Raw genomic sequence first — 110,971 nt, forward strand, 5'->3', positions numbered from 1 at the left:
CGATGTATTTTTCCTTCAGCTCCGGAAAGACCTGATTGTGGAAAGCCGCGCAGTGATTACAGGTCAGCGAGGCGTATTCGATGATCGTGACGGGCGCGTCTTCATCGCCCAGCGCCAGATCGCCGAGCGGGCCCGGCGTAACGAGCGCTTCGGGCGCATCCGCCATGCCGTTCGGAGCCGCTGTGCCAGCGCCATTTCCCTGGCTGCTGAAATAGAAAATGCCGGCGGCAATAAGCACGAGGGCAGCGACGGCAACGCCGACGATGATGCTCTTATTTTGTCCCACGGTCCTGGTTCCCTACTAAATATGGTTGGATTGTAGGCACGCCCTCCAGAGCCCCGCAACAGAACCTTTCTCTTGCAAGGCCTTCAGAATCGCTGTTAGGCGCGCGGTTTTATGGTGCCCATGACGAGCCGTCCAAGGTTGAGAAGTGACTCTCTAAGCTGCTGGTTTTCGACTGCTTTTACCTCTGCGTTCAGGCCTTGTTCTTCTTCCGCCGTCAGCCCCCGGAAGCTCTTGCGCCGTTTGCGCGGCGCCATAGGCAGCGGGCCCTGAACGAGTTTGAGGCGCTGCACGGCGCCGTAGCCATAGTAATTATTGATGCGCTGGATGATCTGCGGTTCCAGATGCTGAAATTCCAGCGCCGCTGCGCCATCGATTCGCACTGTGAGCGTCGCCCCCTCCGGCCGTGCACGCTTGCGCCCGTCCGAAGGCGCGCGCCCGCGCGGAAAAGCGAGCTTTTCCGGCGCGCTAAGCTCTGCAAGGCTGCGCCCGACAATTTCCGGCCAGTGCCGGAGAATGTGCATATCGGCAAAACCCTGGCGTTTAAGCACCTCGCGCGTTGCCATGGACAGCCGCGCCGACATGGGCGGCGGGCCTTTCTTGCGGCGGCGGGGCAGGGTATCGATCATCGCGGGCCGATCATCTTCTTTGGGCCGGCTGGCGGCGGCTGAATGCGGGTTTTTGCCGTGCGGCGCGTCAAAGGCACTGCTAGAAGCCTGGCCGCGACGGCGATCACGCCTATAGTGTCGCGCAAATAAGTTCAAGTTGCGAGCCGCGAGTTGGCAATCCGCCCCACGGGTTCGTCATAAAAGAGTGAGAGCACTTTGCCTGCCGCCCCGTCAGTAACAAGGCCCGACGCCCGAGCTCTGCTTGCCTGGTATGACCGCCATGCCCGGGTGCTGCCCTGGCGCGCGCGGCGGGGTGAGGTCCCGGACCCTTACCGGGTCTGGCTCTCGGAGATCATGCTCCAGCAAACCACCGTGGCGACGGTCGGGCCTTATTTCGAAGCTTTTCTCACCCGCTGGCCGGATGTGGCGGCGCTCGCCAAGGCCGATCTCGATGATGTGCTCCATGCCTGGGCGGGGCTTGGCTATTACAGCCGCGCGCGCAATCTCCATGCCTGTGCGGGCGCGGTCTGCGAGCGCCATGGCGGGGCCTTTCCGGCGGACGAAAAAGAGCTCCAGGCGCTGCCCGGCATCGGGCCTTACACAGCAGCGGCCATTGCCGCCATTGCCTTCGGCAGGCGGGCCGTGGTGGTGGACGGTAATATCGAGCGCGTCATCGCCCGCCTCTTTGCCATCGAAACGCCGCTGCCCGCTGCCAAGAAAGAGATCAAGGCGCGGATGGACGAGGTGACGCCGGAAAAACGCGCCGGGGATTTCGCTCAGGCGATGATGGATCTGGGCGCGGCTATCTGCACGCCGCGCAGCCCGGCCTGCAATCGCTGTCCGTTTGAAAGCACCTGTGCGGGCCGCGCCGCCGGGATTGCCGAGAGCCTGCCCCGCAAAGCGCCCAAAAAGGAAAAGCCGGTGCGCCGGGGCGCCGCCTTCTGGCTGGAAGGACCGGGCGGCGAGGTGCTGCTGCGCAAAAGAGAAGCAAAAGGGCTATTGGGCGGGATGACGGAAATCCCCTCAAGCGAATGGACCGCCGAACCGCGTGGGCAAGTGGAGATGTTGGCCGAAGCCCCGCTCGATACCGAGTGGCAGAAGCTGCCCGGCCTCGTGCGCCACACGTTCACGCATTTTCATCTCGAGCTTGAAGTCTGGCGCGGCAAGGCGGGAAAACGTGCGGCGGTGGAGGGCATCTGGTGTGCGCCCGAAAGGCTGGGGGAGCATGCGCTGCCTACCGTCATGAAAAAGATCGTCGCCCACGCCTTGCCGGAAGAAGGCCCGCTCTTTGCTGCCACGAAGGGTAAACGGCCCGCGTCTTCCAGGCGTTAAGCTCAGCCTCAGGCCGTGCCCATTTCCGCGCGCACTTTCTGGCGCAGAAGGTCGATGGGCTTCAGCTTTCCATCCGTCTTGAAATGCCAGAAGGTCCAGCCGTTACAGGCCTCGAGCCCCTGCACATGCGCGCCGATTTTGTGGATCGAGCCTGTCGCATCCTTGCAGACGAGCGAGCCGTCGGCGCGCACTTTGGCCGCAACCGAGCGGCGCGGATCGTAAAGTACGGTGCCGGGCTCCAGAAGGCCGCGCTCGACCAGCATGCCGAAGGGTACACGCGGCTCCTGGCGTTTGGACTGCGTGACTTTCAGATCTTCGGGTTTGGAAGATTGCACGGCCTTGATGCGGGCTTTGGCGGCCTTGATGTATTTGTCTTCCCGCTCGAGCCCGATGAAATTGCGTCCGAGCTTCTTGGCGACGGCGCCCGTCGTGCCCGTGCCGAAGAAAGGATCGAGCACGATGTCGCCCGGATTGGTGGTGGCGAGCAGCACGCGGTGGAGAAGCGATTCCGGTTTTTGCGTCGGATGCGCTTTATCGCCTGCTTCGTCCTTCAGCCGCTCGGCGCCGGTGCAAATCGGCAGCACCCAGTCGGAGCGCATTTGCAGATCCTCGTTCAGCGCCTTCATCGCGTCGTAATTGAACGTGTATTTCTTCTGATCCGCGCTCTTCGTCGCCCAGATCAGCGTTTCATGGGCATTGGTGAAGCGGGTGCCGCGGAAATTCGGCATCGGGTTCGTCTTGCGCCAGACGATGTCGTTCATCACCCAGAAGCCGGCATCCTGCAGCGAGGCGCCGACGCGGAAAATATTGTGATAGGAGCCGATGACCCAGATCGCGCCCGTATCTTTCAGGATACGCCGCGCCGCCGCGAGCCATTCGCGCGTGAACCGGTCATAGGTCTCGAAACTGGCAAACTGGTCCCAGGCGTCGGTCACGCCATTGACCTTGCTCTGGTCCGGGCGCGTCAGATCGCCCTGAAGCTGGAGATTGTAGGGCGGGTCGGCGAAAACGAGATCGACCGACTTTTCGGGCAGGGCGTTCATCAGCTCGATGCAATCACCCTGGAGAATTTCATTGGCCGGAATCCGGCTGAATTGACGCGAACGCCCCACTGGACTGTCCCCTTCTTGTGTGAGGCGGGGATATTGGCGGGGGACCGGTTACAGGTCAATTAATTTATTGGAATCAATGGGTTAGCGAGTCATCGCCTACTATATCGAGTCTCTCTTAGGAATCCGGACTCAATATCTTGCGTATGGGAGCGAAGGAGCGGCGGTGGTGAATGGTGGGCCCGAGCGCTTCGAGTGCCGATTTATGCGCCGCCGTGCCATAGCCCATGTTGCGCGCCCAGCCGTAACCGGGATGGGCGGCATCGAGATCCGCCATCAGCCGGTCGCGTGTCACCTTGGCAAGAATGGAGGCGGCGGCGATGGAGAGCGAGCGCCCGTCGCCGCCGATCACTGCCTCGGCGGGGCAGGCAAGGGCGGGGGTAAATTTCCCGTCGACCAGAACATGGTCGGGGGAGATCGGCAGCGCTTCCACGGCGCGCTTCATGGTCTGCAAGGTGGCGTGATGGATGTTGAGCCGGTCGATTTCCTCGACCGCGCCGAGCGCGATGGCATAACGGCTTGACGCGCAGATTTCCTCGAAAAGCTTTTCGCGCTTTGCCGCGCTCAGCTTCTTGGAATCGTTGAGACCATCCGGAATGGCGGCAGGATCGAGCAGCACTGCGGCGGCAACCACGGGGCCTGCCAAAGGCCCGCGTCCGGCTTCATCGACCCCGGCAATGCGCTTTGCCGGAAAGCCTGCCTTTTTCTCAAGCTCGAGCGTCGGGCCGTCAGGCTCACGCGCGGTTACCTGCATGTCTTGCTTCCTTGCCATCTTTACTCTGTCTCTGAGTAAGCCGTTCTAGTGCAAGTGTACAGCTTGCTGCCGGTCTTCCCGAATGATCATCTCCACTCAAGACGTGACGTTTATTTTGGCAGATACGGGAGCCGGTGCCATGACGACCATCACATGCAAGACGTCCTCTTTTTTGCGTTCTTTCATCGCCTTGGCCTTTGCGGTCATAAGCATCGCGGCCTTTGCGCCGGAAGCAGAAGCTTCCGAGCGCTATATCATGCGCGGCGGCGGCACGAGCATTCTCTACGATGTGCGCAAGCATGACGGCAGCCGCCATCATTATGTCGAGCGCTGCGGGTCGCGCTGGTATTTCGACAGCCAGCGGGCAAAGGACAGTTTTCTGACGGCAGGTTTCGGCGGGCTGAAGGCTGGCCATGTTTCGCGCGTGAAAGACGGCAAGATCATCTGCACCTGGTAGGCGCTTTCTTTGAGTTTAGAGGCGGGCGGCTCAGAAAAAACTGAGTTGCTCGCCTTTATGTGCCGGAGGCTTGAACTGGCTGCAATCGAGCTCGAAGCGCGGGCGGGTGAGCCCGTGTTTGCGGGCGGCGATTTCAAACCGCCGCTTCAGCATCCAGGCGAAAGGCCCCTCGCCGCGCATGCGTTTGCCCCATTCGGCGTCATAGTCCTTGCCGCCGCGCATTTGCCGCAGCACGGAAAGTACATGCTTTGCTTTATCCGGCGCATTTTCTTCCAGCCATTCCTTGAAAAGATCGCTGATCTCCAAAGGAAGGCGCAGCAGAATGTAGTTGGCGGCCTTAACACCGGCGAGCGCTGCCCCCGTCATGATCTTTTCAAGCTCATGATCGTTGAGCGCGGGAATGACGGGCGCGATCATCACGGCGGTCGGAATGTCCGCCGCCGAAAGCATTTCCAGTGCCGCCATGCGCTTTGACGGGGTGGAGGCGCGCGGCTCCATCGCCCGGGCAAGTTTGGCATCGAGCGTGGTGACGGAAACCGCCACCTTGGCAAGGCCGCGCTGTGCCATGGCCGAGAGAATGTCGATATCCCGTGTCACCAGCGCCGATTTCGTGACGATCGAGACGGGATGATTATAAGCCTCCAGCACTTCGAGCACCTGGCGCATGATCCGGTATTCCCGCTCGATGGGCTGATAGGGGTCCGTATTCGTGCCGATGGCGATGGGCTGGCAGCTGTAATTCTTCGCGCGCAGTTCCTTTTCCAGAAGCTGGGCGGCATTCGGTTTCGCAAAGAGCCGGCTTTCGAAGTCGAGCCCCGGCGAAAGGCCCATATAGGCATGGGTGGGCCGCGCAAAGCAGTAAACACAGCCATGCTCGCAGCCCCGGTAAGGGTTGATGGAGCGGTCGAAGGGAATGTCGGGCGAGGTGTTGCGCGTCAAAATCTTGCGCGGGCTTTCCGCCGTCACGCAGCTGCGCAGCGGCGGCAGGTCTTCCAGATTGTCCCAGCCGTCATCGACGGGCGCATAGGCAAGTTTTTCGAAACGCCCGCTTTGATTGGAAAGCGCGCCCCGGCCGCGGCGGCCGTGCATCGGCATCTGGCGGAGGGGGGTGCCTGCCTCCAGATGCTGCGGGTGGGGATGCTGCGGCTGCCGCGCCGCCCGGGGGAAGGCGGGTGCGGGGCCGGGGCGTTTTCCAGTGTCCGTCGTCATGAGGAAAATATACAGAACGCATAGAACAAAACAAGAACATTTTTCGAGGCGGAAACAGTGCTGAAAACAGCGTGATTTTCCGCGCCTTTCCCTCGAACTGTGGCAGGGCTTCCCGCTATAGTCCGCGCCATGCTGAGTGTTGTCATACCCACATTGAATGCCGAAAAGACGCTGACGCGCACCTTGAACAGCCTGATCGATGCGACGGTGCAGGGGCTGGTGCGCGAGGTGATCATCGCCGATGGCAGCTCCACCGATAAGACGGAGGAGATTGCCGATGCGGCGGGCTGCCAGTTCATCGCCGGGCCGCGCGGGCGCGGCACGCAGCTTGCCGAAGGCGCCAAGGCGGCGCGCGCCGATTGGCTGCTCTTTCTGCACGCCGACACGGTGCTGACGCCGGGCTGGGAAGACGAGCTGCGCAAATGGTTCGAGCATGTGGAGCGCGGGCGCTGGAAGGACGGGGAGGTTGCGGCGGCTTTCCGTTTTGCCCTCGATGATTTTTCCGGCAAGGCGCGTTTCATGGAAAAGATGGTGGCGCTGCGCTGCGCGCTGTTCCGCCTGCCTTACGGCGATCAGGGCCTTGTGATTTCCAAGGCCTATTACAAGAAGCTCGGCGGCTTTAAGGAATTGCCGCTGATGGAAGATGTGGATCTGGTGCGCCGGATCGGGCGCAAGCGTCTCGTGCTGCTGCGCTCACAGGCCGTGACGAGCCCGGAGCGCTATGTGCGCAGCGGCTTTTTCCTGCGCGCTTTGCGCAATCTCGGCCTCCTCTCGCTTTATTATTTGCGCGTGCCGCCGCGCGTTCTTGCCCGGCTTTACGGGTAAGCGTGCAGGGCCCATGCGCAAGATCGGGATAGACAAAGAGTGACACCGCAACTCGTCATTATGTCCAAGCTGCCGCGGCTCGGGCAGGTAAAAACGCGCCTAGCGCGCGATATCGGCGCGGTCGAGGCGCTGCGCTTTTATAAAACCGCCTCCGCCGCACTTATGCGCAAGCTGGGGCAGGACCCGCGCTGGCAAACGCTTCTTGCCGTTGCGCCCGACAGCGCGGTGGACGAGCCGGGCTTCTTCCCGCCCCATCTACCGCTCGTGGCGCAAGGGGGCGGGGATCTCGGCGCGCGCATGGGCCATCTCATGCGCTCCCTTGCGCCGGGCCCCATTGTCATGATCGGCGGGGACATACCGGACATCGAAAGCCGGCACATTGCAGCGGCCTTCAAGGCGCTCGGCTCGCATGATGCGGTTTTCGGCCCGGCGGAAGATGGCGGCTATTGGCTCGTCGGCCTCAAGCGTTTTCCCCGCGTTCCGGAAATTTTCGGTCAGGTGCGCTGGTCGAGCGAAACGACGTTGGATGATACGCTCGCCAATCTGAAAGGCGCCCGCGTGGCACTGCTCGAAGCTTTGCCCGATATCGATACCGGCGCCGATTTTCACGCCTGGCGCAAGAAAGCGAAGCGATGAGCGATATCGATCCGTTCAAAGTCTTCATGGAAATTCAGCTCGGCCTGCCGCGCAACGGCCCGGGTTCGCGGGAGGCGACGCGCGCCGCCTTCAAGCTGCTGCCGCCATTGCCGAGCGAGCCTGAAATCCTCGACCTTGGCGCAGGCCAGGGGGCTGCAACGCTGGAACTGTTGCGCCTGACGGACGGGCGCGTTACCGCCGTCGACATCATGAAGCCGTTTCTGGATAAGCTCGAAGCCAATGCGGAAGGCGAAGGCGTACCGGAAACGAGGCTGCGCACGCTTTGCGGCGATTTCGAAGACCTGCATCTGCCCCAGGGCGTTTTCGATCTCATCTGGTCGGAAGGGGCGATCTACAATTTGGGTTTTGAAGAAGGGCTTGCCCACTGGCGCCCGTTCCTTGCGCCGGGCCGCTATGCGGTGATCTCCGACTGTGTTTGGAAAACCGGCGAGCCCTCGCTCGAAATCCGGCACTTCTGGGATGAAGCTTATCCGTCCATGGGAACGCTTGCCGAAAATGCCGCGCGGGCGCAGCGTGCAGGTTTCGAGGTGCTTGGCACGCACTGGCTCACCGAGGATGATTGGTGGGCGGAATATTATGAGCCTATGAAGACCCGCATAAGAGAGCTGCTGCCCGACTACGCAGGCGCGCCCGAGGCGCTGGCCGTCTTCAAAGAGCAGGAAGAAGAGATGGAGCTCTTCGAACGTTTTCAGGATCAGTACGGCTACTGTTTTTTCGTTCTTCGTGCTCTTTGAGTTTACGCGCGGTTAAAGGGCGTTCTCTTGCCCGTTTTGTGGCAGCTTTTGCACAAATCCTCATCAGCTCATGATGGTGCTAAGCGATTTTCCGCCGCGCCAAGCGCGCGCCGTTCTTGCACGGAAAATGCAAGGGGATGGTTCAGTCCCCCGTTTGGAGTGCGCCATGCAAGACAAAGACATCCCGATAGAAGATGCACTGAGCTCCCTCATCAATCTTTCCGGCAAGATGCGCATGCTCTCGCACCGCCTTGCCATGGCGGGCCTGCAAGCGGTGCATGCAGGTGATAGGCGCGCCGTGGCACTCTATAAAAGCGCGCTTACCGAATTTGAGGAGATATGGGAAACGCTGCGCCGGGGTTCACCCGCGCTTGGCATTCCAAAAGAAGCCGCATTGCTGCTTGCCCAGACCGGTGCCCTGCCGCGCGAAGATGTGGAAACCGTTTCCCGCTTTCTGCGCGAAGCACAACAAATGGCCCTCACGCTTGAAGAGAAGGGGCGCAGCACGTGCGGAAATAGTTTTTCGGAACTTGTCTATTTCGTCGCCGAAGATGTGCTCGGCGCCCTCAACCGTATCACCGAAGGGGTGGGCCAGACGTTGAAAGGCTGTCTTGAAGAGCGCAGTGAAAAAGAAAGACAGTCCCGCGATACCATGCTCGCCGCCGCGCGCGCTGTCAGCGAGGTTAGCGCTAAGGTCAAACTCATTTCCCTCAACGCCACGATAGAAGCGGCGCATGCCGGTGACAGCGGCAAGGGCTTTGCCGTTATCGCGAGTGAAATACGTTCTTTAAGCGAGGATGCCGCCCATTCCACGGCGCAGATCATGAAGCATCTCGACCATACAGGTTAAGGCTTACTTGCGCCGGTGCTCTTCGAGGCGCGGCATGATCTCGACGAAATTGCAGGGCCGGTAGCGGTAATCGAGCTGATATTTCAAAATCCCGTCCCAGCCGTCCTTGCAGGCGCCGGTGGAGCCGGGCAGGGCGAAAAGATAGGTGCCGTGGGAAACCCCCGCCGTTGCCCGCGACTGAATGGTCGAGGTGCCGATCTTCTCATAGCTGATCTGGTGGAAGAGGGCGGCAAAGCCTTCGATCTCTTTCTCATAGACCGAATGAAAGGCTTCCGGCGTCACATCGCGCCCGGTCAGGCCCGTGCCGCCGGTGGAGATGACGACATCCACATCCTTATCCGCGATCCATTTTTGCAGCTGGCTGGTAATGGCGGCCATGTCGTCTTTGACGATGGCGCGGTCCGCCAGAATGTGCCCGGCTTCCGTCAGCCTGCTCACCAGCGTGTCGCCGGACTTGTCCTCATCAAGGCCGCGCGTATCCGAAACGGTCAGAACGGCAATACGGACGGGAATGAACTCGCGGCTTTCATCGATACCGGGCATGCGGGGGCTCCTTTGTTTCCGGCCCCGAATATAGGGGCCGGGCCCTCCCGCTCAAAGGCCTTGGCTATCTCTATTGCGTGAGAAGCGCTTTAAGGCTGAAGGCTTGCCGAGCCGCGCGCGAGCTGTCCGCCCCGTTCCATGGGCTGATAAAGCGGCCAGGCGCCCGCCGCCACCGTGTCGAGTGACGGGGAAAGCTGTCCGAGCCGGTCCCGGTACATCCAAAGATTGGTGATTACGCGCTCCACATAGCCGCGCGTTTCGGCAGCCGGAATGCTTTCAAGGAAAAGCAGCGGGTCTTCGCGGTAATCCACCTGCTTCAGCCAGCGGTTGAGATTGCCCGGCCCGCCATTATAAGCGGCGGCGAGCATGATGAGATTGCCATGAGGATCGCCCATATTCATCAGCTCTTGCAGATATTGCTGGCCGAGCGAAGCGTTGAAAGATGGCTCGAAAAGTTTGTCGCGGTTGGAGCGGCGCAAGGAGCGGTCCTGCGTGATGTGGCTGGCGGTGGCGGGCATGATCTGCATAAGCCCGCGCGCGCCCGCATAGGATTTTGCCTGCGGCTGAAACTTGCTTTCCTGGCGCATGAAGGCAAAGAGCAAGGCGCGGTCGACGCGGAAGCCCTCGCTCGGTGCATAATCGGGCACCGGGAAAAGCCCTGCATTGATAACGAAGGCCTGATGCCCGCTGCCGTTTTGCGCCGCGCGGTAAGAGGCGGGGATATGCGCCGCGCTTGCCACTTGCAGCTGCGTTGCAGGCAATTTCAGCGCTTCGGCAAGGGCGATAAGCGCCGTGTCGAGGCCCTCATCGATGCGGCCATGAGCGCGCATCAATTCCTCTTCGGCCATGCCCTGCCGGCCGATTTCGGTCAGCGCAATGGCGCGGCGGACGGCGGGCTCGGCGAGCAGCAGCTTATAGCCTGCCTCATCGAGCGGCTGGCGCAGCCAGACGAACTCCACCTCATCGCCAAGCTGGCGGGCGGCGAGAATGCCGTAAAAAGTCGCGCCGGTGCCTGCGGCGATTTCCAGCATTTCGGCAACATGTTCCGGCTGGCGGCTGGCAAGATAGGCCCGCGCCGCCCAGAAACCGCCTGCGGCCCGCGTCCAGTCATTGACGTTTTTGGCGCGCGCCAGCACGGCAAAATAATCCGCGGCCCGTGCCGGCTCATCCATCCGCCAGGAGGCAAGACCTGCATACCAATAGGCAAGCGGCACACCTTCGCCGGAGCGTTTGAGCGCCGTGACCGCTTCTTCATAGGCCCGGTCGTTGCGGTCCTCGATGAAATAGGACCCGGCGATGCGCGTCAGGATCGTGTCATATTCAAGCGCGCTCAAAGAGCCGCGCACCCGGTTGAGATACCCAAGTGCCTGTGTAGGGCGCTCGCGGCGCAAATAGCTGCGCACCCGGTAATTGGCTTTGCGGTAGCTGCGCGAGAAGCTGCGCTGCGTGGCGGCGACCGAATAAGCCGTATCGTTGCGCTGCCGGTAGACGCGGCGCAGCGGCTGGGCGGGATAAGCCGCGCCGCGCGGGCGCCGCTTCATGGCAAGCTTGTGGATCTTCGAGGCGCCCGGATGGTCGTTATAAAGATCGAGCCAGCTTTTAAGTTCGGAGAATTTGGAGCGGTAGGCGGTGGGGTGCATGTAGCGCTGGTAAAGCACATGGCCCATCAGCGCGCGGTCCTCAAGCGCATCGATCAGCCGGTCCGCCTCGCGCCAGCGGCCATCTTCCTGCAGCCGGAAAATCTTGCGGTAACGGGTCTGATCCTCATCGCTCAAAAGCGCCGGGGTGACGCCCGTCAGCCCGCCCGCGCCATAACTCTCGGCTTTCGCCGCGCCGGCGCCGAGCGCCAGAAACAGCGCCATTGCGATAAGAAAGAAGAATCCTGTGAAAAGCGCGGTCCGTTTTACGGTCTCCGCCTCGTTTCGCACACAATATGCGCGTGCTGCGGCGGTTTTGGCCGCGGCGCCCTGCCTCATGCCCCTCATGTCGCAAGCGCCCCCCAAGCGCAGCTTTCGATACTCACGTTACCTTCCCCATCATGACAAGGCCCGCCCGCCGCCTCAAGAACGGTTTCGTGAAATGTTTAACGATCCGCGCGCAAAGCGGCGGAAAACCCAACTTTAGGGGGAAAAGATTAAGCTTCCGGGAGTGAGGAGAGCTTTTCGCGCAGCTTCAAAAGGTCGCGCCAGGCGAGTTGCTTCTGGGCGGGCTGGCGCAGCAGATAGGCAGGGTGCAGGAGGGGCAGGGCCGGCACTTCGCGCCCGCCAATGCTGTAGACCGCCCATTTTCCGCGCAGCCGCATGATACCTGTGGTGGTGCCCAGCATCTGCTTGGCCGAAACACCGCCGAGAAAGGCAATGACCTCCGGATTGACGAGCTCGATATGCCGCTCGATGAAAGGCCGGCACATGGCCAGTTCCCCGTCCGTCGGAGTGCGGTTGCCTGGCGGGCGCCAGGGCAGAACATTGGCGATATAGGCGTTCTCGCGGCTATAGCCGATGGCGCCCAGCATCCGGTCCAGCAATTGACCCGAGCGCCCCACAAAAGGCTTGCCTTGAATATCCTCGTCCCGCCCCGGTGCTTCACCCACCAGCATCAGCCGTGCCTGAGGGTTGCCGTCGGAAAAGACGAGGTTTTTGGCGGTCTGTTTGAGGGCGCAGAGGTCGAATCGCTCCAGTGCCGCGCGCAGTTCTTCGAGCGATTTGCAGTTTGCGGCGATTTCCCGCGCCGTTTCGGCTTCCTGCAGCCCGTCGAGCGGAATGGCGGCGGGGGTGGAAATGGCGGGCTGGCTTTGGCTCTGGCGCGGCGGCAGCGGGCGGCCTCCCGTCGCGGGGGCACTGGGGGCGGCGCCCGGCTGCGCTGCCGCCTTGACGGTCTCGGGCAGGGAGTAATTGTCCACCGGCGTGTCCTGCACGAGCTCGCTTACCCCCGCCTCGGCGAAAAACTCCAGCAAAGCCAGGGCTTCTGCCGGATCGAGCGGGGTATCGGAAGAGGCGTTTTGCTCGTTCATGGTCCGATTGGTGTTCATTGGCGGTCAAAGAGGCGCTGCCGGCATGGCCTGCGTCCCCTCATGCCCTAAATCATGGTCACGAACCATAGTCCTCCCCCGATTGTGACCCAAGGGTCTTGTCACAGGAAGGCCGGGCGGGACGTCATTTTCTACGCGATTTCAGGCAGTTGTGGAAAAAAATGGGAGAATGCGCCAATGCGGAGAATGTTGACCTGAACGCGGCAACGCCTCATAAGAGGGCAATTTTGTGCCCCCGCACCGGATTCTCCCTTTATGCAGAAGGGTTTTGACGGCCAAGCGGCCGGGCGAATGATTTACTTCCCCTGGTGGGATGAGGAGGAAGGATGAGCGAAGACAATCCGGCGCTCGCCGAGCGCGAATACATGGACTATGACGTTGTGATCGTCGGCGGCGGCCCGGCAGGGCTGGCAGCTGCCATTCGGCTGCGTCAGCTCGCGATCGAGGAGGATTTCGATCTTTCCGTGACCGTGCTGGAAAAAGGCTCGGAAGTCGGCGCTCATATCCTCTCCGGCGCGGTGATCGACCCGGTCGCGCTGAACGAGTTGATTCCCGATTGGAAAGAAAAAGGCGCGCCGATCGACACGCCCGTCACGGACGACCACTTCGTCTATCTGGGCCCGTCGGGCGGGCTGCGGCTGCCGAATTTCTTCATGCCGCCGCTGATGAACAACCACGGCAATTACATCGTCTCGCTGGGCGAAGTGTGCCGCTGGCTCGCTGCTCAGGCCGAAGAGCTGGGCGTGGAAATCTACCCTGGCTTCGCCGCCGCCGAGATTCTTTACAATGAAGATGGCAGCGTGCGCGGCGTGGCGACGAACGACATGGGCATCGGCAAGGACGGCCAGCCCAAGGACACGTTCATGCGCGGCATGGAACTGCGCGGCAAATACACGCTGATCGGCGAAGGCGTGCGCGGCTCACTTTCCAAGGAGCTGATCCGCAAGTTCAATCTGGACGAAGGTCGCGAGCCGCAGAAATTCGGCATTGGCATCAAGGAACTTTGGGAGGTCGATCCTTCCAAGCACAAGAAGGGCCTCGTGCAGCACACGATGGGCTGGCCGCTCGACAATAAGACCGGCGGCGGTTCCTTCCTCTACCATTTCGGGGAAAATCTCGTCTCGGTGGGCTTCGTGGTGCATCTGAACTACCAGAACCCGTACCTCTCGCCCTTCGACGAGTTCCAGCGGATGAAGACGCATCCGGTGATCCGTGAGACGTTCGAAGGCGGGCGCCGCATCGCCTATGGCGCGCGCGCCATTACCGAAGGCGGCTTCCAGTCCGTGCCGAAGCTTACCTTCCCGGGCGGCGCGCTGATCGGCTGTTCGGCAGGCTTCGTCAACGTGCCCCGCATCAAGGGCTCGCACAACGCCATGGCCACCGGCATGATGGCGGCGGAAGCGGCCTTCGAAGCGGTGAAAGACGGGCGTCAGGGCGATGAGCTTGCCGCTTATCCCGCCGCTTACGAGAAGAGCCACGTTTATAAAGACCTGAAGCGCGTGCGGAACGTCAAACCGCTCTGGTCGCGCCTCGGCACCGTGCTCGGTGTCGGTCTTGGCGGCATCGACATGTGGATGAACCAGCTCGGTATCGGTCTTCCCTTCACCTTGAAGCACAAGAAGCCCGACCATGCCTCGCTGAAAAAGGCGAGCGAGTGCAAGCCGATCGACTACCCGAAGCCCGACGGCAAGCTGACCTTCGACAAGCTGTCTTCCGTGTTCCTCTCCGCGACGAACCACGAAGAAGACCAGCCCGTGCATTTGAAGCTGAAAGACGACACGGTTCCGATCAACTTCAACCTGCCCACTTATGACGAACCGGCGCAGCGTTATTGCCCGGCCGGCGTTTACGAAGTGGTGCGGGAGGATGACGGCTCCAATCCGCGCTTCCAGATCAATGCGCAGAACTGCGTCCATTGTAAGACCTGCGACATCAAAGATCCGACGCAGAACATCAACTGGACGGTGCCGGAAGGCGGCGGCGGACCCAATTACCCGAATATGTAAGCGGGATCGCTGCCGGCTGCTGCTGGCGGGGCATTAGCGGGGCAATTGCAAGCTGGCGCGGCGCGGGCATTTCACTATGATGAAAATGCGCGCGCTGCCCGCCCGCGCCCCCGAAACCGGGAGTATTGCCGGGCCGAAGGCCTGAGTTCGCGAAGCCGGAGGAAAAGCGTGGAAGTCCAGTCTTGCAGCGCCAGCCGATCCATGACCGTTAAGGGCGGAGCGGCCAAACGCTCTTTTGCCGCAGCTTTAGCTGTGACGGCGGCGCTGGCGCTTAGCGGCTGCGCGGGGCTGGGCAACTCTTTCGGCCAGTCGGCGCGCAATACCGACACGCCCTTCGGCAATTATCTGGCGGGCCGTTATGCCGGCGCCGAGCGCGATCTCGATGCCGCCTCCAGTTTTCTCGGCAAAGCGATGGAGCAGGACCCCGGCAATTCGGTCTTGATCGAACGCGCCTTTATCGTCGCCATTTCCGCAGGCGATATGGATGAAGCGGCAGCGCTTGCCGAAAAGTCTCTTGAGACGGGCGGGGAAGAGCGTCTTGCCCGCCTCGTCCTCGCGCTCAGCGCACTGAAGTCGGGCGATTATGAGGATGCCGACCGGCATATCCGTGAGGCGACGCCTGGGCCCTTTACTGCTCTGATCGGCACGCTCACCCGCGCCTGGGCCGCGGCGGGGGAAGGGGACGGCGATGCGGCAAACGCTATCCTCGACACATTCAAAGGCCGTCCGGCATTCGAGCTTTTCCGCTCTTATCATGCAGCCCTCATCGCCGAATATTTGGGCAATAAGGAAGAAGCCGAGGCCGCTTACGGCGAGGCCATGTCCGCCTCTGCCGGTGCAAGCTTGCGCGTAGTTGAGGCTTACGGGCGTTTTCTTGAACGCACAGACCGGGCCGATCAGGCCGCCAGTCTTTACCGCGATTATGAAGCGCTCTCGCCGGATCATCCTTTGATGAAAGCCAATTTGGCGCGCATTGCCTCGGGCAAAAAGCCCGAACCGCTTGTGACCCGTCCGGCAGAAGGTGCAGCCGAAGCGCTTTACGGGCTCGGCAGCGCGCTTGCGCAGGAAAGCGGGCTCGATCTTTCCATCGTCTATTTGCAGCTCGGGCTTTATCTGCGCCCCGATTTTGATGTGGCGCGTATTCTGCTCGGCGATATTTACGAGCGCGCGCAGGACTGGGACACTGCCATCGCAACCTATGAAGGCGTGGACAAAGGCTCGCCGCTGCGCCCTAATGCCGATATCCAGATCGCCATTAATTACGACCGCCTCGAGCAGACGGACGAGGCCGAAGAGCGTCTGCGCGATCTGCAAGAACGGATGCCCGGCAGTATCGATCCGGTGGTGGCGCTCGGCGATATTTTCAGGGCGCAGGAACGGTATGCGGAAGCCGCCAAAGAATATACGAAAGCCATCGACATTCTGGGCGAGGTCGGGCCAGAAAACTGGTCGGTGCTCTATGCGCGCGGCGTTTGCTATGAGCGGCTGAAGCGCTGGCCGGAATCGGAAAAGGATTTGAAACGCGCCCTGGTGCTCTCCGACGAGCACCCGCTGGTGCTCAACTATCTCGGCTATTCCTGGGTCGATCAGAAACTCAATCTCGACACAGCCATGGAGATGATCCGCAAGGCCGTCGATCAGCGCCCGCAGGACGGGTTCATCGTCGACAGCCTGGGCTGGGCGCATTACCGGCTCGGCAATTACGAAGAAGCGGTCAAACATCTGGAGCGGGCGGTGGTGTTGCAGCCGGATGATCCGGTGATCAACGATCATCTGGGCGATGCGCTTTGGAAAGTCGGCCGAAAGATCGAGGCGCGCTTCCAGTGGCGCCATGCGCTGGAAATGAAGCCGGAAGAAGACCTCGTGCCGCAGATCGAAGCCAAGATCGAATACGGTCTTGAAGCGGCAGGCGCGCGTCAGCGCGGCGAGGCCGATTTGCCCGAGCCTGCAAACGGGACCGAAGACAAGGGCGCCTGATCTCATGCCCGCTGCTGCGCCTGATCCCGCTGCGATTGAAGAAGCAGCACCTGCCAAGATCAATCTGACACTGGAAATCCTCGGCCGCCGCACGGACGGCTATCACGAGCTTGCAAGCCTTGTGGTCTTTGCAGAGGCGGGCGACCGGCTTTGGGCCGCGCCCAGCGATACTTTGACGCTTGAAGTTGAAGGCTCCTTTGCCGGTAGCCTATCCGATGAAGACAATCTCGTTCTGAAAGCGGCAAAACTGCTGCAGGAAAAAGCGGGCGTGACGGCGGGCGCCGCGCTGAAGCTGGAAAAGAATCTGCCCGTCGCTTCGGGCATAGGCGGCGGCTCGGCGGATGCCGCCGCTACGCTCCGGGCGCTCAACAGGCTTTGGGCGCTGGGGCTCTCCCCGCAAGACCTGGCAGGGATCGGCAAGGAGCTTGGCGCGGATGTGCCGGTCTGCATCGAAAGCCGCAGCGCTTTTATGACCGGTATCGGCGAGCGCCTTTCCCCGGTTGCTTTGCCGGACGGGCTGCATCTTCTGCTCGTCAATTGCGGCACACCGCTTTCAACGGGCAGCGTCTTCAAAGAGCTTGGCGCGGGCGCTTATGACGGACGCGGGCAGGATGCACCGGAACCTTTCGACAATTTCCGCGAATTTGCCGACTGGCTCGCCGAGCATGACAATGATCTGCAGGGCGCTGCGGTTTCTTTGTTGCCGGAACTGGAAGAAGTGCTGGGCGCAATCCGCGTGCAGCCTGGCTGTCACCTTGCCCGCATGTCGGGATCGGGCGCGACATGTTTCGGCCTTTTCGATGATGCGGGCCGGCTTGAAAAAGCGGCAGCGCGCCTTGCCGATGCCCGGCCCAACTGGTGGTGCCGGCCTGCCGCTATTCTTTAAACGGAAAAAACCGCGCGCTTAATGCGCCCGCTCGATGCAGAAATCGATGAGGTCGGAAAGCGCCTGCTTGATGTTCCCGTCCGGGAAGATGCCGAGCGCGTCCTGCGCCATTTCACCGTAATGACGTGCCCGTTTGATCGTGTCTTCGATCGCCCGGTGCTTGGCAAGAAGGCCGAGCGCATGAGGCAGATCTTCTTCGCGCTGATCGCCTTCCTGCAGGCAGCGCTGCCAGAAGGCGCGTTCTTCTTCATCGCCGCGCCGATAGGCGAGCACGATGGGAAGGGTGATTTTGCCTTCGCGGAAATCATCACCGACATTCTTGCCGAGCTTGTCTTTCTCGCCCGAATAATCGAGTGCGTCGTCGATGAGCTGAAAGGCGATGCCGAGATTGCGCCCGTAAGATTCAAGCGCTGCGGCTTCCGCCCCGTCCTTGCCGGAAATCACCGCGCCGATTTCGGCGGCGGCGGCAAAAAGCGCAGCCGTCTTGGCGGCGATGACTTTAAGGTAAGCATCTTCCGTCGTTGCCGTGTTCTTGGCGGCGGCAAGCTGCATCACCTCGCCCTCGGCGATCACGGCAGCGGCGTTTGAGAGAATTTCCAGCGCCCGGAGCGAGCCCGTTTCCACCATCAGCTTGAAGGCGCGCCCGAGCAGGAAATCGCCCACCAGCACCGAGGCCTGGTTGCCCCAAAGGAGCCGGGCGGTCTTGCGCCCGCGGCGCAGATCGCTTTCATCCACCACATCGTCATGCAGCAGCGTCGCCGTATGCATGAACTCGACCGTGGCGGCGAGCTTGATGTGATCGGCGCCCTCATAGCCGCAAAGCTGGGCGGAGGCGAGGGTGAGCATGGGCCGCAGCCGCTTGCCGCCGGAATTGATCAGATGGCTGGCAAGCTCGGGGATCATCGGCACGTCGGATGCCATACGCGCGCGTATGAAATCGTTGACGTTTTCCATGTCTTCGGCCACGAGGGCCTGTAAAGTGGCGACAGCGTTCTGCTTGCCGCGCTCGCCCTCAAGTGGAACCACTATACCCAAGGTAATCCCCAGCTCTTATTTCCGGTTTCTAGGCGTGAAATGCCGATAAACACAGAATAGGCTGCGGGGGACGGTGCGGCAAGTGCGGCGGATGCGCGCTCAACTAGCTGTGAGGCTGAAAAGAAGCCGGATTTGCAGGATGCAGCCGCTTCGCTGAGGCATGAAAGGACCGGATGCCGGATGAAAGAGATTATACGCACCACCGATCCCGTTCTCCTCTCGGCGCTAGATGATGCGCTGCGCCAGGCGGGCATCGAGCCTTTGCAGTTCGATACGCATATGAGCATCGTGGAAGGTTCGCTCGGCGTTCTGCCGCGGCGGATCATGGTGGCGGATGAGGATGAGGCGCAGGCTCTGCGCGTGCTCGAAGCGCTGCGCCGTGAGGCGGAGGGGCGCTGATGGGCGAGGAGGCGCACGCAAAGCCCGCTGCCGGCAGCGATCTCACCGATGATGGCTTTCTCGGCGAGCGGCTGAAAATATTGCAGCCCGCAAAAGGCCATCGCTCCGGCCTCGATGCGGTGATGCTGGCCGCTTCCGTTCCCGCGATCCATGGCGAGCGGGCGCTCGATGTGGGCTGCGGAGCGGGTGTTGCCGCGCTTTGCCTTGCCCGCCGGGTACAGGGGCTTGAGGTGCGCGGCATCGACATTCAAGCGGGTCTTGTCGCCCTTGCCGGTGAAAACGCGGCGCGTAACGGGCTGGAAGAGCGCGCCCGGTTCATCGAGGCGGATGTCGCCGCGCCCCGCGGCGCGCTTTCCGAAAAAGACTGTCCGCCCCATTCCTTCGATCATGTCATGGCCAACCCGCCTTTCTATGCGCCGGGCACCACCTGGACGCCGCCCGATGCGGGTAAATCCACGGCTCATATTGCGGAGGGCGCGGATCTGGCCCTTTGGGTGGATTTTTGCTGCGCCATGGCGCGGCCCAAAGGCACGGTGAGTTTCATCCACCGGGCCGATGCGCTGGGCGGGCTTCTCGGCGCCATCGGCACGAAGCTTGGCGGTCTCGTCATCTATCCGCTCTGGCCGGCGCCGGGAAAAGCGGCGCGGCGGCTTCTCGTGCAAGGCATCAAAGGCTCGCGCGCGCCCCTTGCCATGTTGCCCGGCCTCGTGCTGCATGGAGAGGAGGGCGGTTTCGAGCCGGAGGCAGAAGCCGTGCTCCGCCATGGCGAGGCGCTGGATTTTTCCGTCTCCTGATCGGCACTTGAGCCTGAGGCGAGCCGTCTTACTTATGAAAGAACGCAGAAAAGATTGAGAGCGCAATTGACCGAGAACACCGAGAAAAACGGCGAAGCCAATAACGAAGCCCCCAAGAAGAAGAAAAAGAGCCGCCGCAGAAAGCTGCTCTTTTGGAAAAAGGCCCCGCCGCTTGTCCCCGTTCTGCGTCTCACTGGGCCCATTGGCGCGGTCAGCCCGCTGCGTCAGGGGATGAGCCTTGCGAGCGTCGCCGACACGCTGGAGGCGGCTTTCACCGTCAAAGGCGCGCGCGCGGTCGCTATTCTCATCAACTCGCCCGGCGGCTCGCCCGTGCAATCGGCGCTCATCTATAAGCGCATCCGCGCGCTCGCCAAAGAAAACCACGTCAAAGTCTATGTCTTTGCCGAAGATGTGGCCGCTTCCGGCGGTTATATGATCGCTTGCGCGGGGGATGAGATTTACGCCGATGAAAGCTCGGTCATCGGCTCGATCGGGGTGATCTCCGCCGGCTTCGGCTTCACCGGTCTCATCGAAAAGCTCGGCATCGAGCGGCGCGTGCATACGGCCGGCGAATCGAAAGCCATGCTCGATCCCTTCCAGCCGGAACGCGCCGAAGAAGTTGCCCGCCTCGAGGCGCTGCAGCGCGAGGTGCACGCGCATTTCAAGGCGCTGGTGAAGGAAAGCCGGGGCAAGCGCCTTGCCGAGGAACCGGAGCTTTTCACCGGCGCCTTCTGGGCTGGGGAAAAGGCCAAGGAGCTCGGCCTCATTGATGGGCTCGGCGACCTGCGCTCGGTGATGCGCCATAAATTCGGCAAAAACGTGCAGTTAAAGAAGGTAGGCGGGGCCCGGCCGTGGTGGCGCCGCGCCCAGGGCATCGGCATTGCCCGGAGCCGGGGGGAAGCGGATTTGCCGCAGATTTCCGCGCAAATCTCCGCAACCTGGGCCGAGGATTTGATGGCCGCGTTGGAGGCCCGTTCCCTTTGGTCCCGTTTTGGCCTTTAATGGGGTAGTCCTTTTAAAGGGATGAAGAGACCCGGAGCGTCCAATGAGCGATTTCGTGATGACCGGCATTGCCATGGCAGCGGCGGTCGCAGCCTATAAGATCTGGGACGGCGTCAAAGCCGCGCGCAAGGCCCGCCTCAAGGCGCAGGCCGAGATGCGCCGCCATACCGGCAGCGGCGAGCCGCGCGATCTCGGCCGTCTGACCCGCGCCGAAGACGGCACCTATGTGCCTGAAAAGCGGCCCTCAAGCTAAGCGCCGCACCCCCCTCTCACTGCCTTGACCGCCCGCAGCCCCGCCGCTAACGTGCGCGGGCCTGAGGCGCGGGATTCTGCGCTTTTTTGGCTTTTGGGCGGTTCCGCCCCAGCACGAACGTCAAGAGAGCTTCATGTCAGGTCAAGCCGGCCGCCCGCCCGCGAAGGATGTATCCTTCCAAAACCTCATTCTTACCCTGCAGCGCTATTGGGCCGATTACGGCTGCGTGGTGCTGCAGCCCTATGACGTGGAAATGGGGGCGGGCACGTTTCACCCGGCAACCACGCTGCGCGCGCTCGGGCCGAAGCACTGGAAGGCGGCCTATGTGCAGCCCTCCCGCCGCCCGACCGACGGGCGATACGGGGAAAACCCGAACCGCTTCCAGCACTATTATCAGTTCCAGGTGATCTTGAAGCCGTCGCCCGAAAACATTCAGGAGCTTTACCTGAACTCGCTTTACGAGCTCGGCATCGATCCCAAAAACCACGACATCCGCTTTGTGGAAGATGACTGGGAAAGCCCGACGCTTGGTGCCTGGGGTCTTGGCTGGGAAGTGTGGTGCGACGGGATGGAAGTTTCCCAGTTCACGTATTTTCAGCAGGTCGGCGGTTTCGACTGCAACCCGGTGGCGGGCGAGCTCACCTACGGGCTTGAGCGCCTCGCCATGTATATCCAGGGCGTCGACAACGGCTATGAGCTGAATTTCAACGGCAAGGATGGGGACGAGCGCGTGACCTATGGCGACGTCTTCAAGCAGGCCGAGTTCGAATATTCCCACCACAATTTCAATGCGGCGAACACCGAAATGCTCTTCCGCCATTTCAGCGATGCGGAAGGCGAGTGCATGGCGCTCCTGGAAAACGATCCGCCTTTGCCGCTGCCCGCTTACGACCAATGCATCAAGGCAAGCCATGCCTTCAACCTGCTCGATGCGCGTGGCGTCATTTCCGTGACCGAGCGCCAGGCCTATATCGGCCGGGTGCGCACGCTCGCAAAGGCCTGCTGCACGGCCTATCTCGCGACGCCGCAAGGTGGCGGTATCAAAGTGGAAGAGGAGGCCTGAACCATGCCCGATCTTCTGCTGGAACTTTTCTCCGAAGAAATCCCCGCCCGCATGCAGGAAAAGGTATCGGGCGATTTGAAAAAACTCGTGACCGATGCGCTTGCCGAAAACGATGTCTTCGGCGAAGCCGCTGTTGCTTTTGCCACGCCGCGCCGGCTGACGCTCTCCATTACCGGCCTTCCTGCCGAGCAGCCGGACCGGCGCGAGGAACGCAAAGGCCCGCGCGTCGGCGCGCCGGAAAAGGCGCTCGAAGGGTTTTTGAATTCGGTCGGCCTCAGCCTCGATCAGTGCGAAACGCGCTCCGATAAAAAGGGCGAGTATTACGTTGCCGTGATCGAAAAGAAGGGCCAGCCGCTGCCCGGCCTCATCGGCGACATCGTGCCGCAGATCATCCGCACCTTCCCCTGGCCGAAATCCATGCGCTGGGGCGAGGGGAGCTTGCGCTGGGTGCGCCCGCTTCATTCGATCCTCTGCACCTTCGACGGCGAGGTGGTGCCGTTCGAGGTGGACGGCATCAAGGCGGGCGATACGACCTATGGCCACCGGTTCATGGGCCCTGCGCCCATCAAGGTGAAGCGCTTTGAGGATTACGAGAAAAAGCTGCATGACGCCAAAGTCATGCTCGATCCCGCGCTGCGCGCCCGCACGATCTGGGAAGACGCGAAAAATCTCGCCCATGCCCAGAACCTCGAGCTTGTGGAAGACGAGGCGCTGCTGCGCGAAGTGGCAGGGCTTGTCGAATGGCCGGTCGTGCTGATGGGCAAGATCGACGAGCGCTTCATGGACGTGCCGGGCGAGGTGCTTTCCCTTTCCATGCGCGAGAACCAGAAATATTTCACGCTGAAAAGCGCGGACGGCAAAATGGCCCCGCGCTTCATCCTCGCCTCCAACCTCATCGCCGAAGATGGGGGCGCCGCCATTATCAACGGCAATGAGCGCGTGCTGCGCGCCCGCTTCGCCGATGCCGAATTCCTCTGGCAGGAAGACAAGAAGAAGAGCCTGGAAAAAGATTTCCTGCCGAAGCTGAAAGACGTGGTCTTCCACGCCAAGCTCGGCACGGTGGGTGAAAAGGCGGAACGCGTTTCGAAGCTCGCCGGTGAGCTTTCCGCCTTCATTCCAGGCTGCGATAAGGCGAAGGCCGAAAAGGCGGGCCTGCTCGCCAAAGCCGATCTCGTTTCCGGCATGGTTTATGAGTTCCCGGAACTCCAGGGCCAGATGGGCCGCTATTACGCTCTCGCCGAAGGCCTCGATTCTGGCGTCGCCGATGCCATTGCCGAACACTACCGCCCGGCGGGGCCTGCCGACGATCTGCCTGAAGGTCCGGTCGCTCAGGCCGTGGCACTGGCGGATAAGCTCGATACACTGACGGGGTTTTGGTCGATTGATGAAAAACCCACGGGCTCCAAAGACCCTTATGCGCTGCGCCGCGCGACCTTGGGCATAATTCGCATCGTTCTGGAAAACGATATGCGGTTGCCGCTTCGGCTGGCCGTCAATCTGCCGTCTTGGGGTGATCGGTCGGACGACTTGCCGCCATTCTTCGCCGACCGCCTCAAAGTCCACCTGCGCGAACAAGGCGCACGGCACGACCTCGTCGATGCAGTTTTCGCGCTGGAAGGTCAGGACGATCTCGTTCTCATCGTGAAGCGTGTCGAGGCTCTGGGCGAATTCCTGAAAACCGATGACGGGGCGAACCTGCTGGCCGGCTTCAAGCGCGCGGTGAACATCCTCAAGGCCGAGGAGAAGAAGGACGGGCGCAGCTTCGATGGCGCGGTGAATGCCGGGCTTTTGAAAGAGCCGGAAGAAAAGGCGCTGCACGCCGCCCTCGAAAGCGCCCGCAGCGAGGCGGCAAGGGCCATTGAGGCGGAAGATTTTGCAAATGCCATGTCCGCTCTTGCGAAATTGCGCGCCCCGGTCGATGCCTTCTTCGATAAGGTGACGGTGAACGCGCCGGAGGCGGAGATTCGTGAGAATCGGCTTAACCTTCTCAGCGGTATCCGGGCGGCGACAGGCGCCGTGGCGGATTTCTCGCGGATCGAAGGGTAGGGCGCCTGCCGTATATAACGGGTGTCACCCCGGCTTTTTGCCGGGGTCCAGGGTGGCGATCTTCGGTTCGGGCCCGCGGTGCGCGCGCCCGGCACGGCGGAGAGCCGCCGCGCCAAAGCGTCGAACGTAGAAGCGTTTAAAGACGGACAACGAAAATGGCAGACACGCATAAATGGGTTTACGCATTCGGCGACGGCTCTGCCGAAGGGCATGCGGGTCTGCGCGATCTTCTGGGCGGCAAGGGCGCGAACCTTGCCGAGATGAGCAATCTCGGCCTGCCCGTTCCGCCCGGCTTCACCATCACGACGGAAGTCTGCACCGCCTTTTACGATAATAATCGCCAGTATCCCGAAGGCCTCGAAGCCCAGGCCGAGGCGGCGCTCACCAAAGTGGGCGAGACCGTCGGCGCGCGTTTCGGCGATGCGGCGAACCCGCTTCTTGTTTCCGTGCGTTCCGGCGGGCGCGCCTCCATGCCCGGCATGATGGACACCGTGCTCAATCTCGGTCTCAACGATGAGACGGTGAAGGGCCTTGCGGAAAAAGCCGGCGATGAGCGTTTCGCCTATGACAGCTACCGCCGCTTCATCCAGATGTATTCGGATGTGGTGATGGGGCTCGACCATCATTCCTTCGAAGAGATTCTCGATATCTTCAAGGAAGAAAACGAATATTATCTCGATACGGACCTTTCCGCCGAAGACTGGAAAGAAGTTATCACCCGCTACAAGCGCCTGGTGGAAGAAGAGCTCGAAGAGCCTTTCCCGCAGGATGTGACGGCGCAGCTTTGGGGCGCCATCGGCGCGGTTTTCGGTTCCTGGCAGAATGTGCGCGCGAAAACTTATCGCCGCCTGCATAACATTCCCGATAGCTGGGGCACTGCCGTCAATGTGCAGGCCATGGTTTTCGGCAATATGGGCGCGAAAAGCGCGACGGGCGTTGCCTTCACGCGCAACCCCTCCACCGGCGAAAAGCTGATCTACGGCGAATTCCTCATCAATGCCCAGGGCGAAGATGTGGTGGCCGGCATCCGCACGCCCCAAAGCCTGACGAAAGCGGCGCGCGAGGCGGGCAAGGAAACCAAGCCTTCCATGGAAGAGGCGATGCCGGAAGTTTACGGCGAGCTCAAAGCCGTGTTCGAGCGCTTGGAGGCCCATTACCGGGACATGCAGGACATCGAGTTTACCGTTCAGGAAGGCAAGCTCTGGATGCTGCAGACGCGGAACGGCAAGCGCACCGCGAAAGCTGCCATCAGGATCGCCGTCGATATGGTCAAGGAAGGGCTTATCAGCGAGGAAGAGGCGGTGACCCGCGTCGATGCTTCCTCGCTCGACCAGCTTCTGCACCCGACGCTCGATCCCGACGCCCCGCGCAATATCGTGGCGACGGGCCTGCCCGCCTCGCCGGGCGCGGCGAGCGGCAAGATCGTCTTTTCCTCCGATGAAGCCGCCGACATGAAGTCGCACGGCGAGGACGTCATTCTGGTGCGCATCGAGACGAGCCCGGAAGACATTCACGGCATGCATTCGGCCGCGGGCATTCTGACGACGCGGGGCGGCATGACGAGCCATGCTGCCGTCGTGGCGCGCGGCATGGGCAAACCCTGCGTTTCCGGCGCCGGTTCCCTGCGCATCGATTATGCCCGCGAGACCATGTCCGTCATGGGCGATACGTTCCATAAGGGTGATCTCATCACCATCGACGGCTCGGCCGGGCAGATCATCAAGGGCGCGGTGCCGACACGCCAGCCAGAGCTTTCCGGCGATTTTGCGCAGCTCATGGAATGGGCGGACAAGATCCGCAAGCTCACCGTGCGCACCAATGCCGAAACCCCTCACGATGCCAAGACCGCGCGCAAATTCGGCGCGGAAGGCATCGGTCTGTGCCGCACCGAGCACATGTTCTTCGAGGATGAGCGCATCCTGGCGGTGCGGGAAATGATCGTGGCGGATGATTCCGCCGGCCGTAAAAAAGCGCTCGATAAAATCCTGCCCATGCAGCGGGACGATTTCCGCCAGCTTTTCGAGATCATGAAGGGCCTGCCCGTCACGATCCGCCTGCTTGACCCGCCGCTGCATGAATTCCTCCCCCATACGGAAGAAGAGGTGGAGGAAGTCGCCGCGCAGGCCGGGCTCGATCCGGAAAAACTGAAGCGGCGCCTCGGCCAGCTTTCCGAGTTCAACCCGATGCTCGGCCACCGGGGCTGCCGGCTCGGCGTTTCCCATCCTGAGATTTACGAGATGCAGGCCCGGGCGATTTTCGAAGCCGCGCTCCTTGCCGGGGAGCAGACGGGCGCCCCCGTCGTGCCGGAGGTGATGGTGCCGCTGGTTGCCACGAAAAACGAGCTCGATTTCCTCAAGCCCCGCATCGATGCGGTGGCCGAAGCCGTGATGAAAGAGAAGGGCGCCCGGTTCGATTATTCGGTCGGCACGATGATCGAGCTGCCCCGTGCCGCGCTTCAGGCCGGCAAGATTGCCGAAACCGCCGAGTTCTTCTCCTTCGGCACGAACGATCTCACCCAGACCGCCTTCGGCATCAGCCGGGATGACGCCGCTTCCTTCCTCAACGAGTACCTTACCAACGGTATTCTGGAGCAGGACCCCTTCGTCTCGCTGGACAGGGACGGGGTGGGCGAGCTCATCGCCATCGCCGCCGAGCGCGGGCGGGCTACCCGGCCCGGCATGAAGATGGGGATTTGCGGCGAACATGGCGGCGATCCCGCCTCCATCCGCTTTTGCGCCGATCACGGGCTCGACTATGTCTCCTGCTCGCCTTACCGGGTGCCGATCGCCCGGCTGGCGGCGGCTCAGGCCGCCGTTGCGCAGGTCGAACGGGACGCTTAAGGCCTCTCTCGCCGGTTCTTTTGTCTGCTTACGGACAATAAAACCGGGGCCTTTTGGGTTAGAATCCGGTTTCGCAAAACCTTAAAATTTATGTGGTCATAGGGTCGCATTTTAGCGGATGCGTTAACCTATTGAGTCGCCCCGGCATTGCCCCAAATCAGCCAAAAATCGAACATAATCCTTTGAAATCAATGGGTTATACTGCGTCACATAGGCACATCTTTTGTCTGTTGCCGCCCCAGATTCTTTATGTTACTCGCCCTCATCGACAGTTAGGGGGTCCCCGCCGGGCATCGGCCTTGCAGGGGAAAAGGAAAACCCCGGACGGACGTCTCAGAATGAGATCGCCGCCGGTATGACGCCGAAAAGCGTACCAACGCAGAAGCGCCTATAGACGGAAAGCGGTGAGACGATGCTGAGATTGCTCGACTTCGTGGATTTCAAAAGCTGGGCTGGAAATATTGCTCACACGGGCCTTGGATTGGCCGGGGTGGCGGCGCTTGCCCTTTCTTTTCATGCCGAAGTGCTGACGGGCGGGCCTGCGGGCGCGGCCAATGCAACGGAAGAAGGCGAAGTTCTGGCCTTTTCCGCCGAAGATGCCCCTCTGGCGAGCGATGTTGCCGCCGTGGGCAGCCCCTTGACGTTGGCCAGCCTGTCCTCGGCCCTCAAGGCCGGGCCCGTGACCGATACGAGCATTCGCCGCGCCGCGCATGATTTCGCCAAAGAGCGCAAGTGCCTCGCCACCGGCCTTTATTATGAAGCCCGCGGCGAAAGCTATGCCGGGCGTCTGGCCGTGGCCGAAGTGGTGCTGAACCGCGTCGCCTCCTCCCGTTATCCCAATTCCATCTGCGAAGTGGTCTATCAGGGCTCCGAGCGGCTGACCGGCTGCCAGTTCTCCTTCACCTGCGATGGCATGTCCAAGACGCCGAGCGACAAGCTTGCCTGGCGTAAGGCCCAGCGCACCGCCCAGCACGTGCTGATGGGCATGATCCGCGAGCCGGTGATCGGCGAGGGTGTGACCCATTACCATGCCGATTACGTCAATCCGGTCTGGGCGGGCCAGCTTTACAAGGTCACGAAGATCGGCCGCCACATCTTCTACCGGAACAATGTGGCCGGGACCCGTTCGTAGGGCCGCTGCCTCACGGAAAGAATTCCTGATCTGAAATCGAAAAGCCGGGCATTGATACACCTCAATGCGCCGGCTTTTCTCTTTCGGCAGTCTCTTTCAGGATGACGGGCTGCATGCCTGGGATGCCTTCGGGCATTCCGGTCTCATTGGCCGACCACCCCGAGACAGGGCGGCGGTTCGTCATCCACGCTTTTCCTTACATTTGTTCCAGCAATGCGGCGATGGGGCCGGTCTTGGCAAGCTCATCGCGCGTGCCTTCCGGATCGAGCGCCGAGGCCTTGTCGAGATCGCCGATCTCCTTGGGCACGAACCAGTGCAGCCGCTCCGGCTCATCGTGATAGGAGGCCCAGACGGCTTTTGCGACCTCGATGGGCGGAATGGCGCGGAACATGCCCTCTTTGGGGGCGGCCGCCGCGGTCCCTTCCGGCAGAATGGGCGTGTCGATGAGACCCGGCAGCGTGTCCGCCGCGCGCACCCCGTAAAGGCGCAGCTCGATGGAAAGCGCCTCGGTCAGCCCCTTCACCGCATGTTTCGTTGCCGAATAAACGGCAATGCCCGGCATCCCGTAGGTCGCGGAGGAAGAAGAGGTGGTGAAGCAGAGAGAGTTGGGCGTTGCTTTTAAAAGCGGCAGGGCGGCATGGATGCCGTTCAGCACGCCAATGAAATTCACATTCACCACCGCCATGATGTCTTCATAAGCCATCTGATCGAAAAGCCCGCCGCGCCCGATCCCGGCATTGTTGAACATCAGATCGAGCGTGCCGCCCGTTACCTTTCCGAATTCGGCAAGGGCTGCATCGAAATCCGCCTTGTCCGTCACGTCGAGCGTGCGCGTGAGGCAATTATCCGCGCCAAGCTCTTCCTTCAGCGAGGCAAGGCCTTTCTTGTTCACGTCATAGGCGCCGATGAACCAGCCGCCCTCGGCAAAAAGCTTCGCGGTCTCCCGGCCCATGCCGCTTGCCGCCCCGGTAATGAAAATGGACTTGCGCCCTTTTGCGTCACTCATGACATCTCCCCTTTATATTTATGGGGAGCATCTTAAAGGCCCCCCGCGCCCTGTCGAGGGGCGGGGAGAGCCGGGATAAGTTGACGCAAGGGAATGAGGAAGCGGGCCTAAAGCGCCGTCTCGTAATCGAGGCCGATATCGAGGCAGGGCGCGGAATGGGTGATCCAGCCTGCCGAAATGATATCGACGCCGCTTTCGGCAATGGCGCGCACGCTGTCAAGCGTCACCCGGCCCGAGGCTTCGAGCACGGCGCGCCCGCCCGTCAGCGCCACCGCCTCTTTCAGCTCGGCCGGGCCCATATTGTCGAGCATGATGACTTCCGCGCCTGCCTCCAGCGCTTCTGAAAGCTGCTGAAGCGTGTCCACCTCGATCTCGATCTTCACCATATGGCCGATATGGGCGCGCGCGCTTTTGATGGCGGCAGTAATGCCGCCCGCCGCGGCAATGTGATTGTCCTTGATCAGCACCCCGTCATCGAGGCCGAACCGGTGGTTGGCCCCGCCGCCGCAACGCACCGCATATTTTTCGAAGGCGCGCAGATTGGGCGTCGTCTTGCGCGTGCAGCAGATGCGCGCGCCCGTGCCTTCCACCGCCCGCACCATGGCGCGCGTCGTCGTGGCAATGCCCGAAAGATGGCCGAGGAAATTCAGCGCCACGCGCTCGCCCGTCAGGATCGAGCGGGCCTTGCCCTCGATCGCCATGATCGTGTCGCCGGGCTGAACATCCGAGCCGTCCGGCTTTTGCACCGCGCAGCGCAGCCCCGCATCGACGAGGCGGAAGGCGGTGCGCGCCGCATCGAGACCGGCAATCGTGCCGGCCTGGCGCGCGCGCATGACGACCATGGCCTGCGCACTCGCGGGCACCGTCGCCTCCGTCGTGATGTCGCCGGCCCGGCCGAGATCTTCCAGAAGCGCAGCTTTCACCGCTCCTTCGATCAGGAGCTGCGGCAAGGGGTCGATAGGGCGGGCACTCATGCCTTGGTTCCTTCTTGTGCGGGCATAGGATCGTGAGACGGGGTGAGATAAAGCAGACTGCGATGCGCCCAGCCGGGCCGTGTCTCGGGAAAATCGCTGCGGTAATGGCCGCCCCGGCTTTCCTCGCGGGCAAGCGCGGCGCGCGTCATGAGATGGGCGGCAATCGCCGGGTTCTCAAAGGCGCTGAGCGTGCGGGCAGGTCCTGCCGCCTCATCGCGCAACACCTCGATCAGCTCCAGCGCTTGGCTAAGACCGCCCGCCTCGCGCACCACGCCAACCTTGGCGCTCATGCGCCGGCGCAGGCGCTGAAGGAGCGGCAGATGCGCGTTTTCGGGCGCTGCCATTTCCGCTTCCCGTGCGCGAAGGGCGGGGGAGGGAAGCTGCGCATTCATAATGTCTTCGGCAACGCGCGCGCCGAAGACCACTGCTTCCAAAAGCGAGTTGGAGGCAAGCCGGTTCGCCCCATGCGCGCCGGTGGAGGCAACCTCTCCGCAGGCCCAAAGCCCGGCAAGGGAGCTGCGCCCCTCTGCATCCGTGCGCACGCCGCCCATGTGATAATGCGCGGCCGGGGCAACGGGAATGGGCTCACGCACCGGGTCGATGCCGAGCGCCTGGCAATGGGCATAGACGGTGGGAAAGGCCGTCGGGAATGTCGCCCCCACGGCTGCCCGCGCATCGAGAAAGATTTTTTCCCCGCGCGTGATGCGCGCGCCGATGGCCCTTGCCACTTGATCGCGCGGGGCAAGCTCGTCGGTAAAGCGCTGCCCCGCCGCATCGGTCAGCACCGCGCCTGCCCCGCGCAAGGCTTCGGTCACAAGCGGGGCGGGGTCTTTCTCCGCGGCAATCGCGGTCGGATGAAACTGCACGAATTCCGGATCGGCGATTTCCGCGCCCGCCCGCGCCGCCATGGCAAGGCCCTGGCCGCGCGCTTCCGCCGGGTTGGTGGTCACGGCATAAAGCGCGCCGGTGCCCCCGGTGGCAAGCACCGTGGCCCGCGCGAGGAAAGAGACGCGCTTGCCGCTCACCAGCGCATGAACGCCTGAGATCCGCCCGCCCGCGGAAATGAGTTCATAGGCTTCGGCATGTTCGATGATGCGGATGGACGGGGCGGCGCGCACGGCGGCGATCAGCGCTTCCATGATCGCCTTGCCCGCCTTGTCGCCTTCCACATGGACGATGCGCGCCTGGCTGTGCGCCGCTTCCAGGCCCACGGCGAGCTTGCCTTCAAGGTCCCGGTCGAAGGGCACGCCGAGCTGCAGAAGATCGGCAATGCGCGCCGGGGCCTCGCGGGCCAGAAGCTGGGCGATGGCGGGATCGACGAGCCCGGCGCCCGCCGCCACCGTGTCGGCGGCATGGGCCTCTGCCGTGTCGCCTTCATGAATGGCCGCGGCAATCCCCCCTTGCGCCCAGGCGGAGGAGGCGCCATTGCCGATGGGCGCAGCCGCCAGCACCGTCACGCGCAAGGGCGCGAGCTTCAGTGCCGTGAAAAGCCCGGCAAGCCCGCCGCCCGCGATCAGCACATCGCCGGCATCTGAAATTTCAGGAAGTGCGGCCACGCGCGTGCCCCGCTTTTTCGCGTCTTTAAGAGCCTCCGCTTGAGAGGCCCTTAAAGTGCGCCCGCTCAGACGGGCAGATTGATCATCCGCTCGACGGCGGCCCGCGCCCGTGCGGCCAAAGCCGGATCGACCGTCACTTCCTCATGCATGTAAACCAGCGCATCGAGAATGTTCGGCAGCGTGATCCGCTTCATATGCGGGCACAGATTGCAGGGGCGCACGAATTCCACCTCCGGCGTCTCCGCGGCCACATTGTCGCTCATCGAGCATTCGGTCACCATCACCACTTTCTTCGGCTTGTTGACCTTCACCCAATTGATCATGGCGGAGGTGGAGCCGGAGAAATCGGCTTCCTTCACCACATCCGGCGGGCATTCCGGGTGCGCGATGATGACGATGGACGGATCGTCCTCGCGGTAGGCGCGCAGCTCTTCCGGCGTGAAGCGCTCATGCACTTCGCAGGAGCCGGCATATGTGTGGATCTTCACATTGGTCTGGGCGGCCACATTCATGGCGAGATACTGGTCCGGGATCATGATGACCTCCGGCACGCCGAGGCTTTCGACCACCTGCACCGCGTTGGAGGAGGTGCAGCAAATGTCGCTTTCCGCTTTCACTTCTGCCGTCGTGTTGACGTAGGTGACGACGGGCACGCCCGGATATTTCGCTTTCAGCGCGCGCACATCCGCGCCCGTAATCCCTTCGGCAAGCGAGCAGCCCGCCCGGCTGTCGGGAATGAGCACGGTCTTTTCCGGGCTCAGGATTTTCGAGGTCTCGGCCATGAAATGCACGCCGCACTGGACGATGACGTCCGCTTCCGCGCGCGCGGCTTCTTTGGCGAGATGCAGCGAGTCGCCCATAATGTCGCCGACGCAGTGGAAGATTTCCGGCGTCATGTAGTTATGGGCGAGCAGCACGGCGTTCCGCTCTTTTTTCAGCTCGTTGATCGCCTTCACATAAGGCGCATAGACCGGCCATTCGACGGCGGGGATGACATGTTTCACCCGCTCATAATAAGGCGCCATTTCTCTCGCCACTTCCGGCGTATATTCCAGATCGGGCATGGGAAGCGGCTTGAAACGGGGATTGCGGGGCGGCGTCGCCTCTTTTCCTTCTAGCGCTTGTTTGGCCGGCGCTTTCGCTGCCGGGGTTTCGCCGGACCGTTTATCCAGAACCAGGGCCATCGCTGCCTCCTTATACTCACTTTGAGTATAAATAATCGCTCAAAAAATACCGGTCGGGGCCGGCCGAGGGGCTTATGCTACGTTTGAGCATTAGCCGCGTCAAGCGAGATATGATGTTTTAATGACGCGGGATCAAGGGGGTGGTGAGCATACCAGCTTGATTTAAGGGGGGGCTCTTTCGACACCGTGCGAGTCGGCAGATCCACATCCCTTATATATAAGCGTATGGTCGCTTAAACAGTGACTATTCTTGGAATTCAATCTTCGCTGTAAGTTCGGTCATCGCGTAGTGAACAAATTGCTTTCCTAGCTCAGTCAACTCATAGGGATCTGCTCTGTCAAAAGCTGATTTTGCCACACTTGACGCTTGGCCGCGATTGGTGCGTTTTGGTTGTTGCCGCAAGAAGTTCCCATGATAGTCCGTCGGGCGATGTTGTCTTATGACTCCCCCGGTGCTGAGGTCCCTCACAAGTAACTTAAAGAGGTCTGCATCGGCAGAGTCTTCTCTGACTGCAGGCCTTCCAAGATTGCTCCATATCTCGCCCCGCGTAACGCCGGGTTGCCGGTAGATTTCACCTATTACTTGGAAATGAAAATCAGAATAGAGATTTATCCAGTCCAAAAATAGACGAACAACGTCATCTGAACTGGTATGCGCCGCAGCCGCATTGGCTAGAACATTTCTAACGCGTTGACGCTTGTACTCTGTATCCACCGACGCCCAGTTGCGAAAAACCTTCTTTAAGAGAGCTTGATATTCCTCAGATTCAATGCGTTGCTGAATAGCATGATCTTGCATGTCCAAGCGGGCAACCACTTCAGCTATGGTTTTTCCCTTTTCTCTTAATTCGTCTTCAAGCATCTGTATCCATTGCTGGAGTACTCTGACTACATCTTCTTGTTCGCTTTCGGACCAGTAGCTTGCGCCGGCAGACAATAAGCCACCAACGAACGGAATAGCGCCGCCCAACGCGTTCATCGCTGCTCGAGCGGCTTTCTTGTTAGAATTAGGCTCCAGTGTGTTTCTGTTGTCTTCGTTCGAAGTCATGTAGCGATATCTTTGATGTTTTTGCAGCTACACAACTAATACGCCTGGCTGGGGAGGTTCGTACTTTTTGAGTGCGGCGTACGAAAAACTTCCTCTGCAAGGTGCTCCTGAAGGATCCGTCCATTCACAAAGTGCTTCACCGTAACTATTGTTGCCAATGTAGATCATTTTCTTTGTGCTGGTTTTGTGTTGAACTTCGTCACCTTCTGTGAATCCGTGATCGGACAATTTAACCTCCCTAAATCTATAAAGCTCATAGGGATGTTATAAGATTGCTGCTGTATGGGAAACTAGATATTTTAAACGATCGGCTGGTCGTGGTTGATCTGCAGAATATCAATTCGTATAAAGATTTTTATTGAGAGTAATTCTCATAAACTTCTATATCAAAATGCAGCACCTCTTCCCGCACGCCTAACTTCGTATAAAGAGCAATGGCGGCATCATCGCCGTAATCGGCCTGAACGAAGATGACGTGGGCGCCACGGGCGCGGGCGAGGGGTTTCAGGGCTTCGATGAGGGCGGTGGCGATGCCTTCCCGGCGGCGGGCCGCATCGACGGCGAGATCGTAGATATAGACCTCACTGCGTTCTCGTTCGAATTTCGGCAATACATAAGCGGCAAGACCGCCGATAATTTTTTCTGGCGCGTCTTTGTCGAGCGCGGCAAGGGCGATGAAGTTTTTGTCGTTCAGCAGTTCTTCCCGGTAAGCTCTGCCCGGCATGGCGGCGGTATAGGTTCCCTGTTCCTCGAAAACGTCGCCGAAAAGACGCAGCCAGTTTTCAAAGCGCGTGGCCTCATTGGGGCCTAACTGATGAAGGGTGAAGCTGCCGCTCATCGCACTTCCTCGCCGCCGCCTTCCTCGCCCTCATCTCCCGCACCGTCAGGCCCCGCTTTAAACACCACGCGCTGATAGAAGAGGCCGAGGCCGATCAGGGCGAGGCCGAGGCCGATGAAGGAGAGGGCGCGCAGCGCGCCGCCGAGATTGGACATATCGAAGAGGAAGACCTTCACCACCACAAGGCCGATAAGGCCGAGCGAGGCAAGGCGCAGCGCCTGTGTCTTAAGGCGCATCCCGGCGGCAAGAAGCCCCGCCCCGAAAAGGAGCCAGGCGAGCGAGTAGGTGTAATTCTCGGTCTCCCCCGCCGGCCCCCGCAGCACCGCGCCGTGGAATGCCTGGCGGATTTCGAGCGAGTAATACGCAAAGAGCATGAGAAGCGCATAAGCCCCGAGGAACCGCAGCTCCAGCTGCCGCATTTGTCCTTCCGGCTGTTTCGCCGCTTCATAAGCGCCGTAAAGCGCAAGCAGCGCAGGCAGAAGGTAAGCGGCAAGCAGCGTGTCGAGCGGGAACTGCCCGGCAAGCGCGTCCCCCGTCAAAAGCGGGTTATGGCCGATAAGCGCCACCATCAGGCTTTGCGCGAGGGTAAGATAGCGCAGGCCCTTCAGCCCTTTGGAAAGAAGCCCAAGCCTGCCGCCGCTCTGCAGCTTTGCGAGTACGAGGCTCATGGCCAGCCAGCTTGTGGTCAGCAGCCCGTGCTGGAGAAGATCGAAGGGCCGGGAAAAGAGCACGCCGTCTGAGAGATAATGATTGATCTCCAGCGAGGCGAGGACGACGGCGAGAAGCGCCGCGCCCGCCTCGAAAAATTCCTTCTCCCGCTCCGCGCCCGCTTTCGCGAAAAGCCGCGCCGCGCCCCAGAAGGCGAGCACCGGCACGCCGTAAAGATAGGCGAGGAGATTGAGAACCGGCGCGGTGCCGATGTCATAGGAAAGCAGCTCAGGGTTGAGCGTGAGGCGCACCGTCACCGCCGCCCCGAGCGCAAGCGCCAGCGGTCCTAAAAACGGGACGGGCAGTTTCAGGCGCACGAAGCTTGTGCCGAGCGCGAGGAGCGCCAGCGCAATGGTGAGCCAGCCTTCCTCGAAGATGATGGCAACGGCCAGGGTAAGCGCGGCGAGCGTTGCCGTCGCAAAGGCGGCGGCGGGGATTTGTGCTGTGGGGCTTTCGGGCGCGGAGGCAAGCTGAGCTGCGAGCCGCCGCGTGCCTTCCGCGTAAATCAGCCCGAGGCCGATGGCCAGCGCCCCCCAGGAAAGGTCCGGGGTGAGCCCCGTCATCCGCCAGAAGAGAAGGAAGAAAGCGGTGATCGGCACGGCGGCGGCAAGTCCCGCCCAAAGGCGCGCGCGCCGCCCCGTCAGAATTTGCAGATAGCCGAACCCGCCATAAAGCGCCATGAGCGCGGCCCCGGCGAGCGCAAAGCCCAGCGTTTCTTCCGGCAGGAGCGGGCGGGCCAGCGCCGCGCCGAAATCATCCCCCGCGCCCGCAAGCTGCCAGCTTGCCAGCACCGCCAGCGCGGGCAGGGCGGCGGCCGCGGCAAGCAGCGCCGCGCTTTCTCTTCTGTAAATGAGCGCGAAGGTCATCGCCACATAAAGGCTGAACGCCGTGAGCGAGGCCGCCCCGTGCCCGTCCGCCCAGACCGTCAGGAGGAGGAGCAGCCCCGTCAGCGCGCCTGAGGGGAGAAGCAGGCTCAGCGCATTTTTCGCTTCCTCTTCCTGTGCACCGCGCCCGGCCCAGTAAGCGGCTGTGCCATGGAGGAGAAGAAGATGCGCGCCGATGATGATGGCATCGCCCTTCCCGTAAGATGTGGCGAGCCAGATCAGCGGCCAGAGCGCGCTTGCCAGAAGTGTGAGGTGAGAAAGCCAGCGCCAGCCCCGCAGCTCCGCCGTGCTCAGCGCCGTGGCGAGCACGAAGGTGAGATAGAGGAAAAGGAGTTCGGGGGCGGGGTCATCCGAGCCGATCAGCGCCGGGGTGAGCACCGCGCCCAGAAGGCCGATCAGGCCGAGATAACTCACATGCACCGCCGAAAGCAGAAGCGCGGCCACCGAGAGCGCGGCAAGCGCCAGGAAGGCGGCGGGCGGCGGCAGGAAGCCGTAAAGCGCATAGGCGGCATAGACCGTTCCATATCCCGCGATGAGCCCCGCCGCCGTCAGGATCGGGGGAATGGCGACGGCTTTTTCCGGGGTGAGGCGCGTCAGGGAGGGCACGCGGCGGCTGGCTTCCCCTGCGGCCAGAAGCGCGGCGGCGAAAAGCGCCCCGAAGAAGACCCGCGCGCCGGGGCCGAAATAGCCCTGCTCGACGGAATAGCGCACGAGGAAGATGCCCCCCAGCGCCAGCGCCAGCCCGCCGACCCAGACCGCCCAGCGCGTGCCGAGCGCTTGCTCGATGCCGCCGCCGGATTTTCTTTTGCGCGGCGCTTCTGCGGCCTGCGCCGGGCGCCCGCCGCGCGGCACGCCCCAGCCGGGGGCGGCGGGTCGCTGCGGGATTTCTTGTTCGGGTTCCGGCTCAGGCTCAGGCTCCGGCTCCGGCTCCGGCTCCGGTGCGGCTTCAGGCGCAGTTTCAGTTTCAGGGGTGGGGGCGGGCGCCGCCCCTTGCAGCGCGGCGCGCAGGGCGGTGATTTCCGCAAAGGCTTCTTCCGCCCGCCTATGGGCCGCCGCCGCCCGTTTATCGGCGCTGCGGGCCATAACGATGGCGACGATGACGGGGCCGAACAGCACCGTCAAAACCAAGAGCACGTATTCCATCAGATCCCCTCTGCGCTTCTCCCGCGCGCGTCTGCTTTCCGCCCGTTCAGCCTGAAAGCTCCATGACACTAATGGCAGAAGCATAACCCGGCCAGCAAAAGCGGGGATAAACCGGACGGCCTAGAGGGGAGGCACGAGAGGATTGGCCGCGATTACACCCGGTTGTTTACCCGGCTGCGGGAGGGGGCGAGTTTCAGCCCCGGCGCCGGGCGCTCGTTCAGGATTTCACGGCGAAAGCGGAACTGTTCCGCCGGCCGCCCGCCGGTGCGCGTGGTGATGCGCCCGGTGCGCTCCACAAGGCCAGCTTTTTCCACCAGGCGGCGGAAGTTTTGTTTATGCACATGCAGGCCGAGCAGCGCTTCGGTCATTTGCTGCAGCTCGAACAGCGTGAAGGTTTCCGGCATCAGCTCGAAAATCACCGGGCGGTATTTCAGCTTCGCGCGCACCCGTCCCATGGCGGTGGCGAGAATGCGCCGGTGATCGAACTGCATCGCCCGGCCAAGCTGCGGGGTCAAACCGTCCGGTTTACGCGCCTGCGGGCGCCCGTCTCTATAGGCTTCGATGACGAGGCCGGAGCTGTAAAGCAGCTCGTAGCGCTCCAGCACTTTTTCCTCATCCCACGCCACCCCGTCGATGCCGAAGCAGAGCCGCAGCCTATCAAGCCGCCGCCCGCGCTCGATTTCCTCCGCGCTCGATCCGCCGGTTTGCGCCGCCCATTCGCGCAGAAGCGGCACCAGCACCTTGTCGATGATGGCCGGCTTGCCCTCGCGCCAATCCTCCCAGGGGAAATACTGATACCAGGGCGACCATTTCGCGCCCGACATCTCCGCGTTCTGCCCGCGGGTGAGCGCCAGATAACCGACCGAGACCACATGATCGGCGCTTGGGTCTTCTTCGGCCGCATGCCGGCCCCGGTCGCCAAAGGTATAAAGCTGCTCGACATAGCCGAGCCGGAGCCGCGTTTGTTCTTCCACCCAGGCGCGCAGGCCCTGTTCGAGCGTGCGGTGGGAGAGGGGATCGAACGGCCCGAAAGGCAGCGTGTCGCCCGGCGCGGCCTCGCTCCCGTCTTCGCCCGTTTCTTTGTCATGCGGCACGGTGAGGATTTGCGGCGCGTTCTCCACCACCGAGACAATGGCGGCGTTCAGCCCGATGGTGATGCGTTTCAGCGGCCCCGCGCTTTCGCCTATCGCGGCTTGTGGCTGCTGCGCCTTTTTGCGGTTCATGTCTCCCCCTTCAGGAGGGGGCGGATGGGAAGCTCGACAAGGCAGCCTTCATACGTGTCGAGCGCCGGGCCCATGGCGTCCACAGCTTCGACCATGCGCCCGCGCCGGCGCATCAAATCATCGGCGATTTCCACCATCAGCTTATTGGGTTTGGCATGAGCGATCTTCTCGCGCACGAAGGCTGCCAGCGCCATTTCCTCAAGCTCGGGATTGTGCAGGCAGAGCGTGATAAAAGCCGCCGCCGTCGAGCGGCTGATGCCTGCCCAGCAATGAACGAGCAAAGGCTCGCGCAAATCCCAATCGCCGAGAAAGTCGATCAGCTCCTGCACATGCGCTTCATTGGGCGCGGTCAGAAAATCGATATGGGAATCGATGTCGTTGACCCCGACCCGCAGATGCCGCGCCGGCTCGAACCCCGCCGGGGTCTCGATCATGGTTTCAGGATCGAGCAGGCTGACAATCCGCTGCGGTGAAACGTCACGAATGGCGTTTTCAAGGGCGCTGAGGGGACTGACATAAAGCCTGGGCATGGCTGGTTTCGGTTCCTGTTTTTATCGGGCACCCGGATCAAGATGGCCCCGTGATTCTACACGATATTAACGCGCTTTTGTGGCGCCCGCTTCCCGTTCCATCCGGGCGAGCAATTTTTCGAACCGGCTGAGGAACACCTGCTGCGCCTCTTTCGGCGGCAGCGGGGTGATCGTGACCGGCAGGATGCCGCGCGGGCGGGTGAAGATCTGCGCCGCTTCCGGCTCTGCAAAACCGGCAAGCTGCACCGCCTCGAAATAGGCCGAGGCCCGGTCGGCGCGCTTGATCACCGCCTCGATGCTTTGCGGCACCTGCGCGGGCAGGCCATAGCGCAGATGGATCGCCGCCTCGAGCTTGTGTTCGAAGGCTTTATAATCCATGCCGAGCGCCGCTTTAAAGGGGCTGATCATATCGCCCACCACATATTCGGGCGCATCGTGCAGAAGCGCGGTGAGCCGCCATTTCGCCGGCCAGCCGGGGCGCAGGCTCCGGCAAATATCTTCCACCAGCACGCAGTGCTCGGCCACGGAAAAGGCATGATCACCCAGCGTCTGTCCGTTCCAGCGGGCGACGCGGGCAAGCCCATGGGCAATATCCTCGATCTCGATATCGAAGGGGGAGGGGTCGAGCAGATCGAGCCGCCGCCCGGAAAGCATGCGCTGCCAGGCGCGCGGCGCGGTCTCCTTGCCGCTTTTCTTGCCGGAACTCTTCCTCACCCGCGCGTCTCTCCCCGTTTCATTCGTTCTTATGGCCCGCACCCTACTGAGCGCCGCCGCGCTTGTCGATCTTGGACGGGTGTCATGTAGGCCAAGCATCACTTGCATGGGTCCACATGAGCCGGTCATGATACCGCTCGTTTACATGATGTGCGATGCGAGAGTGATCGATGTCCGTCCAGCCTTTGCCGAGCGACCTTCTCTACACTGTATGCGATCTGTCCGAACATGGTTTCGAGACGACGCAGGATCTGGAAGAAGTGCCGGGGCTGGTCGGCCAGGAGCGGGCATTGGATGCGATCCGCTTCGGCACGCGTATCAAGCGGCAGGGTTACAATCTTTTCGTGCTCGGCCCCTCCGGCGCGGGCAAGCACACCGCCGTCATGAGCTATCTGACGGCGGAGGCAAAAAATCAGAAAGCTCCTTCCGATTGGGTCTATGTCAATAATTTCAATATTGCGCATAAGCCGCTTGCGCTCGAATTGCCGAGCGGACGGGCGCAGAAATTGAAAGAGGCGCTGCGCTCCGCGCTTGACGATCTAAAGCTTTCCATCCCCGCCATTCTGGAAAGCGAGGAATACAAAACCCGCCGCCAGGCCGTGGAAGGGGAATATGCGAACCGCCAGCAAAAAGCCTTCGAGACGCTGAACAAGCGTGCCGAAGATGCGGGCATCGCGCTGGTGCGCACGCCCTCCGGCCTCATCCTTGCGCCCGCCGAAAACGGCGAGGTGATCAAGCCGGAAGACTTCAACGCCAAGCCCAAGGAAGAAAGGGCGCGCATCGAGCGCGTCATCGCCGAGCTGCAAAAAGAGCTCGGCAATATCATCGAGCACATTCCCTCCTGGGAAAAAGAAAAGCACGAGCGCATTTCCGAGCTTAACCGGGCGATCGCCGTTTCCGCCGTCGGGCGGGCCATGCGGGCGATCAAGTCCGAATTCGCGCATATGAAGAAAGTGGCCGCCTGGCTGGAGGAGGTCGAGGAAGACCTCATCGCGCATATCAATCTTTTCGCCGGTAACGATGGCCGGGAAGACGGGCGCGAGCCGCTTTTCGGCGCGGGAGAGGAAGACGACCGCGCGCCCATGCGCCGTTATGAGATCAATATCATTGTCGACGGCACGCATTCTGAAAATGGCGGCGGCGCGCCCGTCGTCTTTGCCGACCATCCGACGCTCGGTAATGTGCTGGGCCGGGTCGAGCATGTCTCGCAAATGGGCGCGCTTCTGACGGACTTTACCTTGATCAAGCCGGGCGCGCTCCACCGGGCAAATGGCGGTTATCTCATCATCGATGCGATCAAGCTTCTGCGCGAGCCTTTCGTCTGGGATGCGCTGAAGCGCGCCTTGCGCTCGCGCCAGATCGTCATGGAATCGGCCAGCGAATATCTCTCGCTCGTCAGCACCGTCTCGCTGGAGCCGGAACCCATTCCCCTCGATTTGAAAATCGTGCTGATGGGCGACCGGCAGCTTTATTACATGCTCTGTGCTTATGATTCCGATTTCGCCGAGCTTTTCAAAGTGCCCGCCGATTTCGATGACGTGATCGACCGGGAACCGGAAAACGATCTTCTCTTCGCCCGCTTCGCGGCGACCATCGCCGCGCGGGAAAAACTTCTGCCTTTCGACAAGTCCGCTATTGCAAGGCTCATCGAGCGCGCCTCGCGGCTTGCGGAAGATACGGAAAAGATATCGCTTCTCATCGCGCCCATTGCGGACCTGATGCGCGAGGCGGATTTTCTGGCAAGCGAGGCGGACGCCAAGCAAGTGACCGCTGCGCATGTGGACGAGGCGGTGGAGGCGCAAATCTCCCGCACGGACCGGCTGCGCGAACGCTCCCATGAAGCCATCGCCCGCGACATTCTCATGGTCGATACGGAGGGTGAGGCGGTGGGCCAGGTCAATGGCCTATCCGTGCTTCAGCTCGGCCAATCGAGCTTCGGCCGGCCGGGCCGGATCACGGCGCGTGTGCGCACCGGCGGGCAAAGCGCGCGCATCATCGATATCGAGCGGGAGGTTGATCTCGGCGGGCCGCTTCATTCCAAGGGCATGCTCATTCTCTCAGGCTATCTTGCGGGCACCTTCCTGCCGCGCGAGCCGCTGTCGCTGAGCGCCAGTCTCGTGTTCGAGCAGTCTTATGGCGGCGTCGACGGGGACAGCGCCTCCTCGGCGGAGCTTTATGCGCTTCTCTCCGCCCTTGCCGACCTGCCGATCAAACAGAGCCTTGCGGTGACGGGCTCCGTCAATCAGATGGGTGAGGTGCAGGCGATCGGCGGGGTGAACGAAAAGATCGAAGGCTTTTTCGACATTTGCGCGCGCCGCGGCCTGACCGGCGATCAAGGCGTGCTCATTCCCGCCGCTAATGTCAAACATCTGATGCTGCGCCAGGACGTGGTGGATGCGGCGGAGCGGGGCATGTTTGCGATCTATCCCGTTGCCCGTATCGAGGAAGGGGTGGAGCTTTTGATGGATCTGCCCGCAGGTAAGCGCGAGCGGAACGGCGAATTCCCGCCCAATAGCGTTTTTGCCCGTGTCGAGGCGGCGCTCACGCGCTTTGCCGCCGCGGCCCGCCCGCCTATGCCGCGCGGGGCGGCGAAAGATGGCGGGTTCCGCGTGAGTTAAGCTGTGCGGGCAGCGGAACGCATCCGCTTAGTGAAACGTTTGATCTGTATCATTCGGCCGCCGCACGGTTAAGATTAGGCTGGAGCCTGTGAAATGGAACCAAAGGAGGGTCGGCCATGTCCATTCGCAAAATTCTCGTCCCCTTGAAAGGCGGCGCGCAAGACAAGGTCGTGCTCGGCGCGGCGGCGCGCGTTACCAAGCAGCTCGGCGGACAGCTCACTGGGCTCTTCGTGCGCCCCGATCCCACCGAGGCGCTGCCCTATATGGGCGACGGCGTGTCGGGTCAGGTAATCGAGCAATTGCTGGATGCGGCCAAGGAAGGCGCCGATGCCGCCTCCGCCCGCGCCAGTGCCTCCCTTCATGAAGCGGCGAAAGAAGCCGGCCTTGAGGTGGTCAAGGCGGGCGGGCCGCTTCCCTCCGCCCGGTTCTACGATGTGACGGGCCGTCAGGACGTCGTCATTTCCGAAGAAAGCCGGCTCGCCGATCTCGTCGTCTTTGCCGAAGGCGAGCCCGATGGCGATCAGTTCGGCGGCGATGCGCTGGAAGCAGCGGTGATGAATGCGGGCCGCCCGGTGCTGATTGCGCCGCAGGACGGCTTTGCCGGCAAACTTGGCGGCACCGTTGTCATCGGCTGGGACGGCAGCGTCCAAGCCTCGCACGCCGTCAGCGCCGCGCTTGCCTTTTTGCAGGCGGCGGAAAAAATCGTCATCCTGTGTATCGGGGAAGATGAAATCGAACCGGAACGCGGCGCACGGCTGAAAGACTATCTCAGCCTGCATGACGTGAAGGCGGAACTACGCCTTGTGGATCGGAAAGACCGCTCCACCGGCCAGGCGCTTCTGGAAGAAGCCGGGGCGCTCGATGCCGGGCTTCTCGTCATGGGCGCTTACAGTCATTCGCGCCTGCGCGAATTGCTCATCGGCGGCGTCACCCGCCATGTGCGCGGCCATGCCAGCATCCCGGTGCTGATGGCGCATTGATTAGAAAAACACAAAGAAGGAGAACGCGATGACCCTTTACCGCGTCCGCATGCATGCCGCCCGCTCCGAAGAGTTTCCCGAAGGCAGCAAAGCCCATGGCTATGACTTCGTCGTACCGCTCGATAAGCAGATGCGGCTCGATCCCGATGCCTGGAAAAATCACAGCCGCGATTGCCGCGTGCACCGCTTCTGGTCGGGCGAAGACGATCAGCGCGGCCTCCTGCGCCATATCGGCCGGGGCTGGGTGTTCGATTACGATGAAGAAGAAACGGATGATAACGAGCCCTTCTTCAAACTCGACCGCCACGAAATCAAGGAAGGCGAGTATCTTTCCGTGAAGGAACAGGATGGGGAAACCCGCACCTTCCAGATCGTTTCCGTCCAGCCTTACGTTCAATAAACGAGCTTTACGGCAAAAGAAAACCCCGGCAGCCGCAAGGCGCCGGGGTTTTGTTTTTCGTGAATGGCGTTTTTTTTAAGCGGCGAGCCGCCGGACAATCACATTGCCCGCCGAATAACCGGCGCCGAAGGAGCAGATCACGCCGAGCGCACCTTCGGGCAAATCATCGGAGAACTGGCTGAAGGCGATGATGGAGCCGGCCGAGCTCGTATTGGCGTATTCATGCAGGATGTTGGGCTGTTCTTCGGGCGAAGGATCGCGGCCCAGCACTTTCCGGCCGATGAAATCGTTCATGTTGATATTGGCCTGGTGCAGCCACATGCGTTTCAGCTCGGCGGGGTCGAGCTTGTTCTCGGCCAGATGGTCGGTGATGAGCTGGGCGACCATGGGCACCACTTCCTTGAAGACCTTGCGTCCTTCCTGCACGAAAAGCTTGTCGTCGAGGTTCATTGCTTCGGGTGCGGCGCGGTTCAGGAAGCCGAAATTGTTGCGGATATTGTTGGAGAATTTCGTCAGCAGCTTGGTGCCGAGAATTTCCCAGGCATGTTTCGATTTTGCCTGGTCCGCGCGTTCCACGATAATGGCAGTGCACACATCGCCGAAAATAAAATGGCTGTCGCGGTCCCGGAAGTTGAGATGGCCCGAGCAGATTTCAGGATCGACGACGAGCACGCAGTTCGCCCCGCCGGACTGCACCATGTCATGGGCAGCCTTGATGCCGAAGGTGGCCGAGGAACAGGCGACATTCATGTCGAAGCCGAAGCCGTCGATGCCGAGCAGGTCCTGCACTTCAACGGCAATGGCCGGGTAGGGGCGCTGCAGGTTGGAACAGGCGACGATGACGGCGTCGATGTCTTGCGGTTTCTTGCCGGCCTGGGCCATCGCCTTTTTGGCGGCGTCCACCGACATTTCCGCCAGGATCGAGGGCTCGTCATTCGAGCGTTCCGGCAGGCGCGGGCACATGATGTCGGGATCGAGAATGCCTTCCTTGTCCATCACGTACCGGCTCTTGATGCCGGAGGCTTTGACGATGAATTCGGTGCTGGAAGGCGAAAGCGCCTCCACTTCCCCGGCTTCGATCTTGGCCTTGTTGGCCTCGTTGAAGCGGCGCACATATTCATTGAAGGATTCCACCAGCTCTTCATTGCTGATGGAGTTGGGCGGCGTAAAAACACCGGTCCCGCTAATCACGACTTTTGTCACGCGTTCCCACCCGGTCGTTGCGCTTCGCATGAAATGGCCGGTTTGCGGCCCGGCCTTGTTGACCCATAGTCTGGTTCGCGCGAAGCGGTATCTCAAACTATATGACGATGCTCAGAAAATAGGCGACTAAGGCCTTTATGGCTATAGGCTTACTGAGATTGCAGTAAACAGGGGGCAGAATGGCGGATTTAGCGGGGCGCGCGGGCACCGAAGCGGCAGGGGAAACGCTGGAGATGGTCTGGCGCGCGGTGCGCGCGGCGCTGGAAGGGGCGGCAAAGCCCGGCGCGGCCTTCAACAAATCCGTGCTCGCAACGCGCGGGCTGGACGGCAGCCCGCAGGCGCGCACCATCATCCTGCGCGAGGTGGATGTGAGCACCGGCCTCATCCGCCTTCACACCGATGCCCGCTCGGCCAAATGCGCGGAAATTCAAGCCTGCCCCGACGTTACCTTGCTCGGTTATGATAGCGAGGGGGATGTGCAACTGCGCATCAAGGCGAAAGGCGCCGTGCATATAAGAGATGCGGTGGCGGATGCGGCCTGGGAAGGGGCGAGCGATTCCAGCCTGCGCGCCTATCTTGTGGAAGCGGCGCCCGGAACCGCCCGCGCCGCGCCTGGCACCGGCCTGCCGGGAGATGCGGAAGGGCGCATTCCCGCGCGTGCCCGCCTCGAAGACGGGCGCGATAATTTTGCCGTGATCCGGCTTCAGATCGCGGAAATCGACTGGCTGAGGCTGGCCCGGGAAGGGAATCGCCGCGCGCGTTTCACATTTGCGGGGGGCAAGGGGGGCACGCGCGCGGGCGATTGGCTTCAGCCATAGCTCGCCGGGCTTTACGAATTAACGGCTTTCTTCTGCGTCTCGCTGGGTTTGTTTTCGGGCGAACCGGATTTGGCGCCCGCTTTCGGCGTGCCGACATCGAGCTCGCCCGTCAGCTGGCCGCCCTGTTCCACGCGCAACTCGCCGTAATGGATCGTGCCGCGCACTTTCCCGGTCGATTTGATCGCAAGGCAGCCTTTTACGTTGAGCGTGCCGTCGAAATTCCCCTCGATCTCCGCTTCATCGACATTGGCCTGGCCTTTGACGACGCCGCTTTCACCGACCGTGAGCGAGCCCGATTCGATTTCCGCTTCCACATTCCCCTCGATGACCAAAGCCTCGCAGGAGCGGATCTCGCCTTTCAGGTCGAGGCCGCGGCCCACATGCAAATGCGCGTGGCGCTCGTTCTGGGCCTGAGCTTGCGGCTGGGATTGCGGCGCGCCGCCCAGCGTGCGCACCGGCGGGCGTTTCATTTCGTAAGCAGGAATGGACCGGCCCGTAGTTTCCCCCGCCGTATCGGATAAAGATGACGCCATCGTTTTATCGTCCTTCTTCTCTTCGCTTGATTTTTCGGAATTGGATTTTTCGGTGCTGAACGCGTCGGAAGATGTGCGCGACGACCCCGCACTCTGTTTTTGTGATGAGCGCGAAAACATAATCACTCCCCAATTGTCATTAAGAACCGGGAAGAGCGTAAGAATGTAATGAGGCTGCGATGCGGAACGAATGTGGCGAAAGAGTGATAGGTCTTATTTTCTCATTGCAAGTTGCGCACAATCGCCGTGACGGAAGCATGTCGTCATGTGATCGTTCACAAGCCCGCTTGCTTGCGCGAAGGCATAGACGATCGTCGGTCCACAGAATTTAAAGCCGCGGCGTTTGAGTTCTTTGGAAAGCGCGCGGCTCATCTCCGTTTCCGCTGGCACCTCTTTCATCGATGTGAAGCGGTTTTGCTTCGGTGTGCCGTCTGCAAAGTCCCAGATGAAATCGGAAAAACTTCCCTCTTTCTCCATAATATCGAGATAGGCCCTGGCGCTGCCGATCGCCGCTTCGATTTTGCCGCGATGACGGATGATGCCGGCATCCTGCAACAGGCTTTCGACTTTCTTCGGCGTGTAGCGCGCTATTCTTTCAGGATCAAAGCCGTCGAAGGCGGCGCGGAAGTTTTCGCGCTTTCGCAAAATGGTTATCCAGGAAAGCCCGGCCTGAAAGCCTTCGAGCAGAAGCTTTTCAAAAAGCGCGCGGTCGTCATATTCCGGCACGCCCCATTCTTCATCATGATAGGCGAGGTAAAGCGCGTCCTCACCCGGCCAGCTGCAGCGCGTCGGGCTCATGCGTCGTTCTCATCCTCGTTGCCGGATGTCTCAAGCGTGAAATCCGCCCAGTCCGGCAGATGAATGTGCAAAACGCTATCGCCGGCCTGCAGTTTGCCGGCCGCTTGCGCGGTCTTGATCTGAATGAGCGCGTGGGAGCCAAGCACGGAGAGGACTTCGCCGACAGTGCGCCCCTCCCGCGTCACCGCCTCGCCGGGGGCAAGGTCTTCGCCTTGAATTTCGGCGGGCAGAATGCGTTTGCGCACCTGGCCGCGCCGCTTCGTGCGCGAGGCGACTTCCTGGCCGACGAAACACCCTTTTTTGAAATCGAAGGCGTGCAGTGAATCGAGATTGGCTTCGAGAGGAAAGGTCTTTTCCGGCAAGAGCTCGAAACCGGCTTCCGGCACGCCGAGCGCCATGCGCTTTTCATGGTAGGCGTCGGCGCCGGTGAGCTCATAGCCGCCGTCGCGCAGACAAAGCTCGGCCGTCTCGCGCGGCAGAATGACCCGTTTGCCAAGCGCAGGCAGGCGCGGGTCTACATAAGTGACGCCGCAGAGTCCGTCTTCGGCTGCGCCGGGTGCGCTCTCGTGGCCCTCATCGAGCAGCACGGCCACGGCATCGTTCCCGCTTTGATCCGCGAGTTCTACTTTCGCGCGCAGCTTATAGAAGAAGAGGCGCTTCAGAATCTCTTTCGCGCGGGCCGCTTCGCAATCGGCCAGATAGCCGTCTCCGTCCTTGATCAGAAAAAGATCGAAGAGGAATTTGCCCTGCGGCGTCTGCATGAGCGTATAGACGGCGCAGTCCTCGCTTACGAGATCCATGTTCTGCGTCAAAAGCCCTTGCAGGAAGGAATGGGCATCCGGTCCCGATATCCGCAGAATACCGCGCTCCGGCAAGAGGCAGGCACGTGAGGCCATGAGTGTCACCTTTCCGTTGGCCTTCAGATTTAGGCTCCCTTGCGCCCGGACGCAACGGGGTTACCGGATTGTGAGCGCTATCGCAGTGCTTGGCACATGTTCTGCGACTTCGTATAACCGGTGAGCTTCTGGGGATGAAAGAAGTCGATGCGTATACTTTTTATCAGCTCGAGTTACTTGGGCGATGCGGTTCTCACCACCGGGGTGCTGGCTCATTTGATGGCGCAGTATCCCGGCGCGCGCTTCACCGTGGCTTGCGGGCCGGGGCCGGCGGATCTTTTCCGCGCCAATCCCCAGGTCGAGCATGTCCATGTGATGCGCAAGAAACGCCGCTCGGGTCATTGGATCGACCTTCTGAAGGAGGTCTGGGCGCAGCGCTGGTCCATGGTTGTGGACCTGCGCGGCTCGGCGACGTCCTATGTGCTGCGCACCTGGCGGCGCCGGGTGCTGCGGCCCAATCATTCGCTCCACCGGGTGCCGCATATCGGCTCGGTGCTGGGGCTCGATCCGCCGCCATGCCCCACGGTCTGGCTGACGAAAGAGGCCGAGGCGCGCGCCGCCGAGCTCATTCCGGACGGGCGCAAGGTGCTCATCATCGGCCCGACGGCCAATTGGCCGAAGAAAATGTGGCCCTCGGAGCGCTATGCGGACTTCGCGCTGCGGATCACGGCGCCGGGCGCCCCGCTCGACGGCGCGGACATCATGCTCCAGGGCGGTCCCGGCGAGCAGGACCAGATCGGCCCGATTTATGAAGCGATCCCGAAAGAGCGGCTGATCGATCAGGTGGGCTCCGACCTTGTGACGGCGGCTGCTTGTTTTAGGCGCGCGGCGCTTTATGTCGGTAATGATTCCGGTCTGATGCATCTGGCAGCGGCGGCGGGGGCGCCCACCCTTGGTCTTTTCGGCCCCACCCAGGAAAATCTCTATGCGCCCTGGGGCGAACATGCCGCCTTTGTGCGCGGCCCGCGCTGCCTGGAGGAAATCGAGGCCGATCCCGCCTTCGACCGCAACAGCCCCGATTGCGCGATGGGCGATTTGACGGTCGAAGCGGTCTATGATGCAGCGGTTACATTGCTTGAGAAGACAAGAGGAAAGGCCGGCCCCCGATGAGCAAAACCTATGACCTTCTGATCCGCGGCGGAATCATCGTCAATCATGACGGGCAAAGACCGGGGGATGTGGCGGTCAAGGATGGGAAGATCGCGGCGATCGGTCAGATCGGGGCAGCGGATGCCGCAGAAGTGATCGACGCGCAGGGCCTGCATGTGCTGCCCGGCGTTATCGACAGCCAGGTGCATTTGCGTGAGCCTGGGGCGGCGCATAAGGAAGATCTGGAATGCGGCGGGCGCGCCGCTGTCAAAGGCGGGGTGACGGGCGTCTTCGAAATGCCCAATACCAAGCCGCCGACGACGACGCCCGAAGCGCTGGCCGATAAAGTCTCCCGCGCGCGCCACCGTATGTATTGCGATTTTGCTTTCTATGCCGGCGCGACGACGGAAAACGCCAAGGAGCTGCCGGAGCTGGAGCGCCAGCCGGGCTGCTGCGGCATCAAGGTTTTCATGGGCTCGTCCACCGGTAATCTGCTCGTGCCGGACGATGATCATGTGCGCGAGGTGCTGCGCAATCTGACCCGCCGCGCTGCCTTTCACTCCGAAGACGAGTTCCGCCTGCGCGAGCGCCGCCCGCTTGCCGAAACCGGCAATGTGCACACGCATCCGGTCTGGCGCGATCATATCGCCGCGATCCAGTGCACCGAGCGCCTCGTGCAGCTGGCGCGTGAGGAAGGCAAGCGCATTCATGTGCTGCATATTTCAACCGCCGAGGAAATGGACATTCTCGCCGCTCACAAGGACATTGCGACGGTGGAAACGACGCCGCAGCATCTCACTCTTGTGGCGCCTGACTGTTACGATGAAATCGGCACGCTTGCGCAGATGAACCCGCCGATCCGCGATGCCCATCACCGTGAGGGCATCTGGCGGGGCGTGGCCGCAGGCATTGTCGATGTCATCGGCTCCGACCATGCGCCTCATACGCTGGAAGAAAAATCCCACACCTATCCCAATTCCCCTTCCGGTATGCCCGGTGTGCAAACGCTGGTGCCGATCATGCTCGATCATGTAAACGCGGGCCGGCTGACACTCGAGCGCTTCGTCGATCTGACCTCCCACGGGCCGAACCGGATTTTCGGCATCGCCGGCAAAGGCCGCCTTGCGGTCGGCTATGATGCCGACATCACCATTGTCGACATGAAGAAAAAGCACACGATCGAGAACAAGTGGATCGAAAGCCGCGCGGGCTGGACGCCGTTCGACGGCAAGACCGTCACAGGCTGGCCCATCGGCACCATCGTGCGCGGCCACAAAGTCATGTGGGAAGACGAAATTCTGGGCGCGGCGCCGGGCGAGCCTATGCGCTTCCTCGAAGCGCTGGGCGCGTGAGTTAGGCGCTCAACCGGCCTTAGCCCTCATAGCCCGGGCCGAGCGGCTGGCCGTAGGAAAATTCGACCACACGTCCGTCAGGGTCTTTAAGCGCGCAGAAATAACCCACCGGCGGGGGCAGGTCCCGCGGCTCCCAGAAAAGATGCGCCTTGCCTTTCTCGGCAATCTCATCGACCGCCTTGCGGCTGTCCAGCGCAAAGCCAAGATGGCTCATATCGTGCTCGGGCTGAGGATCGGGCCTGCCACCTGCAATCAGCACGAACACGAATTCATGTTCCTTGCCGGGTTCGGCCAGCCAGATCACGCGGATACCGTCATTTTCCCGCTCATGCACATTCTCCATGCCGCAAAAGCGCATGTAGAAGGTCGCCGTTTTGTCGATATCGGCGGTATGAAAGGCCATATGGGTGAAGGCCGGGCGGAAAAGGGCGCGTGTTCCTGCAGTTTCGGTTTCATTCATGAAGATGCCTCCGGGTTTGAGGAATCCCCTGCCGCCTATAGTCTAGCAGCCCTTGGTGGGCCCGGCCATTGCGCGACTTGACCGTGAGGGCGTTTTGGGGTCGTGTGAGGGCCAAATTCGCGGGGGAATCCCCGTAAAACGGGGGCGTGAAGACCCCCAGTACATAAGTCTAGAGGGATGGCATTGATGAGCGAGACGTTCCGCGCGCTGCTGGTGACGAAAACCGATGACGGGCAGAAATCCGAGATCGTGGATTTCAACGAGGCCGATTTGATGGAAGGCGATGTCTCCGTCGATATCGCCGCCTCCACGATCAATTTCAAAGACGGTCTGGCGCTGACCGGCGCCTCGCCCATCATCCGCAAGCCCGCGCTTATTCCGGGCATCGACTTTTCGGGCACCGTCACCGCCTCGGACAATCCGAACTTCAAGCCGGGCGACAAAGTCGTGCTCAACGGCTGGGGTGTCGGCGAAGGTCATCATGGCGGCTATGCGGAAAAAGCCCGTGTCAAAGGCGACTGGCTGGTGAAACTGCCGGAGGGCCTTTCCCTCGAGCAGGCCATGGCCATCGGCACCGCCGGGTATACGGCCATGCTCTCGGTGCTTGGCCTTGAAAAGCAGGGCGTTAAACCCGGCGACGGCGATGTGCTGGTGACGGGCGCGGCCGGGGGCGTCGGCTCCGTTGCCATCGCGCTTCTTTCCAAGCTCGGCTACCGGGTTCTTGCCTCCACGGGCCGCGCCTCGGAAGCCGATTATCTGAAAAGCCTCGGCGCAGCGGAAATCATCGACCGCGCGGAGCTTTCCGAAAAAGGCAAACCGCTCGGCAAGGAGCGCTGGGCCGCGGCGGTGGATGCCGTCGGCTCCCACACGCTTGCCAATGTGCTCGCGCAAACCGCTTATGGCGGCACGGTCACGGCGTGCGGTCTGGCGCAGGGGCCGGATCTGCCTGCCACCGTCATGCCCTTTATCCTGCGCGGGGTAAAGCTGATCGGCATCGATTCCGTTATGGCGCCGAAAGCGGCCCGCGAAGAGGCCTGGGCGCGGCTTGCCAAGGACCTCGACCTGAAAAAACTCGACGCGATGACGACGAAGGCCGGGCTTGGCGATCTGCCGAAACTGGCCGGGGACATTCTGGCCGGCAAGGTGCGCGGGCGCATGGTGATCGACGTCAAGGCGTAAGGCATTCAACAACAAAGAAACGAACTCTGGGAGGAAGAGGCCATGAACAAACCGGCCTTTCGCGATCCGCGATATTTGGAACGGCGGGTAGATGTGAAACGCCGCGCAGACGGCTCGATCATTCTGGCCAACCCTCATGAATTGAAGCCGCGCGCAGCGAACCTGATCGAGCCTTTGCGCCGCTGGGCCGAAGAGCGCCCGGATCAAACCTGGCTCGGCAAGCGTAAAACGCCCGCGGCGGGGGAGAAATACGGCCCGTGGGAGCTGCTGTCCTATAAGGACGCAAATGCCAAGGTGAATGCAATCGCCCAGGCATTGCTCGACCGCGGTCTCGATCAGACGAAGCCGGTGATGATCCTCTCGGCCAACTCGCTCGAACATGCGCTGCTGACTTACGGCGCCATTCTGGCGGGGGTGCCGGTGGCGCCCGTCTCGCCGTCCTATAGCCTTATCAGCAGCGATTTCGACAAGCTGAAATATGTGGTGAACCTCGTCGAGCCGAAGCTCATCTTCGTGCAGGAAGCGGCACCTTTCGCAAAAGCGCTGGCCGCGCTCGATTTGGATGGCGTGGAAGTCGTCAGCGTCGACGGGGGGGCGGGAACACCTTTTGCCTCGCTCCTTGAAACGCGCCCGGCAAACGCTGTCGAGGAAAGCTATGCGCGGCTTAGCGATGATATGGTCGCGAAATATCTCTTCACTTCCGGCTCCACCGGCATGCCGAAAGCCGTCATCACCACGCAGCTCATGATGTGCACCAATGCGGTGATGCCCTCGAGCGTCGTCGATGAAGAGCCCGACCGTGTGCCGGTCATGCTCAACTGGCTGCCCTGGAACCATTGTTTCGGCGGCAATGCGATCCTGAACAATCTGCTCACCTCCGGCGGCACGATGTATATCGATGGCGGCCGCCCGGTGCCGGGGCAGTTTGAGGAAACGCTGCAGAACCTGCGCGAGATCGCGCCGACCTCTTATTCCAACGTACCGGCCGCCTACGGCATGCTGGTGCCGGAGCTTGAAAAAGACGACGATCTGGCACGCAACTTCTTTTCCAATATCCGCACGCTTGCCTATGGCGGGGCGGCCCTCAGCCAGGACCTTTACGACCGCATTCAGGAAGTCGCGGTGCGCATTACCGGCGAGCGGATCGTCTTTTCCTCCGGCTATGGGGCGACGGAAACCGCGCCCACCATCATGAACGTGCATTGGGAAACCGAGCGCATGGGCCTTCTCGGCTTGCCGCTGCCGGGCATCGAGCTCAAACTCGTGCCCACCGGCTCCAAGCTCGAAGTACGCGTCAAAGGCGACTGCATCACCAAGGGCTATTACAAGAACCCGGAAAAGACGGCGGAGGCGTTCGACGAAGAAGGCTTCTACCGGCTGGGCGATGCGGCGAAATTCGTCGATGAGAACCGGCCCGAAGAAGGGCTGGTCTTCGACGGGCGCGTCGCCGAAGACTTTAAACTCTCCACCGGCACCTGGGTGAGTGCGGGGCGTCTGCGCGTGCAAGCTATCGAGGCGGCGGGCGGCCTGTTGCAGGACGCGCTCGTGACCGGGCTCGACAAGGAATATATCGGCATTCTGGGTTTCCCGAATATTCCCGCCTGCCGCCAATGCGCAGGCGATGAGAACCTCGCACCGGAAGAGCTGATCACCCATCAGGGCGTACTCGAAAAGCTGGGCGCGGGCCTTGCCAAGCACAACAGCACGAATCCAGGTTCTTCGACGCGGGTTAGCCGGGCGATGCTGATGAGCGAGCCGCCCAGCATCGATGCGGGGGAGCTGACGGATAAAGGCTATATCAACCAGTCCACCGCCCTTGCGCGGCGCGCCGATCTGGTTGAAAAACTCTATGCGGACCCGCCCGGCAACGACGTGGTGGTTGTCGGCAAGTAAGCGGGGCGCAAGGTCGCCGCGCCGTAAAAGGCACGCCGGAAAGAGGAAGAGACCGGGCATGGAATATCTGACGCTCCTGGTGAGCGGTATTCTGGTCGGGGTGGCGGTCGCCGCCCCCATCGGCCCGGTCAATCTCATCTGCATCCGCCGGACGCTGAAATATGGCGCGGTGAACGGTTTTGCCTCCGGTTCCGGCGCGGCCATTGGCGATGGGGTTTTTGCGACCATTGCCGCTTTCGGTGTGACGGCGGCGATTACGTTCGTGAAGACGCACTCCTTCTGGCTGCAAATGCTGGGCGGGCTTTTTTTGATCGCGCTTGGCATCCGCACCTGGTTTGCCCAGCCGCATCTCGATGACAGCCTGCCGGAAAACGCCTTGGGCGATCTTCTGCCTGTCATCGGCACGACATTTTTCCTGACCATCACGAACCCGGCCACCATGCTGGGCTTCATGGCGATATTCGGCGGGATCGCAGGTTTTACCGTGGGCAGCGAGGATTATGGCCGCGCGCTCTTGCTGGTTGCTTCCGTGGTGGCCGGATCGGCACTCTGGTGGGCGCTTTTGACCGGCTTTGTCGGGCGTTTCCGCAACCGGATGAGCGACAAGATGCTGGAAATCATCAATCACGTCTCCGCCGGGCTGATTATTCTGTTCGGCCTCGGCGTGAGTGGACGTGTACTATGGGAACGGTTCCTGTGAAGAGCCGGACGAAAAAGAGGGAGCGGAACGAATGAACGGTGCAGAAAGTCTTGTGCAGACGCTGGTGGATTCAGGCGTGGAGGTCTGCTTCACCAATCCCGGCACCTCGGAAATGCATTTCGTTGCGGCGCTGGACAAGGTGCCCGGCATGCGCGCCATGCTCGGCCTTTTCGAAGGCGCGGTAACAGGGGCTGCCGATGGCTATGGCCGCATGGCGGAAAAGCCCGCGGCAACGCTGCTTCACCTCGGCCCCGGCCTCGCCAACGGCCTTGCCAATCTTCACAATGCCCGCCGCGCCTCAACGCCGCTCGTCAATATTGTCGGCGATCATGCGACCTATCACGCGCAATATGATGCGCCGCTTGCTTCGGACATCAAAGGCTTTGCCGCCCCGGTTTCCGGCTGGGTGCATTCATCGAGCCATCCCAAATATGTGGCCGCCGATGCCGCCCGCGCCGTCGCCGCTGCCCGTCAGGCACCGGGACAGGTGGCGACATTGATCCTGCCGGCCGATACTGCCTGGCTCGACGCGGACGGCCCGGCACCGGCCTTGCCTGTGACCGGCCCTGCGCCTGTGAGCGAGAAAGCGGTGGAACGGGCCGCCGGCGCGCTCAAGAACGGCAAGAAGACGGTCATTCTCATTCGCGGTGAAGCGCTGAAGGAAGAGGGGCTTCAGGCAGCGGGCCGCATCGCGGCGAAATCCGGCGCGCGGCTGATCTGCGACACTTTCACGCCGCGCCTGCAGCGCGGGGCGGGGCGCGTTGCCATCGAGCGGCTTCCTTATTTTGCCGAGCAGATCGAGGAAAACCTCGCCGGTACCGAACAGATGATCATTATCGGCTCGAAGCCGCCCGTCTCCTTCTTTGCCTATCCCGGCAAGGCGAGCTGGCTGACGCCGGAGGGCTGCGACATTCTCATGCTCGCCCATGCCCATGAAGACGGGGTGGGCGCGCTTCAGGCGCTTGCCGAAGCCATCGGCGCGCCGAAAGAACCGGCCCATGTCGCCCCGCTCGAAAAGCCGGAGCTGCCCTCCGGCAAACTCGACAGTTTCACGGCGGGCCAGATCATCGGCCATTATCTGCCGGAAGGCGCGATCGTTTCGGACGAAGCGGCGACCTCGGGCATCGGCCCGGCGATCTATACCGCTAATGCCGCTCCGCACGATCACCTCTCGCTAACCGGCGGCTCCATCGGCCAGGGCCTGCCCGTGGCGACGGGCGCAGCCGTTGCCTGCCCGGACCGTAAGGTCGTCTGCCTGCACGGCGACGGCGGGGCGATGTACACGCTGCAAACGCTGTGGAGCCAGGCGCGCGAAGGGCTCGACGTGACGACGGTAATCTTCGCCAACCGCTCCTATGCGATCCTCAATGTGGAACTGATGCGGGTGGGCGCGGAAAATGCCGGGCCGAAGGCGCTTTCCATGCTCGATCTGCATAATCCCGAGCTTGATTGGGTGAAGCTTGCGCAGGGCATGGGCGTCGAGGCCATGCGCGCGGAAACGGCGGAAGAATTCGCCGATCAGTTTTCCCGCTGCATGCGCACGAAAGGCCCGCATCTTATCGAAGCGGTGGTCTGAGGCAGGCATTGCCGCAAAAGAAAAGAGCGCCCTGGCTATGCCGGGGCGCTTTTCGTTTCGGCGCTTTAAGACTTAGTGATGGGTGCGCTGAAGCGTGAATTCGCCGTGGCGGATCCGGTCGGCCAGATTCTCGGCCATGTCGGCGACATTATCTTCGCCCAGCACATCGACCATGTCGCTGAACGCGGCGTAAAGCGCGGCGCTTGCCACGATGTCGGCGGACGCGCCGGCCTGCAGCGCTTCTTCCCAGGCATCGAGTAAGAGATCGAGCGCCAACTGGCGCTGCTCATCTTCGCTCGGAAAGAGGGCGTCGGTGGCCTCGGTTTCAAAATCCGCATCGTCCAGATCGGACAGAAGGCTCATGCGCGTGGGTCGGGTTTTAGACATTAAAACGGGTGCTCACTTTTCCAGTTTGCAAGTCGGACGGGCCGCACCCTCCGTATGACACAAACGCTGCCTGGATCGAAAAGGGACCGGCAAAGTCTGCAGATTTGTGTTGTTGTAACACAAATTTTTCGGGCTTGCGCGATGAAAGATAGGAGACGGTTAACCTCTCGCCCGGCGTTAAGCAAGGGAGGGTAAATAAAAATCCGGCCAAGGCCGCCCGATTATGGTTAAGGCCGGGCGATGGCGGAGAGGCGGGCGGAGAGCTTCGCGCCTTCATCCAGAAGCCGGTTGATTTCCGTCACCGTCTTGCCCGAGCAGCGCCCATGGGCAATCCGGGCCTTGTGATAAGCGCTGTTGAAATGGCCGACCAGGAGCTCGCGGGTCTGTTCATCCGGCTCGGTGGCTTTCAGGAGTTCGCGCATTTTTTCGCGCCAAACCTGGCCTTCGCTGCCATCGCACAGATCGCGCATATAGTGAACGGAGCCCAGAATCTCCGCGACGCGCAGCACATCTGCCCAATAAGCCGCCGCCCGTCCGGACTTGCCTCCCGTTTGAGCATAGGCCGCGGGCCCCGCGCCAAGAAGGGCGCCGGCAACGAGCGCCTGTATCAAAAAGACACAGAACGCGCGGGCCGGGGCGCGGCCATGGGAGCCGCTATGGGACAGGTTTCGGGCGCAGGGCATGGCTGGAAACGGGCATCCTTTCCGTTTTTCGAATTCTCAAAGCTTCGTGAAGCAGGAGATGCAGAAACGGGGCCAGCGGCAGGCGGCGGCGAGGGGAGCCCTCAATTGTCCTGAGGCGCGGCCATTTCATCGGCCAGATGCGGTGAGGCCTCATAGCGGCGGGTGTCGAGGAGATAGGCGAGCTCGGAGAGCGCATCGAGTATTTTTTCCATATCTCCCTCGTAAAGGAGGGTGGGTAGGAAACGGGCAAGTTCCAGCTCGAATTCGCGGTGCTTGGCAAGGCCGCTTTCGGTCAGGCGGAGTTTGACGCTGCGCGCATCATCGGCGTCTTTCTCGCGCATGATGAGACCGCGCCGCTCCATATCGGCGATAAGCGCGGAGGCGGTGGGTTTGCGGATCGAGGCTTCGACCGCAAGCTCGCCCGCCCGCTTCGGCCCGCGCTTCAGAAACATCAGGAAACGGTATTGCGGCACGGTGATGTCGTGCCGGCGCGCCAGCTGCTCGAATTCGCGGAAGAGAAAAACCACGGCCCGGGCCGCGAGGATGAGGCGTCTGTCGATCTGGTCTTCCATCGGCCCCGCCTTGAAGAAAGCCTGCGCTAAGGAGCGCGGGGACCGGTAGCACCGGTCCCCGCGTGTTTGTTAGAAAATCGAATAACCGCCGTCGATGATCAGCGTCGTGCCCGTGTGATAGGCCGAGGCATCGGAGGCGAGATAGACGGCCATGCCGCCGAAATCTTCCGGCTCGCCCCAGCGGCGGATCGGCACGCGGGGGATGACCTTTTCGGCAAAGGCGGGCGCGGCCTGCGCCTGCGAGGTCATGTCCGTTGCAATCCAGCCCGGCAGAATGGCGTTGGCGCGGATGCCGTGACGGGCAAATTCCACCGCCGTGGAGCGGATCATGGAAATGACGGCGCCTTTCGTGGCCGCATAAGCCTGATTGCGGGCTGCCCCTTCGATGGCGGCAAGGCTGGCAATGCCGACGATGGAACCGCCGGGGTCGCCGTTCTTTGCGCGCTCGACCATGTGGCGCGTACCCTCACGCAGCGTCCAGAACACGCCGTCGAGATTGACCGAGAGCACTTTGCGGTAAACTTCCGTGGACATTTCGGTGAAGGAGGGGGCGCCGTAGCCGATGCCGGCATTGGCGAAGATGGAATCGATACGGCCCATGGCGGCAACGGTTTCCAGCATGCCGTCCACGACTTCCTGCTCGTTCGCCACATTCACCTTGCGGCCATAGGCGCGCACGCCGTGCGCTTCGAGCTTTTTCACCGCGTCCGCGTTGCGCTCTTCATTGGTGCCCCAGATGGCGACATCGGCGCCGGATTGGGCCAGCGCTTCGGCCATGCCGAGCCCGATGCCCCGGTTGCCGCCGGTGACGAGCGCGACCTTGCCGGTCAGATCGAAAGGTTTGTAGGTCATGAGAGCCTCCCCTGATTGGCTTCTTGTTTTCATGGCAGTTCTGAAGGCAGGACTATAACACTGCCGAGGCGCTTGCCAGCAAGGAAGGCGGGATTTATCGGCGCAAATGCCCCTTCCGCAGGGGCAGCGGGGCCTTGCGCCGTGAGGATATGAAGCTCAGGAGGATTTCAGGAGGGCGGCCAGATCGTCCACATCTTCGCTGGCAAGCAGCGCGTCGATCTCGTCCTGCTCGGATGTCATGTTGTGGCCGTTGATGATGGCGCTGGTCAGATCGATATATTGGCGAAGCTGCCCCGTCACCGCGGCGACGGTGCTTTTCGTGCGCACCTCATCGCCCGCCGCGATCGCCGCTTCGATGGCTTTCAAACCGGCAAGCGCCGTCGCATCCATCTGCGCGACCAGATGGTCGAAAGGCAGGCGGTAGCGTATGGGCGCGTTTTCGTAGGCCAGGATCGCCAGTTCCTTGTCCTGAAAACAGGAATCGCGGAAATGGTCCGCATAGCTTTTGGGCTGCCACTCGCGCGCATCTTCCATGCATTCGGGAATATCCGCGACCATGTCGAGCAGCATGACGATTTCGTTGAAATGGTTGAGGTAGTCCGTGGCCAGAAGAGTATCTTCATGGATGTTCTTGCCGCGCGCGACTTTGCCGAGCGTGCGCGGATAGCCGATCCCGCCGATGGGGCGGGCGGAGTCTGGCTGCGCGGTGCTGGCGGTTTGTTTGTCTGCGCCGGTCAAGGCGTGCGGGCCCCCGTTGTGAGCATACTCCTCATAGCCCGCTGCCGGCGGGGCCGGCGCGTGCTTCCTCGGGCCGAGACTAGCGGTCAGTGGTTAACAATCATTTCGTTTGGAAATACCGAAAATAGCCGTTTCAGCGGGCATTTTTGGGGAGGAGGCGGGAGGCACCGCCGGAGCTTTGCTTGGCCCCTCCGGCTGCATCACCCGATGGGATATTTTGGCTGATTCCCGCGCCCAGCCTGCCTTCCTCGCGCAGCTCGGCGCATTGGAAATAGGGTTTGAAAGAGAGTTTCTCGGCGTCCGTCGCAAAGGAGCAGGAGAAAACCGATGTGCCTTTTTGAACGATCAGACTGTTGCCGAGGGTGGTGCGGATCTCATAACCGTTAACGATAAGGTCGCTGAGGTTTTTATCCGTCAGCACGAAAGGTCCGTTGCGGGCGCCGATCCCGGCGGCTTCCGTTTCAGGTGTCAGGAGGAAAAGGGCGAGGGCGGGAAGCATCGCCCGCCGGAAGGCCGAGCGGCCATAATCGTTTTTACGCATGCCGTGAAATCCGTTCCGCTAACTTGCCGCGCAATCCCGGCAGAGGCCGGTAATTTCGATCATGCGCTTTTCCTGTTTAAACCCTTCCGCCGCCGCCACTTTCTGCAGGGCCTCGCCGATGGCGGGGTCCGCGATTTCTTTGGCATTGCCGCAGGACCGGCAGATCAGGAACTGGCTGCTATGGGCGCCCATGCTGCCCAGATCCTGATGGCTGCAGCCGATATAGGCATTCAGCGATTCGATGCGGTGGACAAGCCCCTGTTCCAGAAGAAAGTCGAGCGCGCGGTAAACCGTGGGCGGTTTGGGATTGTCGTGCTTCTTGCCGAGCTTGGCGAGCACGTCATAGGCGCCGATGGGCCGGTGCGAACTCCAGACGATTTGCAGTACTTCCTCGCGAATGGGCGTGAGGCGCACCCCGGCGGCATCGCAAAGTGCCCTCGCGCGGGCAAGGGCATCGTCCACGCAAAGCGAATGATCGTGCGGGGTAAAAGCGGCTGCCGCCGGTTTTTTCACGGTCGAGGATTTGGGCGCCAAAACGTCTTCCTTGCTGTTTCACCCGTCGCGGGGCGCCATAATAACATCCAGTATAGCATAATGTGGGTTTATCGCTTTTTCGAAGCATCATCACGGATGCGTGGCCCGGCCGGCGCTTTGATGCGCGCTTGCGGCGAATCTCCTAGTCTTCGCCCATGTGCGGTCGCTTCGTCATCACCACCCCGCCTCAGGCGATGAAAGAGTTGTTCGGGTTTCCCGAGCAGCCGAATTTTCCTCCGCGCCGGAACATCGCCCCCACCCAGCCCGTGCCCGTTATTCATACGGGCGAGGGGCACACGCGGGACGGGGCGCGGCATTTCTCGCTCATGCGCTGGGGGCTCGTGCCGGGCTGGATGAAGAAATTTCCGGACAGCGTGCTCATCAACGCACGGGCCGAAGCGATCCTCGAAAAACCCTCCTTCAGAGGGGGCATCCGCCACAGAAGGGCGCTCATTCCCGCAGACGGGTTTTACGAATGGGACATCCGCACCAAACAGCCCTATTTCATTCACCTGAAAAGCGGCGGCCCCTTCGCCATGGCGGCGATCTGGGAGGACTGGATGGGCGCGGACGGCTCGCAGATCGAAAGCGCGGCGATCGTTACCGTGGCCGCCAAAGGCGGGCTTGCCCCCATTCATCCGCGCAGCCCGGCCATTCTGGATGAAAGCGCCTGGGATGCCTGGCTCGATACGGAAAATGTGCGCCCTGCCGATGCGGTGAAACTGCTTTATGAGCCGGGCGCGCCCGCGCTTGCTTTCCATCCTGTCAGTACCCGCGTCAACAAAGTGGCGAATGACGATGAAAGCCTGATGGCGCCGGTCGCGGCGGATAGCGGGCCGGGGCAGCTCAGCCTTTTGTGACGGCTTTATGTGAGGGGCCGTTCATTTTTTAAGCACCTGCGTGATTCTCTTTGAGAGATTGCTGAGCGCCGGGCCAAAGGGCGCGAAAATGCCCGAATTGGCGCGGGAAGGGCGGCGCGCGCTGCTTCATACTCCACAGGCCCGCATTTTTTGGGATATAGTGGACGCGTTCCGGCCCGCCTCAACACGCCGTTTCAACAGGCAGCCGGCCCATGGAGCCTTGATGGCCGCTGATATCGTTGTCTTGCTGGTGCTGATCGTTCTGAACGGTTTCTTCTCCTTATCGGAGATGGCCGTCGTTTCCTCGCGCCGTCAGCGTCTGCAGGCGCTCCTTTCGCGCAAGCGCGAGCAGGGCAGCGCCAATACGCAAGGCGTGGAAACGGCCCTGCAGCTTCATGCAGAGCCCGGGCGCTTTTTATCGGCAGTGCAGGTCGGCATCACGTTGATCGGCGTTTTTGCCGGTGCTTTCGGTGGTGCGACCTTGGCCGAGCCCTTGGCGGCCACCATGTCGGACATCCCCATGATTGGGGATTATGCGGGCCCCGCCGCCTTCGCGCTCGTTGTTGTCGTCATCACTTACCTCTCGCTGATTGTCGGCGAGCTGGTGCCGAAACAGATTGCGCTGTCGAACCCGGAAGCCTTTGCCTCGGCCATTGCCCGGCCCATGACGGTCTTTGCCCGCGCGCTTTCGCCCATCGTCACGCTGCTGTCCAAATCAAGCGATGCACTTCTCGGCCTTTACGGGGTGAGCGGGCGCGATACATCCGGCGTGACGGAAGAAGAGATCAAACACCTGGTCGAGGAAGGCGTTGCGACCGGCGCCATCGAGACGGTGGAGCGGGACATCATGAACCGCGTCTTCGGCCTCGGCGATTTGCGCGTCGGGGACATGATGACGCCGCGTGTTTCCATGATCTGGCTCGACACGGAACTGCCCTACGAGAAGAATCTGGAACTGGTGCGCGAGCATCAGGAACTGCGCTACGGCGTGCGCAAGGGCGAAAACGGTCCGCCCGTCGGCATGGCGCGCATGGAAGATCTTTTCATCGATTTCAATGCGGGAACGAACGAGGCGCTTTTCGCCAATATGTCGCCGCCGCTCTACATTCCCCGCCGCGCTTCCGTCCTCAAGGCGCTCAGCATTCTGCAGGCGGAAAGCAAGTTCATGGCCTTCATCATCGACGAATATGGCGAGGTGGTGGGCACGATTTCCATGCGCGATATCTTTACCGCCATTGTCGGGGATATTTCCGGCCATGCGGCGCATGATAACAATGCCGTCGTCAAACGCGTGGACGGCTCCTATCTCATCGACGGTGTCGTGTCCGCCGAAGAAGCAAAGCGCGTCCTGAAGCTGAAAAAACTTCCGGGGGACGAATCGAGCGACGTGAACACGCTTGCAGGCGTGATGTTCGACTGGTTCGGACGGCTGCCGCGCGAGGGCGATTATTTCGCCTGGAACGGCTACCGCTTTGAAGTGGCGGATATGGACGGCCCGCGCGTCGATAAAATCCTGGTCGTGCCGGCGCAGAACCTGCCCATCGGCGCCTTCCGCGACAACCGGCAGGCCGAAGCAGTGGCAACGGCGGCGGAGAAAGCCGCAGAAAAAGCAACTGGCACGGCGGGCAAAGAGGTTGCTGAAAAGCCGGAAACGGGTGAGGGCGATCAGACGGAAGCCGAGATCGTGCCCTTCCGCAAGAACCCGGGCGGCAATTAAGCCTCTAAGCGCCGCCCTCTTGCCGCGCGGCGAGTACTTTGCCCGGATTGAGAATGTTCTCAGGGTCGAGCGCCTGTTTGAGTGCCCGCATCATGTCCATTTCCACCGGTGATTTGATCTTCGCCAGCTCATCGCGCTTCAATTGCCCGATGCCGTGCTCCGCGCTGATCGAGCCGCCGAGATCGAGCGCAATGGCATGGACGATGCGGTTGAAGCGGTCCCATTCTTTCAAGAATGCGTGCTTGTCCATGCCGGGCGGCTGGCTCAAATTGAAATGCACATTGCCGTCGCCGATATGGCCGAAGGGGACGGGGCGGATGCCCGGCATTTCTTTTGTGACGGCCTCAAGCGCGCGCTCGATGAAGAGCGGCATTTTGGAGACGGGCACGGAAATATCGTGCTTGATGCTGCCGCCTTCCTCCCGCTGCACATCGGAAAGATTTTCGCGCAGCGCCCAAAGAGCATCGGCCTGCGCGTCCGACTGGGCAATCGTGCCGTCCCGGGTAAGGCCTTCTTCCATCGCCGCGCCCAGCGTCTCGGTCAACAGCGTTTGCAGCGTGTCCGCCGTTCCCCCGGAAGAAAGCTCGATCAGCACATACCAAGGCGAGGGCGCGCTTAAAGGATCGCGGGTTCCTTCCATATGTTTCGTCACGAACTCGATGCCGATGCGCGGCATAAGCTCGAAAGAACTGACAAGCCCGCCGGTGCGCGCCTCGATGAAATGCAAAAGCGAAACGGTTTTGGCGAGCTCCGGCACGGCGGCAAAGGCAACGGCCTTTGCGCTGGGGCGCGGGAAGAGTTTCAAAACGGCGACGGTGATGATGCCGAGCGTGCCTTCCGCGCCGAGAAAGAGCTGTTTGAGATCGTAGCCCGTATTATCTTTGCGCAGGCCCCGCAGCCCGTTCCAGATGCGCCCATCCGCCAGCACGACTTCGAGCCCAAGTACGAGATCGCGCGCATTGCCGTAGCGCAGCACCGCCGTGCCGCCCGCATTGGTGGAAAGATTGCCGCCGATCTGGCAGCTGCCTTCCGAGGCAAGCGAGAGGGGAAAGAGGCGGTCTTCTTTTTCTGCCGCTTCCTGAATGGCGGTGAGCGTGACCCCTGCCTCCACCGTCAGCGTGTTGTTTGCCGCATCGATGGCGCGGATTTTTTTCATACGCTCAAGGGCAAGAATAATGCTGCGCGCATTGTCCGTGATCTGCCCGCCCACAAGCCCGGTATTGCCGCCCATGGGAATGACCGGGGTTTTCGTTTCATGGGCAAGAGCGAGAAGGCGCGAGACCTCTTCCGTGCTGGCCGGTTTGACGATGGCGGCCGCTTTACCCTCGTAAAGCCCGCGCCGTTCGCAAAGATAAGGCGCCATCTCGAACGGGTCGGTGACGACATGGGCCCCGCCCACAATCTCTTTTAGCCGGTCTATCAAAGTGTCATCGCTCATGGCGCTTTCATGGCTTTGTTAGAGGGTGCGGCGATAGGCGCGCACGCCGGTGTGAAGATATTGCGCGCGCCCGCTCCCGTCTTCTCCCAGAAAATGGTAGCCCGCGGCAAGGGTGCGGCCAGGATCGCGCCCGAAAAAGAAATCGGGCCCTGCCGCTTCAAGGGGAATGTCGAGCGGCGGCTGCACCAGTGCATAATCGGCGGAAGGTACGCGTTTGCAGATCAGACTGCCATTTTCTGCGCGCACTTTCATTTCACCGAGCCCGCAGGCATAGGTGCCCTCGAAGCGGGCCGCATCGATTTTTTCCGGCACCGGCCCCACATCTTTTTCCGGCAGTTTGACGCCCGCCAGTTCTTCGAAAAGCGCGGGGAAAAGCTCGTGATAAAGGCCTTTGCCGTCTCCGCCATTCGTTAAAAGCACGATCGCGGTGCCGGAGGCGGGATGAAACCTGAGCCAGGCCGCCTGGCCGATGGTCGAGCCGTCATGACCGAAAATTTCATAAGCCCCGTCTGCTCCCCGCCACATCATAAAGCCGAGGCCGATTGCATCGATCTCCATACCGACAGGCAAGCGGATATTTTCCGCGCGCATGGCAAGGGCGCTTTCCTCGCTTAAAATCCGCGTGCCGTTCGCCGCTATGCCGGGCGCCGTTTCCCCCGATTTGTGAGCGGGCATATGAAGGCGGGCAAACTCGATGACATCGCGCGCCCGCGCCATGGGCGTTGCCCCGGCAGGGCCATTCGACTGGGCAAGAAAAGCGACAGGTGTGACGGCAAGGCCCTTTTCCGGCGAACCGATATGGCCGATGGCGGTGAGATAGCGCATCGCCTGTTCGGGCAGGGTGGAAAAGGCAGGTGTGCCGAGCGGCTTGATCAGCCGGGTGCGCATGGCTTTGTCCCAGTAAAGCCCGCTTGCCGCTTCGATCATACGGCCCGCAATGACAAAGCCGACATTGGAATAGGAGAACATCTCTCCCAAGGGGTGCACATTTTCCTGGGTCGCCAGAAGCGCCACGAATTTTTCGATCCGGTCCTCGCCGCGCCCGGCATTTTTGAAAAGATCGCCCTCGATGCCGCTCGTATGAGAAAGAAGATGGCGGAGCGTGACATGGGCGCTCGTCTCCTCATCCTTCACCTTGAAGTCCGGCAGGTATGTGCGCACGGGCAGGTCGAGAGAAAGGCGGCCTTCTTCCACAAGCTGCATGGCAAGGGTTGCCGTATAAAGCTTGGTGATGGAGCCCACTTGAAAGAGCGCTTCGGGCGTCACCGGCACCTGCGTTTCCAGATTGAGAACGCCGGCCGCCGCTTCTTCAAGCCTGCCATCCGAAAAGACCGCGAGCGAGGCGCCGGGCACACCGTAGCGCCGGATAAGCGCCTCCAGCCGCTCGGTGAGCGCCGGATTTGCGGATGCTTTTGCAGGGGAGCGGGACTGGGACACACCGACCTCTCTTTTTCGCCAAGCTCTTTGCCTGAATCGCAGGCAGATGATCCTAGCAGGCCGCGCGGGCCTTGCCTAAACTCATGCCATGATCGACATCATAGACCATATCCTCATCGCCGTGCCCGAGCTTGACGGGCCCGTCGCCGATTACACGCAACTCACGGGCCGTTTGCCCTCCTGGCGGGGCAGCCATCCGGGCCTTGGCTCCGTGAATGCGCTTTTCCGTTTTTCCAACACCTATATCGAGCTGGTGGCGCCGAAAGGCGAGGGCCGCTTCGGCGATATTCTGCGCACCCATTTGGAGAAAAGCGGAGCCGGCATTATCGGCCTTGCTTTTGGGGTGGAAGATGCAGCGGGCGCGGCCGCCTTTCTGCGGGAAAAGGGCCTGAGCGCCAGCGATCCTCTGCCCGGTGAAGGGGCCGATGAAAGCGGTGCGTTTTCCCCCCGGCGCTGGAAAAACGTCATGCTGCCGCCGGAAGAAACGAACGGCCTTTTCATGTTCCTCATCGAGCAGGAAGACAGGCTCGCCTTGCCCTTCGCGCCTTTGGTGAAAGAGGGTGAGGGCCGGGCGGCGGCGGAAGCGATCGATCATGTGGTGATCAACACGCCGGATGCGGACAATGTCATCGCGCTCCTGCAAGGCAAACTTGGTCTGCGCCTTGCGCTCGACAATACGGTGAAGGAATGGGGCGTGCGGCAGATCTTCTTCCGCACCGGGCGCATGACCATCGAGGTGATTTCCTCGCTCGATGAGAAAAAGCGCGCGAAAGAAGATCATTATTGGGGCCTCACCTTCCGCTATCCCGATCTGACAAAAGCCCGCGCGCGGCTTTTGGAGGCGGGCGTGCCCGTTTCCGATATCCGCAAGGGCCGCAAGAAAGGAACGGTGGTGGCAACGCCGAAGGGCGCGACCTTCGGCATCCCCACGCTCTTGCTCGCGCCCGAACGGGCGGAGTGATCTGCCCGTTCGTAAAAGTAAGTGCCTTTAGCAGGTACTTTTAACAGGCAGCGGCAATTGCGTCCTCAAATGTATAATGATCGCCCCCGCCAAGCGGGTTGCCCCAATAAGGCGGAATGATCGTGCGGTAGCGCGGCCCGCTGCTGCGGTAATAGCCGTAAATATAATATTCCTTGCCGGTCGAGCAGCGAATAACGGTGATATCCGCTTCTTCCCGGTTCGGCGCGGCGGATTGGTGGAAGCGTTTGACCACCTCATAACTTGCCGCAAAACTGGTACCGGTCATTGCCATGCTGATGGCGATGAGCCCGAGAGCCATCAATTTTTTCATAAGCGTTCCTTTCTCATCCCTCAGAACGGGTCGCGGAGCCGAAGCTGCATCTCGCCGCGACCCTAGAAGGGAGAACGCTTTGCTTGAAAGTCGTACAGATGAATTAGCACAAGAGAAGGAGCTTAGGAGCGCGGCGCAGCGGCGCGGCGCAGCCGGTCGTTAATCGCCTCGCCGAGCCCGGTGTCAGGCACCGGCATGACGGCGATGGATTTTCCTGCCGCCTGCGCATCGAGCTCCTGCAGATAGCGGAAGAGGTTGGCCGCCGCCTCGCGCAAATCCCCTTGGCGCGACAGGTTGAGTGTCAATGCCGCGCCTTGCAATGCGTCCGGCCCGAAGGCGAGGAGTACTTCATCGCCGCTTACCTCTTTTGCATTCAGCCGGATCGGCGCGTCTGGGGCATAATGGCTGGCAAGCTGGCCGGGAGAGGAGCGCCCGGCTTCACCTTCTTCTTCGGCTGCTTCCGCAAGCTTCATGCCGAGCACTGTTTCGATTTCCGCGCGGGCAATGGCGCCGGGACGCAGCAAGGTGGGCGGGCCGTCTTCCGGTAGGCCGATCACGGTCGATTCCAGCCCGAGCGTGCAGGGCCCGCCATCGAGGACACCGGCGACAAGCGCGCCTGCTTCTTCGAGCGAGCGGGCGACATGTGTTGCCAGCGTCGGACTGAGGCGGCCGGAGCGGTTGGCGGACGGGGCGGCAAGGGCAAGCCCACTTTCCTGCAAAAGTTCCAGCGCCAAGGGATGTTGCGGCACGCGCAAAGCGACGGTGGGAAGACCGGCGCTCACCAGAAGCGACAAAGGCGTCTCCGCCCGGCGTGGCAGAACGAGGGTGAGCGCCCCCGGCCAGAACGCTTTTGCAAGTGCCTGCGCTCGCGCATCGAAACGGGCATGGACTTCAGCCGCTTGCAAAGAGGGCAGATGCACGATGAGCGGGTTGAAACGCGGGCGGCCCTTGGCCTCGAAAATCCGTGCGACGGCACGGTCTTGTGTAGCGTCCGCGCCCAGCCCGTAAACGGTCTCGGTCGGAAAGGCAACGAGCTGTCCGGCGCGCAAAGCGTCCGCGGCTTTTTTGATGTGGGAGGCATCCGGCGGCCAGATGGGAAGCGGCATGGGCGTATCAGGGCTTTTTGGCGTAAAGGGCTTGGCGGCGCAGAATGGCGTTCACCGCAGGAGAGGGCAAGGCCCAGGCCAGCCAGGCGATGAAACGGTTGAGGCGGCCCGGAATGTGAACGGGCTTGCCCTGCATCACCGCTTTATAGCCTTCCTCGGCAACGCGCATGCTTTTCATCCACATGAAGCGCGGCATGGCGGACATCGCCTCGCGCGTGCCCATGACATCGTGAAACTCGGTATAGGTGAAGCCGGGGCAGAGCGCTGTGACATGCACGTTCTCGCCCGTATATTCGAGCGCCAGCGCTTGCGACAGTTTGATCTCGAAAGCCTTGGCCGGAATGTAAAGCGTGCCGCCCGGCGCGGGCGGCAGAAAACCGGCAAGCGAAGCGACGTTGAGAATACGCCCATAGCCGCGCGCGCCCATGTCCGGTGCAAAGCGGTGGCAGAGCTCGGCCACGCCCGTCATCATCACCTGGCAGAGCGCGTGCTGATCGGCCCAGCCTGTGTCCCGGTAAAAGCCTGCGACGCCGAAGCCTGCATTGCAGACCAGCGCGTCGATATTAAGCCCGCGCATGCGCATTTCATTATGCAGCCATTCGGCGGCGCCCGGTTCTGCCAGATCCAGCGTCACGGCATGAACGGTGACGGCAAAGCGATGCTCGAGATCGCGGGCGATTTCATGCAAACGCTTTTCCCGGCGCGCGACGAGCACCAGATCGAAGCCGTTGCGGGCGAAGATTTCGGCGAGATTCTTGCCGATTCCCGCCGACGCACCGGTGATCAGCGCATGGCGGCCCGTGCCTTCTTTCCGGGCGCTCTCATTGTCTTTTCGTCCGCTCGCCATATCTTCTCCGGTGCATTGCTGCAGGATTTTGGGGTGAATATGCGTTCATCCTAAACCCGCTTATAACGTGTGCCAGCATATACGAATTTTGTCTTGAACCGATCCTTCATCGGGCGCAAGAAACGGGCATTCGGCCCGAGCTTTTGGGGATTTGCCCGGGTTTGAGAGCGAAACAGAGGAGACAGGGATGAGCTACCGCGCACCGGTCAAGGATATGGCCTTCATGTTGAATGATGTGGCAGGGCTCCAGTCTCTCGTCAGCGGCGGCCTTTACGAAGAGGCAACGCCGGACCTCATCGAAGCGGTGCTGGAAGAAGCGGGCAAGCTCGCCGAAAACGTCATCGCGCCCCTGAATGACGGGGTGGATGCCAATCCCGCCAAGCTGAAAGACAAAGAAGTAACGACCTCGCCCGGCTTTGCCGACGCCTACCGCCAATGGGTGGAAGGCGGCTGGGGCGCGATTGCAGGCTCGGACGCGTATGGCGGCCAGGGCCTGCCCATGGCGCTTGCCGCCGCGCTGCAAGAGATCTGGAACGGCGCCAGCCTTTCCTTCGGGCTCTGCCCCATTCTCAGCCAGGGCGCGGTGGAAGCTTTGAGCGCCCATGGCACGGACGAGCAGCGGGAAAAATACCTCGCCAAACTCATCTCCGGCGAGTGGACCGGCACGATGAACCTGACCGAACCGCAGGCGGGCTCGGACCTCAACGCGCTGAAGACCAAAGCCGTGCCGCAGGAAGACGGCAGCTATCTCATCACCGGCACGAAAATCTATATCACCTACGGCGAGCACGACATGGCGGAGAATATCATCCACCTCGTGCTGGCCCGTCTGCCCGATGCTCCGGCAGGCACGAAAGGGATTTCGCTTTTCCTCGTGCCGAAATATCTCGTCAATGAAGATGGCTCGCTTGGCGAGCGCAACGATGTGGAATGTATCGGCCTTGAAGAAAAGCTCGGCATTCACGGCAGCCCGACCTGCGTAATGGCTTACGGCGAAAAAGGCGGCGCGAAAGGCTATCTGATCGGTCAGGAAAACCGCGGCCTCAATTGCATGTTCACGATGATGAACAATGCCCGTCTTCTTGTCGGCATTCAGGGCGTGGCGGTCGCAGAGCGTGCCTATCAGCATGCGCTTGCCTATGCCAAGGACCGCAAGCAGGGCCGCAAACTGGGCTCGCAGCTTGCGCCGGGCGAGATGGACCCGATCATCGATCATGCCGATGTGCGCCGCATGCTGATGAGCATGAAGGGGCTGGCGGCTGCCGCGCGCGGCATTTGCTATGCCAATGCCGTTGCCATCGACCTTTCGCATAAAGGCAAAAACGAAGAAGAAAAAGCCGCAGGCAAAGCGCGCGCCGATCTTCTCACCCCCATTGCCAAAGCCTGGAGCACGGATGCAGGCGTGGAAGCGGCCTCCATCGGCGTGCAGGTGCATGGCGGCATGGGCTTTATCGAGGAAACGGGCGCGGCGCGCTTTTACCGGGATGCCCGCATTCTGCCGATCTATGAAGGCACGAACGGTATTCAGGCCATCGACCTTGTGACCCGCAAATTGCCGCTCGGCAATGGTGAGGTGGTGAAAGCCTATCTGGGCGAGATCGCCGAAAGCGTCGAAAAAGCTCGCGCCTCCAACGATCCGGATCTGGGCGTGGTCGCGGACCGGCTGGAAGAGGGGCTCTCGGGGCTGGAAGAGGCGACGGACTGGATGCTCGCCCGTCTCAAAGACGCGCCGAATGACTGCCTGGCGGGCGCAAGCCCCTATCTGAAGCTCTTCGGCACCGTTGCAGGCGGCCACTACCTCACCCGCGCCGCGCTTTCGGCCAGCGGCGAGGAGGGCCCCAAAGTGCTTGCCCGCTTCTTTGCGGAAAATTTCGCAGGCCCCGCAAAAGGGCTCGTTTCCGCCGCGATTGCCGGGGAAAGCGCGCTGATGGACCGGGCGGATTCACTTCTTGAAGCCTAAAGAAGAGGCCCGGCGCGTTTGACGCTGGGCGCAAGCTTTTCTATTCAGTACGGGCCGCGTCCTTCAGGGCGCGGCCTTTGACTTTGGAAGGGATGAGAAAATGAAACAGGGCGCTGGCGGCTTGCAATATCCATTCGAGACGGTTCCGGCGCGCGGTGAACTCATCGAGGCGGCTCCCGGCATCATGTGGGTGCGTATGCCGCTGCCTTTCTCGCTCGACCATATCAATCTCTGGCTTCTGGAAGACGGCGAGGGCTGGGCGCTTGTCGACACCGGCGTTGCCAATGACGAGACGATCGATCTGTGGAATTCGATCTTCGAGGAAAAGCTTGGCGGCAAACCCATCACCCGCGTCATCGTTACCCATCTTCATCCCGATCATGTGGGCCTTGCCGGATGGATCACGCGCAAATTCGGCGTGACCGTGGAAATGTCGCGCACGGATTATCTGATGTGCCGCACGCTTGTCGCCGATACCGGCAATGAAGCGCCGCAGGAAGCGATCGACTTTTACCGCGGCGCGGGTTTTTCCGAACGCGGGCTCGATGCCTACCGCGCCCGCTTCGGCGGCTTTGGGGAGCGGGTCTACCGGCTGCCCGATATTTTCAAACGCCTGAAGGAAGGCGATAAGCTGACCATCGGCGAGCGGGAATGGGAAATCATCGTCGGCTCCGGCCACGCGCCCGAGCATGTCTGCCTCTATTCGGCAAAGGACAAGATCCTGATTTCCGGCGACCAGGTGCTGCCGCGCATTTCCTCCAATGTCAGCCTTCATCCGACGGAGGCTTATGGCAATCCGCTGCAGGACTGGATCGATAGCTGCGCCAAGCTGCGCGCCGCGCTCCCCGAAGAAACGCTCGTTCTGCCCGCCCATAACGAGCCTTTCTATGGGCTCCATGCGCGCCTCACCAGGCTTATCGACGGGCATGAGAAAAGCCTGAAGCGGCTTCTGGGCGAGCTTGCCGAGCCCAAGCGGGCTATCGATGTTTTCAGCGCGCTTTTCAAACGCAAGATCGGGCCGGACGTCTTCTTCATGGCGACGGGCGAAAGCCTCGCGCATCTTGCCTGCCTTGTGCACCGGGGCTTGGCGCGCGCCGAAACGGACGAAAAGGGCGTCGTCTGGTACAAGGCGGCGTAAGGGAGCGGCCCCTGTTCCGCAGGAGTCACCCGGGGACAAGCCGGGGATGACGGCCTATAAAGAGTGGCGGGTCTCTTCCGGGCCTCTCCGTTGCATCGATGCCTGCTCCGCGTCAGAGTAAAGTCATGACCACACTTCTTGAAACCCACGAGGCCTGCCTCGCCCATGAAACGCCGGAAGGCCATCCGGAATGTGCCGCGCGGCTGAAAGCCGTTCTGGGCGCGCTGGAGGCGCCGGAATTTGCGGACTTAACGCGCATTGCGGCGCCTCGGGCCGAAACGAAGGCGCTGGTGCGCGTGCATTCCCAGGCCCATATCGACGCGATCCTCTCCATGGTGCCCGAGGAAGGCTTTGCGCGGGTCGATGCCGATACCGCCATGTCGCCGGGCTCGGGCGAGGCGGCTTTGCGCGCGGCGGGCGCAGCCATCGATGCGGTGGACCGGGTCATGGCCGGGGAAGCGGAAAACGCCTTTTGCGCCATCCGCCCGCCTGGCCACCATGCCGAGCCCAACCGGGCCATGGGCTTTTGCCTCTTCAACAATGTCGCCGTCGCCGCCCAGCATTTGCGCGCCGAATACGGTCTCTCGCGCATCGCGGTGGTGGATTTCGACGTCCATCACGGTAATGGCACCCAGGCTGCCTTCTGGGATGCGGACGGCATGTATTACATCTCCGCCCACCAGTCCCCGCTTTATCCGGGCACGGGCGCGGTGAGCGAGCGGGGCACGCACCGCAATATCCTCAATCTGCCGCTGAAACCCGCGGCAGGCTCGGATGATTTCAGGCTCATCGTCTCGGAGGCGATTCTGCCGGCGCTGGAGATGATGGAGCCCGAATTCTTGCTGATTTCCGCCGGTTTTGACGCCCATGAGGCCGATCCTCTGGGCGGAATGGGGCTGAAAACCGCCGATTATTACTGGGTCACGCAGCAGCTTGCCGCTTTTGCCCGCGCCAGGGTAAAGGGGCGCATTGTCTCCACCCTTGAGGGCGGGTATGACTTGGAGGCATTGGCCGAGGCCAGCGCGGCCCATATACGCGCCTTGATGGGCCGCTGAGACTGGACCAAGCTAGACCAGCCTGCCGGAACGAAGGAGTTTGCCGTGGCGGAGAAGAAGACCGCGATCCCGGACGATATTGCGAAAATGAATTTCGAGACGGCTCTCAAAGAGCTGGAAGGCATTGTCGGCAAGCTGGAATCGGGCAATGCGCCGCTGGAAGAATCCATCGAGCTTTATGAGCGCGGCAATCTGCTCAAAGCCCATTGCGAAAGCCGGCTGAAAGCGGCTCAGGCCAAGGTGGAGAAAATCACGCTTGGCGCAGACGGCGCCGCCGGCACCGAGCCTGCCAATATCGATTGATCGGCCCCTTTTGCCCCCGAAGGAGCGCCCCCGATGGCCAGTCTTGTCTTCGAAAAAGCATTGACCGAGACCGCTGCCGGGGTTGAGCGCACCCTCGATCATCTTCTGCCGCCCCCGCAAGGGCCCGAAGCCCGCGTCATCGAGGCGATGCGCTACGGCGCGCTGAACGGGGGCAAGCGCTTCCGCGCCTTCCTGGCCCATCAGGGGGCGAAACTCTTTGCCCTGGATGACGAACGCTCGCTGCGTCTGGCCGCCGCCATCGAGTGTGTCCATGCCTATTCCCTCATTCATGACGATCTGCCTTGCATGGATGATGATGACATGCGGCGGGGCAAGCCTTCCGCGCACCGCGCCTTTGATGAGGCGACCGCCGTGCTGGCGGGCGATGCGCTTTTGACGCTGGCCTTTGAAATTCTCGCCGATCCTGCCACCCATGAAGATGCGCGGGTGCGCGCCGATCTGGTGCTCGGCCTTTCCCGGGCAGGCGGCGCGCTCGGCATGGTGGGCGGGCAGATGATCGATATGGCAAGCGCGGGCGAGGATCTTGCCATCGGGCCGCTCACCCGCATGCATCAGCTTAAAACCGGCGCGCTCATCGCTTTTTCCTGCGAGGGCGGGGCCATTCTGGGCCATGCGTCTCCCTCCGCCCGCCAGGCGCTCCATGCCTATGCCCATGATCTCGGCCTGGCCTATCAGATTGCCGACGACCTTCTGGATGAAGAAGGCGACAGCGCCGCCCTTGGCAAGACCGCCGGGAAAGATAAATCTCAAGGAAAAGCCACATTTCTGACTATTCTGGGGGAAGAGCGCGCCCGGGCGCAGGCCAGCCTCCTGGCCGACCAGGCGGTGGCGCATTTGGAAATGTTCGACGACCGGGCAGATATTTTGCGTGAGGCGGCATCATTCGTTATAAACCGCCGCGCGTGAACCTTTTCCGGACGGAAAAGGCAGGTAGGACAGTGACGGGCAGGCATTTGCCCGCTAGTGAGGTTGAGCGTGACAGCGCAGAGCAAGACGCCCCTTCTCGATAAGGTTAAAAGCCCTGCGGACCTTCGGGCCCTGCCGGAGAGCGATCTGCGCCAATTGGCGGACGAGCTGCGCACCGAGACGATCGATGCCGTCTCCGTCACGGGCGGGCATCTGGGCGCAGGCCTCGGCGTCGTCGAGCTGACTACGGCCATTCACTATGTCTTCGACACGCCGGATGACCGGCTGATCTGGGATGTCGGCCATCAATGCTATCCCCATAAGATTCTGACGGAGCGGCGGGACCGCATCCGCACCATCCGCCAGGGCGGCGGGCTTTCCGGTTTCACCAAACGCGCGGAAAGCGAATACGACCCCTTCGGCGCGGCGCATTCCTCCACCTCCATTTCCGCCGGCCTCGGCATGGCCGTGGCGCGCGATCTGGCGGGCAAGAAGAACAATGTCGTCTGCGTGATCGGCGACGGCGCCATGAGCGCGGGCATGGCCTATGAAGCCATGAACAATGCCGGTTCCATGGATAGCCGCCTCATCGTCATTCTGAACGACAATGACATGTCCATCGCCCCGCCCGTGGGCGCGATGAGCGCTTATCTTGCCCGGCTGATTTCCGGGGAGACCTATCGCGGCTTCCGCAGCTTTGCCAAGCATCTGGCCGAAAAACTGCCCAAGAGCCTGGAAAAAATCGCCAAGCGGGCGGAAGAATATGCGCGCGGCATGGCGACCGGCGGCACCATGTTCGAGGAGCTTGGCTTTTATTATGTCGGGCCCATCGACGGGCATAACCTCGACCATTTGCTGCCCATTCTAAAAAACGTGCGCGACAGTGAAGAAGGCCCGATCCTCATTCACGTCGTCACGCAAAAGGGCAAGGGCTATGCACCGGCGGAAGCGGCAGCCGACAAATATCACGGCGTCTCGAAATTCGACGTGATCACCGGCACGCAGGCAAAAGCCAAAGCCAATGCGCCCGCCTACACGAAAGTTTTCGCGCAAGGGCTCATCAAGGAAGCCGAAGCCGACGAGAAGATTGTTGCGGTGACAGCGGCGATGCCGTCGGGCACCGGGCTCGATCTCTTCGGCGAGACCTTTCCCGAGCGCACCTTCGATGTCGGCATTGCCGAGCAGCACGGCGTGACCTTTGCCGCGGGCCTTGCCTCGGAGGGCTATAAGCCCTTCGCCGCGATCTATTCCACCTTCCTGCAGCGCGCCTATGACCAGGTCGTGCACGATGTAGCGATCCAGAAATTGCCGGTGCGTTTTGCCATCGACCGGGCCGGGCTTGTCGGCGCGGACGGGCCGACCCATGCGGGCGCTTTCGACATCACCTATCTTTCCTGCCTGCCTGATTTCGTGGTGATGGCGGCGGGTGATGAAGCCGAGCTCATGCATATGGTGGCGACGGCTGCGCAGATCGATGACCGGCCCTCCGCCTTCCGCTATCCGCGCGGGGAGGGGATCGGCGTCGACATGCCCGAACGCGGCGTGCCGCTTGAAATCGGCAAGGGCCGCATCCTGAAAGAAGGCTCGAAGATCGCGTTGCTTTCCCTTGGCGGGCGTCTTGCCGAGGCGATGAAGGCGGCCGAGGAACTGGGCCGGCTCGGCTTCCCGGCAACGGTGGCCGATGCCCGCTTTGCCAAGCCGCTCGATGAAGCGCTGATCCGCCAGCTGGCAAGCCATCACGAAGTGCTGATCACGCTGGAAGAGGGCAGTGTCGGCGGCTTCGGCTCGCATGTGCTGCACTATCTTGCTGGTGCCGGTCTTCTCGATAGCGGCTTGAAAGTGCGCCCGCTTTGCCTGCCCGACCGTTTTATCGATCAGGACAAGCCGGAAAAAATGTATGACGAGGCCGGGCTCAACGCGCCGCAGATCGTGCGCGCGGCGCTCGGCGCGCTCGGGGCGGAAAACGTCATTGTCGATCTGACGGCAGCCCATCCCCGCAAACCCTGACCGGCGCCATGACGGAAACTGGCGAACGGCTCGATATGGCTCTGGTCTCCCGGGGCCTTGCGCCCAGCCGCGCGCGGGCGCAGGCGCTCCTGCGCGAGGAAAAAGTGTCGGTGAACGGGGAGGCGGTGTCCAAAGCCTCCCGCCTGGTGGCGCCCGCCGACGAGGTAAGCCTAAGCGCGCCCGACCATCCCTGGGTCTCGCGCGCCGCTTTGAAGCTGGTGCATGGGCTTGCCCATTTCGGCATTAAGCCGGAAGGCCTCAAGGCGCTCGATCTCGGCGCTTCGATCGGCGGCTTCACGCAGGTTCTGCGCGCGCACGGCGCTGCGCACGTGACGGCGGTGGATGTCGGCCACGGGCAATTTGCCGGGAGCCTGCGGGCGGATGACGGCATAACAGTGCTGGAAGGCACGAATGCGCGCGATCTGAGCATAGAGATGACTGGCGGCGCGGTGGACCTCATCGCTTGCGACGTCAGCTTCATCAGTCTGGAAAAGGCTTTGCCGGCAGCGCTTGCGCTTGTAAGGCCCGGCGCGTTTCTTCTCACGCTGATCAAGCCGCAATTCGAGGTGGGCAAGGGCCGGCTCGGTAAAGGCGGCATCGTGAAAGACGCGGGCCTTCACGAAGAAGTCTGCGCGCGGCTTGAAACCTGGCTTGCCGCGCAGCCGGGCTGGCGCGTGCTAGGACTTTGCTCGAGCCCCATTACGGGGAGCGACGGCAACAAGGAATTTTTGATGGCGGGACGCTTTGATGGCTGAAGAAGAAGTCGAAATCTTGCGCATGGGGCACCAGGGCGAAGGCGTGGCAGAGCGTAGGCCGCCGCTTTTCGTGCCTTATACGCTGCCCGGCGAGCGGGTGCGCGTGGCAACGGATGAAAGCGATCATGGCAGCCTCAAAGGCATTCTCACGCCCTCGCCCGAGCGCATTAAACCGGCCTGCGCGCATTTTACCCGCTGCGGCGGCTGCGCCCTTCAGCATTGGCAGGAAGAGGCTTATGCAAGCTGGAAGGAGGGCCTCGTTGCGCAGGCTTTTTCCCAGCAGGGCATTAGCGCGGAAATTTCTCCGATCATCCGGGCAAAGCCGCACACGCGGCGGCGGGCGAGCTTTGCCGTTACGCGGACAAAATCCGGCGCCGTGGCGGGCTATTATGCCCGCGGCACCCATCAGATCGTGCCGGTTTCCATGTGCCCGCTGGTGCGCCCGGAAATCGAGAGCGCGATGCAGCCGCTGGCCGATCTCGTGGCGGGCGGCCTCTCGCGCAAGGGCCGCGCCTCCGTGCTTGTCACGGTCACGGCTTCCGGTCTCGATGTGATGGTCAGCGGCGGCAAGCCGCTCGATATCGATCTGCGCATGCATTTGAGCGAAGGCGCGGACCGGCTGGACCTTGCCCGGCTTTCCTGGGAAGGGGAGATCGTGGCCGAGCGGCGTTTGCCACTGCTTGCCCTTTCCGGCATTCCCGTCACGCTTGCCCCCGGCGCCTTTCTGCAGGCAACGGCGGATGGCGAGGCCGCGCTCGTCCAATCCGTGCTTGAGGGGATGGAAGGGGCCGGCGATGTCGCCGATCTTTTTGCCGGCTGCGGCACCTTCACCTTTGCGCTTGCCCGGAAGGCCAATGTCCTTGCGCTGGAAGGCGAGGCGGGACAGGTGGAAGCACTGGAGCGGGCCTTTCACCGTGAAGGCCCGGCGCATCATCTAAAGCGCATCACGGCGGAGCGGCGCGATCTTTTCCGCCGCCCGCTTCTGGCCCCGGAAATGAAAAAGCTGGACGGCATCGTTTTCGATCCGCCGCGCGCGGGGGCGGCGGCACAGGCCGCTGAAATCGCCAAAAGCGCGGTGCCGCGCCTTGTTGCCGTTTCCTGCAATCCGGCAACCCTTGCCCGCGATCTGCGCGCGCTTCTGGACGGGGGCTATGAAATTTCCCGTGTTCAGCCAGTGGACCAATTCCTCTGGTCGCCCCATATTGAAGTGGCGGTGCATCTGACGCGCCGCTAGGAGTTGCGAGCGAGGCGCATATGGCACGGATGCTGGAAAGCTGGCGGCATGGCCTGTCCCAGACGGCGCGGATCGGCTGGTACGCTGCCCATTATCTGGCGGTGAACCGGATGCGCGGGCCGCTGACACCGCCCGGCGAAGCGCCTTTCAAACCGCAAGGCGCTTTTCCGAAATGGCAGGGGATGCTCGGCGAAATCCGCAAGCTGATCGAGAAGGATGCCGCCCATGTGGCGCGCGGGACTTACCGCGCTGCTGATCCGCTTTTGCCGCTCGGTGAAGCGCTCGAAAAATCCCGCCGTTTCTTCGCCGATATGCCGGGACTCGATGAGCGCCGCCTGTCGCGCGGCCATAGCGAGGTGCGCGAGAAACTGCGGGGCGAGCCCGGTGCGCGTGCCTATCCGCGCTATTATCTGCAAAACTTCCACTATCAGACCGATGGCTGGCTTTCCGAAGACAGTGCCCGGATTTACGACACGCAGGTCGAAATTCTTTTCTCCGGTACCGCCGATATGATGCGCCGCCAGGCGCTGGTGCCCATTGCCCGGTGGATGGAAGGAAGAGACCAGCGCGAGGTCTCTTTCCTCGATTTGGCCGCGGGCACGGGCCGTTTCTTGCGCGATCTGAAAGCAAGCTGGCCGCGCCTTTCCGTCCTAGCGCTCGATCTCTCGCATGCTTATCTGGGAGAAGCCCGGCGTAATGTGAAGCGCTGGCGCGGCGTGCAGCCAGTGCAGGGATTGGCCGAGAGACTGCCGCTGGCCGATGCAAGCCTCGATATCGTCAGTTCCATCTATCTCTTTCATGAACTGCCGCCCAAAATCAGACGCGCGGTGATCGGCGAGGTAGCGCGGGTTTTGAAACCCGGCGGGCTTTTCGTGCTCACGGATTCGCTGCAGCAGGGCGACAGGGAGGATTATGATGGGCTGCTGGAGTTTTTCCCCGTCGGCTTTCACGAGCCTTATTTCACGTCTTTCCTCAAGGAAGATTTTAGTGCGCTCTGCGCGGCGCACGGCCTCAAACTTGTGAGCACCGAGACGGCATTCTTAAGCAAGGTCATGGCTTTTGAAAAAGAGGCTTAAGCGCGGCCGGCCTTGCGTGCCTCGGCAATCCGGGCGCGGATGACATCGCCGAGCTGTTCCGGTGAGACGGCGAGCGGTTCAAGCTTCACCGTCAACTCCCCTTCCGATACCGGCTTCCATACCGAATACATATAACGCCGCCAGCTTTCAGGCTCACGCTCGCGCACCACTGCCTTTTCGATGGGCGCGTGCAGAATGAGATAAAGCTCGGCATTGCGGATATTGCGCACGGCCTTGTTATAGATGCGGATACCGGCAATCTTGCTCCAGGGCAGAAGGCCGAGCCCTTCGATGTAGAACCCTTCAGGCGAGACCTGCAGCGGCGGATGGCGGCGGAAGGTGAGGGGCGCGTAGTAATAGGCAACGCCGAATGCAGCAATCGCGGCAAGCAGCAGAATGCCGTCGAAGCGCGTCACCGCCAGGGAGAGCAAAAAGAGGCCGAGCAGGCTGCCGCCATAGACCATCATTTCGCCGTTGCCGCTTTCATAGCGAATGGGAATGATTGTGCCGCTATCGTTTTTCAAAGCCGGTCCCGCCTCGCGTCGTGCTTCCCTCGAATACGCACCTTAAGCATATACGCAAAGCCCGTGCCGGTCGGCGCTTTTTGCAAAAGGGAGGAAGCGGGGCTTTCGAGAGGAAAGCGCCGGAAAAACGACCGGATTTTCAGCACGAAAGGCAAAGGCTGCACAGATATGCGGCAACAAGCCTATAAGCAGCGCGCAAAGGAAAGGCTCAGAGCCCGCCCGTCTGGCCCCGGTGGCGCAGCAAATGATCGGCAAGGACGCAAGCCATCATCGCCTCGCCCACAGGCACAGCGCGAATACCGACGCAAGGATCATGGCGGCCTTTGGTGCGCACATCCACCTCTTCGCCCTTGCGCGTGACGGAGCGGCGCGGGGTAAGGATGGAGGAGGTGGGTTTCACCGCAAAGCGGGCAATAACGTCCTGTCCCGTCGAAATACCGCCCAGAATGCCGCCGGCATGGTTCGTCAGGAAAGCGGGTTTGCCGTTCTCCATGCGCATTTCATCGGCATTTTCTTCACCGCTAAGGGAAGCGGCTTCAAAGCCGTTGCCGATCTCCACACCTTTGACCGCATTGATGCTCATGAAGGCTGCCGCAATATCGGTATCGAGCTTGGCGTAGATGGGCGCGCCCAGCCCGGCAGGCACACCTTCGGCCACCACCTCGATCACCGCGCCGCAGGAAGAACCTGCCTTGCGCACCTCATCGAGATAGCTTTCCCAAAGTTCGGCGGCCTTGGCATCCGGGCTCCAGAAATCGTTGCGGGCGGTTTCGTCCCAGTCCCAATTGGCGCGGTCGATTTTGTGCGGGCCGACCTGCACCAGCGCGCCGCGCACTTTAATGCCGCCGATCACCTTGCGGGCGATGGCGCCGGCTGCCACGCGCGCCGCCGTCTCGCGGGCGGATTGGCGCCCGCCGCCGCGATAGTCGCGAATGCCGTATTTGGCTTCATAGGTGTAATCGGCATGACCGGGCCTATAGCGGTCTTTGATCTCGCCGTAATCTTTCGAGCGCTGATCGGTATTTTCGATGATCAGCGAAATCGGCGTGCCGGTCGTTACCTGCTCGCCCGTTTCCGGGTCTTCGAAAACGCCGGAAAGAATGCGCACCTGGTCCGCCTCGCGGCGCTGGGTCGTGTGGCGCGACTGGCCGGGGCGGCGCTTGTCGAGAAAGGGCTGGATATCGGCTTCGGTCAGCGGAATGCGCGGCGGCACGCCGTCAATGACGCAGCCAAGTGCCGGCCCGTGGCTTTCGCCCCAGGTCGTCACGCGGAAAAGATGGCCGTATGTGTTATGCGACATTAACCCGCTCCGGATTGCGGCGGCCCCGCGCCCCGCGCCATGCCTGAGGTTCTATCCCCGCGCGCAGAACCCGTCAAATCGCGGCTTTCGGGGCAGGCGGCCTTTAAACGATGCTCATGTCCGGGGCGTCTTCCGCCTTCATGCCCACGACGTGATAACCCGCATCCACATGATGCACTTCGCCGGTCACGCCCGTGCCGAGGTCGGAGAGGAGATAGAGCGAGGTCTTGCCGACCTCTTCGATGGTCACGCCGCGCTTCAGGGGCGAGTTCAATTCGTTCCATTTCAGGATATAGCGGAAATCGCCGATGCCGGATGCCGCCAGCGTCTTGATTGGCCCGGCGGAGACGGCATTGATGCGGATATTGTTCCTGCCGAGATCGACGGCGAGGTAGCGCACGGAAGCTTCCAGCGCCGATTTCGCCACGCCCATGACGTTGTAATGGGGAATGACTTTTTCCGCGCCGTAATAGGTCAGCGTGATAATTGAGCCGCCCTCCGTCATCAGCTTTTCCGCGCGCTGGGAGACGGCGACAAGCGAATGGCAGGACACCGCCATGGCAGTGGTGAACTGTTCGAGCGAGGTATCGACATAGCGCCCGGTCAGCGCTTCCTTGGGCGCATAGGCGACCGCATGAACGAGAAAGTCGATGGAGCCCCAGGCTTTCTCGATCTCGCCGAAGGCGGCATCCATGCTGGCCGGGTCCGTCACATCGCACGGCATGACGAGATTGGAGCCCACTTCGGCGGCCAGCGGCTCAATGCGCTTTTTCAGCGCCTCGCCCTGATAGGTGAAGGCCAGCTCGGCGCCTGCATCGGCGCAGGCCTTGGCGATTCCCCAGGCGATCGACCGGTTGTTGGCGACACCCATTACGAGGCCGCGTTTGCCCGCCATCAATTGCCCGGTTCCGCTCATGATTCTGTCCTTGGATAGCTGCTCACTCGGCGAGCGCGCCGCGCGTTCACCTTTCGGGCGGGCATCCTACACAAAAGACGGGGGTGGTCTAGGGAAAAGCTACGCGCAAATCGGCGGAAAAGTGGGATAAATCAGGGTATTAGCAGTTTGCAGCGCAGCATGGCGGCACTTCAAGCGTTTTCCCTGCCGCCTTTTCCTTGCGCCCATCCGGCGATGAAGCTTTTCAGCGCCGGGTCGATTTCATCGGGCAGCACGATCTGCAAGGTGGCGAAATGATCGCCCGCTTTGCCGCCGCCCGCGGGGCGGATACCCTGACCCTGAAGGCGCAGCCGCCGCCCGCTGGAAGAGCCCGGCGGCACCGTGACGGCGACGGAGCCATGCAGCGTTTTCACGCGGATTTTCGCGCCCAGAATGGCCTCTGCAAGACCGATGGGCACATTGGCGGAAATATCGAGCCCCTCCCGCTCGAAATCCTCATGCGGCTCGATCGTGACGGTGATCAGCGCATCGCCCCGCGTGCTGCCGAAGCGGCCGGGTTCGCCCTGGCCGCGCAGGCGGATCTGCTGGCCTTCGGAAAGCCCGGCGGGAATTTTGACATCCAGCACCTTGCCGCTGGCCAGTTTCACCCGTTTCGTCGCGCCGAGTGCGGCATCGGTGAAGGAAACGGTGAGCGTGTAATCCTCATCTTCCCCGCTTGCCCCGCCCACGGCCTGTTTGCCGGCGCGGCGCAGGCCGGAAAAGAACCCGGCAAAGGCCGAGGCGCTTTCCCCTTCCGGTTTGGCGCGGCTGACGGTTTCGGGTTCTTCTGTGCGGGCGCGCCCGGCGGTTTTCTCAGCACCTCTTTGGGCGCCTTCGCGGGCCCGGTTCAATTCGTCCTGAAAATCGCTCTTGCGGCTTTGAGCAGTGTGTGCGCGCTCGCGGGTTTGAGTTTGGGCGCGTTCCTGCTTCGGTGCGTCCCGGCGGGGCGCTTCCTGTTTGGGGCGGGCTTTTGCATCCGCACCGCCGGAAGCGGACTGAGAACCGGCGGCGGTCTTGTCCTCTTTGGCGTCCTGATAGGATTTGCGCTGGCGGAACCCGGCGCGGCTGTCGCCTTCCTTTTGCGCGCCTGCAAAAGGGCCGCTGCGCCCATTGGGCTGGGCTCTGCCGGGCTGCGGGCGCGGCCGGTCCATGCCCAGGGGCTCGGGCTTCGGCGCGCTCATCTGCTGATAGGCGTTGGTGACTTCCTTGAACCGGGCCTCGGCAATCGTATCGCCGCTGTTGAAATCGGGATGATAAAGCTTGGCCAAGCGCCGGTAGGCGGCCTTGATCTGATCTTTCGAGGCATTCCGGGGGACGCCGAGGATTTCATGGGGCTGACGCAACGCCGCTGATCCCGCGCATATGGTTAACAATCTCTTCTCAAATCATAAAGGCGCTTGGATACCAAAAGGTTAAAGCCTGCATCACGGGCGCGTCAGCCGCACGAAACGGGGAGTTGGCCGCCTTAAGAGGCGTTCGAGGGCGCGCGGACCTCATCGAGGCGGGTGTCGAGCCCGATGCGCGCGCGGGCCTTTTCATGACCCAGAAAGGCGGCAAGGCGCATCAGCCTGTCGGCTTTTGCCGGGTCCTTGCCGGTCCCGTCTCCGGCTTCGGTTAGAAGGGCGAGCTGGTAAAGCGCTTCCGGGTAGCCGTCCTGCGCGGCCTGCATGAAATAGTCGGCGGCATCTTCCGTGTCCCGCTCGATGCCCTCGGCCCCTAAAAGCAAGGTCCCGGCATTGAGCGCGGCGGCGTTCAGCCCCGCATCGGCAGCGCGCTCATAAAAATAAAGCGCGCGGGGCAGATCGCGCGCCGTGCCCCGCCCGAGGCGCAGCAAATGGCCGACATTGCGCTGGGCGGCCAGATCGCCGAGCTTGGCAAGCGGCAGCCAGATCTCATAGGCACGCGCATAATCGCCCGCATCATAGGCGGCAACCCCTGCCTGAAAGGCCTTGATGCGTTCCTCCTCCGGCAAGACTTGTTCGCCGGGCGCAATGGCCTGAGGGTTCGCAAAAGCGGGCAGGGCAGGCAGATACGCCAGCGCAGCGCTTAAGAGAGCGGCGCGGATAAACGGTGCGCGGGCCAATGAAAGCGGCTTATGCAGCATTGATCCCCCAAGAAGCGCCTGCCGTGCCGCCTTGATATGGATTAAAGATCGGGGCATTGGTGGGACAAGCGCTCATCCAGCCTATATAAAACGCAGACCCGGCGATTGGCCAGCGGAACCGGCCAGTAAGATCAGCCAGCGGAACCAGTCAAGGGACAGGACGTAAGGACGATGACGGCAAAGACGGAAAATTCAGACAGCGCCAAGACCGATGAGGATATTTTCGCCTCCGGCAATCCTTTCGCGCTGTTCCGCGACTGGCTGGAGCTGGCCGGTGAAAAAGAGCCGAACGACCCCAACGCCATGGCCCTGGCAACTGCGGATGAAGACGGGCTGCCGGATGTGCGCATGGTGCTCTTGAAGGGGTTCGATGAGGCGGGCTTCGTTTTCTACACGAACCTAGAAAGCGACAAGGGCCGCGAGCTTGCCGCCAACGCCAAGGCCGCGCTCTGTTTCCATTGGAAAAGCCTGCGCCGCCAGGTGCGTGTGCGCGGCCAGGTGGAGCGGGTGAGCGATGCGGAAGCCGATGCCTATTTCGCTACGCGTGCCAAGGACAGCCAGATCGGCGCTTGGGCTTCGCGCCAGTCCCGCCCGCTCGAAAGCCGGTTTGCGCTGGAAAAGGAAGTGGCGAAATACGCCGCCAAATATGCGCTGAAAGAAGTGGAGCGCCCGCCATACTGGTCCGGTTTCCGCATCGTGCCTGAGCGTATCGAGTTTTGGCGCGACCGGCCGTTCCGCCTGCATGACCGCCTCGTTTTCCTGCGCGAGGGGCCGCATGGGCACTGGCGCACCGAGCGTCTCTTCCCGTAAGTTGCCTGCATGAACGCACCCCAAAACCCTGCTGCCGGGAGCCAAATCGCTGGCCCCCTTTTGATGAAGCGGGCAACTTATGCTGCCGTGGCCGTCGCGTTGACGCTTGTTCTGATGAAGGCGGGCGCCTTCTGGCTGACGGGCTCCGTGGCCATGCTCGGCACACTGCTCGATTCCCTGCTCGATGGCACGGCCTCTCTGGTCAATCTCTTTGCCGTGCGTTTCGCGTTGGAACCGGCGGACCGCGATCACCGTTTCGGCCACGGCAAGGCCGAAGCGCTGGCCGGGCTCGGCCAGTCGGTCTTCATCTTCATTTCCGCCGGCTACATCACCTATGAATCCGCGAGCCGGCTCATTACCCCCGAGCCGCTGTCGCGCTCGCTTATCGGCATCGTTGTAACGGTTCTCGCCATCGCGCTGACGCTCGCGCTCGTTGCCTATCAGCGCAAAGTGGTGCGGGAGACGAACTCCCTCGCCATCGAAGCGGACTCGATCCACTATCGCGGCGACTTGCTGATGAATCTCTCGGTGATCGCCGCGCTTCTGCTTTCCGGTGTTTTCGGGCTGGCCTGGGCGGACCCCATTTTCGGCTTCGTCATTGCCGGGTTTATCGCCTGGAGCGCCCTGCAGATCGTGCGCAATGCGGGCGACCAGCTTATGGACAAAGAGATGTCCGAAGAGGACCGCGACCGGATCAAGCAGGTCGTGGCCGCTCACGAGGAAGCCGTCGGCATGCACGATCTGCGTACCCGCATGTCCGGGGCCAATCTCTTCATCCAGTTTCATCTGGAGCTCGACGGCTCGCTCAGCCTGATGAAAGCGCACCGCATTACCGACGATATCGAGAAGGAAATCGAGGCGCTTTTTCCCGGCTCCGAAGTGCTCATTCACCAGGACCCGGCAGGGCTGGAACGGGTGCCGAAGCTCCTGCGGACGTGAAGCGGCGTGAATTCTCCCATCCCTTCTTTGCCATTGTGATTGGCTGAAAGGCGGATAGACTGCGCCCATGACACAGATCCCGAACAATGAGCGCAAGACCCTGATCCTGACCGGCGCGAGCCGCGGGATCGGCCATGCCACCGTGAAGCGCTTTTCAAGCGCAGGCTGGCGGGTGATCACCTGTTCGCGCCATCCTTTTCCGGAAAATTGCCCCTGGGATGCGGGGCCCGAGGATCATATTCAGGTGGATCTGGCGGACCCGGAAAATACCGCCGAGGCGGTGGCCGAAATGCGCGAGCGGCTGAAAGACCAGGGCAGCCGCCTGAACGCGCTTGTTAATAACGCGGCCATCTCGCCGAAGGGCGAGGGCGGCTCGCGGCTCGGCATTCTGGAAACCGAAGACAGCGCCTGGCGGCAGGTCTTTCAGGTGAATTTCATGGCCCCGGTCATGCTTGCCCGCGGCCTTGTGGAAGAGCTGAAAGCCGCGCAAGGCTCCATCGTCAATGTGACCTCGATCGCCGGTACCCGTGTGCATCCCTTCGCAGGCTCTGCCTATGCGACCTCCAAGGCGGCGCTTGCCGCGCTGACACGGGAAATGGCCTCCGATCTCGGCCCGCTCGGCATCCGAGTCAACGCCATCGCGCCGGGGGAAATCGACACGGCGATCCTTTCGCCCGGCACCGACAAGATCGTGGCGGAAATTCCGCTGCGGCGCTTGGGGCTGCCGGAAGAAGTGGCGAAGACCGTTTATTATCTGTGTACGGAACAGTCGTCCTACGTGACGGGCTCTGAAATCCACATTAATGGCGGCCAGCACGTCTGAGACTGTGCGTGTGGCATGGACCCCGGCTCGGAGGCCGGGGTGACGCGCGGTGGTTGATGGTACGCAGTGCCTTGCCCTTTTCCCATTCATTGTCATGCCCCGCTTTATGCGGGGCATCCACGGGTGGCACATCTGGGTGCTGTGCGGGATGCCGTGGATGGCCCGGACAAGCCGGGCCATGACACTGAGGGGGGTGACGAGGCTGTGAACCTCAATCCGGCACAAAAACCACTGCAGCCTGGCTGTCCCTCACCTTTGCCTCGTCCGAAACGGTGAAGTTCGAAAGAATGAACCCGCTTGCCCCGGCAAAAGCCCCGCTACCGCCTTCGATGACCCAACTTACGCGGCCATGCTGCTTGCGCTCATCCGCGCTTGGTGTGATGAGGCCGTAACCTTCGGTGGAAAAACGCAAGGTCCCTTCCGGGAAGGTGACCTCGCCCGTCTCGGTAAAACCCGTCTCGCCTTCCGTTTCAACGCGGGAGGAAAAGCGGGCCGTGCCGGAGAAAGGTGCGCCCGCGCCTTCCGCTTCCCCTTCGATCAGCATGACCATGCCCATTTCATCTTCAGGCTGGGCCATGCCGGTAAAGGTCAGGTGGTACCGGTATTCGCGCGCCATCAGCCTCTCAGTCCTTCTTTGCGGACATGGGCTTCCACATCGTCGAGCGCGCGGGCCATGCGGTCGAACATTTCTCCGATCTCGTCTTCCTTGATAATGAGCGGCGGGCAGAAGGCGATAATGTCGCCTGCCAGCGCCCGCACGATGAGCCCGTGCTTTTGCGCCGCGCCCATGGCGACCGCGCCGATAGCGGCGGACTTGTCGAAGCTCTTCTTCGTTTCTTTGTCGGCGACAAGCTCGATCGCCCCGATCAACCCCTTGGCGCGCGCATTGCCGACGAGCGGATGATCGGCAAAGCCCATCACGCGTTTTTCGAACGTAGGCGCGACGGCGCGCACATGCGAAAGGATGTCGCGTTTTTCGTAAATCTCCAGCGTCTTGCAGGCAACGGCAGCGGCGACAGGGTGGGCGGTATAGGTAAAGCCGTGACCGAACGTGCCGATCTTTTTGCTTTCATCGATCATCGCCTGATACATGTCCTCGCCGATCGTGACGGCGCCGATGGGCACATAGGCGGAAGAAAGCGCCTTGGCGACGGAAATGGAATCCGGCTTCATGCCGAAAGTCTGCGCCCCGAACATGTTGCCCGTGCGCGCAAAGCCGCAAATCACTTCATCGGAAATGAAATAGATGTCGTATTTATCGAGCACCGCCTGAATTTTTTCAAAATAGCCCTGGGGCGGCATGACGACGCCGCCCGCGCCCATAATGGGCTCGGCAATGAAGCCGGCAACCGTCTCCGGCCCTTCGCGCAGGATCAGTTCTTCCAGCTCCTGCGCGCGGCGGGCGGAAAACTCTTCCTCGCTCTCGCCCGCTTCCCCCTGGCGGTAATAATGGGGGCTGCCGGTATGGAAAATCCGTTCGATGGGCAGATCGAAATCCATATGGTTCGCGGGCAGGCCCGTTAGCGACCCCGATGCGACGGTGACGCCGTGGTAGCCCTGCAGCCGCGAGATGATTTTTTTCTTCTCCGGCCGGCCCTTGGCGTTGTTGTAATACCAAAGGAGCTTGATCTGCTGATCGTTCGCCTCCGAGCCCGAGCCGCAAAAAAGCACTTTCGAGGCGTCGTGGGGCGCAATGGCTTTCAGCTTTTCGGCAAGCTCGGCGGCGCGCTCATGGCTGCGCCCGCCAAAGACATGGCCGAAGGGAAGCTGGCGCATCTGCTCGGTCGCCGCGTCGATGAGTTCGGCCTCGCTATAGCCGAGCGAGGTGCACCAGAGCCCGGCCATGCCTTCGATATATTCCTTGCCCTCGCTGTCGAAGACATGAATGCCTTCGCCGCGCTCGATGATCAGCGGCCCCGTGCTGCGGAACGTGTCGAGATTGGTGTAAGGGTGCAGGACGGTTTCGATGTCCCGCTTGGCGGCGTTGGAAAGACCAGTCATGAAATACTCCTAGATGAACCGGGCCGCTTTTAGGTGGGCCTTATTGCATCATTATTAAAGGCGCGGCGGGCTTAAAACCCCTTCGGCGGTTTGAAGCCTCCGAGCGCCTGTTCCAGCATGCCGGCAACGGCAATGGTCGTATAATCTTCCAGATGCGGGCCGATGATCTGAATGCCGACGGGCAGGCCCTTCTGCGTAATGCCGACAGGGGCAACGCTCGCGGGCAAATGGCAGAGCACCGCCGGTCCCGCCCAGATCAGCACATCCATATAAGGCCGGTTCTTACCGTTCACTTCCAGCGTGCGCGCATGCCAGTTCGAGGTGTGGTCATGGGCAAAGGCCGGGCGCATCAAAACCGGGGCGAGCACCACATCATAGCGGGTGAAGAACTCCGCCCATTTGGCGCGCAGCTGCTCGCGCTTTTCATGCCAGATCAGCCAGTCGCCATAAGAAAGCGTGCCGCCGCGTGCCTGCAGCATGGCGTGGCTCTTGTCGGCGGGATCGCCTTCCGCTTTCAGTTTCTCCCAGCGCTCTTTCACATGGGGCGGCATGCGCGAGGCGACATTGGCATGAAGCAGCATGAGATAGGCTTCGGTGATCTCGGCCAGGGTGAAATCCGGCCGCGCTTCCCAGTCGATGATCGCGCCGTCTGTTTCCAGCGCCTTTGCGGCCTCGGTGAAAAGCGCGGTGCTTTCTTTGTCGATGTCGCAGAAGGGGTCCTCGAACCAGGTCGCAACGCGCAGGCCCTTGGGCGAGGTGGCGCGCGGGCGCGGCAGGTTCAGCGTAAAGCCTTTGGCCTGCGCTTCGTTCGGTCCCGCCACGATGCCGAGCAGCAGAGCAAGGTCCTGTGCGGAAAGGCCGAGCGGGCCGACGACGGACAGATCGCCTTCGCCAAGCGCGCCGGGTTCGGGCGGAATGTGCCCGCGTTTCGGCACGATGCCGAAGGTCGGTTTATGGCCGAAGACACCGCAAAGATGCGCGGGCGTGCGGATCGAGCCGCCGATGTCGCTGCCAAGCTCGAGCGGCGTCAGCCCGCCGGCAAGCGCCGCCGCTGCCCCGCCCGAGGAGCCGCCGGGCCCGCAAGAGAGGTCCCAGGGGTTGTTTGTCGTGCCATAGACCTCGTTATAGGTCTGAAGATCGCCGGAAAGGAACGGCACATTGGTCTTGCCGAAAATGATGGCGCCCGCATTGACGATGCGCTGAACGGCCTCGGCATGGCGCGTGGGGCGGTGACCGGCGAATTGCGGCGCCCCGCCAACGGCCTTCATGCCCGCTACTTCCAGCGCGTCCTTGATGGTCATGGGCAACCCGTGCAAGGGCCCCCAGCTTTCCCCGCGCTTGCGGGCGGCGTCCGCCGCCTCGGCTTGCGCTTTGGCGGCGCCGAAATCCTGATCGACAATGGCGTTGAGCGCCGGGTTATGGGCCTGCGCGCGGGCCTGAAAATAATCCACAAGCTCGGCGGAGGAGGTTTTGCCCCGCTCCAGCGCCTGCAGCAGCCGGTAGGCGGGTTGAAAATGCCAGTCGCCCTGCGATGCACCCATCTGTGACGCGCCCATGCTCCGTTCCTCCTCATTTCTCTTTTTCACAAGAGTTATCGGGGTTTTGGGGGGCTCACAAGGCAAAAGGGCCCCAATTTAGGCCGCCGGGGCGGCGCGGCAAGCGTTGTTTGACGCTGCGGTTCACTCTAAACTCGGGCCCAACAAGGGGTAAAAGCCACACAAAACAGGCGAGGGACATGCCATGCTGGGCTTGATGCAAGATTGGCCGCTTACGGTCGACAGAATTATCGATCACGCGAACCGTTTTCATGGTGACCGCGAAATCATTACACGGACGGTCGAAGGGCCGATCCACCGCTGCACCTATAAGGATATTCACCTGCGCGCCCGCAAGCTTTCCCAGGCGCTGAAGAAGCTGGGCGGCAAGAAGGGCGACGTTATCGCCACCATGGCCTGGAACACCTACCGGCATTTGGAAAGCTGGTACGGCATCACCGGCATGGGCGGCGTCTATCACACGCTGAACCCGCGCCTTTTCGCCGAGCAGCTCGTCTATATCATCAACCATGCCGAAGACCGTTTCATCCTGCTCGACACGACCTTCGTGCCGGTGATCGAAGCGATTGCCGATCAGCTTCCCAACGTCAAAGCCTTCATCCTGATGACGGATAAGGCCCATATGCCGGAAACGAAGCTGAAAAACGTCTATTGCTATGACGAGATCGTGGAGGCCGAAGACGGCAACCATGTCTGGGAAAAGATGGACGAGAACGACGCCTGCGGTCTTTGCTACACGTCCGGTACGACGGGCAATCCGAAGGGCGTGCTTTATTCGCACCGCTCCAACGTGCTGCACTCGCTCGCCGCCAATAATGCCGACGCGCTGGGCGCGCGCTCGCGCGACAGCATTCTGCCCGTGGTGCCGATGTTCCACGCCAATGCCTGGTCGCTGGCATTCTCCGCGCCGGCTGTGGGCGCCAAGCTCGTCATGCCGGGCGCGCAGATGGACGGGGAGTCGATCTTCGAACTGCTCGACAAGGAAGGCGTAACCATCACCGCCGCCGTGCCGACGGTCTGGCTCATGCTGCTGCAATATCTGGAAAAGACGGGCGCCAAACTGCCCAAGCTCGACCGCGTGGTAATCGGCGGCTCGGCGGCGCCGCGCTCCATGATCCAGGCTTTCGAAGACAATTACGATGTGCAGGTCTTCCATGCCTGGGGCATGACCGAAATGTCGCCCATCGGCACGATCGGCTCCTTGAAAGCGGGCAATGAAGATCTCAGCCGCGAACAGCAGCTCGACCTGAAATGCAAGCAGGGCCGGGCGATCTTCACGGTGGAAATGAAAATCACCGATGATGACGGCAACGACCTGCCGAATGACGGCAAGGCCTTCGGCCATTTGATGGTGCGCGGCCCCGCCATCGCCAAAGCCTATCTGAAAGGCGAGGGCGGCGAGATTCTCGATGCCGATGGCTGGTTCGACACGGGCGATGTCGCCACGATCGACGCGGACGGCTATATGCAGATCACCGACCGCTCGAAAGATGTCATCAAGTCGGGCGGGGAATGGATTTCCTCCATCGAGCTGGAAAACCTCGCCGTCGGCCATCCCGATATCGCCGAAGCCGCGGTCATCGGTATCGCACACCCCAAATGGGACGAGCGTCCCCTGCTTGTCGTCGTCACGAAAGAGGGCAAGTCACTGACCCGTGAAGACGTGCTCGGCTATATGGAAGGTAAGATCGCCAAATGGTGGATGCCGGACGATGTGGTCTTCGTCGAGGAGATCCCGCACACGGCAACGGGCAAGATCCAGAAACTGACGCTGCGCGAGCAGTTCAAAGGATATAAGTTGCCGACCGCCGATGCGGCCGAATAAGCGGGCGCCGGCCGATCGAGAGTGCCGGTCAAGGGCAAGAATACCGGTGAAGGGTATAAGGGGTACGGATTATGAACGAACGCTCGGCTTTCGCGCGTTGGAGTTTCAGGCTTGCGCTGCTCGCCGCCGTTGTCGGTGTGCTCGCGGTTCTCGGCCACAGGCTCGGGGTGATGGATTTCAGGCTGGCGATTTTCGGCCTGATGGGCAGCACGCTGATCGGCCTTGCCGCGGCGCTGTCCGGCGTTGCCGGTATCGCCATCACGCTGATGGGCCGCAAGGGCGGCACGGTCTTTGCCGCCGCCGGTCTGGTGCTCGGTCTTGTCGTTGCGGTGCCGGTGCTGCTTGCCGCGCAAGCAGGCTCCGCTGTGCCGCGCATTCACGACATTTCGACGGACCTTCAGGACCCGCCGAAATTCGTCGCCGTGCGGGCGCTGCGCACCCCGCAGCACAATTCCCTGGAACGGGAAGAACCGGGAAATCTCGGTGAGCTGCAACAGGCAGGTTATCCGGATCTCGGACCTGCGCTCATTGAGCGTCATCCGGGTCAGGTCTTCGAAGAAGCGCTGGCGCTGGTCAAAGAGCGCGGCTGGGAAGTCGTTGCCGTCTCCGTCGAAAACGGCACGATCGAGGCGACGGATACGACCGCGCTGATGGGCTTCAAGGACGATGTGGTGATCCGCGTGCGTGAGGAAGCAGGCAAGGCGCTTGTCGATATGCGTTCCGCCTCCCGTGTCGGGCAAAGCGATCTCGGCACCAATGCCAAACGCATCGAAGCGTTTTTGAGCGATCTGAAAAACGCCGGCTGACAGGCCCGCACTCTCTAATCGAAGCGCCCCGGTCTTGAGAAAGGCCGGGGCGTTTTCGTTCAGGAAAGCCGGTATTGGTTCTCGATGCCGGGGGCGCCGTCCGTTGCAACGCGGCCCGTCTCGACCATGTGAATGAGATGGGCAAGCACCGAGCGGCGGGCGGCCGGGTGCAGGCGCTTGTCGATGTCGGCATACATGGTCTCGACCATGGCCGGGATGGTGGTGTGGCCTTCCTCGATCTGGCGCAGGATCTGCGCCTCGCGCTGGCGCCGGTGCACGAGATAGGCCCGCACGAAGGATTGGGGATTGGTGATGGCGGGCCCATGGGTCGGCCAATAAATCTCGTCGTCCCGGTCGAGCAGCTTTTTCAGCGAATTGAAATAGTCGCTCATATTGCCGTCGGGCGGGCTCACCACGCTGGTCGACCAGCCCATGACATGGTCGCCCGTGAACAGCGCTTTTTCTTCCCGCAGTCCGAAACACATATGGTTCGAGGTATGGCCGGGCGTGAAGACCGCGTCGAATGTCCAGCCATCCCCTTCGATGGTGTCGCCGTCTTCGAGCTTGATGTCGGGCTGAAATTTCCAGTCCGCGCCTTCCTCGCGCGCGCCGTCGTCTTTCTTCTCCCCGCCATGGGGGCCGTAGGCGAGGGTCGGTGCGCCGGTCAGCTTTTTAAGCGGCTCGGCGGCGGGCGAATGGTCCATATGCGTATGGGTGATAAGGATATGGGTAACGGTTTCCCCTTCGATCGCCGCCAGCAATGCTTCCACATGATCGTTCATCAGCGGGCCGGGGTCGATCACCGCTACCTCGCCCTTGCCGACGATATAGGTGCCCGTGCCTTTGAAGGTGAAGCCGCCCGGATTATTGGCGGTCACCCGGCGGATCAGCGGCGATACCTGGTCGCAGCGGCCATATTCGATATCGATGTCGCGCACAAAAGGGATCTCGCTGCTCATTCGGGCCTCCCGTCTTCAACTGGCGCGCAGCATTCATGATTGAGCGCCGCCGCGCAAGGGCCGATGGGGAAGATAAATTTGCAGAAAAGATGGACGCTCAGGCCGCGATGTCGCTATCGGCGACGGGGCTGAGGGGTTTGCGCTTCGGGCGGGTGGTGCGCAGGATGCGGCCCATTTTCCCGGGCGCGCGCTTTTCCAGCATGATGACGCTGATATTGAGCCAGTGATAGCGCCGCCGCGCCTTGCGCAGCGTCCGCCGCACGGAAGAAGAATAAATCAGCAGGATCACCAGCCCCGGCATCATCATGAAGAGGCCGAAGGCGAAAGGCGGCGGCAGCGGGGTCAGCACAAGGCCGGGCACGAAAAGGCTCCATCCGAGTGCGATCATGAAAGTGCGGAACACGGGGAGCGCCAGCCTGCCTTTAGGGTTTCAACTTTAAAAGAGATAAGCGCTTCTTTGTGGCAAGACAATGGTAGGCGCGGGCAGGAGGAGGGCCGGCGCGCGTCAATCGCGCGCCAATAACGGAACTGTGTTTGCCGTAAAAGGGCCCCCAAACAGCAAAGCGGCGCGGAAAGCCGCGCCGCCCACATTTTCGGGCCAAAAGGCCGTGTCTTAGTAGACCGTGGCGATATTCGCGATCATCGCGACCGTATAGACGCCGACAGCGGTATAACCCAGAGCCGTCACAACGTCGGACACGCGCCACGCTTTCATCCCCTGATACGCCATGCGAATGCCATAGCTAATGTCGCTGGGATGGAAAACTTCCGAAGAATTGATTTTATCGGTGGCAGCCATGATGTCTCTCTCGGAGCCAGAGGTTTCGAATGATCCTTGCGGAAGGGCGGGGGAGGAGATGCCGGTTTCCGCAAGGCCAACAAGGCTAACGCCCTGTTAATCGTCAATTTATGGTGCGCTGCACAATAAATCAAGAGTCCGGGTGTAAAAATTTTGCAACGCAACATGAAAGAATGAGAAGGCAGGGTCACAAAAGCGAAGCCCCGGCAGGGGCAAGCCTGGCCGGGGTTCGTAAGTGATTGAAAAATAAGGGAGTTAGCTGTAACGCGCTTCGCGCTTCTCCCCGGCATTCCCGGCCCGGATTTCCGCCATCCCGGCTTCGATATCGGCAAGATACTGGTCCGCCACTTCCGCATGGAAGGGGGAGAGCATCAGATGGAGGGAGGGCGGCTCGGTGGTGATGGAGGTAAACCAGCCCCGTTCCAGCAGTTTGCCCCACAGCGCATAGGCATCGACTTCCGGGTGGCGGAAGGCCAAAAGCCCGAGTTTGGGATCGCCCAGAATCTCGAAACCGAGTTTTTTGACCCCTTCCTGGATTTTCGCCCGCGTGGCGCAGACCGCGCCCTGCTTTTCCCTATAACCCTCGACGCCGAGGAAATTCATTACCGCCCAGGCCGCAGCGATGGCCCCGCCGGGGCGGGTACCGGCCAGGGTCGGCGTGATCATGCGCGCGCCCGACCAGTCATCCGTGTCGAACGGCATATATTGGTAAAGCTCGGCGGAGCGGAACAGCACGCTCGAGGCGCCCTTGGCCGCATAGCCGTATTTGTGAAGGTCCGCCGACATGGAATGAACCGCCGGCACTTCGAAATCGAAGGGCGGCACGTCCACCCCGTTCATCCGCGCGAAGGGCGCGAAATAACCGCCCACACAGGCATCCACATGCAGCCAGACGCCTTTTTCGGCGGCGACTTTCCCGAGCTCCGCAATGGGATCGATAATGCCGTGGGGGAAGTTGGGGGCCGAGCCCACCATCATCACGGTGTCCGCATCGATGACTTTCTTCATCGCCGCCGGATCGGCTTCGTAGCTCGTCTCGTTGATCGCAACGCGCCGCACTTCGATATCCATCATATGCGCGGCTTTTTCAAAGGCGGGATGCGCCGAGCGGGGCAGCACGATATTGGCTTTCGTCTTCGCCCGTCCGCTCGCGCGGGCATAATCGCGTGCCGTCTTCAGCGCCATGGTGATGGAATCGGTGCCGCCCGAGGTGATCGCGCCCGTTGCCCCCTCCGGCCCGTGCAGAAGCGAAAGGGCCATGGAAATGACTTCCTCTTCCATCTGCTTGAGGCTGGGGAAGGCAAGCGGTCCGAGGCCATTCTCGGACATATACATCGTGTAGGCTTCTTTTTGGACTTTGGCGACCTCGGGCCCGGCATTGAAGACATAGACGGCGGTTTTGCCCTCGCGCCATTTGGCGTCATGGGCGCCGCGCTCTTCCATTTCTTTTTTCAGCTCGTCCCAGGCGCGGCCTTTTTCCGGCATTGTCACGCTCATCTTGTCCTCCCTCTTGGCCGTTTCAGGCGGCCTGCCTTAAAGGTTTTGCCTAGCAGACCCGATCATGACGCTGGCGTCAATTTCCCAGGTTATTTCTAGACTATTCGCCTTTGAATTCGGGCTCCCGTTTCTCGAAAAATGCCTTCACACCTTCGCGAACGTCCTTGGAAGGATTGGCGATCATCACCGAAAGCGCCGCATCGCCGAGCGATTGTTCAAGGCTCATGTCCCGCCCGCGCAGCATCATGGATTTGGCAAGGCGCACGGCAAGCGGCGCGCGTTTGGCGAGCGTTTCGGCAAGCGCCAGCGCGCGGGCCTGCACGTCTGCATCCGGTACGACTTCCGTCAAAAGGCCGAGCGCGAGGGCTTCCTCCGCGCTATAGGTTTCGGCAAGCAGCGTCATCTTCAAAGCCCGGTCGAGGCCCATGGCGCGCGGAAAAAGCCAGGCGCCCCCTTCATCCGGCAGAAGCCCGAACCGCCCGCTCGTATCGCCGAGCTTTGCGCTTTGTGCCCCGATGCGCATGTCGCAGGAAAGGGCAAGCGTCAGCCCGCCGGCCACCGCCGCTCCATTCACTGCCGCGATCACCGGCTTGTCGAGGCGTGAAAGCGCCAGAATGACTTTATGCATTCCGTCGCGCATTTCCCGCCCGTGGGAAAGCTGCGCCTTCATCAGTGCGCCGTGCTCTTCGTCCGCGCCGCTCACATCGCCGCCCGAGCAAAACCCTTTCCCTGCGCCGGTCAGAATAAGCGCGCGCTGCTCGTCATCGCGCAGATAAGCGTCGAGCGCTTCCACCAGTTCCTCGCAGAGCCGCGTCGTATAGGCGTTCATCGCCTGCGGCCGGTTCAGCGTGATGCGGGTGACGCGGGGCGCGGGCGTTTCGACGATAATCTCCTGAAAAGAGCTGGCCATTTTTCCTCCCATTCCGGTCCTTTTGGCCGGTGCTTTTGATCGGCGCGTTTGGCGGCTAGTCTAGCAGCAATAGGAGATTGCAGCAGCAAGGGCCGGCAGGAAGGCCAGCCAGGAAGAATGAGAGGGAGGATAACGATGTCGGAAGCGGTAAGAGCAGAGGCGCCCGGCGAAGCGGCGCATATGAGCTATGAGGTGAAAGACGGTATCGGCCTTATCACGCTGAACCGGCCCGACAAGCTCAATGCCTGGACAGGCGAAATGGAAAAAGGCGTCAAGCGCGCGGTGGGCGCGGCGGTGAAGGACGACAAGGTGCGCGTCATCGTGCTGACCGGTGCCGGGCGCGGCTTTTGCGCGGGCGCCGATATGAACCTTCTGCAATCCATCGAGCCGGAAGGCGGACGGCGCAACATCGTCAGCAAAGAGGAAGAAGAAGCGGTGGACCTTTCCTATGATCACGGGCCCTCTGTGATCGAGCATTTCCATGGCCGCTTCGGCTATCTTTTCGAATGCCCCAAACCCATCATCGGCGCGATCAACGGCGCCTGCGCGGGGCTCGGCCTGGTGGTCTCGCTCTTCTGCGATCTGCGTTTTGCGAGTGAAGAGGCGAAGTTCACCACTTCTTTTGCCCAGCGCGGCCTTGTCGCCGAGCACGGCATTGCCTGGCTGCTGCCGCGCCTCATCGGCTCGGCCCATGCGCTCGACCTTCTCATGTCCGCGCGCAAGATCGACGGCAGGGAAGCGGCCCGCCTCGGCCTCGTCAATCAGGCTTTTCCTGCAGATGAGTTCATGGAAGAGGTCACGGCCTATGCCCGCCATATGGCCGCAAACGTTTCCCCGCGCTCCATGGCGGTGATGAAGCGGCAGGTCTATAAGTCGCTCTTTCAGGATTTCAATCAGTCGACCGACATGGCCGATAAGGAAATGCAGGCGAGCTTTAAGAGCGCAGACTTCAAGGAAGGCGTCGCGCATTTCGTGGAAAAGCGTGCGGCGAACTTTACGGGACGCTGAGTGCCATAAAAATGGGCGCTCCTTTTGCAAGGAGCGCCAAGAATCATAAAAATGGCCGCTTCTTCTTTCGAAGAAGCGGCCGGGCAGAGAGGCGGAAGGCTGGAGGACCAACCGCCGGGAGGAGAGCCTTGGTAGGCAGGCTCTTCGGGTCTTAGTCGGCGGCGGTGCCTGAGAGCTGGATCAACGCTTCGTTCTTGCGGTTGATTTCCTTGAGCTTGGCGATCCCCGCCGCCGCGATCGCATCGCCCACCATTTCGTCGCTTTCGGCATGCAGAACTTTCATGTCGATATAAGCGGCGTAATTACCGGCGGTGCGCTCGGTGATGATGCCGGTCATGGCCAGGGTCTTCACCAGCACGCGGAAGATGTTTGCCGATTCCTGCATGTTGGTGCGGATTTTCTCGTCCGTCATGCCTTCCATGAAGGCGCCCTGCACCCATTCCCAGTCGAGGCCGACCTGCTCGTAGATATGCTGTTTCTGCGAGGGGGCGCCGATGTTGAAGAGCAGCGTCTGGAAGACTTCCCAGGCCCAGTCTTCGATCTTGTTATGCTCTTCCTTGGAGAGTTTCGGCACCGTGCGGTCCGCCCAGATCTTGCCGAACTTGTGGTGGAAGGCTTCGTCCGTCATCGCAAGCTGCGCGAGACGCACGATCAGCGGGTCGCGGCCCTTGTTGTAGAAGGTCGCAAAGGCGCCCATGGCAAGACCTTCGACCAGGAGCTGCATGCCGACGATCTTCTTCCATGCGAATTTCGACGTCACGAGCTCCGTCAGCACATCGCGCAGCACCGGGCCGCAAGCCATCGGACGGCCGAAACGGGCTTTCACGATGTTGGTGAAGGCGGTGACGTGACGGGCTTCTTCGCGCGCCTGGTTGGCGGCATATTCCTGTGCGCCCGGATCGCGCAGAATGTGGCAAAGGCTTGCCGACAAGGCGAGCGCGCCCTGTTCGCCGTGCAGAATGTTCGACAGGCTCCAATGGGTTTCCAGGTTCGTCAGTTTCACCCGGCCTTTTTCATCGAGCTTGTCCCAGACGGCGGTGCCATAGCCCACCGTCATGGTCGGGTCGACCATATATTCGTTTTCGATATCGAAGGGCTCGCTAAAGTCGATATAGCGCGCGTCGTTCGGGTCCCAGAAATGGTCGTGGGTTGCCGAGATGATCTTGTCGAAGGCACTGGTACGATCGAGATAGCGCTCGCAATCCATCATGGCGGCGAAATCGGTCGGCTCTACGGTGTTGTAGATATTGTCCTTCGTGATCTGACCAGCGGCTTCTTTGTGGGGTACTGCCTGCGTCATCAATAATCTCCTCCGGTCTGCGAGGCTCAGGGTCTGTGGGTGCTTTTGGTGTGCCTCAACCTGAAAAAATCATGACGCCTGCGTCATTTTTGGTCTTTGATCTGGATCAAAGAAAAGGGCCGGCGCTGAAAACGCCGGCCCCGCTGCGAGGGGTTCTTATGAGCAGAACCCGAAAAGTCGCCTGTTTCTGCGGATTTTCTCTCCGCTCATTACTCCGGAAAGAGGATCAGAACGTTACTTTCACCCCCATCAGAAATTCCCGGCCCGGCGCCGCGAACCCGTCTGCAGGCTCGTATTCGGCGTCGAAAGCGTTGTTCACCCGGCCGAAAACCTGGAAATGCGGGCCGATATCTTTCGAGCCCGTCAGATCGACCACAGTGTAATTGTCGCCTTCGATGAGACCGCCGCTCACCCGGTCCACATCCCGGTAAAGATCGACCCAGGTAACGGCGAGCCCGAGGCGGGCATCTTCCATCGCCTGCCAGTCGAGCGTGCCATGCACTTTGTGGCGCGGGCGCCGGCTCTGTCCGCCGCGCAGAGGCTGAGTATCGACGACGGTGAAGGTGTAATCGGCGCGGGCCGACAGTGTGTCGCTGATTTCCACATCGACAAAGCTTTCGATCCCATGCGCGTTGAACTCGTTCACATTCGTTGTCGTGGAATCGAACGAAGGCAGGAAGACCGTGATGATAGCGTTTTCATAATCGGTATCGAAATAGGTGATACCCGTTTGAATGCGCCCGTCAAGGAAGCCCTGCTCGAGACCGACTTCCCAGCCTTCGCTTTCCTCCGGCTCGAGATTGGGATTGCCGCGGAAGGCATTGCCGAAGGAATTCGGCGTAAAGCCATAGCGCTCGAAGAGCGAAGGTACTTTGAAGCCCGTGCCGTAGCTTGCCGTCAGCCGCGTATCGGTTTCGGGATGATAGTAACCCGGCGTCAGCGTGTAGGTGACTTCATCGTCGAAATTTTCCGGATTGTCATAGCGCACGCTTGCCGAGGCAAAGAAGCGCTCGCCGAAGCTCACCCGGTCGCTCAGCCAGAACGAGGTGGTGTATTCATCCGCCTCGGAGCGCAGTTGCTGCACGAAGCCGAAGCCGAAATCGCGAAAACCCCGTGCTTCCAGCTCTTCGTATTTGTATTCACCGGCAAGGTTCAGTGTGTGATTGCCGAGCGTGACGAAGTTTTCCAGCTTGGCGACGGTGCGCGTGCCTTCATTCGTCGATTCCTGGTTGGTGTTGAGGTTTGCCGCATCCGGATGGTCGATGATGACGCGCGTATAATCGGTATAGGCAAGCGTGAGAACGGGCCGGTAAGCGCCGCCATAGAAATTCCCTTTCAGCCCGCCGCTCAGGAAAATCTCCTGGTTCTTGGCAACGGCGTTGAAATCCTGCGGCAGGGAATTGTCCGTATCCGTATTGGAATTGATATATTGGCCGAAGGTGAAGGCTGAGAGCGTGTTGCTCAAATCCGTATCGAGCTGCAGGCTGAGGGCCGTGTTCTCGTTACCGTCTTCTTCTTCGGCAAAACCGCCGCGCAGATGTTGCGGCGTGATGTCATTGCCGTCCGTTGCCTGGCGCGAGAGCGAGAGCGCATAGCCGATGCCTGCATAAGAGCCGTCTGCCAGGGCCGCGGTGTTGAACGTGCCGAGCGAGCCGAGTTCCGCCCGCACGCTGGTGCGCAGCGCGCCTTCGCCCTTTTTCGTGATGATGTTGATGACGCCGCCCAGCGCCGCGCTGCCGTAAAGCCCGCTCTGCGGCCCGCGGATGACCTCGATGCGCTCGACATTTTCTGTCGTCAGCGTGGAAAAGTCGAAAGCGCCCGCCGGGGCACCCGGATCGTTAATCTCGATCCCGTTCAAAAGCACAAGCGTGTGGTTGGAATTGCCGCCGCGCGAAAAGACGCTGGTGACGGAGCCTTTCGAGCCCGATTGCACGATGTGAAGCCCCGGCACGCCTTGCAGCGCTTCGCCCACTGTGCGGTATTGCCGCCGATCGATATCATCGGCGGTGATGACGCTGACGGAAGAGCCGACCTGCTCGATGGGTGCAGGGCCCGAAGGGGCGGTAACCAGAATCTCCGGCGCGATGATCTGCCGGTCCGCATGCGCAAGGCCGGTAAGGAGTGTCGTGAAAAGGGCCGTGCTGCCCAATAGCGCCGCTGTGCGGCGCGCCTCATTGAAATGAACCATTAGTCCAGTCCCCTCATAAAACGGTCCGCCCGACCGCAGGGTGCCGAGGGACGGGATGAGGGAACGGAAAGCCGGAAGGCGCGCGCGGCTTCGTGCATGGGGAGGGGGAAGTGCCCGCCGCGCCGCATGCCAAGGCCGCGTCACCGACGGAAGATCCGCTCCGATGGCACACCCCGGCCAGCGGCAGATGACGCGCGATGCGGCAGGTCTCCTGGCTTGCGGGTCATAAAACGGTTCCGGTCTTCCCAGGGCGGATGCCCCAGTGACGTGAGTGGAACCGATCTCGCCGCTTACAGTTGCGGGGGCAGCCAAGGAATGGCCCGTATGAAGCGGGCGTCACCTTGTTCCCTTTTATCCCGGATATCCGGGACCGGATCGCGGCGCGAGTATAGGGGCGCGCTGCAAATTGTCAAAAGCGCAAAAAAACGGAAGGGAAGCAGCGCTCTCACGCCGCTTCCCCTCGCTCAATCCTGTGCGTCTTCTTCTCAGTGCCGCCGCGTCGAGACGGGCAGGGCGGTCAAGGACATCTCCGCTGGGCATTGCGGGTTTTTGAGAACATGCTCGGCAATCACGTCGAGCAGCGCGCCGTGCAATGTCTCCACCCGTTCGTCATGGGCATGGCCGGCGCCGGAGCGCACCAGGTAAAGCACGGCTTTGACGAGCCCTTCGATATGCGCGTCCGCGTTTTGCGGCAAGGCGCCTTCTTCGTGTTTCGGTTTGGTTTGAACGCTCACGCTGCTACCTCTTCTTCATACTCGTGGATGTCGATCACGGAACCTTCGATGCCGAACACATCGCGAATGCGCTGCGAGGAGGAAGGCGCCGTGGAGTAATGCCCGGCGAGAAACTCTTCCTCGCCGATGCGGATGGCCGGCCCGTAAATGGTGGGTTTGAGGCCGAGCTGTTCGAGCGCCCGGGCCTTGGAGGGATAAGTGACGAAAACGAAATGCTCGATGCCGTGCGCCCAGGCCCATTCCATGCCGGCCAGCGTGCACAGGGCATGGTGATAGGTATGCGCGCCTTTCGGCAGATCGGGGTCGACGCACATGCGGCTGCCTTCGGCCACGCGCGCGCTTTTCGGCAGCTCATGGCCATGTGCAAGCTCCGGCCAGAGCGCTTCGAGCATGTAAGGATGATCGGTGCGCACCATGCGCCCGCAGGCCCGCACGGCCTGATTGTCGTCACGAATCGTGAAGTAATGGGTCCAGAGCGGATGGTCGAACTGGTCCGCTTCGCGGTGGTTGAGATTGGGAATGACCCAGCCCGCCCGCTCGACGAAAACCTTGTGGCGCAAACGCAGCATCGAATCGAAAGCGTTGCCGAAATGATGCGCGGTGAGGATGGTGAAGTGATCGACTTTCATGGGGGGCCTCTCTCTCCGTGTTGATGGAGAAAGGCTTTCATGAGGGCGCGCGGACCCGCACCTCCCCTTAAGGGTAGGTCTTGGAAATCGGATTATATATCAAGGAGTTACGGAAGGTCAGAGAAACTGAATGTCTTCCGGATCGATGGTGATGAGCCCGAGATAGAGCGCTTTGACGATGGCGATGCGGCCATAGGCGCCGAGCTTCGTGTAGCAGTTCTTCAGATGGAACTTCACCGTTTCCTGGGAAACGCTGAGAAGCTGGGAAATCTCCCAAGCGGTCTTGCCCCGTGCCCATTGCGTCAGTACTTCCTGCTCGCGCGGGGTGAGCGGCTGGGCGGGGGCCATTTCCACGGCCAGATGGTCCATGAAGACTTTATGCAGCAAGGCGGTGCGGGCATGAACTTCCGCCAGCACCCGCTCGCAGTCCACATCCGGCTCGTCGGAGGCAACGGAATAAACGGCGCTGATGCCGGGCGCGCTTACAAGCGCGGAGGAAATACCCTGCTTGAGGCCGAGATCGGCTGCTTCGCCGTAAAAGCGGCGCTGGAATGGGCTGAGCTCGTGGCGCTCGAGCAGCCTTTGCCAGGAGAAGGGGCCGGAGCCCTGGCCGGCCTGCTGCAAGGTCAGGTCCGCTTGCGCGTAGCCCTGCTCTTCATAGTGGTTCAGCCATTCGGTTTTGTAATTGGTGGCGAAATACTGATCGCGCGTCGGGTCGCGCCCGGGCAGCACATAGCCGAGGATCGCGTGGTTCAGGCCCAAATCGTTCAAGCCCGCCAGCCAGATGTCGAATGCCGATGCGCTATCTTCCGACTGCTGGATACGCTCGACAAACTCCGCGAAAGACAGCCCCATTAGTGCCCCTGCGTTACGCTGTGCCCCAACAATCCGTCTGCCGCTGTTGCCGGAGCGGCGGCGGACTGCACACACTGACAAGATTATCAGCAAATGAAATGAAAGGGGAAGAAAAGAACCAAAGCAGCACAGCCGAATTGTGAGCAGGTGCAATAATCCGGCACAAAGTGAAATAATGCTCTCGTTAAACCAAAGAATTCGCGCCGATCTTCACGAGTTGGTGACGGCATTCATCTTTAGGTTGCGTGCAGGTGTGTTTCCCCGCGCGCTTTAAGTGGCATAGCTATCCGAGTAAGGCCGTCCAGGTATAGCGGGTCAAAGCATGAGCCAGGTGCCGAGTGTCAAGACGGCAATGCCGATGAGATTAAGCCGCAGCCCGGCGCGCATCATGCCCTGCATGCCGATATGCCCGGAGCCGAAGACGATGGCATTGGGCGGTGTGGCAACCGGCAGCATGAAGGCGCAGGAGGCGGCCATAGCGGCGGGCAGGGCAAGGGCTTCCGGCGTAAGGCCCGCGGTAAGCGCGAGCGCGCCGGTGATCGGCAGAAAGGCGGAGGCCGTGGCCGTGTTGCTGGTCAGTTCGGTCAGGAAAATGATGAGCACCACCACCGCGCCCATCAGCACGAGCGGGCCAAGCAGGGCCGCGCCTGTGAGCTGCGCCCCGATCCAGGCGGCAAGGCCGGTGCCGTCCATCGCCTGGGCGAGGCTCAGCCCGCCGCCGAAGAGAATGAGAATGTCCCAGGGCGCTTTCTTCGCCCAGTCCCAATCGAGCAGGCGTGTCCGCTCGCCGTCCTCTCCCCGCTCACCGCTCGGCAGAAGAAAAAGCGCCAGCGCCCCGGCGATCGCAATGCCCGCATCCGAAATGCCATCCAGCGGCAAAAAGAGGCTGAGCCAGGGATGCGTGATCCAAAGAAAGGCAATGAGGGCGATCACCGCGCCCACCCGCTTTTCCGCAGGCCGCATGGTGCCGAGCGCGCGGCGCATCTCACCGATCAGCGCGGTGTTTTCGCTCGCACCCGTTTCCTCTTCATGGGCGGGCACGGCAAAGGCAAACCGGGTGAGCGTCAGCCAGGCAAGCGGCAGAAGCACCAGCACGGCGGGCACGCCGACCGCCATCCAATCGGCAAAGCCGATCTCGATCCCGTGGCTCTGGCTGAGATAGCCGGCCGCCAGCGCATTCGGCGGAGAGCCCACGAGCGTGCCGAGCCCGCCGATGGAGGCGGCATAAGCAATGCCGAGCATCATGGCTCTGGCATAGGCGCTGCGCCCCGCGCTTTGCGCCTCGCCTTCTTTTTTTGCCCCTTCGATGAGGGAAAGCGCGATGGGCAGCATCATCATCGCGGTCGCCGTATTGCTCACCCACATGGAAAGGAAAGCTGTGGCCACCATGACCCCGGCGATGAGAAGACGGGGCCGCCCGCCGGCCCGGGCGATGATGGCGAGCGCAATGCGCCGGTGCAGGCCCGCCCGCTGCATGGCAAGCGCCATCCAAAAGCCGCCGAGAAAGAGAAAGATGATGGGGTTGGCATAAGGCGCGGCGGCCATGGAAATGGGCGCGACACCGAGAAGGGGAAAAGCGGCGAGCGGCAAAAGCGCTGTGGCGGCAAGGGGCACCGCCTCGCTCACCCACCAGATCGCCATCCAAAGCGCGATGGCGGCGGTGGCCCAGCCTGCGGCCTCAAGCCCCTCCGGCGCCGGCAGAAGAAAAAGGGCAAGCGCTGCAAGCGGCCCGGCGATCAGTCCGGCGTGTGAAACCCAGCCTGAATTTCCCTCAGGCTTTTCGGGGGCGCAGTGCTGTGGGTCGTGCGGTTGCGGCATGGCGAATGGTGCAGCTCTCGGATTGGTTGGTCTTTCGCCAGCATAATGCGGGAAGGCGGAAACGGGGATAAGTTGTAGATCTCAGCGCAGCGTATCGACGATTTCGGAAATGCGGCGGAAGAAATGCAGCCCCTGCACGATTTCCTCCTCGCTCATATTGTCGATGATCCGCTGCACATAGGCTTCGCCGCTTCCGATCATCTTTTCCAGATGCGCCTCGCCTTTCGCGGTCAGTGTGACGATCTTTTCCCGCCCCGAGCGCGGGTCTTCTTCCAGCCGCACCAGCGAGAGAGGCGGCTGCGCCATGGCGCGCAGGGCCTTGGTGATGGCGGCGCCCGAAATTTCGAACCAGGCCGAAAGCGAGCGTTCGATGGCCTTACGGTTCATCGCCCGGCCGTCCCGGCCTTCGGAATGAATGAGCCAGAGGATCGCGACCTGATGGCGGCTCAGTGTGCCGCCGCGCAAGGCATCTTCCAGCGCGATCCCGGCCTTGTAATGGATCGGATAGTAATATTCGAGGAATTGCAGCGCGGCTCCTTTCGTCTCCCCCTTTGACCCGCCTTTTCGCCCGCCCGGTTTTTTTGCCTTGGGGGCGGGCCCCGCCGCTTTGCCGCCCGTGCCTGAAATTTTGCTCTCTTTACCCATACTTGCCGCCTTTTCCGCCGCCGCTTGCCTGCTTCGCGCGGCCATTCTAGCGGCTGCGCGCCATTCGTCACCTTTATTAATTGTTTACAAAAGAAACAATTTATTGAATCAATGGTACCGTCTTAAGGGAGGAGGACGATATGGAAAATGCAACGAGCGATCCCGCCGCGCTTCTGGCGGCCTTGCCGGAAGGCGACACGATTGCCGCCCCTTACGGGCTTTATGAAAAACTGCGGCCCCATGCCCCGCTTCATGGCTACAAGGATTATCCGCCGGGCACGGTGCCCGATGCCGATGAGCCGGTAACTGCCTGGGTGCTGCTCGATTATGAGCATGTGGCTGCCGCCGCGCGCGATCACCGCACTTTTTCATCACGCGATCCGTTGCAGGAGCAGTCGTCGGCGCCGACGCTTATGCTCGTCAATCACGACAACCCGGACCATGACCGCCTGCGCGGCATCGTCAATCTGGCGTTCTCGCGCAAGCGTGTCGAAGCGCTGGAGCCGGGGGTGGCGCGCGTCGTCGAAAAGGCGGTGGCCGAACTTGGCGCGGGCGAGCGGGAGATGATCTCGACGCTTGCGGCCCATATTCCCGCCCGGGTGATGGTGGACCTGCTCGGCCTGCCGGTGGAAATCGTCGAGCGCTTCAGAGGCTGGGCGACAGCCTTCATGCTCTCCGCCGATCTCAGCCCCGAAGAGCGGGCGGCCAGCAATCTGGAATTGGCCGGTTATTTCGCCGAGCGGGTGCAATCGCTCCATGCCAAGCTCGAAGCGGGTGAAGAGATCCCCGACAGCTTGATCAGCGCGCTTTTGAAAGCGGATATGGAAGGCGAGAAACTCAGCCTCGATGAGGTCACGCGCTTCTGCATTACGCTGGTCGTGGCGGGTTCCGAGACCACCTCGTTTCTCCTCGGCAATCTGCTTTACAACCTTGCCGCCATGCCGGAGCTGCGCGCGCGCCTTGCCGCCGATGAAAGTCTCATCACGCCTTTCATCGAAGAGACCCTGCGCCATAGCGGGCCGCCGCAACGCCTTTTCCGCATTGCGCTGAAGGACGCGGAAATCGGCGGCAAGAAAATCAAGGAAGGCGACTGGGTGGCGCTCTTCTTTGCTGCGGCCAATCATGATCCGGCGATGTTCGAGGAACCGGCGCGGTTCGATATTTCCCGGCCCAATCTCAACAAGCAGCTCACCTTCGGGGTGGGTATTCACCACTGTCTCGGCTCGGCGCTGGCGCGGATGGAAGCCCGCGCGCTTGTTTCAGCCATGGTGAACCAGATGGAGGATATCAGCCTTGCCGGCGCGCCCGTGCCCCAGCGCACCTCGCTTCTCAATCACGGCTTCGATGGGCTGACCTTGCATCTGACACCGAAAGAAAAGGAGAAGGCCCATGCAAGCTGAGGCGCTGACCGGTGAGGAAAGCCGGAACCTGGAGGCGACGCAGGCCCTTTTTGCCGCCTTTGGCGAGGGGGACGTGCCGCGCATCATGACCTATCTTGCCGGGGACCCGCGCATCGAGTTCTACGGACCCTCTGTCATCCCTTATGCCGGCACCTATCAGGGCCGGGAGGAATGCGCGAGGTTCTTCGAAACGGTGCTCAGCTCCGTCGACATTCACATCTTCGAGCCGGAGGAGTTCATCGCATCGGGCAAGAAGGTCATCGTCACCGGACGCCTGCACTTGACCGCCCGCGCCACAGGCCGGGACATCCGTTCGGATTTCGTCCATGTCATCGACCTGGACGGAGCGAAATGGACGCGGTTCCGCGATTTCATGAATACGGCAGAGGCGGTCGCCGCCTTTTCGTGATTGGGGATATTTGCAGGGGCGCGCCGAAGCTAGGGAAGTAAGCCGGGGAACTGAGCCAGGGCTGCGGGCGGTTGGCTGGGGCGGCAGGATTCGAACCTGCGCATGGCGGTACCAAAAACCGCTGCCTTACCGCTTGGCTACGCCCCAAGACCGCTCATTAAGTGGCCGGAACATAGCGAGTGAATTGGGCTTCTGCAACGGTATTTCCCCCCTTGCAGGCCCGCCCGTGCCCCTGTATAACGCGCCCTCAACAAGGCGGAGCGTAGCGCAGCCTGGTAGCGCACCTCGTTCGGGACGAGGGGGTCGCAGGTTCAAATCCTGCCGCTCCGACCAGTCTTTCCCTAGACTTTTCAAGCCGCCTTTTACGCACTCGGGCAGAAACGATTTGCCCGCGATCAAATGCGCACGCCGTGCAGCTGCGCCCAGCGGTTGAGAATGAAGATACGGAAAGCCCCGCTCAAGGCGGCCCCAGCCCAATATCCTTTCGCTTCGAGCAGCGATGCAGCTTTGGCCGGATCGATCAGCGCGCCGATAGCAAAATCGGGCGATGCAAACGCTTCAGCGAAGATCTTTTTCAGCGGCCCTTGCATCCAGACCATTTGCGGTGTGACGAAGCCCATCTTGTCCCGCCGGTCGAGAATTGCATCGGGCACCCGCCCGCGCAGGGCGCTGCGTAACAAAGATTTGGTTTGCGCGCGTGACACTTTGAGCGAGGTGGGCAGCTCCAGCAAAAATTCCACGAGCCGGTAGTCGAGGAAGGGCACGCGGCTTTCGATACTCCAGGCCATGGAGTTGCGGTCCTCATAGCGCAGAAGCGGGGGGACGGAGAAGCGGAGCAAATCGTCGATCTGCCGCTCGCTTGAGCGATAGGTGGCAAGGCCCGAACCCGGGCGGCTTGCGGCCCATTCCTCCTGAAAACCCTTGCCCACCAGAGGCGACATTGGATCGGCCTGTCCTTTGCGCATGAAGGCGGGCAGATAGCGCACCCCTTCGGACAATTTTAAAAGCCCCTTGTCGCCGCGCGCCGCCCACCAGCCGAGGCCGGAGAGAAAATTCAGCCAATGGCCGGCCTTGGCCGCTTCCAGAAGGCTGTAAACCACATACTTGCGATACCCACAGAGCGCTTCATCGGCCCCTTGGCCGTCGAGCAGAACAGGGACCTCCGCCGCGCGCGCCGCTTTCATGAGCAGGTATTGGGCATAGATGCTGGCGGAAGGAAAGGGCTCTTCCTGCGCAAGAATGAGCGCATCGAGGTCGCGGATAAAAGCCTCCGCTTCTGGGAAAACCGTGTGCGCCTCTGCACCGCATTTCTTGATGACGAGGTCCGACCAGGCCCGTTCATCGAATGCCGGATCGCTTGAAGCGGAGGTGAATGTGGCAAACCGGTGTCCCTCGGGCAGACCTTCCGCCACAGTGCAGACGATAGAGGAGCTATCGAGCCCGCCGGAAAGGCAGGCACCGACCGGCACATCCGAGCGCAGCCGCAAGGAGACGGCGGAATCGAAAAGAGTGCGGAATTCCGTTTGTGCGTCTTCGGCGCCGATTTGGCGCGCGGCAAGGCGGCTTTCCTCCGCCGGCGCCCAGAACGGTTGCGGCGCAAGGGCGCACGGGGCATCGGCCTTGAGCACGGCGTAGTGACCGGGAGGAAAAGCCTCGATCCCCTCGAAGAATGTCTCGCGCGTATGGTTGACGGTCCCCCAGCGCAGAAAATCGGCGGCCCGTTCCCGGTTGAGCTTCCTACGCAATCCTTCTACTTGCAGAAGGGCTTTCAATTCAGAGGAAAAGTAGAGCGCGCCGTCGTGGCAGGCGGTATGCAGAGGTTTGATGCCGAAACGGTCCCGGCTGAGGATCAGCTCGCGCCGCCTCCCGTCCCAGATCGCCAGCGCCCACATGCCGTTAAAGCGCGAGAAAGCATCCGTCCCCCAGCGGCGATAGGCTTCCAGGATGACTTCTGTGTCCGTGCCGGTGTGGAACCGGCTGCCGGAGCTTTTCAGCTCGTCGCGCAGCTCCACATAATTATAGACCTCGCCATTGTAACAAATCGCAAGATCGCCCTCGGCACTCGCCATTGGCTGCAGGCCGGCTGTGCTCGTATCGAGAATGGCAAGGCGGCGATGCCCCAGAGCAAGGTGCCCGCCGCTTGAAGGGGGCGGGCTGTTGTGAACGATGGTGCAGCGTCCTTCAGCGTCGGCCAGCGCAAAACCTTCACCGTCCGGCCCCCGGTGCGCCTGCGCCCGCGTCATGGGCGCAATGGCCTCAAGCCCTCTCGGCGCTGAACTGAAGATACCGGCGATCCCGCACATGAAAGAGTCCTTAAGTGTGAGAGCGGGCGAGCCGCGCGCGCAGATAGGTGAGCACTGCCCAGTCCGGGCGGATAAGCGAAAGTAGGGACACATTGTCCTCCCGCGCAATCGCCCTCAACACATAAAGGCAGAATGTGCCGTAGGAAAGTGACGTGGCAATCGCGGCGCCATGGATGCCGAGCAGCGGAATGAGCGCGAAATTGGAGAGGAGGGTCGCTACCGCGCCAAGAGCGGCGGCTTTCGATGCTAGGGCCGTTCGTGCGCGGGCAAAGAGATAGAAGGAGCCGACTGCGCCGAGCGCCATGGCGTAT

At 61.7% G+C, this 110,971-nt stretch carries 105 protein-coding genes, 2 tRNA genes and 1 riboswitch (2 of these 108 only partly in view); of the genes, 48 read left to right on the forward strand and 59 right to left on the reverse strand.

The features are described from left to right. Together ACOQOT_RS03955 and ACOQOT_RS03960 are read right to left on the reverse strand one after the other, a co-directional pair. On the reverse strand, positions 1 to 286 hold the 5' end (the start) of the coding sequence (locus tag ACOQOT_RS03955; RefSeq protein WP_420561074.1) for a DsbA family protein. The gene continues 392 nt to the left of window position 1, outside the view; the window shows 286 of its 678 coding nt (coding positions 1-286); its start codon is at positions 284 to 286; its stop codon lies off the left edge, out of view. A 95-nt stretch (positions 287 to 381) separates the two neighbouring features. Beyond that, positions 382 to 912, reverse strand: a complete 531-nt coding sequence (locus ACOQOT_RS03960; RefSeq protein WP_420561075.1) for a DUF721 domain-containing protein — start codon at positions 910 to 912, stop codon at positions 382 to 384. A gap of 267 nt (positions 913 to 1,179) precedes the next feature. Between ACOQOT_RS03960 and mutY the strand changes: the two genes are divergently transcribed. Beyond that, on the forward strand, positions 1,180 to 2,223 hold the full coding sequence (gene mutY, locus ACOQOT_RS03965; protein WP_420561076.1) for an A/G-specific adenine glycosylase: 1,044 nt from the start codon (positions 1,180 to 1,182) through the stop codon (positions 2,221 to 2,223). Positions 2,224 to 2,231: 8 nt separating this feature from the next. Here the strand turns inward: mutY and ACOQOT_RS03970 are convergent, their stop codons facing one another. Further along, on the reverse strand, positions 2,232 to 3,335 hold the full coding sequence (locus ACOQOT_RS03970; RefSeq protein ID WP_420561077.1) for a site-specific DNA-methyltransferase: 1,104 nt from the start codon (positions 3,333 to 3,335) through the stop codon (positions 2,232 to 2,234). Between the two features lie 115 nt (positions 3,336 to 3,450). Then, on the reverse strand, positions 3,451 to 4,086 hold the full coding sequence (locus ACOQOT_RS03975; protein ID WP_420561078.1) for a ribonuclease HII: 636 nt from the start codon (positions 4,084 to 4,086) through the stop codon (positions 3,451 to 3,453). Positions 4,087 to 4,225: 139 nt separating this feature from the next. On the opposite strand from ACOQOT_RS03975, the gene ACOQOT_RS03980 reads away from it, so the two are divergent. Beyond that, positions 4,226 to 4,543, forward strand: a complete 318-nt coding sequence (locus tag ACOQOT_RS03980; protein ID WP_420561079.1) for a hypothetical protein — start codon at positions 4,226 to 4,228, stop codon at positions 4,541 to 4,543. Between the two features lie 30 nt (positions 4,544 to 4,573). On the opposite strand, the gene ACOQOT_RS03985 is transcribed toward ACOQOT_RS03980, so the two are convergent. Further along, positions 4,574 to 5,638: a PA0069 family radical SAM protein gene (locus ACOQOT_RS03985; protein ID WP_420561080.1), complete on the reverse strand. Its 1,065-nt coding sequence runs from the start codon at positions 5,636 to 5,638 to the stop codon at positions 4,574 to 4,576. Between the two features lie 243 nt (positions 5,639 to 5,881). Here ACOQOT_RS03985 and ACOQOT_RS03990 point away from each other — a divergent pair, with 243 nt between their 5' ends. From ACOQOT_RS03990 to ACOQOT_RS04005, 4 genes are all read left to right on the forward strand, one after another. Continuing rightward, positions 5,882 to 6,577: a TIGR04283 family arsenosugar biosynthesis glycosyltransferase gene (locus tag ACOQOT_RS03990; protein WP_420561081.1), complete on the forward strand. Its 696-nt coding sequence runs from the start codon at positions 5,882 to 5,884 to the stop codon at positions 6,575 to 6,577. Positions 6,578 to 6,616: 39 nt separating this feature from the next. Further along, positions 6,617 to 7,213, forward strand: coding sequence for a TIGR04282 family arsenosugar biosynthesis glycosyltransferase (locus tag ACOQOT_RS03995; RefSeq protein WP_420561082.1), 597 nt, complete (start codon positions 6,617 to 6,619; stop codon positions 7,211 to 7,213). Further along, on the forward strand, positions 7,210 to 7,968 hold the full coding sequence (locus tag ACOQOT_RS04000) for a class I SAM-dependent methyltransferase (protein WP_420561083.1): 759 nt from the start codon (positions 7,210 to 7,212) through the stop codon (positions 7,966 to 7,968). The genes ACOQOT_RS03995 and ACOQOT_RS04000 overlap by 4 nt, the downstream gene beginning before the upstream one ends. Positions 7,969 to 8,134: 166 nt before the next feature. Continuing rightward, a complete protein-coding gene (locus ACOQOT_RS04005; protein WP_420561084.1) occupies positions 8,135 to 8,818 on the forward strand; it encodes a methyl-accepting chemotaxis protein in 684 nt (227 codons plus the stop codon). Positions 8,819 to 8,821: 3 nt separating this feature from the next. On the opposite strand, the gene moaB is transcribed toward ACOQOT_RS04005, so the two are convergent. The 3 genes from moaB to ACOQOT_RS04020 all read right to left on the reverse strand — a co-directional run bounded on the left by moaB (position 8,822) and on the right by ACOQOT_RS04020 (position 12,389). Next, a complete protein-coding gene (moaB, locus tag ACOQOT_RS04010; RefSeq protein ID WP_420561085.1) occupies positions 8,822 to 9,361 on the reverse strand; it encodes a molybdenum cofactor biosynthesis protein B in 540 nt (179 codons plus the stop codon). Between the two features lie 89 nt (positions 9,362 to 9,450). After that, positions 9,451 to 11,289, reverse strand: a complete 1,839-nt coding sequence (locus tag ACOQOT_RS04015) for a lytic transglycosylase domain-containing protein (RefSeq protein WP_420561086.1) — start codon at positions 11,287 to 11,289, stop codon at positions 9,451 to 9,453. Between the two features lie 206 nt (positions 11,290 to 11,495). Further along, entirely contained in the window at positions 11,496 to 12,389 is an 894-nt protein-coding gene (locus ACOQOT_RS04020) for a uracil-DNA glycosylase (protein WP_420561087.1), read from the reverse strand. A 326-nt stretch (positions 12,390 to 12,715) separates the two neighbouring features. On the opposite strand from ACOQOT_RS04020, the gene ACOQOT_RS04025 reads away from it, so the two are divergent. From ACOQOT_RS04025 to ACOQOT_RS04035, 3 genes are all read left to right on the forward strand, one after another. Next, positions 12,716 to 14,395, forward strand: coding sequence for an electron transfer flavoprotein-ubiquinone oxidoreductase (locus ACOQOT_RS04025; RefSeq protein WP_420561088.1), 1,680 nt, complete (start codon positions 12,716 to 12,718; stop codon positions 14,393 to 14,395). A 168-nt stretch (positions 14,396 to 14,563) separates the two neighbouring features. Further along, a complete protein-coding gene (locus ACOQOT_RS04030; RefSeq protein WP_420561089.1) occupies positions 14,564 to 16,372 on the forward strand; it encodes a tetratricopeptide repeat protein in 1,809 nt (602 codons plus the stop codon). A gap of 4 nt (positions 16,373 to 16,376) precedes the next feature. Beyond that, a complete protein-coding gene (locus ACOQOT_RS04035) occupies positions 16,377 to 17,258 on the forward strand; it encodes a 4-(cytidine 5'-diphospho)-2-C-methyl-D-erythritol kinase (RefSeq protein ID WP_420561090.1) in 882 nt (293 codons plus the stop codon). An 18-nt stretch (positions 17,259 to 17,276) separates the two neighbouring features. Here the strand turns inward: ACOQOT_RS04035 and ACOQOT_RS04040 are convergent, their stop codons facing one another. Next, complete coding sequence (locus ACOQOT_RS04040) at positions 17,277 to 18,293, reverse strand: polyprenyl synthetase family protein (protein ID WP_420561091.1); 1,017 nt, start codon at positions 18,291 to 18,293, stop codon at positions 17,277 to 17,279. Positions 18,294 to 18,473: 180 nt separating this feature from the next. On the opposite strand from ACOQOT_RS04040, the gene ACOQOT_RS04045 reads away from it, so the two are divergent. From ACOQOT_RS04045 to ACOQOT_RS04080, 8 genes are all read left to right on the forward strand, one after another. Then, positions 18,474 to 18,692 (forward strand): DUF2007 domain-containing protein, encoded by a 219-nt coding sequence (locus tag ACOQOT_RS04045; RefSeq protein WP_420561092.1) that lies wholly within the window; start codon positions 18,474 to 18,476, stop codon positions 18,690 to 18,692. Then, the gene (locus ACOQOT_RS04050; RefSeq protein WP_420561093.1) at positions 18,692 to 19,486 is read left to right on the forward strand and encodes a tRNA1(Val) (adenine(37)-N6)-methyltransferase; all 795 of its coding nucleotides are present in this window, start codon (positions 18,692 to 18,694) and stop codon (positions 19,484 to 19,486) included. The genes ACOQOT_RS04045 and ACOQOT_RS04050 overlap by 1 nt, the downstream gene beginning before the upstream one ends. 66 nt (positions 19,487 to 19,552) lie before the next feature. Next, a complete protein-coding gene (locus ACOQOT_RS04055; protein WP_420561094.1) occupies positions 19,553 to 20,488 on the forward strand; it encodes a S49 family peptidase in 936 nt (311 codons plus the stop codon). A gap of 43 nt (positions 20,489 to 20,531) precedes the next feature. Then, a complete protein-coding gene (locus ACOQOT_RS04060) occupies positions 20,532 to 20,741 on the forward strand; it encodes a hypothetical protein (RefSeq protein ID WP_420561095.1) in 210 nt (69 codons plus the stop codon). 133 nt (positions 20,742 to 20,874) lie between these two features. Next, positions 20,875 to 21,804, forward strand: coding sequence for a glycine--tRNA ligase subunit alpha (locus tag ACOQOT_RS04065; protein ID WP_420561096.1), 930 nt, complete (start codon positions 20,875 to 20,877; stop codon positions 21,802 to 21,804). Between the two features lie 3 nt (positions 21,805 to 21,807). Then, positions 21,808 to 23,850 carry a glycine--tRNA ligase subunit beta gene (gene glyS / locus ACOQOT_RS04070; RefSeq protein ID WP_420561097.1) on the forward strand — a complete coding sequence of 681 codons (2,043 nt, stop codon included), beginning with the start codon at positions 21,808 to 21,810 and terminating at the stop codon, positions 23,848 to 23,850. Between the two features lie 155 nt (positions 23,851 to 24,005). Continuing rightward, positions 24,006 to 26,690 carry a pyruvate, phosphate dikinase gene (ppdK, locus tag ACOQOT_RS04075; protein WP_420561098.1) on the forward strand — a complete coding sequence of 895 codons (2,685 nt, stop codon included), beginning with the start codon at positions 24,006 to 24,008 and terminating at the stop codon, positions 26,688 to 26,690. A gap of 412 nt (positions 26,691 to 27,102) precedes the next feature. Then, positions 27,103 to 27,822 (forward strand): cell wall hydrolase, encoded by a 720-nt coding sequence (locus ACOQOT_RS04080; protein ID WP_420561099.1) that lies wholly within the window; start codon positions 27,103 to 27,105, stop codon positions 27,820 to 27,822. 196 nt (positions 27,823 to 28,018) lie between these two features. On the opposite strand, the gene ACOQOT_RS04085 is transcribed toward ACOQOT_RS04080, so the two are convergent. From ACOQOT_RS04085 to ACOQOT_RS04130, 10 genes are all read right to left on the reverse strand, one after another. Beyond that, the gene (locus ACOQOT_RS04085) at positions 28,019 to 28,828 is read right to left on the reverse strand and encodes an SDR family oxidoreductase (protein WP_420561100.1); all 810 of its coding nucleotides are present in this window, start codon (positions 28,826 to 28,828) and stop codon (positions 28,019 to 28,021) included. Positions 28,829 to 28,935: 107 nt separating this feature from the next. Further along, a complete protein-coding gene (gene nadC, locus ACOQOT_RS04090; protein WP_420561101.1) occupies positions 28,936 to 29,802 on the reverse strand; it encodes a carboxylating nicotinate-nucleotide diphosphorylase in 867 nt (288 codons plus the stop codon). After that, positions 29,799 to 31,358 (reverse strand): L-aspartate oxidase, encoded by a 1,560-nt coding sequence (locus ACOQOT_RS04095; RefSeq protein ID WP_420561102.1) that lies wholly within the window; start codon positions 31,356 to 31,358, stop codon positions 29,799 to 29,801. Before ACOQOT_RS04095 ends, nadC begins: the two co-directional genes overlap by 4 nt. 65 nt (positions 31,359 to 31,423) lie before the next feature. Then, positions 31,424 to 32,542, reverse strand: a complete 1,119-nt coding sequence (nadA, locus tag ACOQOT_RS04100; RefSeq protein WP_420561103.1) for a quinolinate synthase NadA — start codon at positions 32,540 to 32,542, stop codon at positions 31,424 to 31,426. A gap of 244 nt (positions 32,543 to 32,786) precedes the next feature. Next, positions 32,787 to 33,590, reverse strand: a complete 804-nt coding sequence (locus ACOQOT_RS04105; RefSeq protein ID WP_420561104.1) for a hypothetical protein — start codon at positions 33,588 to 33,590, stop codon at positions 32,787 to 32,789. 355 nt (positions 33,591 to 33,945) lie between these two features. Then, positions 33,946 to 34,428: an AAC(3)-I family aminoglycoside N-acetyltransferase gene (locus tag ACOQOT_RS04110; protein ID WP_420561105.1), complete on the reverse strand. Its 483-nt coding sequence runs from the start codon at positions 34,426 to 34,428 to the stop codon at positions 33,946 to 33,948. Then, positions 34,425 to 37,163 (reverse strand): DUF2339 domain-containing protein, encoded by a 2,739-nt coding sequence (locus ACOQOT_RS04115; RefSeq protein WP_420561106.1) that lies wholly within the window; start codon positions 37,161 to 37,163, stop codon positions 34,425 to 34,427. Before ACOQOT_RS04115 ends, ACOQOT_RS04110 begins: the two co-directional genes overlap by 4 nt. Positions 37,164 to 37,315: 152 nt before the next feature. Beyond that, positions 37,316 to 38,386, reverse strand: a complete 1,071-nt coding sequence (locus ACOQOT_RS04120; RefSeq protein WP_420561107.1) for an NUDIX hydrolase — start codon at positions 38,384 to 38,386, stop codon at positions 37,316 to 37,318. Continuing rightward, positions 38,383 to 38,916 carry a tyrosine phosphatase family protein gene (locus ACOQOT_RS04125; RefSeq protein ID WP_420561108.1) on the reverse strand — a complete coding sequence of 178 codons (534 nt, stop codon included), beginning with the start codon at positions 38,914 to 38,916 and terminating at the stop codon, positions 38,383 to 38,385. Before ACOQOT_RS04125 ends, ACOQOT_RS04120 begins: the two co-directional genes overlap by 4 nt. 66 nt (positions 38,917 to 38,982) lie before the next feature. After that, on the reverse strand, positions 38,983 to 39,570 hold the full coding sequence (locus tag ACOQOT_RS04130) for a hydrolase (RefSeq protein WP_420561906.1): 588 nt from the start codon (positions 39,568 to 39,570) through the stop codon (positions 38,983 to 38,985). 230 nt (positions 39,571 to 39,800) lie between these two features. Between ACOQOT_RS04130 and ACOQOT_RS04135 the strand changes: the two genes are divergently transcribed. The 3 genes from ACOQOT_RS04135 (at position 39,801) to ACOQOT_RS04145 (ending at position 43,628) form a co-directional block, all read left to right on the forward strand. Next, positions 39,801 to 42,248 (forward strand): Lon protease family protein, encoded by a 2,448-nt coding sequence (locus tag ACOQOT_RS04135; RefSeq protein ID WP_420561109.1) that lies wholly within the window; start codon positions 39,801 to 39,803, stop codon positions 42,246 to 42,248. Positions 42,249 to 42,364: 116 nt separating this feature from the next. Beyond that, on the forward strand, positions 42,365 to 43,228 hold the full coding sequence (locus ACOQOT_RS04140; protein ID WP_420561110.1) for a universal stress protein: 864 nt from the start codon (positions 42,365 to 42,367) through the stop codon (positions 43,226 to 43,228). A 28-nt stretch (positions 43,229 to 43,256) separates the two neighbouring features. Then, a complete protein-coding gene (locus ACOQOT_RS04145) occupies positions 43,257 to 43,628 on the forward strand; it encodes a hypothetical protein (protein WP_420561111.1) in 372 nt (123 codons plus the stop codon). Between the two features lie 75 nt (positions 43,629 to 43,703). Here the strand turns inward: ACOQOT_RS04145 and ACOQOT_RS04150 are convergent, their stop codons facing one another. After that, positions 43,704 to 44,831: a beta-ketoacyl-ACP synthase III gene (locus ACOQOT_RS04150; protein WP_420561112.1), complete on the reverse strand. Its 1,128-nt coding sequence runs from the start codon at positions 44,829 to 44,831 to the stop codon at positions 43,704 to 43,706. Positions 44,832 to 45,010: 179 nt separating this feature from the next. Here ACOQOT_RS04150 and ACOQOT_RS04155 point away from each other — a divergent pair, with 179 nt between their 5' ends. Then, entirely contained in the window at positions 45,011 to 45,649 is a 639-nt protein-coding gene (locus ACOQOT_RS04155; protein ID WP_420561113.1) for a pyridoxamine 5'-phosphate oxidase family protein, read from the forward strand. An 11-nt stretch (positions 45,650 to 45,660) separates the two neighbouring features. Here ACOQOT_RS04155 and ACOQOT_RS04160 read toward each other — a convergent pair whose 3' ends face one another. The 3 genes from ACOQOT_RS04160 to ACOQOT_RS04170 form a co-directional block, all read right to left on the reverse strand. After that, positions 45,661 to 46,119 (reverse strand): bactofilin family protein, encoded by a 459-nt coding sequence (locus tag ACOQOT_RS04160; RefSeq protein WP_420561114.1) that lies wholly within the window; start codon positions 46,117 to 46,119, stop codon positions 45,661 to 45,663. A gap of 276 nt (positions 46,120 to 46,395) precedes the next feature. Continuing rightward, on the reverse strand, positions 46,396 to 46,980 hold the full coding sequence (locus ACOQOT_RS04165) for a DNA-3-methyladenine glycosylase I (RefSeq protein ID WP_420561115.1): 585 nt from the start codon (positions 46,978 to 46,980) through the stop codon (positions 46,396 to 46,398). After that, the gene (locus ACOQOT_RS04170; RefSeq protein ID WP_420561116.1) at positions 46,977 to 47,876 is read right to left on the reverse strand and encodes a YgfZ/GcvT domain-containing protein; all 900 of its coding nucleotides are present in this window, start codon (positions 47,874 to 47,876) and stop codon (positions 46,977 to 46,979) included. The genes ACOQOT_RS04165 and ACOQOT_RS04170 overlap by 4 nt, the downstream gene beginning before the upstream one ends. A 147-nt stretch (positions 47,877 to 48,023) precedes the next feature. Here ACOQOT_RS04170 and ACOQOT_RS04175 point away from each other — a divergent pair, with 147 nt between their 5' ends. Both ACOQOT_RS04175 and ACOQOT_RS04180 read left to right on the forward strand, forming a co-directional pair. Next, complete coding sequence (locus ACOQOT_RS04175; RefSeq protein WP_420561117.1) at positions 48,024 to 48,986, forward strand: glycosyltransferase family 9 protein; 963 nt, start codon at positions 48,024 to 48,026, stop codon at positions 48,984 to 48,986. Beyond that, positions 48,983 to 50,317, forward strand: a complete 1,335-nt coding sequence (locus ACOQOT_RS04180) for a dihydroorotase (RefSeq protein ID WP_420561118.1) — start codon at positions 48,983 to 48,985, stop codon at positions 50,315 to 50,317. Before ACOQOT_RS04175 ends, ACOQOT_RS04180 begins: the two co-directional genes overlap by 4 nt. 19 nt (positions 50,318 to 50,336) lie before the next feature. Here ACOQOT_RS04180 and ACOQOT_RS04185 read toward each other — a convergent pair whose 3' ends face one another. Continuing rightward, positions 50,337 to 50,777: a VOC family protein gene (locus tag ACOQOT_RS04185; RefSeq protein ID WP_420561119.1), complete on the reverse strand. Its 441-nt coding sequence runs from the start codon at positions 50,775 to 50,777 to the stop codon at positions 50,337 to 50,339. A 186-nt stretch (positions 50,778 to 50,963) separates the two neighbouring features. Between ACOQOT_RS04185 and ACOQOT_RS04190 the strand changes: the two genes are divergently transcribed. The 4 genes from ACOQOT_RS04190 to ACOQOT_RS04205 are packed head-to-tail and all read left to right on the forward strand — an operon-like array spanning position 50,964 to position 56,125. Further along, positions 50,964 to 51,956 (forward strand): MDR family oxidoreductase, encoded by a 993-nt coding sequence (locus tag ACOQOT_RS04190; protein ID WP_420561120.1) that lies wholly within the window; start codon positions 50,964 to 50,966, stop codon positions 51,954 to 51,956. A gap of 42 nt (positions 51,957 to 51,998) precedes the next feature. Continuing rightward, positions 51,999 to 53,849 (forward strand): AMP-binding protein, encoded by a 1,851-nt coding sequence (locus ACOQOT_RS04195; protein WP_420561121.1) that lies wholly within the window; start codon positions 51,999 to 52,001, stop codon positions 53,847 to 53,849. A gap of 58 nt (positions 53,850 to 53,907) precedes the next feature. After that, entirely contained in the window at positions 53,908 to 54,549 is a 642-nt protein-coding gene (locus ACOQOT_RS04200) for a LysE family translocator (RefSeq protein WP_420561122.1), read from the forward strand. Positions 54,550 to 54,580: 31 nt separating this feature from the next. Beyond that, entirely contained in the window at positions 54,581 to 56,125 is a 1,545-nt protein-coding gene (locus ACOQOT_RS04205) for an acetolactate synthase large subunit (RefSeq protein WP_420561123.1), read from the forward strand. Between the two features lie 72 nt (positions 56,126 to 56,197). Here ACOQOT_RS04205 and ACOQOT_RS04210 read toward each other — a convergent pair whose 3' ends face one another. From ACOQOT_RS04210 to ACOQOT_RS04240, 7 genes are all read right to left on the reverse strand, one after another. Continuing rightward, positions 56,198 to 56,512, reverse strand: a complete 315-nt coding sequence (locus ACOQOT_RS04210; protein WP_420561124.1) for a hypothetical protein — start codon at positions 56,510 to 56,512, stop codon at positions 56,198 to 56,200. A 227-nt stretch (positions 56,513 to 56,739) separates the two neighbouring features. Then, positions 56,740 to 57,195 carry a TIGR02301 family protein gene (locus tag ACOQOT_RS04215; protein WP_420561125.1) on the reverse strand — a complete coding sequence of 152 codons (456 nt, stop codon included), beginning with the start codon at positions 57,193 to 57,195 and terminating at the stop codon, positions 56,740 to 56,742. Positions 57,196 to 57,296: 101 nt separating this feature from the next. Continuing rightward, positions 57,297 to 57,767 (reverse strand): MarR family winged helix-turn-helix transcriptional regulator, encoded by a 471-nt coding sequence (locus ACOQOT_RS04220; protein WP_420561126.1) that lies wholly within the window; start codon positions 57,765 to 57,767, stop codon positions 57,297 to 57,299. A 69-nt stretch (positions 57,768 to 57,836) separates the two neighbouring features. Continuing rightward, on the reverse strand, positions 57,837 to 58,619 hold the full coding sequence (locus tag ACOQOT_RS04225; RefSeq protein WP_420561127.1) for an SDR family NAD(P)-dependent oxidoreductase: 783 nt from the start codon (positions 58,617 to 58,619) through the stop codon (positions 57,837 to 57,839). Positions 58,620 to 58,775: 156 nt separating this feature from the next. Continuing rightward, entirely contained in the window at positions 58,776 to 59,357 is a 582-nt protein-coding gene (locus ACOQOT_RS04230; protein ID WP_420561128.1) for a hypothetical protein, read from the reverse strand. 133 nt (positions 59,358 to 59,490) lie between these two features. Further along, on the reverse strand, positions 59,491 to 59,898 hold the full coding sequence (locus ACOQOT_RS04235) for a hypothetical protein (protein ID WP_420561129.1): 408 nt from the start codon (positions 59,896 to 59,898) through the stop codon (positions 59,491 to 59,493). Between the two features lie 18 nt (positions 59,899 to 59,916). Then, entirely contained in the window at positions 59,917 to 60,432 is a 516-nt protein-coding gene (locus tag ACOQOT_RS04240; RefSeq protein WP_420561130.1) for a Fur family transcriptional regulator, read from the reverse strand. Positions 60,433 to 60,587: 155 nt separating this feature from the next. Here ACOQOT_RS04240 and ACOQOT_RS04245 point away from each other — a divergent pair, with 155 nt between their 5' ends. Next, entirely contained in the window at positions 60,588 to 61,292 is a 705-nt protein-coding gene (locus ACOQOT_RS04245) for an SOS response-associated peptidase (RefSeq protein WP_420561131.1), read from the forward strand. Between the two features lie 223 nt (positions 61,293 to 61,515). Further along, the gene (locus ACOQOT_RS04250; protein ID WP_420561132.1) at positions 61,516 to 63,009 is read left to right on the forward strand and encodes a hemolysin family protein; all 1,494 of its coding nucleotides are present in this window, start codon (positions 61,516 to 61,518) and stop codon (positions 63,007 to 63,009) included. Positions 63,010 to 63,013: 4 nt separating this feature from the next. Here the strand turns inward: ACOQOT_RS04250 and ACOQOT_RS04255 are convergent, their stop codons facing one another. Next, a complete protein-coding gene (locus ACOQOT_RS04255; RefSeq protein WP_420561133.1) occupies positions 63,014 to 64,447 on the reverse strand; it encodes an FAD-binding oxidoreductase in 1,434 nt (477 codons plus the stop codon). A gap of 18 nt (positions 64,448 to 64,465) precedes the next feature. Continuing rightward, positions 64,466 to 65,884: a serine hydrolase domain-containing protein gene (locus ACOQOT_RS04260; protein ID WP_420561134.1), complete on the reverse strand. Its 1,419-nt coding sequence runs from the start codon at positions 65,882 to 65,884 to the stop codon at positions 64,466 to 64,468. A gap of 88 nt (positions 65,885 to 65,972) precedes the next feature. Between ACOQOT_RS04260 and ACOQOT_RS04265 the strand changes: the two genes are divergently transcribed. Next, complete coding sequence (locus ACOQOT_RS04265) at positions 65,973 to 66,845, forward strand: VOC family protein (protein ID WP_420561135.1); 873 nt, start codon at positions 65,973 to 65,975, stop codon at positions 66,843 to 66,845. Positions 66,846 to 66,885: 40 nt separating this feature from the next. Here the strand turns inward: ACOQOT_RS04265 and ACOQOT_RS04270 are convergent, their stop codons facing one another. The 3 genes from ACOQOT_RS04270 to ACOQOT_RS04280 all read right to left on the reverse strand — a co-directional run bounded on the left by ACOQOT_RS04270 (position 66,886) and on the right by ACOQOT_RS04280 (position 69,129). Continuing rightward, on the reverse strand, positions 66,886 to 67,176 hold the full coding sequence (locus tag ACOQOT_RS04270) for a hypothetical protein (RefSeq protein ID WP_420561136.1): 291 nt from the start codon (positions 67,174 to 67,176) through the stop codon (positions 66,886 to 66,888). Between the two features lie 122 nt (positions 67,177 to 67,298). After that, positions 67,299 to 68,282: an L-threonylcarbamoyladenylate synthase gene (locus tag ACOQOT_RS04275; protein ID WP_420561137.1), complete on the reverse strand. Its 984-nt coding sequence runs from the start codon at positions 68,280 to 68,282 to the stop codon at positions 67,299 to 67,301. A gap of 7 nt (positions 68,283 to 68,289) precedes the next feature. After that, positions 68,290 to 69,129, reverse strand: a complete 840-nt coding sequence (locus ACOQOT_RS04280; RefSeq protein WP_420561138.1) for an SDR family NAD(P)-dependent oxidoreductase — start codon at positions 69,127 to 69,129, stop codon at positions 68,290 to 68,292. Positions 69,130 to 69,316: 187 nt separating this feature from the next. Here ACOQOT_RS04280 and ACOQOT_RS04285 point away from each other — a divergent pair, with 187 nt between their 5' ends. From ACOQOT_RS04285 to ACOQOT_RS04325, 9 genes are all read left to right on the forward strand, one after another. Beyond that, entirely contained in the window at positions 69,317 to 71,089 is a 1,773-nt protein-coding gene (locus ACOQOT_RS04285) for an acyl-CoA dehydrogenase (RefSeq protein ID WP_420561139.1), read from the forward strand. A 100-nt stretch (positions 71,090 to 71,189) separates the two neighbouring features. After that, on the forward strand, positions 71,190 to 72,227 hold the full coding sequence (locus tag ACOQOT_RS04290) for an MBL fold metallo-hydrolase (RefSeq protein WP_420561140.1): 1,038 nt from the start codon (positions 71,190 to 71,192) through the stop codon (positions 72,225 to 72,227). Positions 72,228 to 72,352: 125 nt separating this feature from the next. Then, positions 72,353 to 73,282 (forward strand): histone deacetylase family protein, encoded by a 930-nt coding sequence (locus tag ACOQOT_RS04295; RefSeq protein ID WP_420561141.1) that lies wholly within the window; start codon positions 72,353 to 72,355, stop codon positions 73,280 to 73,282. Between the two features lie 87 nt (positions 73,283 to 73,369). After that, a complete protein-coding gene (locus tag ACOQOT_RS04300) occupies positions 73,370 to 73,585 on the forward strand; it encodes an exodeoxyribonuclease VII small subunit (protein ID WP_045448494.1) in 216 nt (71 codons plus the stop codon). Positions 73,586 to 73,618: 33 nt separating this feature from the next. Beyond that, positions 73,619 to 74,512, forward strand: a complete 894-nt coding sequence (locus ACOQOT_RS04305) for a polyprenyl synthetase family protein (RefSeq protein ID WP_420561142.1) — start codon at positions 73,619 to 73,621, stop codon at positions 74,510 to 74,512. Between the two features lie 69 nt (positions 74,513 to 74,581). Further along, a complete protein-coding gene (gene dxs / locus ACOQOT_RS04310; protein ID WP_420561143.1) occupies positions 74,582 to 76,519 on the forward strand; it encodes a 1-deoxy-D-xylulose-5-phosphate synthase in 1,938 nt (645 codons plus the stop codon). A gap of 8 nt (positions 76,520 to 76,527) precedes the next feature. Beyond that, positions 76,528 to 77,274, forward strand: coding sequence for a TlyA family RNA methyltransferase (locus ACOQOT_RS04315; RefSeq protein WP_420561144.1), 747 nt, complete (start codon positions 76,528 to 76,530; stop codon positions 77,272 to 77,274). Then, positions 77,267 to 78,508 carry a class I SAM-dependent RNA methyltransferase gene (locus tag ACOQOT_RS04320; RefSeq protein ID WP_420561145.1) on the forward strand — a complete coding sequence of 414 codons (1,242 nt, stop codon included), beginning with the start codon at positions 77,267 to 77,269 and terminating at the stop codon, positions 78,506 to 78,508. The genes ACOQOT_RS04315 and ACOQOT_RS04320 overlap by 8 nt, the downstream gene beginning before the upstream one ends. A 20-nt stretch (positions 78,509 to 78,528) precedes the next feature. Further along, a complete protein-coding gene (locus ACOQOT_RS04325) occupies positions 78,529 to 79,584 on the forward strand; it encodes a class I SAM-dependent methyltransferase (protein WP_420561146.1) in 1,056 nt (351 codons plus the stop codon). On the opposite strand, the gene ACOQOT_RS04330 is transcribed toward ACOQOT_RS04325, so the two are convergent. From ACOQOT_RS04330 to ACOQOT_RS04350, 5 genes are all read right to left on the reverse strand, one after another. Beyond that, entirely contained in the window at positions 79,581 to 80,108 is a 528-nt protein-coding gene (locus tag ACOQOT_RS04330; protein WP_420561147.1) for a hypothetical protein, read from the reverse strand. The genes ACOQOT_RS04325 and ACOQOT_RS04330 overlap by 4 nt on opposite strands. 208 nt (positions 80,109 to 80,316) lie before the next feature. After that, positions 80,317 to 81,408 (reverse strand): chorismate synthase, encoded by a 1,092-nt coding sequence (gene aroC, locus ACOQOT_RS04335; protein ID WP_420561148.1) that lies wholly within the window; start codon positions 81,406 to 81,408, stop codon positions 80,317 to 80,319. 103 nt (positions 81,409 to 81,511) lie between these two features. After that, on the reverse strand, positions 81,512 to 82,324 hold the full coding sequence (gene fabI / locus ACOQOT_RS04340; RefSeq protein ID WP_420561149.1) for an enoyl-ACP reductase FabI: 813 nt from the start codon (positions 82,322 to 82,324) through the stop codon (positions 81,512 to 81,514). A gap of 170 nt (positions 82,325 to 82,494) precedes the next feature. After that, positions 82,495 to 83,685, reverse strand: a complete 1,191-nt coding sequence (locus tag ACOQOT_RS04345) for a DnaJ C-terminal domain-containing protein (RefSeq protein ID WP_420561150.1) — start codon at positions 83,683 to 83,685, stop codon at positions 82,495 to 82,497. 122 nt (positions 83,686 to 83,807) lie between these two features. Beyond that, positions 83,808 to 84,446 carry a tetratricopeptide repeat protein gene (locus ACOQOT_RS04350; RefSeq protein ID WP_420561151.1) on the reverse strand — a complete coding sequence of 213 codons (639 nt, stop codon included), beginning with the start codon at positions 84,444 to 84,446 and terminating at the stop codon, positions 83,808 to 83,810. A gap of 171 nt (positions 84,447 to 84,617) precedes the next feature. Here ACOQOT_RS04350 and pdxH point away from each other — a divergent pair, with 171 nt between their 5' ends. The 3 genes from pdxH to ACOQOT_RS04365 all read left to right on the forward strand — a co-directional run bounded on the left by pdxH (position 84,618) and on the right by ACOQOT_RS04365 (position 87,018). After that, on the forward strand, positions 84,618 to 85,256 hold the full coding sequence (gene pdxH / locus ACOQOT_RS04355) for a pyridoxamine 5'-phosphate oxidase (protein WP_420561152.1): 639 nt from the start codon (positions 84,618 to 84,620) through the stop codon (positions 85,254 to 85,256). A gap of 63 nt (positions 85,257 to 85,319) precedes the next feature. After that, a complete protein-coding gene (locus tag ACOQOT_RS04360) occupies positions 85,320 to 86,195 on the forward strand; it encodes a cation diffusion facilitator family transporter (protein WP_420561153.1) in 876 nt (291 codons plus the stop codon). A 67-nt stretch (positions 86,196 to 86,262) separates the two neighbouring features. After that, positions 86,263 to 87,018 carry an SDR family NAD(P)-dependent oxidoreductase gene (locus ACOQOT_RS04365; protein WP_420561154.1) on the forward strand — a complete coding sequence of 252 codons (756 nt, stop codon included), beginning with the start codon at positions 86,263 to 86,265 and terminating at the stop codon, positions 87,016 to 87,018. A gap of 211 nt (positions 87,019 to 87,229) precedes the next feature. On the opposite strand, the gene ACOQOT_RS04370 is transcribed toward ACOQOT_RS04365, so the two are convergent. From ACOQOT_RS04370 to ACOQOT_RS04380, 3 genes are all read right to left on the reverse strand, one after another. Continuing rightward, positions 87,230 to 87,634, reverse strand: a complete 405-nt coding sequence (locus tag ACOQOT_RS04370; RefSeq protein WP_420561155.1) for a hypothetical protein — start codon at positions 87,632 to 87,634, stop codon at positions 87,230 to 87,232. Then, complete coding sequence (locus ACOQOT_RS04375) at positions 87,634 to 89,019, reverse strand: aminotransferase (protein ID WP_420561156.1); 1,386 nt, start codon at positions 89,017 to 89,019, stop codon at positions 87,634 to 87,636. Before ACOQOT_RS04375 ends, ACOQOT_RS04370 begins: the two co-directional genes overlap by 1 nt. Before the next feature lie 71 nt (positions 89,020 to 89,090). Then, positions 89,091 to 90,575, reverse strand: coding sequence for an amidase (locus ACOQOT_RS04380; protein WP_420561157.1), 1,485 nt, complete (start codon positions 90,573 to 90,575; stop codon positions 89,091 to 89,093). A gap of 184 nt (positions 90,576 to 90,759) precedes the next feature. On the opposite strand from ACOQOT_RS04380, the gene ACOQOT_RS04385 reads away from it, so the two are divergent. Next, positions 90,760 to 92,400 carry a 3-(methylthio)propionyl-CoA ligase gene (locus ACOQOT_RS04385; protein WP_420561158.1) on the forward strand — a complete coding sequence of 547 codons (1,641 nt, stop codon included), beginning with the start codon at positions 90,760 to 90,762 and terminating at the stop codon, positions 92,398 to 92,400. Positions 92,401 to 92,471: 71 nt separating this feature from the next. Beyond that, complete coding sequence (locus ACOQOT_RS04390) at positions 92,472 to 93,206, forward strand: DUF1499 domain-containing protein (protein ID WP_420561159.1); 735 nt, start codon at positions 92,472 to 92,474, stop codon at positions 93,204 to 93,206. A gap of 59 nt (positions 93,207 to 93,265) precedes the next feature. Here the strand turns inward: ACOQOT_RS04390 and ACOQOT_RS04395 are convergent, their stop codons facing one another. The 5 genes from ACOQOT_RS04395 to ACOQOT_RS04415 form a co-directional block, all read right to left on the reverse strand. Beyond that, the gene (locus tag ACOQOT_RS04395; protein WP_420561160.1) at positions 93,266 to 94,165 is read right to left on the reverse strand and encodes an MBL fold metallo-hydrolase; all 900 of its coding nucleotides are present in this window, start codon (positions 94,163 to 94,165) and stop codon (positions 93,266 to 93,268) included. A gap of 97 nt (positions 94,166 to 94,262) precedes the next feature. Beyond that, positions 94,263 to 94,568, reverse strand: a complete 306-nt coding sequence (locus ACOQOT_RS04400; protein ID WP_420561161.1) for a hypothetical protein — start codon at positions 94,566 to 94,568, stop codon at positions 94,263 to 94,265. Between the two features lie 210 nt (positions 94,569 to 94,778). Then, positions 94,779 to 94,964, reverse strand: coding sequence for a hypothetical protein (locus tag ACOQOT_RS04405; protein ID WP_420561162.1), 186 nt, complete (start codon positions 94,962 to 94,964; stop codon positions 94,779 to 94,781). Positions 94,965 to 95,219: 255 nt separating this feature from the next. Continuing rightward, positions 95,220 to 96,461, reverse strand: a complete 1,242-nt coding sequence (locus tag ACOQOT_RS04410) for a pyridoxal phosphate-dependent decarboxylase family protein (RefSeq protein ID WP_420561163.1) — start codon at positions 96,459 to 96,461, stop codon at positions 95,220 to 95,222. A 100-nt stretch (positions 96,462 to 96,561) separates the two neighbouring features. Beyond that, complete coding sequence (locus ACOQOT_RS04415; RefSeq protein WP_420561164.1) at positions 96,562 to 97,371, reverse strand: enoyl-CoA hydratase/isomerase family protein; 810 nt, start codon at positions 97,369 to 97,371, stop codon at positions 96,562 to 96,564. A gap of 135 nt (positions 97,372 to 97,506) precedes the next feature. Between ACOQOT_RS04415 and ACOQOT_RS04420 the strand changes: the two genes are divergently transcribed. Continuing rightward, positions 97,507 to 98,379 (forward strand): enoyl-CoA hydratase, encoded by an 873-nt coding sequence (locus tag ACOQOT_RS04420; protein ID WP_420561165.1) that lies wholly within the window; start codon positions 97,507 to 97,509, stop codon positions 98,377 to 98,379. A gap of 151 nt (positions 98,380 to 98,530) precedes the next feature. Here the strand turns inward: ACOQOT_RS04420 and ACOQOT_RS04425 are convergent, their stop codons facing one another. The 7 genes from ACOQOT_RS04425 to ACOQOT_RS04455 all read right to left on the reverse strand — a co-directional run bounded on the left by ACOQOT_RS04425 (position 98,531) and on the right by ACOQOT_RS04455 (position 106,548). Then, positions 98,531 to 99,679: a ferritin-like domain-containing protein gene (locus tag ACOQOT_RS04425; protein ID WP_420561166.1), complete on the reverse strand. Its 1,149-nt coding sequence runs from the start codon at positions 99,677 to 99,679 to the stop codon at positions 98,531 to 98,533. A 226-nt stretch (positions 99,680 to 99,905) separates the two neighbouring features. Continuing rightward, entirely contained in the window at positions 99,906 to 101,867 is a 1,962-nt protein-coding gene (locus ACOQOT_RS04430) for a TonB-dependent receptor plug domain-containing protein (RefSeq protein ID WP_420561167.1), read from the reverse strand. Between the two features lie 183 nt (positions 101,868 to 102,050). Next, positions 102,051 to 102,257: riboswitch (cobalamin riboswitch) on the reverse strand. A 95-nt stretch (positions 102,258 to 102,352) separates the two neighbouring features. Continuing rightward, the gene (locus tag ACOQOT_RS04435; protein ID WP_420561168.1) at positions 102,353 to 102,601 is read right to left on the reverse strand and encodes a hypothetical protein; all 249 of its coding nucleotides are present in this window, start codon (positions 102,599 to 102,601) and stop codon (positions 102,353 to 102,355) included. Then, a complete protein-coding gene (locus tag ACOQOT_RS04440; RefSeq protein ID WP_420561169.1) occupies positions 102,598 to 103,230 on the reverse strand; it encodes an acyl-homoserine-lactone synthase in 633 nt (210 codons plus the stop codon). The genes ACOQOT_RS04435 and ACOQOT_RS04440 overlap by 4 nt, the downstream gene beginning before the upstream one ends. 117 nt (positions 103,231 to 103,347) lie before the next feature. Next, positions 103,348 to 104,085: a helix-turn-helix transcriptional regulator gene (locus ACOQOT_RS04445; protein ID WP_420561170.1), complete on the reverse strand. Its 738-nt coding sequence runs from the start codon at positions 104,083 to 104,085 to the stop codon at positions 103,348 to 103,350. Between the two features lie 315 nt (positions 104,086 to 104,400). Beyond that, positions 104,401 to 105,903: an SLC13 family permease gene (locus tag ACOQOT_RS04450; RefSeq protein ID WP_420561171.1), complete on the reverse strand. Its 1,503-nt coding sequence runs from the start codon at positions 105,901 to 105,903 to the stop codon at positions 104,401 to 104,403. Positions 105,904 to 105,984: 81 nt separating this feature from the next. Further along, positions 105,985 to 106,548 carry a MarR family winged helix-turn-helix transcriptional regulator gene (locus tag ACOQOT_RS04455; protein ID WP_420561172.1) on the reverse strand — a complete coding sequence of 188 codons (564 nt, stop codon included), beginning with the start codon at positions 106,546 to 106,548 and terminating at the stop codon, positions 105,985 to 105,987. Between the two features lie 140 nt (positions 106,549 to 106,688). Here ACOQOT_RS04455 and ACOQOT_RS04460 point away from each other — a divergent pair, with 140 nt between their 5' ends. Continuing rightward, entirely contained in the window at positions 106,689 to 107,948 is a 1,260-nt protein-coding gene (locus tag ACOQOT_RS04460) for a cytochrome P450 (RefSeq protein WP_420561173.1), read from the forward strand. Continuing rightward, complete coding sequence (locus tag ACOQOT_RS04465; RefSeq protein ID WP_420561174.1) at positions 107,938 to 108,357, forward strand: nuclear transport factor 2 family protein; 420 nt, start codon at positions 107,938 to 107,940, stop codon at positions 108,355 to 108,357. Before ACOQOT_RS04460 ends, ACOQOT_RS04465 begins: the two co-directional genes overlap by 11 nt. A gap of 72 nt (positions 108,358 to 108,429) precedes the next feature. Here ACOQOT_RS04465 and ACOQOT_RS04470 read toward each other — a convergent pair. Continuing rightward, positions 108,430 to 108,504, reverse strand: a tRNA-Gln gene (locus tag ACOQOT_RS04470). A gap of 109 nt (positions 108,505 to 108,613) precedes the next feature. Between ACOQOT_RS04470 and ACOQOT_RS04475 the strand changes: the two genes are divergently transcribed. Then, positions 108,614 to 108,690 (forward strand) — tRNA-Pro (locus tag ACOQOT_RS04475). 62 nt (positions 108,691 to 108,752) lie between these two features. Here the strand turns inward: ACOQOT_RS04475 and asnB are convergent. Both asnB and ACOQOT_RS04485 read right to left on the reverse strand, forming a co-directional pair. Beyond that, positions 108,753 to 110,600 carry an asparagine synthase (glutamine-hydrolyzing) gene (gene asnB / locus ACOQOT_RS04480; RefSeq protein WP_420561175.1) on the reverse strand — a complete coding sequence of 616 codons (1,848 nt, stop codon included), beginning with the start codon at positions 110,598 to 110,600 and terminating at the stop codon, positions 108,753 to 108,755. Positions 110,601 to 110,670: 70 nt separating this feature from the next. Beyond that, positions 110,671 to 110,971: the 3' end of a polysaccharide biosynthesis C-terminal domain-containing protein gene (locus ACOQOT_RS04485; RefSeq protein ID WP_420561176.1), read on the reverse strand. 977 nt of this gene lie beyond the right edge of the window; only the last 301 of its 1,278 coding nucleotides appear in the window; its start codon lies off the right edge, out of view — the gene reads right to left on this strand; it ends in the stop codon at positions 110,671 to 110,673.

The sequence above is a fragment of the Tepidicaulis sp. genome (genome assembly GCF_965222285.1).
Taxonomy (GTDB): Bacteria; Pseudomonadota; Alphaproteobacteria; order Parvibaculales; family Parvibaculaceae; genus Tepidicaulis.

Excerpts from the sequence above, each read along its gene's own strand:
- ACOQOT_RS03960 (WP_420561075.1), bottom strand. The coding sequence starts at position 912 with ATGATCGATACCCTGCCCCGCCGCCGCAAGAAAGGCCCGCCGCCCATG.
- ACOQOT_RS03975 (WP_420561078.1), bottom strand. The coding sequence starts at position 4,086 with ATGCAGGTAACCGCGCGTGAGCCTGACGGCCCGACGCTCGAGCTTGAG.
- ACOQOT_RS03980 (WP_420561079.1), top strand. The coding sequence starts at position 4,226 with ATGACGACCATCACATGCAAGACGTCCTCTTTTTTGCGTTCTTTCATC.
- ACOQOT_RS03985 (WP_420561080.1), bottom strand. The coding sequence starts at position 5,638 with ATGCCGATGCACGGCCGCCGCGGCCGGGGCGCGCTTTCCAATCAAAGC.
- ACOQOT_RS03990 (WP_420561081.1), top strand. The coding sequence starts at position 5,882 with ATGCTGAGTGTTGTCATACCCACATTGAATGCCGAAAAGACGCTGACG.
- ACOQOT_RS04000 (WP_420561083.1), top strand. The coding sequence starts at position 7,210 with ATGAGCGATATCGATCCGTTCAAAGTCTTCATGGAAATTCAGCTCGGC.
- ACOQOT_RS04005 (WP_420561084.1), top strand. The coding sequence starts at position 8,135 with ATGCAAGACAAAGACATCCCGATAGAAGATGCACTGAGCTCCCTCATC.
- moaB (WP_420561085.1), bottom strand. The coding sequence starts at position 9,361 with ATGCCCGGTATCGATGAAAGCCGCGAGTTCATTCCCGTCCGTATTGCC.
- ACOQOT_RS04020 (WP_420561087.1), bottom strand. The coding sequence starts at position 12,389 with ATGAACACCAATCGGACCATGAACGAGCAAAACGCCTCTTCCGATACC.
- ACOQOT_RS04025 (WP_420561088.1), top strand. The coding sequence starts at position 12,716 with ATGAGCGAAGACAATCCGGCGCTCGCCGAGCGCGAATACATGGACTAT.
- ACOQOT_RS04035 (WP_420561090.1), top strand. The coding sequence starts at position 16,377 with ATGCCCGCTGCTGCGCCTGATCCCGCTGCGATTGAAGAAGCAGCACCT.
- ACOQOT_RS04045 (WP_420561092.1), top strand. The coding sequence starts at position 18,474 with ATGAAAGAGATTATACGCACCACCGATCCCGTTCTCCTCTCGGCGCTA.
- ACOQOT_RS04050 (WP_420561093.1), top strand. The coding sequence starts at position 18,692 with ATGGGCGAGGAGGCGCACGCAAAGCCCGCTGCCGGCAGCGATCTCACC.
- ACOQOT_RS04060 (WP_420561095.1), top strand. The coding sequence starts at position 20,532 with ATGAGCGATTTCGTGATGACCGGCATTGCCATGGCAGCGGCGGTCGCA.
- ACOQOT_RS04065 (WP_420561096.1), top strand. The coding sequence starts at position 20,875 with ATGTCAGGTCAAGCCGGCCGCCCGCCCGCGAAGGATGTATCCTTCCAA.
- glyS (WP_420561097.1), top strand. The coding sequence starts at position 21,808 with ATGCCCGATCTTCTGCTGGAACTTTTCTCCGAAGAAATCCCCGCCCGC.
- ppdK (WP_420561098.1), top strand. The coding sequence starts at position 24,006 with ATGGCAGACACGCATAAATGGGTTTACGCATTCGGCGACGGCTCTGCC.
- ACOQOT_RS04080 (WP_420561099.1), top strand. The coding sequence starts at position 27,103 with ATGCTGAGATTGCTCGACTTCGTGGATTTCAAAAGCTGGGCTGGAAAT.
- ACOQOT_RS04085 (WP_420561100.1), bottom strand. The coding sequence starts at position 28,828 with ATGAGTGACGCAAAAGGGCGCAAGTCCATTTTCATTACCGGGGCGGCA.
- nadC (WP_420561101.1), bottom strand. The coding sequence starts at position 29,802 with ATGAGTGCCCGCCCTATCGACCCCTTGCCGCAGCTCCTGATCGAAGGA.
- nadA (WP_420561103.1), bottom strand. The coding sequence starts at position 32,542 with ATGGCCCTGGTTCTGGATAAACGGTCCGGCGAAACCCCGGCAGCGAAA.
- ACOQOT_RS04105 (WP_420561104.1), bottom strand. The coding sequence starts at position 33,590 with ATGACTTCGAACGAAGACAACAGAAACACACTGGAGCCTAATTCTAAC.
- ACOQOT_RS04110 (WP_420561105.1), bottom strand. The coding sequence starts at position 34,428 with ATGAGCGGCAGCTTCACCCTTCATCAGTTAGGCCCCAATGAGGCCACG.
- ACOQOT_RS04115 (WP_420561106.1), bottom strand. The coding sequence starts at position 37,163 with ATGGAATACGTGCTCTTGGTTTTGACGGTGCTGTTCGGCCCCGTCATC.
- ACOQOT_RS04120 (WP_420561107.1), bottom strand. The coding sequence starts at position 38,386 with ATGAACCGCAAAAAGGCGCAGCAGCCACAAGCCGCGATAGGCGAAAGC.
- ACOQOT_RS04125 (WP_420561108.1), bottom strand. The coding sequence starts at position 38,916 with ATGCCCAGGCTTTATGTCAGTCCCCTCAGCGCCCTTGAAAACGCCATT.
- ACOQOT_RS04130 (WP_420561906.1), bottom strand. The coding sequence starts at position 39,570 with ATGCTTTCCGGGCGGCGGCTCGATCTGCTCGACCCCTCCCCCTTCGAT.
- ACOQOT_RS04135 (WP_420561109.1), top strand. The coding sequence starts at position 39,801 with ATGTCCGTCCAGCCTTTGCCGAGCGACCTTCTCTACACTGTATGCGAT.
- ACOQOT_RS04140 (WP_420561110.1), top strand. The coding sequence starts at position 42,365 with ATGTCCATTCGCAAAATTCTCGTCCCCTTGAAAGGCGGCGCGCAAGAC.
- ACOQOT_RS04145 (WP_420561111.1), top strand. The coding sequence starts at position 43,257 with ATGACCCTTTACCGCGTCCGCATGCATGCCGCCCGCTCCGAAGAGTTT.
- ACOQOT_RS04155 (WP_420561113.1), top strand. The coding sequence starts at position 45,011 with ATGGCGGATTTAGCGGGGCGCGCGGGCACCGAAGCGGCAGGGGAAACG.
- ACOQOT_RS04160 (WP_420561114.1), bottom strand. The coding sequence starts at position 46,119 with ATGAAACGCCCGCCGGTGCGCACGCTGGGCGGCGCGCCGCAATCCCAG.
- ACOQOT_RS04165 (WP_420561115.1), bottom strand. The coding sequence starts at position 46,980 with ATGAGCCCGACGCGCTGCAGCTGGCCGGGTGAGGACGCGCTTTACCTC.
- ACOQOT_RS04170 (WP_420561116.1), bottom strand. The coding sequence starts at position 47,876 with ATGGCCTCACGTGCCTGCCTCTTGCCGGAGCGCGGTATTCTGCGGATA.
- ACOQOT_RS04175 (WP_420561117.1), top strand. The coding sequence starts at position 48,024 with ATGCGTATACTTTTTATCAGCTCGAGTTACTTGGGCGATGCGGTTCTC.
- ACOQOT_RS04180 (WP_420561118.1), top strand. The coding sequence starts at position 48,983 with ATGAGCAAAACCTATGACCTTCTGATCCGCGGCGGAATCATCGTCAAT.
- ACOQOT_RS04185 (WP_420561119.1), bottom strand. The coding sequence starts at position 50,777 with ATGAATGAAACCGAAACTGCAGGAACACGCGCCCTTTTCCGCCCGGCC.
- ACOQOT_RS04190 (WP_420561120.1), top strand. The coding sequence starts at position 50,964 with ATGAGCGAGACGTTCCGCGCGCTGCTGGTGACGAAAACCGATGACGGG.
- ACOQOT_RS04195 (WP_420561121.1), top strand. The coding sequence starts at position 51,999 with ATGAACAAACCGGCCTTTCGCGATCCGCGATATTTGGAACGGCGGGTA.
- ACOQOT_RS04200 (WP_420561122.1), top strand. The coding sequence starts at position 53,908 with ATGGAATATCTGACGCTCCTGGTGAGCGGTATTCTGGTCGGGGTGGCG.
- ACOQOT_RS04205 (WP_420561123.1), top strand. The coding sequence starts at position 54,581 with ATGAACGGTGCAGAAAGTCTTGTGCAGACGCTGGTGGATTCAGGCGTG.
- ACOQOT_RS04210 (WP_420561124.1), bottom strand. The coding sequence starts at position 56,512 with ATGTCTAAAACCCGACCCACGCGCATGAGCCTTCTGTCCGATCTGGAC.
- ACOQOT_RS04215 (WP_420561125.1), bottom strand. The coding sequence starts at position 57,195 with ATGCCCTGCGCCCGAAACCTGTCCCATAGCGGCTCCCATGGCCGCGCC.
- ACOQOT_RS04220 (WP_420561126.1), bottom strand. The coding sequence starts at position 57,767 with ATGGAAGACCAGATCGACAGACGCCTCATCCTCGCGGCCCGGGCCGTG.
- ACOQOT_RS04225 (WP_420561127.1), bottom strand. The coding sequence starts at position 58,619 with ATGACCTACAAACCTTTCGATCTGACCGGCAAGGTCGCGCTCGTCACC.
- ACOQOT_RS04235 (WP_420561129.1), bottom strand. The coding sequence starts at position 59,898 with ATGCGTAAAAACGATTATGGCCGCTCGGCCTTCCGGCGGGCGATGCTT.
- ACOQOT_RS04245 (WP_420561131.1), top strand. The coding sequence starts at position 60,588 with ATGTGCGGTCGCTTCGTCATCACCACCCCGCCTCAGGCGATGAAAGAG.
- ACOQOT_RS04250 (WP_420561132.1), top strand. The coding sequence starts at position 61,516 with ATGGCCGCTGATATCGTTGTCTTGCTGGTGCTGATCGTTCTGAACGGT.
- ACOQOT_RS04255 (WP_420561133.1), bottom strand. The coding sequence starts at position 64,447 with ATGAGCGATGACACTTTGATAGACCGGCTAAAAGAGATTGTGGGCGGG.
- ACOQOT_RS04265 (WP_420561135.1), top strand. The coding sequence starts at position 65,973 with ATGATCGACATCATAGACCATATCCTCATCGCCGTGCCCGAGCTTGAC.
- ACOQOT_RS04270 (WP_420561136.1), bottom strand. The coding sequence starts at position 67,176 with ATGAAAAAATTGATGGCTCTCGGGCTCATCGCCATCAGCATGGCAATG.
- ACOQOT_RS04275 (WP_420561137.1), bottom strand. The coding sequence starts at position 68,282 with ATGCCGCTTCCCATCTGGCCGCCGGATGCCTCCCACATCAAAAAAGCC.
- ACOQOT_RS04280 (WP_420561138.1), bottom strand. The coding sequence starts at position 69,129 with ATGGCGAGCGGACGAAAAGACAATGAGAGCGCCCGGAAAGAAGGCACG.
- ACOQOT_RS04285 (WP_420561139.1), top strand. The coding sequence starts at position 69,317 with ATGAGCTACCGCGCACCGGTCAAGGATATGGCCTTCATGTTGAATGAT.
- ACOQOT_RS04290 (WP_420561140.1), top strand. The coding sequence starts at position 71,190 with ATGAAACAGGGCGCTGGCGGCTTGCAATATCCATTCGAGACGGTTCCG.
- ACOQOT_RS04295 (WP_420561141.1), top strand. The coding sequence starts at position 72,353 with ATGACCACACTTCTTGAAACCCACGAGGCCTGCCTCGCCCATGAAACG.
- ACOQOT_RS04300 (WP_045448494.1), top strand. The coding sequence starts at position 73,370 with ATGAATTTCGAGACGGCTCTCAAAGAGCTGGAAGGCATTGTCGGCAAG.
- ACOQOT_RS04305 (WP_420561142.1), top strand. The coding sequence starts at position 73,619 with ATGGCCAGTCTTGTCTTCGAAAAAGCATTGACCGAGACCGCTGCCGGG.
- ACOQOT_RS04315 (WP_420561144.1), top strand. The coding sequence starts at position 76,528 with ATGACGGAAACTGGCGAACGGCTCGATATGGCTCTGGTCTCCCGGGGC.
- ACOQOT_RS04320 (WP_420561145.1), top strand. The coding sequence starts at position 77,267 with ATGGCTGAAGAAGAAGTCGAAATCTTGCGCATGGGGCACCAGGGCGAA.
- ACOQOT_RS04325 (WP_420561146.1), top strand. The coding sequence starts at position 78,529 with ATGGCACGGATGCTGGAAAGCTGGCGGCATGGCCTGTCCCAGACGGCG.
- aroC (WP_420561148.1), bottom strand. The coding sequence starts at position 81,408 with ATGTCGCATAACACATACGGCCATCTTTTCCGCGTGACGACCTGGGGC.
- fabI (WP_420561149.1), bottom strand. The coding sequence starts at position 82,324 with ATGAGCGGAACCGGGCAATTGATGGCGGGCAAACGCGGCCTCGTAATG.
- ACOQOT_RS04350 (WP_420561151.1), bottom strand. The coding sequence starts at position 84,446 with ATGCTGCATAAGCCGCTTTCATTGGCCCGCGCACCGTTTATCCGCGCC.
- pdxH (WP_420561152.1), top strand. The coding sequence starts at position 84,618 with ATGACGGCAAAGACGGAAAATTCAGACAGCGCCAAGACCGATGAGGAT.
- ACOQOT_RS04360 (WP_420561153.1), top strand. The coding sequence starts at position 85,320 with ATGAAGCGGGCAACTTATGCTGCCGTGGCCGTCGCGTTGACGCTTGTT.
- ACOQOT_RS04365 (WP_420561154.1), top strand. The coding sequence starts at position 86,263 with ATGACACAGATCCCGAACAATGAGCGCAAGACCCTGATCCTGACCGGC.
- ACOQOT_RS04370 (WP_420561155.1), bottom strand. The coding sequence starts at position 87,634 with ATGGCGCGCGAATACCGGTACCACCTGACCTTTACCGGCATGGCCCAG.
- ACOQOT_RS04375 (WP_420561156.1), bottom strand. The coding sequence starts at position 89,019 with ATGACTGGTCTTTCCAACGCCGCCAAGCGGGACATCGAAACCGTCCTG.
- ACOQOT_RS04380 (WP_420561157.1), bottom strand. The coding sequence starts at position 90,575 with ATGGGCGCGTCACAGATGGGTGCATCGCAGGGCGACTGGCATTTTCAA.
- ACOQOT_RS04385 (WP_420561158.1), top strand. The coding sequence starts at position 90,760 with ATGCTGGGCTTGATGCAAGATTGGCCGCTTACGGTCGACAGAATTATC.
- ACOQOT_RS04390 (WP_420561159.1), top strand. The coding sequence starts at position 92,472 with ATGAACGAACGCTCGGCTTTCGCGCGTTGGAGTTTCAGGCTTGCGCTG.
- ACOQOT_RS04395 (WP_420561160.1), bottom strand. The coding sequence starts at position 94,165 with ATGAGCAGCGAGATCCCTTTTGTGCGCGACATCGATATCGAATATGGC.
- ACOQOT_RS04405 (WP_420561162.1), bottom strand. The coding sequence starts at position 94,964 with ATGGCTGCCACCGATAAAATCAATTCTTCGGAAGTTTTCCATCCCAGC.
- ACOQOT_RS04410 (WP_420561163.1), bottom strand. The coding sequence starts at position 96,461 with ATGAGCGTGACAATGCCGGAAAAAGGCCGCGCCTGGGACGAGCTGAAA.
- ACOQOT_RS04415 (WP_420561164.1), bottom strand. The coding sequence starts at position 97,371 with ATGGCCAGCTCTTTTCAGGAGATTATCGTCGAAACGCCCGCGCCCCGC.
- ACOQOT_RS04420 (WP_420561165.1), top strand. The coding sequence starts at position 97,507 with ATGTCGGAAGCGGTAAGAGCAGAGGCGCCCGGCGAAGCGGCGCATATG.
- ACOQOT_RS04425 (WP_420561166.1), bottom strand. The coding sequence starts at position 99,679 with ATGACGCAGGCAGTACCCCACAAAGAAGCCGCTGGTCAGATCACGAAG.
- ACOQOT_RS04430 (WP_420561167.1), bottom strand. The coding sequence starts at position 101,867 with ATGGTTCATTTCAATGAGGCGCGCCGCACAGCGGCGCTATTGGGCAGC.
- ACOQOT_RS04440 (WP_420561169.1), bottom strand. The coding sequence starts at position 103,230 with ATGAAAGTCGATCACTTCACCATCCTCACCGCGCATCATTTCGGCAAC.
- ACOQOT_RS04445 (WP_420561170.1), bottom strand. The coding sequence starts at position 104,085 with ATGGGGCTGTCTTTCGCGGAGTTTGTCGAGCGTATCCAGCAGTCGGAA.
- ACOQOT_RS04450 (WP_420561171.1), bottom strand. The coding sequence starts at position 105,903 with ATGCCGCAACCGCACGACCCACAGCACTGCGCCCCCGAAAAGCCTGAG.
- ACOQOT_RS04455 (WP_420561172.1), bottom strand. The coding sequence starts at position 106,548 with ATGGGTAAAGAGAGCAAAATTTCAGGCACGGGCGGCAAAGCGGCGGGG.
- ACOQOT_RS04460 (WP_420561173.1), top strand. The coding sequence starts at position 106,689 with ATGGAAAATGCAACGAGCGATCCCGCCGCGCTTCTGGCGGCCTTGCCG.
- ACOQOT_RS04465 (WP_420561174.1), top strand. The coding sequence starts at position 107,938 with ATGCAAGCTGAGGCGCTGACCGGTGAGGAAAGCCGGAACCTGGAGGCG.
- asnB (WP_420561175.1), bottom strand. The coding sequence starts at position 110,600 with ATGACGCGGGCGCAGGCGCACCGGGGGCCGGACGGTGAAGGTTTTGCG.